Raw genomic sequence first — 108,209 nt, forward strand, 5'->3', positions numbered from 1 at the left:
GCGGGCCCGTAAGCAACTGCGGGAGGCACTGACGTGAGCGGGTGGGTCTGCGAGGGGGGCTTCCGGGGCGGGCGCAGGTGGGGGAGCGGTGACATCGGCGGGCTGCTGTGTGATCGGGTCTGCCAGGTCGCGTCCGGGCGTGGGAGCGGGGATATCGGTGGGCTGCTGTGTGATCGGGGCTGCGGGGGTGCGTGCAGCTGTGGGAGCGCTGGCGTGAGCGGGTGGGTGTGTGAGGGGGGCTTCCGGGGCGGGCGCAGGGACGGGGGTGGCGATGTCGGCGGGCTGCTCCGCGATCGGGTGGGCCGGGCCGCGAGGCGGTCGCACCGGCATGAGGGCGGCGGAGCGGGCGGGCAGGCGCGTGGCTGCGGTCTGGTGGGGCGCGTGGCGGTGCAGGAGGTGGCGGCATGACCTGGCATGTGGATGCTGAGGACCTACGAGCCTATGCGCAGGGCGAGTTGGCTCCGCCCGCGTTGTGGTCCGCCGACACCCACCTGGTCGCGTGCGCGCAGTGCCGGGGTGTGCTCGCCGAGGTCGGTGACCCGGAGCGGGTCGACGCCGGCTGGGAGCGGCTGGACGCCGAGCTCGATGTACCCCGGCCGGGGGTGTTCGAGGGGCTGCTGATGCGGCTGGGGGTCGCCGACCACACCGCGCGGCTGCTCGCGGCCACGCCCGTGCTGCGCCGTTCCTGGCTCGCTGCGGTCGTCGCCGTGCTGGTGATGAGCGTGGTGGCGGCCCACACCGGCACGGCGGCCGCCTCGCCCACGCTCTTCCTCGCCCTCGCGCCGCTACTGCCCCTCGGCGGGGTCGCGCTGTCGTACGGGCCCGCGCTGGACCCGACGTACGAGATGGCGGTGGTCGCGCCGATGCACGGGTTCAGGCTGCTGATGGTGCGGACGGTCGCCGTGCTCACCGCCGTGCTCGGCCTCAGCGGCCTCGCGACCCTCGCGCTGCCCGGATACGGGCTGGGCGCCCTCGCCTGGCTGCTGCCCGCGCTGGCCCTGACCTCGACCGGCCTGGTCCTCACCGCCCGGTTCGGCCCGGTGCTGGCGCCGTCGCTGGTCGGCGGGGTGTGGGTGGCGCTGCTGCTGGCGGCCCACGCCTATGACGCCGGCGCCACGCCCGTGCCGTTCACCGCGGCCGGCCAGGGGGTGGCGGCGGCGGTCGCCGCGCTCACCGGCTGGCTGCTCTTCCTCGTACGTGACCGTTTCGACCGCTTCCAGGGGGATGCCGTATGACACCGACCGTTTCCGCTTCGGGGCTCAGCCTCCGCTTCGGCGGGACCCAGGCCCTCGACGAGGTGTCGCTGCGGCTGACCTCGGGCGTCACCGGGCTGCTCGGCCCCAACGGGGCCGGGAAGACCACCCTGCTCAGGGTGCTGGCCACCGCCGTGCCCCCGGACCGGGGCGCCTTCACCGTCCTCGGCCACGACCCGGCGACGGCGGCCGGCCGGCAGGAGGTGCGGCGCAGGCTCGGCTATCTGCCCCAGACGCCCGGCTTCCACCCGGACTTCTCGGCCTTCGAGTTCGTGGACTACGTGGCGATCCTCAAGGAGCTGACGGACCGGGGCGCCCGGCATCGGGAGGTGCGGCGCGTGCTGGACGAGGTCGACCTCGCCGACGTACGCGCCAAGCGCATCAAGAAGCTGTCCGGCGGAATGCGGCAGCGGGTGGCGCTGGCCGCCGCGCTGGTCGGCGACCCGGGGTTCCTCGTCCTCGACGAGCCGACCGTCGGGCTCGACCCCGAACAGCGCATGCGCTTCCGGGAGTTGGTCGCCCAGGCAGGGGAGGGCCGTACCGTCCTCCTCTCCACCCACCAGACCGAGGACGTGGCGATGCTCTGCCACCGTGTGCTGGTGATGGCGGGCGGCAGCATCCGCTTCGACGGCACCCCCGCCGAGCTGACCGCACGGGCGGCCGGACGGGTGTGGAGCAGCACGGAACGCGACCCCGGCGCGAAGGCGGGCTGGCGCACCGGCACCGGCTCCTTCCGCAACGTGGGCAGCCCGCCCGCCGGCGCCGACCTGCTCGAACCCACCCTGGAGGACGGCTACTTGCTCACCCTGGACGGCGCGGGCGCGGAGGTGGCGGCATGAGCGCGGTCATGGAGGCTACGGCCCCGCCCGTCGTCCGCGGCGAACAGCGCCGCAGCTGGGCGGCCGTTTTCGCCCTCGCCCGCTTCGAGGCACGCGAAATGCTCATGCAGGTCCCGGTGGCGGTGACCCTGCTCGTCTACGTCGGCTACACCGGCTGGAAGCTGCTCTTCCCGCCGGACGGCATGGACGCCTACCCGGCGCTCCAGGACGTCGACCGCGCGACCCAGACCACGCCCACGCTGCTCGGTTTCGTCCTGTTCCTCGCCGTCAACCGGGCCGCGCTGCGCTCCCGCCGGCGCGGTACCGACCGCCACTTCGACGTGCTGGTCATGGAGCCGTGGCGGCGCACGGTGGGGCACGCGATGTCCCTGGTGCCGTTCGGCGTCGTCACCGCGCTGGTCGTGCTGGCCCAGTTCACCTGGCAGGCGCTGCGGCCGGGCGCGGTGGGGCACGGGTCGGTGGCCGAACTGGCCGTGGCTCCGCTGTACGTGCTGCTGTGCGGGGCGGTCGGTCTGCTGATCGCCCGGCTGATCCCGTCCGTGTTCGCCGCGCCGCTCGCGGTGCTGGGGCTCTTCACCTTCCTGATGTTCGTTTCGACGGGGACGTCGGGGGCGCAGTGGAGCCGGTGGCTGTCGCCGGTGGTGAGCGAGAACAGCAACTCGACGTTGCCGTCCGACCTGGTCGGTCGGCCTGCGGGGTGGCATGCGCTGTATCTGGGTGGGCTGGTGCTGGTGGCGGCCATGGCAGCGGTGCTTTGCGCTCCGCGGGGCGTGCACGGAGATGCCGTCTTTCGTCTGCGGCATCGCCGTGGCTGGTCGCGCCCGGCGGCGGAGCCGCACATGAAGACAGCCCCGCGCCCCTTCGGGGCGCGGCCCCTGGCCGACGGGGGCCGGACCTGGCCGCTGAAGGCGGCCACTGCCGGTGCGCTGGCCCTCGCAGTGACCGGTGCTGTCGGACAGTCCGGCGGGGTGTCCCCGGAACTCGCGACGGCCCGGGAGCGGGCCACCGTCTCCCCCGAGAGGGAGCAGTCGTGCGTACGGCACGGCTCCTCGCAGTACTGCGCCTTCGGCGAGTGGAGTGCCCGGACGGGTGCCTGGGCCGGGGTCGTCGACCGGGTGCAGGCTCTCGCCGGTGGTGCGGCCGCGAGCCGGCCCCTGCTCGTACGGCAGCGGGTCGAGGCCCGCTACGGCCTCGACGGCGATGCGGCGATCGCGCCGTCCGCCACGCCCGGTCAGGTGACGGTGGGTACGCGCTGGGGCGGCAACCGGGTGCCGGAGTTCGCGGTCGCCGTCGCCTCCGTGCTGGTCGGCGGCGACGAGAAGACGGGCAGCGAGCTCTGCGACGGCCGCGTGGTCACGGTGATGTGGCTGGCACTGGGCCGCGATGCCGACCCGGTCGCCGACCTCAAGAACGTCCGCCTCGACGACAGCCTGAGCGGCCCTGCGATCGCGCTGACGCCGACCAACCCGCTGTCGATGTCGGCCGGACAGACCGATGTCGTACGGGAGTTGCTCTCCCGCCCGCGTGCCGAGGTGACGTCCGTGGTCAAGTCCCACTGGGCGCAGCTGACGGCCCCCGGGGTGAAGACGGCCGACGTGGCCCGGGTGCTGGGGACCGAGGTGCCGAAGGAGGCGGACGAGTGTGGGAAGTGACCGCAGGACCGTGCCGGTGAGCGGGGCGCTGGTGGCGGCCGTGGCGCGTACGGTGCCGTGGCGGGCGCTCGGGGCGGGCGCGGCGCTGGGGCTGCTGCTCGTCGCCCTGCCACGGCTGTCCGACGGCCCGCCCGAACCCTGGCTCGCACTCACCCTGCTGCGGGCCGCCGCCCTCGCCTTCGCGCTGGGCCTGACGTTCCTGCTGGACGACCCGGCCCGGCACCTCACCACGCCCGTCACCACCCCGCGTTGGGTGCGCACGAGCCTGCGGCTGGCGCTGGTCGCACCGCCGGCCGTGCTGTGGTGGACGGCCGCCCTGGCCCTCGTACCGCCCGCCGTACGTCCCCCGGTCGGCGCCGTCACCCTGGAGGCCGGCGCGATCGCGGCCCTCGCCCTGGCCGCGGCGGCCACCGCGGTACGCCTCACGGACGAGCCGCAGCCCGGCCCGACGGTGGCCGCCGCCGTCCTGACCACGGCGACCCTGGGGGCCCTGCTGATCCCGGGCCGCTGGACCCTGCTCGCGGCGGCCGGCGATCCCCGCTGGGAGGCTGCGCATGAGCGGTGGGGAGTGCTGCTGGCGGTCGGGGTGGCGGCTTGGGGGGTCTGCATGCCCGAGCCGGTGCGGAAACTCCAGCCCGTCCGGCGTTTGAGGACGAGGCCGTAGGCCGAGGGGGGTCTGGGGGCGCAGCCCCCAGGGGCTCACGTTTCCGTGCGGTACATCAAGTCCGTCTCGTACGTCGTGAAACCGAGCCGCTCGTACACCGACACCGCCGCCTTGTTGTCCCCGTCGACATACAGCATCGCGGTCGGCAGCCCCTGTGCCTCCAGATGCCGCAGCCCGATCGTCGTCAGGGCCTTGCCCAGCCCCCCGCCCTGCGCCCCCGGCCGCACCCCGAGGACGTACACCTCACCCAGCCGGTCGGCCGCATGCACCTTCGTCCAGTGGAAGCCGATGAGTTCACCGCCGCGGAAGGCGAGGAAGAAGCCCGCGGGGTCGAACCACGGCTCGGCCTTGCGGTCGTCGAGGTCGCGCTGGGTGAGGGAGCCCTGCTCGGGGTGGTGGGCGAACGCCGCGGCGTTCACCGCGAGCCAGCCGGCGTCGTCCTCGCCGGGCACGAAGGTACGGACGGTCACACCAGCCGGCAGCACGGGCTCGGTCAGGTTCAGGTCCGTCAGCGGCCGCCGCATCTGCCGCAGTTCGCGGAAGAGGGTGAGCCCCAGGACCTGGGCGAGATGCCGGGCCGCGGAGTGCCCGCCGTGCGCCCACACCCGCAGTCGCTTGCCGGAGGCCGCGAGCAGCGCCGAGCCGAGCGCCCGCCCGTGTCCGTGCCCGCGGTGCGCGGGGTGCACGACCAGTTCGGCGGCCGGTGCCTCCACCGGGTCGGTGTCCTCCAGCTGCGCGTACCCCACGAGTTCGTCGCCGACGCTGAGCAGCAGATGCGACACGCCCTCCCGCTCGCCGCCGCGCAGTTGCAGCCGTCCCTGTTCGGACACCGCCTGCTGGCCGTCGTCCTCGGCGGCCGCCGCGAGCAGGGAGAGCACGGCCTCGGTCTGCTCCGGGGAGAGCGCGGAGTAGGTCTCGATGGAGCGGGTCCGGCCGGGCCGGGCGGTGTCGTCGCTGGTCATGCGTACGAGGGTAAGCGGAGGTACCGGCAAAGTGGCGGTCAAGGGCCGGGCAAAGGGAAACCAGGATGTAACCATGAATCCCTTTTCGCGCTACGCGCGTTGACCCTAGGCTGCGCCGGACGAGGCCATGGCATCCAGCCATGGCGTTCGGCAGACCCGCAGGCCTCAACGGACCCTCAGGGGGGCGCATGCCAGCCACTTCCCAGCCGTACCCGCGCCGTGGACGGGCGTTCCGTCTCGTCGCCGCAGCCGCAGGACTCGCCACCGCCGGCGCTCTCGCCGCCGCGCTCCCGGCGGACGCGCACGAGACGAAGGGCGGCGGCCACCACCCGAGCCGCTACCAGGACGTTCAGCTGCTGTCCTTCAACGATCTGCACGGCAACCTGGAGCCGCCGTCGGGCTCGTCCGGGCGGGTCACCGAGCTGCAGGCCGACGGTACGACGAAGACGATCGACGCCGGTGGTGTCGAGTACCTCGCGACCCATCTGCGCGAGGCCCGCAAGGGCAAGCCGTACTCCATCACCGCGGCCGGCGGCGACATGGTCGGCGCCTCGCCGCTGATCTCGGGCCTCTTCCACGACGAACCCACCATCGAGGCGCTGAACAAGCTCGACCTGGACGTCACCTCCGTCGGCAACCACGAGTTCGACGAGGGCGCCAGGGAACTGGCCCGCCTGCAGAACGGCGGCTGTCACCCGACCGACGGCTGTTACACGGACAAGGAGTTCGAGGGCGCCGACTTCCCCTATCTGGCGGCGAACGTCCTCGACGAGAAGACGAACAAGCCGATCCTCAAGCCCTACTGGGTGTGGAAGAAGAAGGACGTCAAGATCGGCTTCATCGGCGTGACCCTGGAGGACACCCCGGGTGTCGTCTCCGCCGAAGGAGTCAAGGGCCTCAAGTTCAAGGACGAGGTCGAGACGATCAACAAGTACGCGCGGGTGCTCCAGGCACAGGGCGTGAAGTCGATCGTCGCGCTGATCCACGAGGGCGGTCTGCCCGCCGCCGGGGCGTACAACTACAGCTGCGACTCGGCGGGCGCGGGCAGCGGCATCTCCGGCCCGATCGTCGACATCGCGAAGAACATCACGCCGGCGGTCGACGCCCTGGTGACCGGCCACACCCACGCGGCCTACGTCTGCACGATCCCGGACCCGGCGGGCCGGCCCCGCATGGTCACCTCGGCCGCGTCCTTCGGCCGCCTCTACACGGACACCACGCTGACGTACGACCGCGTCACCGGTGACATCGCCCGTACGGCGGTCAAGTCGGCGAACCACGTGGTCACCCGGACGGTCGCCAAGGCACCGGACATGACCGAGCTGATCGCCAAGTGGAACACCCTGGCCGCGCCCATCGGCAACCGTGCGATCGGCTACATCTCCGCCGACGTCCCCAACACCGGCACCGAGTCCCCGATGGGCGACCTGATCGCCGACGCGCAGCTGGCGTACGGCAAGGAGCTCGACCCGGAGACCGACCTGGCGCTGATGAACCCGGGTGGCGTCAGGGCCGGGCTGGCCTACGCGGCCAAGGGCAGTGAGGGTGACGGCGTGGTGACGTACGCGGAGGGCTTCACCGTGCAGCCCTTCTCCAACACGGTGAATCTGCAGAACTTCACCGGCGCTCAGCTGATCCAGGTGCTGAAGGAGCAGGTGAGCGGCACCAACGCCGCCGCGCCGAAGATCCTGCAGCCGTCGTCGGGGCTGACGTACACCCTGGACCTGACGAAGACGGGCGCGGACCGGGTGGTGACGGACTCCATCAGGCTGAACGGGTCCGCGATCGACCCGGCGGCCACCTACCGCGTCGCCACCAACAGCTTCCTCGCGGGCGGCGGCGACGGCTTCAGCACGCTCGGACAGGGCACCGGCGACCTGGTCGGTACCGACGATCTGGCGGCGCTGGCGAAGTACCTGACGGCCAACTCCTCGGTCGGCAGCCCGATTTCGCCCCCGGCAGCCGACCGGATCACGATCGTGAGCTAGATCGCATACGTGAGGCAGAGGTTGCGGGTGGGGGGCGTTCGCATGGTCGGATGGATCGATGCGTGCCCCCCACCACATAACGACGCATCCTGATACAAACATCAACGACTTCTTCGCGGGCGCCTCTGCCGCAAGCGAGGTCGAGGAAGCGGAGGACGAGCCCTGGGCTCCGCCCAACCACCGCCGCGGCGGCCGTCGTAGGCGAAGGCGGTTCGCGGGTCTCCCGCTCGCGCTGAAGGCGGTGGTGGGCCTCGTCGTCCTCGCCGCCTTCCTCACCCTCGCCGACCGCTGGGCGCTGCTGTACGCCGAGCGCCGGGCGGCGGACGAGCTCAAGGAACGGATGCACCTAAGCGCGGCGCCCGAAGTGGACATCGAGGGCTTTCCCTTCCTCACCCAACTCGCCGCCGACAGGCTGAAGTCGGTGCAGGTCACCGTGCCGGACGTGGCGGCCGACCGGGTCTCGCTGGCGAGGGTGACGGCGACCGCGCACGACGTACGGCTGAACGCGCCCGACGGACCCACCTCCGTACGCGGCGCGGCCATTCCCCGGCTCGACGGTGACGTACTGCTCTCCTTCGACGACCTGAACCGCGAACTCGGCGCGTCCCAGGTGACGTTCACCGGACACGGCCACGACCGGGTGCTGGCGCGCGGCACGCTCCCGGTGGCCGGACACGACCTCCGGCTACGGGCCGACGCCCGTATCGGCCGGGACGGCGAGCACGGCATCGCGACGCAGATCGGCGGGATGCGCCTGGAGATCGGGGACCTGGCCACCTACCCACCCGGCACCCGTGCCTCCGAGGGCCTGCACCTGACCCGCGCCTCCGCCGCACGCCTCGCACACGAGACGAGGAAGGCGAAGGCGCTGTTCGCGGTGGAGGCGGTGGTACGACGGCTCGGCGTACCCGACTCCGCCGTACGCGCGGCCCTGCGCTCCGACGCCGAACTGGCGCGCGTGACCGGCTCCCCGAGTTTCATCCACCGGGTCATGCGGCTCAACCTGATCGACCTGGGCCTGGAACACCCGGCCCTGCTCAGGCGCCTCGGCTTCGACCCGTCCCTCCTGGACGCCCTGCCCCGGCTCACCCGCCCTGTCCTGGCCGACCGCCTGTCCCTGGGCTTCCGGCTGCCCACACCGCACCGGGGTGAGCTGCGGCTGCGGGATGTGCGGGTGGAGAAGGACGGGATCAGGGTGCGGATCGCGGGCTCGGGGCTGGCCGTGGGCAGCTCCGGCTGAGGCTCGATAAAACCTGTGTGAGTGCGGGTTCGGTTCCGCAAATGACATATGAATCTCCCACAGGAACAACTCAGCAACCCCTAAGGGGAATTGGGCTTTTCCTGTTCCGGGAATGCCGTAACGTTTTCCATGTCGAAAGCGAACGACGCGAAACGAAAAGCAATTCACGGCAAGAAAGGCAGACTGTTATGAGCTTCCACAAGATCGCCCCGGTGAAGAAGCACGACTGCAAGAAGGGCGCCCCGGCCCCGAAGAAGAAGGCGCCGAAGAAGCCCGCCCCGGCCCCGAGGCGCCGCCCCGTCGGTCACCAGGGCTGACGTACGCCGCGAGGCGGGGTCACCGGTCGGCGAGCGCCGCTCGCCCGGTGGCCCCGCCTCGGCCATGCCCGGCGCCGACTTCGGCGTACGAGAAGGGAGTTGTCGACCATGGGTGAGGTCCGTGCGGCCTTCCGTCGTTTCTGGCCGCTGACCCGCGGCGACCGCAAGTGGCTCGCGGTGATCGTCGCGTGCGTGGTGGTGTCCGCGCTCGCCGAGACCGTCTCGATCCTGCTGTTCGCGGAGCTCACCGACAACGCCCTGAAGGCAGGCTCGCTCTCCGCCTTCTGGGGGCCTGCCGGTGCCTGGCTGGCCGTCGCCGCGGTCGGCGCGCTCGTCGGCTACTTCGGCAACTCGCTCGCCACCTGGACCGCGGAGAGATTCGTGCTGCGGCTCCGGGCGGGCGTCTTCCGGCACGTCCAGGGCCTGCCACCGCACTTCTTCCAGAAGCACCGCCAGGGCGACCTGGTCGAGCGGCTGACCGGTGACGTCGAAGCCATCGAGCAGCTGGTCGTGTCGGGTGTCGTCGGCACGGCGTCGGCCGCCTTCTCCGCGGTCTTCTACTCCTGCGCCGCCCTCTGTCTGCGCTGGGACCTGGCCCTGGCCACCTTCGTCCTCGCGCCCCTCTTCCTCCTCGCCGCCCGCCGCTTCTCCGGTCGTATCAGTACGGCCTCCCGGGACGAGCGGGTCGCCGACGGCGCGATCACCTCCGTCGTGGAGGAGTCGCTCGGCAACATCGTCCTCACCCAGGCCTACAACCGCCGCCGGGACGAGGAGCGGCGCCTCGACCGCGAGGCCCGCGCCTGGATGACGGCATCGGTCCGCGGGGCCCGCCTCAGCGAGATGTACGAGCAGTTCGTCGAGGTGGTGGAGACGCTGTGCGTGCTGGCCGTCATCGGCCTGGGCGTCTGGGAGATCTCCGCCGGCCGCATGACACTGGGCCAACTCCTCGCCTTCGCCGCCTTCATCGGCTACCTCTACCCGCCGGTCCGCAACCTCGGCCGGCTCGGCCTCACCCTCACCGCGGCCACCGCGGGCGCCCAGCGCCTGAACGAGATCCTGGACGCGAAGCCCGCCGTCGCCGACCCCGCCCGACCGGTCGCCGAGTGGCCGGTGCGCGGCTGGGTCGCCTTCCACGACGTGTCCTTCCGCTACCCCGGGTCCCGGCGCGCCTCCCTGCGCGACGTGACCTTCACCGCGGGCCCCGGCGAGCTGGTCATCGTCACCGGTTCGAGCGGCGCCGGCAAGTCGACCCTCTCCAAACTCCTCACCCGCTTCTACGACCCCTCGCAGGGCACGATCACCCTGGACGGCGTCCCGCTCACCGACGTACCGCTGGAGTTCCTGCGCGAGAACGTGGCCCTGCTGCCCCAGGAGACCCTCGTCCTCAGCGGCACGATCCGCGAGAACATCGCCTGCGGGCGGCCCGGCGCGAGCGACGAGGAGATCGAGCAGGCGGCCCGGGAGGCGGCGGCGCACAACTTCATCACCGCGCTGCCCGAGGGGTACGACACCCATGTCGCACCCGGCACGGCCGCCCTCTCCGGGGGCCAGCTGCAGCGCGTCGCCATCGCCCGCGCGATGCTCCGCGCGGCACCGGTCCTGGTCCTCGACGAGCCGACCGCGGGCCTGGACGCGGTGGCCGCCCGCCAGGTGGTGGCCCCGCTGCGCAAGCTGATGGCGGGCCGTACGACGATCATGATCACGCACGATCTGAGCCTCGCGCCGGACGCGGACCGGATCCTCGTCGTCGACCGGGGCCGCCTGGTGGAAGCGGGCACCCACCGGGAACTCCTCGCCCGCTCGGGCGCCTACGCCCGCCTCGCCGAGCCACTGCCGGACGCCGTGGCCGACGTACCGCCGGCGCACGACGAGACGATGATCCTCAGGTGGTAGCGCAGCCGGGTCACACGTTCGGCTGAGCATGGGGCGGAACGGACATCAGAGGTTCCGTGGTGGTTCTATGGTGGAGCTATGGCAGAACACACGACCATTCAGGTGTCCCGACAGGCCCGCGACCACCTCGCCCAGGTGGCCAAGGAGCGGGGGATGACGCTGGGGCAGCTTGTGGAGCAGTTGGCCTCAGAGCAGCTCACTGCGGAGCAGATCGCGGAGCGCGTCGCCGCGACCCGCGAGGTGCTGCGTGAGCGCATGGGGTGCACGCTGACCGACGAGGAGTTCGATCGAGGGCCGGATGTCCTGGCCAACATCTATGCGATGGCTGCCGAGAAGATGCACGGTCTGCGAGGCAAAGCCGCGTGATCATTCTCGATACGAGCGCGGTTGTCGCCCTGTGCCAGGGGCACCGCGCTCTGCACCACCTGGCTGACAACGTCGCCCGAACGCCAGGGCATTGGCTGCACATCCCGGCGCTGTGTCTGATGTACGCGGAGTCGGCCGAGAAGGGGGTGGCGAGCGATGTCCTCGCACTCCCTGGGGTCATGATCGACCCGTTCGGCCAGATTGCGGCGGCCACGGTCGGCGGGATGTTCCGGGAAGGGTGGGGCGGTCCCGACATCTGTCACGCGCTCTACGTCGCCACTCCGCACCAGGAGTCCGGCGGTATGTCGATCATCCTGACGGGCAGGGAGAGCGACTACCCGCCCGGCATCCTGACCGTCGACATCGACTCCCCGGGCATGCTCGGCTTCCACTGACCCGGACGCTACGGCTGCTGCGGCAGGAAGCGCGGGGGACGGCTGGTCCAGTACCGGTCGAGTACCGCGCCGAGGATGCCGAAACAGGCCAGCGGCACGCACACGAACAGCAGGAACTCGTTCTCCGGATGCCCGGTGGCGATCAGCCCGATGTCCAGCACGAGCATGACGAAGAACGTGATGAGCGCGCCGTACACAGCCCATGTCCATGCCTTGCGCCGGGCCGCCCGCCGCAGGATCCTCTCCTCGACGTGGGGCTGTCGTTCCCAGGTGAGGCTGCGATAGGGGGCCGCGGCCAGGCACAGGTCGGAGACCTCCGCGTAGGGGTCGGCCAGCTGCCAGTCGTCGAGGTGCCGGAGCAGGAAGCGGCGGCCTTCGAGGTCATAGAGATAGGTGAGCCACTGGGGAGGCGTCCTGCCCGAGCCGCGCGGAGCGTGCTCCACCCGGATGTCGTACACCTCGTGCCAGGCCCAGGTACGCGACCGCAGGGGCCCCTGCGCGGTGATACCCGCGGCCGTGACCCGGGTGTGCGCCCGGAACTGCTCCAGGGCGACCCGCAGGACGGTCGAGGCCACCAGCGCCAGGAACACCCACGCCGACCATCCGGCGCCGTACGGACGGTCCACGGTGTGCCCGACCTGGATGAGGGCGTTCAGGCACAACACCCCCACCAGGATGAAGTACGGCCCCGCCGGCCAGCGCCGTCTGCGGTACACCCGCTCGATCCCGCCCGTGTCCCCGTCCATACGCCCTCCCCGGCATTCGTGTCCGAGGTGATCGTAGAGCGGGGAGCCACGGCGTCAGGAGGCGGTCGGCGTCCAGCGGGCGGGCCGGTCCGCGACCTCCTGGTCCGCGGCCTGCGCGTCGGTCAGCTGCGGGCGGCCACTGCCCGCCGCACCCGACCCCGCAAAGCCTCGGCTGTCGGCGTGGTCGTCGAAGTCGTCTCCCCCGGCTCAGGCCGGCCGGACTACGGTCCCTCCGGTGGGGGCATCGGCGCCCCCGGCAGCCGTACCGTCACCACCGTGCCGCCGCCCTCCGCACGGGACAGGGTGACCTCGCCGCCCGCCTGTTCCACCGTTCGCGCGACTATCGACAGACCCAGGCCCGAGCCCGGCAGCGCCCGTGCGCTCGGGGAGCGCCAGAAGCGGTCGAAGACATGGGGGAGTTCCTCGGCGGGGATGCCGGGGCCGTGGTCGCGGACCGTCAGGATGCCGCTGCCGAGCTCCACCTTGATGGTGCCGCCCTCGGGGCTGAACTTCACCGCGTTGTCGAGGATGTTGACGATCGCCCGCTCCAGCGCGGACGGCTCCGCCCGTACGTACCACGGGTGCAGGTCCGCCGTGATCGTCAGCTCCGGGCCGCGCAGCCGCGCCCGGCGCAGCGCCGCTTCCACGATGTCCTCCAGCGAGACCACCTGGACACGCTCGCCCTGCTGCCCCTCGGACCGCGACAGCTCCTGCAAGTCGCCGATCAGGGCGGCCAGTTCGGTCATCTGCGCCTTGACGGAGGCGAGGAGCGCCTTGCGGTCGGCCGGGGGGAGGGGGCGGCCGGTCTCCTCGCTGCGGGTGAGGAGTTCGATGTTGGTGCGCAGGGACGTGAGGGGGGTGCGGAGTTCGTGACCGGCGTCGGCGATGAGCTGCTGCTGCAGGTCGCGGGAGCTGGCCAGGGACGCGGTCATCGAGTTGAACGAGCGGGACAGCCGGGCCACCTCGTCCTCGGCGTCGTCCTCCACCGGGATGCGGATGCCCAAGTCCTCGGTGCGCGCCACGTGTTCTACGGCCTCGGTGAGCTTGTCCACGGGGCGCAGGCCTGCGCGGGCGACCGCGAGACCTGCGGCGCCGGCGCCGAGCACTCCGACGCCGGAGACGAGGAGGAGGATCAGGGCGAGGTCGTTGAGGGTGTTCTGGGTTTCTTTGAGGGACACGCCGACGACCAGTGCGTAGTCGGGGTACAGCTGGGAGTTGGGCCCGAATCCCACCACGAGGGGAGTGGTCCGCACTCTCACGTCGCGGCCGTGGGCGTCGGTGCTGCTGTGGAAGGTGCGCACGCGCGGGTCGGGGTTTGCCGCCACGTTCTTGTCCTCCGGCGTGGCCTTGACGGCGCCCGCGGAATCAGGGAACACGCAGACGGTGCCGTCCGACTTCACCAGCTGTACGTAGTAGTCCCTGGGGCGCATGCTCTCGGACGAGTTGCTCGCGTCCTTCGGACAAGCCGCCAGCAGAGCAGCGACGTCATCCTGGTTCATCCTCACGCTGGCGCCGTCGAGCTGCTTGTCGACCTGGTCGTACAGCTTCCCCTGCACGATGAACCAACACGTCACCGAAACCGCCGCCACCGCGAAAGCCACCGCCGCAGCCACCAGCATCGCCAGCCGGGAGCGGATCGGCAGGGTCTGGAAGCGGCGCAGGAGCCTTCTCACTCCGCGCCGCCCTGCCGCAGCACATACCCGACGCCCCGCACGGTGTGCACGAGGCGCGGCTCGCCACCAGCCTCGGTCTTGCGGCGCAGGTACATGACGTACACGTCCAGGGAGTTCGACGAGGGCTCGAAGTCGAAGCCCCACACCGCCTTCAGGATCTGCTCCCTGGTCAGCACCTGACGCGGGTGCGCCATGAACATCTCCAGGAGGGTGAACTCCGTGCGGGTCAGCTCCACCGGGCGCCCGCCCCGCGTCACCTCCCGCGTCGCCAGATCCATCCGCAGGTCCGCGAAGCTCAGGGCCTCGTCCTCCTGGAGAGCCCCGGCGGCCGCCGCGGCGGCGTACGAACTGCGCCGCAGCAGGGCACGGACGCGCGCGAACAGCTCGTCCAGCTCGAAGGGCTTGACCAGGTAGTCGTCGGCGCCGGCGTCGAGGCCCGTCACCCGGTCGCCGACCGTGTCGCGGGCCGTCAGCATCAGGATCGGCGTCGTCGTGCCCGCCCCGCGCATCCGGCGGGCCGCCGTCAGACCGTCCATGCGCGGCATCTGGATGTCGAGGACGACCAGGTCGGGCTGGTACGCCGTCACCTTCTCCAGGGCGTCGGCGCCGTCGACCGCGACCTCCGTCTCGTAGCCCTCGAAGGCGAGGCTGCGCTGGAGTGCTTCGCGCACGGCCGGCTCGTCGTCGACGATCAGGATGCGCTGCGGGTCACGGTCGCCATCGGCGGGGCTCATGGGCTTCGGATTCCTCGGGTGCGGTGGGACGACAAGCGGCTGAACCAGCGAAAGATGCTGAACGTGCTGAACGCCTTCAGCCTTGCACATCAGCCACGCATCGCCGCGAGCCTGTTCAGCGGCACCTTGCGGCGGTGCGGGCGGGCGGCCGTGGTGTGCAGGCCCATCAGCTGCGGGGCCACCTCCGGCGCCCGGGTCGTCGGTGCGTGGAGTTCGTACGCCACCGCGAGGGCCAGGGCGAGACCGGCCGGGTCGGCGCCGGCGACCGTGTGCGAAACCTGCTCGATCATGACGTACTCCCTGCTGGTGAGGTGCGGGATCAGTTGGTGGAACCGGACCGCAGCGTGGCCAGGTCGGACTTGACGGTGTTGATCGGGATGGCGAAGCCGAGGCCGACGCTGCCGGCGTCCGAGGAGCCCGAGGACGACTGTGAACTGGCCGAGTACATCGCGGAGTTGATGCCGATGATGTTGCCCGCGGCGTCGATCAGCGCGCCGCCGGAGTTGCCCGGGTTGAGGGACGCGTCGGTCTGGATCGCCTTGTACGTGGTCGTCGAGGACCCCGTGTCGCCGTTGAACTGCTGGCCGCCGAAGGAGAACGGCCACTGGCCGTCACCGCCGCCCTGTCCCTGGCTCTGGTTCTCGTCGGTCGAGACGGTCACGTCGCGGTTCAGGGCCGAGACGATGCCGCTGGTGACCGTGCCGCTCAGGCCCTCGGGGGAGCCGATCGCCACGACGGTGTCGCCGACCTGGACGCCGGAGGAGTTGCCGAGGGTCGCCGCCTTCAGCCCGGACGCACCCTGCAGCTTTATCAGGGCGAGGTCCTTCTTGCTGTCGGTGCCGACGACCTTCGCGGTGTACGTCTTGCCGTTGCTGGTCGTCACCTTGATCGACGAGGCGCCGGAGATGACGTGGTTGTTGGTGATGATCTCGCCGCCGCTGGTGATGATCACACCGGAGCCGGTCGAGGAGCCGTTGTCCAGGGTGGCGCTGATCTCGACCACGCTCGGGCTGACGGCCGCGGCGATGGTGGCGACGTCGCCCTTCTTGCCGGCCGGCACCACATTCGTGCTGGTGCTGCTGGTGGCGACGGTGTCGTTGCCGGTCAGCTCCTGGAAGGCGTACGCGGTGCCGCCGCCGATCGCCGCGGCGACGATCGCCACGGCGGCCAGCAGGGCCAGGGGCCCCCGGGCCCGCTTCTTCGGCGCCGGAGCGCCCGGCTCGACCATGGCCTGCTGCACCGGCGGCTGCGCCGGCGGGGGCGGCCACTCGGGGTTCACAGGGGAGGAGGCGTGCTGCGGGGCGCCCTGCTGGGGGCTCCCGTAGCCGTCATAGCTCTCGTACTCGCCGCTGCGGCGGAAGCTCTCGGTCATGACAACGAGCTTGAACCGTGACCATGAGAGCTTCCTGAGTGTCCGCTGAGAAGCCCGGCAGAACCTTGTTTGCCCGATATAAAGAGACCTCTCGCAGCCCGGCGGAAGCCTTCAGAGAACTTTCATGTGCCGGTGCACGGCCCTCATGGGCAGCCGCAGGAGGTCCGCGCGACCAGTCGTGACGGGAACTGCTTGAGCCGTTCCCGCCGCGCCCCCGCCACCCTGAGCCCGTCGTCGAGTACGAGGTCCACGGCCGCCCGGGCCATCGCGGAGCGGTCCGAGGCGATCGTGGTCAGGGGAGGGTCGGTCAGCGCCGCCTCCTTGATGTCGTCGAAGCCGGCCACCGCCAGCTGACCCGGCACGTCGATCCGCAGCTCGCGGGCGGCCCGCAGCACGCCGATCGCCTGGTCGTCGGTGGAGCAGAAGATCGCGGGCGGCCGCTGCGGCCCGGAGAGGATCTCCAGCGCCACGCGGTACGCGTCGTAGCGGTTGTACGGCGCCTCGAAGAGCCGCCCCTCGGTGGAGATCCCGGCCTCGCCCATCGCGCGCCGCCAGCCCTCGACGTGGTCGGAGACCGGGTCGCCGACCGCCGGGGTCTCGGCGGTGCCGCCCATACAGGCGACGTACTCGTAGCCGTGCTCGATGAGGTGGCGTACGGCGAGCTCGGCGCCGCCGAGGTCGTCGGTGACGACGGCGACGTCGTCGATGGCCTCGGGCCGCTCGTGCAGCAGGACCACCCGGGCGTCCCAGGCGTCGATCTCCGCGGCGGCCTGGTCGTTGAGGGCGTGCGAGACGAGGATCAGCCCCGAGACCCGCATGCCCAGGAAGGCGCGCAGGTAGTGGACCTCGCGCTCGCTGACGTAGTCCGTGTTGCCGACGAGCACCATCTTCCCGCGCTCGGAGGCGGCCTGTTCGACCGCGTGCGCCATCTCCCCGAAGAAGGGCTGGCGCGCGTCCGGGATGATCAGACCTATGAGGTCCGTACGCCGGGACGCCATCGCCTGGGCGACCCGGTCCGGCCGGTACCCCAGCTCCTTGATGGCGGCGAGGACACGCTCGCGCGTGGCCGGGGCGACCGGCCGGGGTCCGTTGTTGATGACGTAACTGACGACGGCGGTCGAAGTTCCCGCCAGCCGTGCCACATCATCCCGAGTCACCTTGGCCACGCGCGGAGTCTACGCGGATATACCTGCTCTGGGCAGGGCGAGAAGGAGCTTGCCTCCGCGCCTTCTGTGCGGAAGCAATGCCCCTACCGGCGGTCCGCTATGCCTCGGCCGACACCTCGGCGGTGTCCAGAGCGGTGGTCTCGTCCGCATCCTCCGCCTTTGCCCGGTCTGCCTTGGCCTTGGCTTCGTCGGAGACGCGATCGGCCTTCTCAGGAGTAACGAATCGATAACCGACGTTCCGGACGGTCCCGATCAGCGACTCGTGCTCGGGGCCGAGCTTCGCGCGCAGACGTCGTACGTGGACGTCGACCGTGCGGGTGCCGCCGAAGTAGTCGTAGCCCCAGACCTCCTGCAGCAGCTGGGCGCGCGTGAAGACGCGGCCCGGGTGCTGTGCGAGGTACTTGAGGAGCTCGAACTCCTTGAAGGTGAGGTCGAGGACCCGCCCCTTGAGCTTCGCGGAGTACGTCGCCTCGTCGACCGACAGGTCGCCGTTGCGGATCTCCATGGGGGAGTCGTCGTTGACGATCTGCTGCCGGCCCATGGCCAGCCGCAGTCGCGCCTCGACCTCCGCCGGACCTGCGGTGTCGAGGAGCACGTCGTCGATGCCCCAGTCGGCGGTGACGGCCGCGAGGCCGCCCTCGGTGACGACGAGGACGAGCGGACAGCCCGGGCCCGTGGAGCGCAGCAGCTGGCACAGGCTGCGGACCTGGGGCAGATCACGGCGGCCGTCGACGAGGATGACGTCGGCACCGGGGGTGTCGACGAGGGCGGGGCCCTCCGCCGGAGCCACTCGCACGTTGTGCAGGAGCAGGCCGAGGGCGGGGAGCACCTCCGTCGACGGCTGGAGGGCATTGGTCAGGAGCAGCAGAGAACTCATACGTCTGGTTCCTCCTCGGTCCCTGCGAGGACGTGTGCGGTGCGGCACTGCTCTGCGATCCCGGGGCCCCGTACACCTGCGGTCACCTTGAGTTTCCCGCTTCGTATACAACGCTTCCGAAAGCACAAAAGGACCCGGGGGCTACGCTGCCCGAGTCCTCTGCCCAGCAGAATAGCCCACATGAGCACTGGTCCGGCAGGTCATGTGGCGCGATCCACCGTTCGTCCGAATCGTGAGACGGGCAGAGGGGGGCCTTTCCGTACGTTTCTGCGCACGGACGACGGGATTGCGATCGATTCCGTATACGACCCGGGTGCGGTCGTATACGACGCCTCCACGCCACCTTCCGTTGTCCCGGTGTTCGTCGTCGCCCACGGGTTCACCGGCGATGTGGACCGGCCGCATGTTCGACGGGTGGCCAAGGCGTTCACGCAGTACGGGGCCGTGGTCACGTTCTCCTTCCGCGGCCACGGCGCCTCCGGCGGCCGCTCGACGGTCGGCGACCGGGAGGTCCTCGACCTGGCGGCCGCGGTGGAGTGGGCGCGGGGGTTCGGGCACGCGCGCGTGGTGACCGTCGGCTTCTCGATGGGTGGCTCCGTGGTGCTGCGGCACGCGGCGCTGTACGGGCAGGGGCGCGAGGGGCGCACGGAGGCGGCGACGGACGCCGTGGTCTCGGTGAGTGCCCCCGCCCGCTGGTACTACCGGGGCACCGCCCCCATGCGGAAGCTCCACTGGCTGGTGACGCGGCCCGAGGGGCGGCTGGTGGGCCGCTACGGATTCCGTACCCGGATCCACCACCGGGAGTGGGACCCGGTACCGCTGTCCCCCGTGGAGGCCGTACCGCGGATCGCTCCGACGCCGTTGCTGATCGTGCACGGCGACCGGGACGGCTACTTCCCGCTCGACCATCCGCGCATGCTGGCCGACGCCGCCGGTGACCGTGGCGAACTCTGGCTGGAGCACGGCATGGGGCACGCCGAGCACGCGGCCACCGACGACCTGCTGGCCCGCATCGGGGCCTGGGGTGCCGCGCAGGCGGGCTAGCCTGACGGTGTACACCGCCGATCCACTACTAGAGGAACCGGATGTCAAAGGTCACGGTGCGCTACTGGGCCGCCGCGAAGGCCGCGGCCGGGGTCGCCGAGGAGCCGTACGACGCGGCCACCCTCGCCGAGGCGCTCGACGCCGTGCGCGCGCGACACCCCGGAGAACTCACGCGCGTCCTGCAGCGATGCTCGTTCCTCATCGACGGTGATCCCGTGGGCACCCGCGGACATGAGACGGTACGGCTGGCCGACGGCGGCACGGTCGAGGTGCTCCCGCCGTTCGCAGGAGGGTGACGATGACCGACCAGCCGTACGAGGGTTCGTACGACGCGTACGACCCGTATCAGCAGCAGCCGTACCAGGGATACCAGGGGCATCAGGGGTATCAGGGGTATCAGGGGTACGACGACCCGCAAGGCGCCCAGGCTCCGCAGTACGAGCAGTACCAGCAGTACACGCAGCAGTGGCAGGGGCAGACCTGGGAGGCGGCACAGCCGCAGGGGCATGCCGGCGCTGCAGTCGACCACGGCTACGAGGCGCCCGGCGGTCCCGTTGGGACGACCACCCAGGGCGACGAGGAGCCTGACGAGGACTCCGACTACGGTCCCGCCACGCTCGCCGGCGACTCCCGGCTCACGGACGCCCAGCGCGCCCGTGAGGAGGGACGTTCCCCGATCATCGAGCCGGGCATGCAGCCGGCCGGGCTCACGGCGCTGCTGGGTCTGCTCGTGTCCGGTGCGGCGGCGGTCGGCTCGTACGCCCTGCTCGTCCCGCTCGTCGCCCTGCAGGCGGTCACCGCGGCGGGCTGGTTCCGGCTGAACGGCATGTGGCCGGCCCGGCAGGGCATCGCGCTGGCCTTCCTGGGCGCGCTGGCCGCGGACGTCGCGCTGCTGGTGGCGGGCCGGGAGAACGCCCCCGCGGCGATCCTGGGCACCCTCGGCGTCTGGGTGCTGCTCTCCCTCGTCCTGCAGCTGCGCTCGCATGCCGACCCGGACGAGCGGATGTACGGACTGATGGCGACCGTCGCCTCGGCGGCGCTGTCCATCGTCGCGGCCGGATACCTCGCGGCCGAGCCGGACGCGGTGACCGTCGGCGCGGCGGCGGTGGCGGTGGCGGTCCTGGCCCGCGCCCTGCCGCTGCCCACCCCGGCGTCGATCGTCGTCTCGCTGCTCGCCGCGGCGGGGGCGGGCATCGCGGTCGGCGGGATGACCGGCTTCGGCGCGAAGGGCGCACTCCTCGGCGCGGGCGCGGCAGCCTGCGCCCTGATCGGCCACCGCGTGGCCAGCTACGACTACCCGTCAAGATTCGTCCACTTCACAGCAGGCGTGGCCCTGCCCTTGACGGCAGCGGCCCCGGTCGTGTTCGTACTGGGCCGGGCGCTGGCATGACTCAGGGCCCGGAGGCGGGGGGCTGGGGGCGGCAGCCCCCGGCTCACGGTCGCACCAACCCCGGCTACCTCTGTCACAGCTGATCGACAACTCCGCGATCAAACCCCGGTGCAGGGTTACGCTCGCGCTGAACGGCCACCCGGCCGTCACAACCGTCGTCGGCCACCCAGGTGGGGGAAACACCGCATGCGCGCCCTGCGAATACTTCTGATCGTCGTCGTGGTCCTGGGCGGCCTCTTCGTGATCGCGGACCGCGTAGCGGTCCACTTCGCCGAGAACCAGGCGGCGGACAAGGTGAAGACCACGGAGAACCTCGCCACCACCCCGGACGTGTCCATCAAGGGCTTCCCCTTCCTCACCCAGGCCGCCTCCGGCGAGCTGGACGACGTCGAGATCGGCATCAAGGACTACGAGGCCGCCACCGGCACCGCCACCGGCGGCAACGGCGGCCCGAAGACGATCCGTATCGACGACCTCAAGGCCGACATGAAGGGCGTCAAGTTCTCCGGCGACTACAGCTCCGCCACCGCCGCCACCGCGACGGGCACCGCCACCATCGCCTACGACGAACTCCTCAAGGCGGCCAAGTCCCAGCCGACGCGGATCTTCCCCGGCATCAACGCCCAGGTCGTCGGCCTCTCCGACGGCGGCAACGGCAAGATCAAGGTGGACGTCAAGGTCACCGCCGCGGGCGCTTCGCAGACGTACCCCGTGCTCAGCTCGGTGACCGTGGACGGCGACACCGTCAAGGTGCACGCGGACAACCTGCCCAAGCTGGTCGTCGACCTCGCGGACTCCCGCATCCGGGCGATCACCGACTTCCAGCAGGCCATCCACCAGCTCCCGGGCGGGGTGAAGCTGGACAGTGTGCAGGCTGCGAAGAACGGTGTGGAGATCACGGTGAAGGGTTCGAACGTCAGGCTCGCGGGGTAGGACGACGTGCGGTGGACGCCGGGCGTCCGAAAGGCGAGACGCTCACGTCCGCACCGTAGATCTGATGACCGATACATCCGCCCGCGGACGGTGCCGGTGCATCCCGCGCACTGATCGCTTCTCACATCCCGGACGATCGCATCTCACGATACGACACGGCGGTGACACCACCCGCTGTCCGTCCCTACGATCGACCGCATGAAGCGACAGGCGGACCTTACGAAGCGGCGGGCAGTCGACCTGTGCCGCGTCGCCGCCATGCTCTGTCGCCCCTTCTGAGCGGAAGGCGCAGCCTCCGCATCCCCCCGCCCTGCTCAGGGCACCCGTGCGCGCCCCGGCCCAACCGCCGCAGGCACCTCGCACCCCCTGCACTCGCACGCCCCGCCGCAACTGCCCCGGAGGAGAAAGAGCATGAGCCGCAGCGACGTCCTGGTCGACGCCGACTGGGTCGAGGCCAACCTCGACAACCCGAACATCGCGATCGTGGAGGTGGACGAAGACACGTCCGCCTACGAGAAGAACCACATCAAGAACGCGATCCGCATCGACTGGACCAAGGACCTTCAGGACCCGGTCCGCCGCGACTTCATCGACCAGGAGGGCTTCGAGAAGCTCCTGTCCGCCAAGGGCATCGCCAACGACACGCTGGTGATCCTCTACGGCGGCAACAACAACTGGTTCGCGTCCTACGCCTACTGGTACTTCAAGCTGTACGGCCACGAGAACGTCAAGCTCCTCGACGGCGGCCGCAAGAAGTGGGAGCTGGACGCCCGCGAGCTGGTCGAGGAGGTCCCGGAGCGCGCCGAGACCACCTACAAGGCCAAGCCCCAGAACACGGCCATCCGCGCCTTCCGTGACGACGTCGTCGCCGCGATCGGCTCGCACAACCTGGTCGACGTCCGTTCGCCCGACGAGTTCTCCGGCAAGCTGCTCGCCCCCGCGCACCTGCCGCAGGAGCAGTCGCAGCGTCCGGGTCACGTCCCGTCCGCGCGCAACATCCCGTGGTCGAAGAACGCCAACGACGACGGCACCTTCAAGTCGGACGACGAGCTCAAGGAGCTCTACGCCGAGGAGCAGGTGGACCTGTCCAAGGACACCATCGCCTACTGCCGCATCGGTGAGCGCTCGGCCCTGACCTGGTTCGTCCTGCACGAGCTGCTCGGTGTCGAGAACGTCAAGAACTACGACGGCTCGTGGACCGAGTACGGCAGCCTCGTCGGCGTCCCGATCGAGCTCGGCGCCAACAAGTAAGACCCCACCCGCAAATCCCGACCGGCCTTCCTCCGGTCAGACCCCTCTTGGAGAAAGACATGTGTGGAGCGAAGGCCGGCGGCCCGGACGCCTCGACGATCAAGCCCGGCGAGACCACCATCCAGGGCCAGGTGACGAAGGACGGCGAGCCCGTCGTCGGCTACGTCCGCCTGCTGGACTCGACCGGTGAGTTCACCGCGGAGGTCCCCACCTCCGCCACGGGGCAGTTCCGCTTCTACGCCGCCGAGGGCACCTGGACCGTCCGCGCCCTCGTCCCCGGCGCCACCGCGGACCGCACGGTCGTCGCCCAGCAGGGCGGCCTCGCGGAGGTCGCGATCGCCGTCTGACGGCACCGGCACGAACGAAGGGCCGTACCTGTTGTGGTACGGCCCTTCGGCGTGCCCGGTTCTACCCGGGAAGCGTGCTGGCACGTCGGCGTCACGGTCCCTCCCTGGTGCGTACCTCGTACCGCTTCGCGGGCTTCGGAGCGCTGCGCCGTCGTGACATCAGTCGCTCCGCGACGAGCGTCCGGCGGCCTTCGGCGGCGGGCCCGTGCCGTTGGGGGTGTGAGGACTCGGCGTCGGGCGCCGAACCGGCGGGCCCGGTTCTATCCGGGAAGCGTGCTGGCACGTCGGCGTCACGGTCTCTCCCTGGTGCGTACCTCGTACCGGTTCGTGGGCTTGGGAGCGCTGCGCCGTCGTGACATCAGTCGCTCCGCGACGGGCGTCCGGCGGCCTTCGGCGGCGGGCCCGTGCCGTTGCGGGGGTGTGAGGACTCGGCGTCGGCGCCGAACCGGCGGGCCCGGCCTACGCTGGAAGCATGCTGGCACGTCGGCGTCACGTCTATTTCGCCATGATGGGCACCTGCATCACGCTGTTCGTCCTGGCCTGGGGAGTCGTACGCATCTGGTCGGTCCCGGTGGCGGTCGGGATGTGCGTGGTGGCGATGGTGATCCCCCCGGTCGCCGCCATGGTCGCCAACCGCCGGGGTCCGGACGACCGCTGGTGGGACGATCCGTCCGGCGATCCGAAGTCCGACGAATGGTGGGACGAGCTGGACGGCAAGAAGCGCCCGAGGTCCTAGCCGCTCGGTGGGCCGGCTTCGTGGACCGTCTCAGTAGACGAGAGCCTGCGTCTCGTCCCCCAGGGCCTCCTGGACGAACACCTGTGCCCCCGCGATCCGTACGCCCTCGATGACGTCCTTCTCCGTGATGTCCCGGCGGGCCGCGCACTGGGTGCACAGGGTGACCTGGCCGGCGGCGAGGATCGCGTCGAGCAGGTCGGGCAGCGGGGCCGCGTGCGGGAGTTCGAACTCGGCGGCGCGGCCCGGCAGGGCGAACCAGGCGGACTCGCCGGTCAGCCACAGGGAGACGTCGACTCCGCTGGCCACGGCCACCGCCGCCACCGTGAACGCCTGCGAGCACCGCTCGGGCGCATCGGCACCCGCCGTCACCTTGATCACGAGCTTCTTCGCCATGGCCGAATCGTAATCAACGCCCCTACAACCAGCAGTGCCGGCCATGGGTCTCCTGTGAGCGCGCGTACGGAATGCGCGCTTCAAGTTTGTGGGGGGACGTGTTGGAAGTACCCGAAGAGGTGGTCGAAGCGCCGGTTGCGGAGGTTGCACCGGATGCGCCCGCCGTGCCAGGCCGCCGCGGCCGCACCGCTCTGCTGATCGTCGGCGCCGCACTCCTCGGCGTGGTCGCGGGCACCTGCACCGGCTATCTGATCCAGGCCGACCGCAGCCCGACGGCCCTGCCACCGCTGTCCCAGCCGAAGCTGGCCCAGGCGACGGGCAAGGCGCCCGAACCGCTGTCCGCCGCCCAGGACCGACAGGTGAAGACCGAGGGTGACCTGCGCAAGCTGCTGCTGAAGAAGCCGGGCGGCGCGAAGACGGCGGCCTGGCTGGGCGGTGGCGACGGCTGGATGGACCTGACCGAGTACGCCGAGGACTTCGAGAAGCCCGGCACCATGTTCGGCAACCTCGTCCGCGACGAGTTCCGCCGCGCGGCCGTCACCGGCTGGGAGACCGACGGCAGACAGACGGTGGAGATCCGGCTGGTCCAGTTCCGCCAGCAGGAGTCCCTGGAGGCCGCCGACTCCAGCGACAACAGCCAGTACTGGGCGGAGAGGAAGTCCGGCACCGACAGCTGGTCCGTCCCCGGGACGGGGAGCGGTATGGCGTACGTCCACAACCGTCCGGACACCAAGGCCGGCTATGTGCCGCTGTACAGCGCGGAGGCCCACGCCTACCGCGGTGACATCGCCATGGAGGTCTGGATCTACGACACCAAGCCGATCACCAAGGCCCGGATCATGGACCTGGCCGAGCGGCAGATGGAGCGGCTGTGAGCGAGAACGTCAACGAGCCGGTCGGACAGGTGCCGGTCGAGCCGGTACAGCCGGTCGAGCCCACCGCCGCTTCCGCGCAGCCCGCCGCCCCCGCCGGAAAGCCCCGCCGTCGCGGCCGTATCGTCGCCGTCACTGGGTCCGCCCTGCTCGCCGTGGCAGTGGCCGCCGGCGTCGGCTACACCGTCGTCACCGTGAACGGCGCCGATCGCGACGCCGGTGCGGCCGTCTGGAAGTTCCCGAAGCAGAAGAGCGCCGACGGCGAGAGGAAAGCCCCCGCCAAGGGGCTCTCCGGGATGCTCCTGACCTACACCGACGGCTGGAAGCGCGGCCCCGACCTCGGCGACTTCGCCGCCGACACCGAGCTCAGCGGTGCCCAGGCCACCGCCCTGCGCAAGGAGTCGCTGCGGAACCTGCCGCGCACCCAGCGCAGACAGCTGGAGAAGCTGATCGACAAGCAGCACATCGAGGGCATGGCGATGCGCAGCTACGTCAAGGGGGCCGGCAGCGAGTTCTTCTCGGACACCGCCGTCGCCGTGAACATCCAGCTGTCCCAGATGAAGAACAGGGCCGCCGTCCGGAACATCTCGGCGTCCCAGAACGAGTTCCTCGACAGGCTCGACGTCTTCCGCAAGGGCCCGAAGATCGAGGGCTACAAGGACGCCGCGTGCTTCCTGCCGCCCAAGGACTCCGGTGAGGACCTGGAGGCGATGTTCTGCTCCGCCTACCGGGGAAACGTGCTGGTCACCCTCACCGCGGACGGGGTCAAGCCGTTCGACTCCAAGGGGATCGCGCAGCTCCTGAAGGACCAGCTCGACCGCATCGCCGAGCCCGGAGAGGCCGTATGACCGAGCAGAGCGAGCCCACAGTGCAGAGCGAGCCCACAGTGCAGAGCGAGCCCACAGTGCAGAGCGAGCCCACAGTGCAGAGCGAGCCGCAGGCCGTCGTGGTCCCACCGCACGAGCCACCGGCCCCGGACGAGGACCCGGCCCCCGCCCCGGCGAAGAAGAACCGCCGCCTCCTGCACGCGGCCCTGCGCTGGACCGCCGCCGTCGTGGTGTTCGCGGCGGCCGGTGCGGGGACGGCGTACGGCATCACGGCGATGAAGCGGACCGACGTACCGGGACTGGCGACGCAGTCGGACGGGCGCTGGGACTACCCGACGCTCGTCAGGCCGCCGCTGCCCTCCGGCAGTCCGGGGCCCTTCGCCGAGGACAACACGGTCGGTGCCCACTACGCCGACCTGCGTGAACTCGTGCTGCCCGCACCCCAGGGAGCGGTACAGGACCGGAAGCTGCGCGGCAAGGACGGCTGGCTGGCGGCGAAGGACTTCCTGGCCGAATTCGCGCCGGGGTCCGCCCGCGACGACCTGCGGCAGGAGTTCGTCGACCGTGGTCTGCGGCACATCGCGGCCCGCGGCTGGACCACTCCGGACGGCACGCGCACCCGCGTCTACCTGCTGCAGTTCGGCACGGCGGAGGTCGTCGACGATCTGTTCTCCCACGAGGCCCCGATCGACGGCCCCCGACAGCAGCTGCGCGGCACGGACGGCTCCGTCTTCGACACGGACTTCCCGGCCGAGGCCCACGACCACAACGTCGAGTACTCCGTCTACCTCGAGAAGAGGCCGCACGGCGCCGAGCAGACCCGGCAGGGATACCTCTCCGCCGGTGACGTCCTCGCGGTGATCCTGCAGTCCAGGAAGGGCGCGGCGAAGGCCGTACCGTTCCGGCAGACGGTGGCCCTGCAGAGCGAGCTGCTCGGCTGACGTCCGCCCGAGTCCCGCTTGGGCGTACCTCACAAGGAGTGCCGGGCCCCGGCCGCGTAAGCTGGGGCCCGGCCTTTGTGTACTGCCCACCCTCAGCTCATCAAGGAGCACCCCGTGCTTGAGGCATTCTTCGAAGCCCTGCTGATCCTGGTCTGCGTCGGCGTCCTCGCCTTCGCCGGGCTGACCGTGAAGAAGCTGTACCAGGGCCAGCGCTGACCCCCATCAAGGTCCCCTCAAGGAACTGCCGACCCATGATCGAGATCCCGTCCGACCTCCACAAGGACCTCGTCCCCCTCGCCTTCCTGCTCGGCAGCTGGGCGGGCGCGGGCGTGCACGACTTCCCCGGTGCCGAGAAGTGCAACTTCGGGCAGGAGGTCACCTTCAGCCATGACGGCCGGGACTTCCTGGAGTACCAGTCCCGCACCTGGGTGCTGGACAACGACGGCAACAAGGTCCGCCCGCTGGAGTCCGAGCACGGCTTCTGGCGCATCGACGCCGACCGCAAGGTCGAGGTGACGATGGTCCGCGACGACGGCGTCGTCGAGATCTGGTACGGCGAGATGGCCGACAAGAAGCCGCAGATCGACCTGGTCACGGACGCGGTGGCCCGGACGGCCGCCTCCGGCCCGTACAGCGGCGGCAAGCGCCTGTACGGCTACGTCAAGAGCGACCTCATGTGGGTCGGCGAGAAGCAGACCCCCGAGGTCGAGCTGCGCCCCTACATGTCGGCGCACCTGAAGAAGGTCGTCACCCCGGAGGACGTCGAGCGCTGGGCCAAGGCCCTGCCGGACGACATGCCGGACGACGGCATCGCGTTCTTCAAGTAGTCCGACCGCGGTCCGGTCGCGTTTTTCAGGTAGTTCTGACAAGTACAAGTAGTTCTAGACTCTTCGGTGTGGTGAGCACCGACTGGAAGAGCGACCTCAGGCAGCGCGGCTACCGGCTGACGCCGCAGCGGCAACTCGTGCTCGAAGCCGTGGACGCCCTGGAGCACGCGACCCCCGACGACATCCTCACGGAAGTGAAGAAGACGGCGTCGGGGGTCAACATTTCCACCGTCTACCGGACACTGGAGCTGCTGGAGGAGCTGGGCCTTGTCAGCCACGCCCACCTCGGGCACGGGGCGCCGACGTACCACCTCGCGGACCGTCACCACCACATCCACCTGGTCTGCCGGGACTGCCAGAACGTGATCGAGGCCGATGTGTCGGTGGCCGCCGAGTTCACCGCGAAGCTGCGGCGGGAGTTCGGCTTCGAGACGGACATGAAGCACTTCGCGATCTTCGGCAGATGCCGGGACTGTTCGCTGAAGAGTTCAACTACCGAGTCGTAGGCTTGTGCATATGAAGAGCCCCCTCCTGTCCCTGCCCGGCGCCGTCCCCGCCGAGGGCGTGGACGAAGGCGTCGCCGCCCACTACGGCGAACTGTTCCGCGAGCAGCGCGCCCTCGCCGACGGCACCGGCTTCGTCGACCTCTCGCACCGCGGGGTCGTCACGGTCACCGGCGAGGACCGTCTGAGCTGGCTGCATCTGCTCCTCACCCAGCACGTCAGCGACCTCCCGGCCGGCCAGGCCACCGAGGCGCTGATCCTGTCCGCGCACGGGCACATCGAGCATGCGCTGTATCTGGTCGACGACGGCGAGACGGTCTGGGCGCATGTCGAGCCGGGGACCCAGGACGCACTGATCGCGTACCTGGAGTCGATGAAGTTCTTCTACAAGGTCGAAGTCGCCGACCGGACGGCCGAGTTCGCGGTCGTGCACCTGCCGGCCGGTTCGATCGCGGAGGTGCCGGAGGGCGTAGCCGTACGCGAGACGCCGTACGGCCGCGACCTGTTCCTCCCGCGCACGGACCTCGAGTCGTACGCGGAGAAGGCCGGCCCGCCCGCCGGGATCCTGGCCTACGAGGCGCTGCGCGTCGAACACCACCGCCCGCGGCTGGGCTTCGAGACCGACCATCGCACCATCCCGCACGAGCTGGGCTGGATCGGTACGGCGGTGCATCTGCAGAAGGGCTGCTACCGGGGCCAGGAGACGGTGGCGCGGGTGCAGAACCTGGGGAAGCCGCCGCGCCGCCTGGTCTTCCTGCACCTGGACGGCAGCGAGGTCCACCTCCCCACGCCCGGCACGGAGCTCCGCCTCGCGGACGAGGACCCCGACGGCCGCAAGATCGGCTTCATCACGACCTCCGTACGCCACCACGAGCTGGGCCCGGTCGCACTGGCCCTGGTGAAGCGGAACGTTCCGGTGGACGCGCCGCTGGTGGCGGGGGACACGGCGGCGGCTCAGGAGACGGTCGTGGAACCGTAGACGCCGTGGCCGGGCGCTAGATCTCCACGAGCACGGTGAAGGGTCCGTCGTTGGTCAGCGAGACCCGCATCCGTGCGCCGAAGCGCCCGGTCTCGACCGTCGCGCCGAGGGCCCGCAGCTGGGCGACGACCTCATCGACGAGGGGCTCGGCGACATCGCCGGGGGCGGCCGCGTTCCAGGTGGGGCGACGCCCCTTGCGGGCGTCCCCGTAGAGCGTGAACTGGCTGATGACCAGCAGCGGCGCATCGACGTCACTGCAGGACCTCTCGTCCTGCAGCATGCGGATCGACCAGAGCTTGCGGGCGAGTTGGGCGGCCTTCTCCTTGGTGTCCTCGTGCGTCACCCCGACGAGGACGCACAGTCCCTCACCGATGATCTCCCCGACCGTCTCGCCGTCGACGACGACGCTCGCGCCGTCCACTCTCTGCACCACTGCACGCATGAACCCATCATGCCGTGCGCCCGGAACCAGGTCCGAGGGGCTTCGGAGGGCTTCTTATTGATCCTTAACCCCCCATCTGGGGCCGATCGGGGGCACTCGGTCACATAGCGGCCACTTGGGGTGGCACGATGCTTCCACACGCCGGTCGAGGGGACGGTTGAGGCACATGAGCACACCGAGTATTGGGCAGCCTCCTGGGGCAGTCTCGCTGATTCGTACGGGGGAGCGAACGCCGATGCGTCCGCCCACGCAGCGGACAGACAGCCCGGACAGCGCGACCGGCGGGGACGGCGGCGAAGGCCCGGGCGGCCAGCAACTGCCCGCGGGGCCACCCGAGCACGACCTGGCCGTGCTGAGCTTGCCCGAACTGCGCACCCTGCGCCGGGACACCCAGCGCGAGGAGGCCGACCTCAGCTATGTACGGCGGCTGCTGCAGGGCCGTATCGACATCCTGCGGGCGGAACTGGCCCGCCGCTCCCCGGCGGGGGCGGGCTCCGTGGTCGAACGGCTCCCGGAGATCCTCACGGACGCCCCGGCCCGTCACCGCTCCTCCGCCCGCCATGTGACGCTCGGGACGCCGTACAACGAGGAGTACGGCCGACTGGCCGCGGACATGCTCGCCGAGGTCGAACTCTCCGACCTGGCCGCCCGCACGGACCTGGAACTGAACACGGCAATGAGCCGACTGGTCCGCTACGAACAGCAGGTCTCCCTGAGACGCCAGCGCCTCCAACGCACAACGGACGACTGCAGCGGCGAAATCACCCGCCGCTACCGCGAGGGAGAGGCCCAGGTCGACGACCTGCTCACCTGACCCCTGGTCCCCCGTCGGGCGAACAGCGGGGGGCCCGTCATGGTGCCGGGCTGTGCTCTCCAGCCAGTTTCCCCGCCCACCCACGGGCGGTGTCCGTCGTAGCGCCGGCCCGCGCCTTCCAGCCCGGTCCGGCGTTTGAGGCCGGGCGAGGGCCGTCTCTGAGTGCGGGCGCGCGCCTTCCAGCCCGGTCCGGTGTTTGAGGATGGGCGAGGGCTGGCTCTGAGTGTGGGCTCGTGTCTCTCAGCTTGTCCGGTGTTTGAGGACGAGGCGAGGCCCGCTTCTGAGTGTGGGCTCGTGTCTCTCAGCTTGTCCGGTGTTTGAGGACGAGGCGAGGCCCGCTTCTGAGTGCGGGCTCGTGTCTCTCAGCTTGTCCGGCGTTTGAGGCCGGACGAGGGCCGGCTCTGAGTACGGGCCCGTGTTTTTCAGCCCGTCCGGCGTTTGAGGACGAGGCCGTTCAGGCCGATCGGGGTCCGGGGCGGAGCCCCGAAACGGGGTGCAGGGGCGGAGCCCCGCGAGGGGTGCAGGGGACGCGGTCCCCCGGGGTGCAGGGGCGGAGCCCCTGGTGGGGGCGAAGGGGCGGAGCCCCTGGGACGGGACGGGTAGGGGCGGCGGGGGCGAGGAAAATCCACGCGACACCACCCCACGCTGCACCTACCGTGATCCCATGACCCAGGCGCACCCCGACATCGACGTCCGCCCGATCACCGAGCCCGAATTCCCCGAGTGGCTCCGCGCCGTAAAAGTCGGGTTCGTACAGCAGCCCCAGGTCGGCGAACCCGAACTCGAAGCCCGCCGCCCCCAGTTCGAGCCGAACCGATACCTCGGCGCCTTCGACGGCACCCGCTGCGTAGCGACCTTCCGCTCCTTCGAGCAGCAGGTCACCGCAGTAGGCGGCACCCCCGTCCCCGCCAACGCCATCTCCGCGGTCACCGTCACCGCCACCCACCGCCGCCGCGGCCTCCTCACCCGCATGATGAACCGGGACCTCGCGGCCGCGAAGGAGCGCGGCGACCTCGTGGCCACGCTCATCGCCGCCGAGTACCCGATCTACGGCCGCTACGGCTTCGGCCCCGCCACCACGACCGTCGAGTGGACTGTGGACGTCCCGCGCACAGGCCTCGACCCCCGCTGGTCCGGCCCGGCCGACGGCGGCCGTATCGACCTCGTGGACCCCGAGGAGGTACGCAAACTCGGCCCCGAACTCCACGACCGCGTCCGCCGCACCACCCCCGGCGCCGTCACCCGAGGCGACCGCTGGTGGCAGCAGCACACCGGCGAGGTGCGGGTCGACCCGAAGTGGACCGAGCCGTTCTTCGCCGTGTACCGCGCAGCGGACGGCGAGGTCGAGGGCCTGGTCGCCTACGAGGTCGACGACAAGTGGGGCGACGCCAAGCAGCCGCTGGACACGGCGACCGTACGGAGCCTGATCGCGGCGACCCCCGCCGCCGAGCGCGCCCTGTGGAGCTATCTGTGCTCCATCGACTGGGTCACCCAGGTCAAGAGCGGCCAACGGGCCCCGGACGACCTGCTCCCCCTCCTCTTCCCGGACCCGAGGGCCGCCCGTATCACTTCGCAGGCCGACTGGCTGTGGGTGCGGATCCTGGATGTCGTACGGGCGCTGGAGTCGCGGACGTACGAGGGTTCGGGCTCCCTGGTGCTGGAGGTCGCCGACGCCGCCGGCCTGGCGGGCGGCCGCTACCGGCTGGAGGCGTCGGCGCAGGGTGCGTCCTGCACACCGAGCACGGAGAGCGCCGAACTCACCCTGGGAGTCGCCGAGTTGGGGCGGCTGTGGCTGGGCGACGAGTCGGTCGTGCGGCTCGCGGCGCTGGGCCGGGTGCAGGAAGAACGAGCGGGCGCCGCCCGAGTGGCCGACGCCCTGCTGCGTACGTCCAGGCGGCCTTGGTGCCCGGACATGTTCTGAGCCCCCTTCCTTCCGACGACGACTGACGACTCATCCGTAGCTGTGCTCTTCAGTTGTGACTGTGCTGGTGGAGCTGTTCGGTTGTGACTGTGCTGGTGGAGCTGTTCAGTTGTGGCTGTACTGGTGGAGCTGTTCGGTTGTCGGTGTTCAGTTGTGGCTGTGCGCTTGGTGCTGACTGGCCGGGCTCCCGGCTCCCCTCCGGAAGGGAGCCCGGTCAGCCGGATCCTGGGTCGGCGAACCCGTCGGGCCCGCCGGGGCTCAGCCGGACTGGGCGAGCAGCATCACGAGGATGACCGCTCCGATGCCGCTGATCGTGGTGTTCCTGGCCTTGAGTCCGATGGACAGGGCGGCGAAGGCGACGATGCCCATCGGCCCGTACTTCCACTGGACGAGGTTCTCGAATCCGACGGCGAGAGCGGCGGCAGCGAGGGCGACTAGCGGCATGGCGGTCCCTCCTTCGGGACGGGGAGGCGGACCCCTGGTTGCGGCCAACCCTCATGAAGTTTGACCATGTTGTTGAAGTTGGTGACCAACTTCTCTGTACTTATCTCCGCTTGGAAGCGGCTTATAACCACCTTCCCTGGAACTGCCAGAAGATGGCGGGAAGTTGTAGTGTTTGGTCGTGGACCCGGATACCGCTTCCGTCAACGGGCGGAAGAGACCACAAAAGACACATCGCGAAGTGGCCGACGCACTGCGTGCCCGGATCAGGAGCGGGGAGCTGCGGCCGGGACAGCGCATGCCCACGCAGGCCAGGCTGGCGGACGAGTTCGGCGTCGAGCGGGGTGCGGTACGTCAGGCGCTGCGCATCCTGCAGTCCGAGCATCTGCTGACGAATGTCTCCAAGGGCAGCCCGGCGACCGTCGCCCCCGGCCCGGGTCCGGACAGGGCTTTCGGTGGTCCTGGAGCTCCGCCGCTGCCCACCATGGTGGCGCTGGCCCCTCGCATAGCGACCGCGTTCGCAGAGCCTCATGTCGAGATCGACGCTCTCTGCCTCACATCGATCTCCCTCACGCTCGCCATGGGCGAACCGCTGCGCCGCATCCATGCCGGGGAACTGAAACCGGCCAAGATCGACGTTCGCCTCCTGCTGCCGAGCCGCGACATCGACCTCGCCTTCCCGACCCCGGTGGACCCGTCCGCCGACGGCCGGCTGCAGCGCCGCTGGCTGGCCCAGCGCAACGCCCAGGGCCAGGTGCTCCAGCACAACCTGCTGGCCCTGCGCGCCACGCACGGCATCGATGTGAACATCACCTTCCGCGCCCTGCCGTTCACCCCGCCCGTGAAGCTGTACCTGCTCAACGGCATGGAGGCGCTCTTCGCGTACTACACGCTCACGCGACGCGAGGAGGAGATCGACCACGAGCACCTGGAGATGTACGACGCCGAGGGCACCCAGTCCATGCTGTTCGCCTTCGAACAGGGCGCAGGCCTGCGCGACACCACCTTCGTCGAGCAGTCACACCTGTGGTTCAACGCACTGTGGGAGACGATCAGTTCGGAGCTTGTGCTCACGAGCTGACGTCTCCCACAGCGACTGAGGCAGCGGCCGACCGGGCCGCAGGTCGCCTTCCGCTCATAGAGCGGGCCCCGCGACCAGCAGGGCGAGCACGACGGCCCCGATGGAACTGACGGCCGGGTTCTTCGCCTTGATGCCTATGGTGAGCAGCAGCAGACCGATGATGCCGGTGGCACCGTACTTCCACTGAACGGTCTGCTCGATGCCGACGACGAAGACGGCGGAGAGGAGGGCGAGGACGGGCATGGTGGTTCCCCCTTCGGGCTTCGCGGGCGGGACGGTGCGTGGGGGTGAGACGGATCCAAGGAAGCAAAACTTCCGCCAACTGGAAAAAGTTGGCAACCAACTCCAACTAAGTTATCCCCACTTGGTACCTACTTATAAACAAGTCTCAAACAACTCCCGGTAGATGGATCCGAGTTGTAGCGTTTGGTCGTGACCCAGGAGAACGTGGCAGTGAACGGCAGCAGAAGGCTCTCGCCCCAGGAGATCGCCGACATCCTGCGGGAACGGATCAACAACGGCGACCTCAAGGCCGGAGACCGCCTGCCCACCCAGGCCGAACTGGCAGACGAGTTCGGCGTGGAACGCGGCGCGGTCCGCCAGGCCCTGCGCGCCCTGCAGCAAGACGGGTTGCTCAGCAACGTCAGCAAGGGAAGCCCACCACGCATCGCGGAGCCGCCGGCACCCGTCCACGGGGAACCGCAGCCGACGATGGTGGGGCTGGCGCCGCGGCTGAGCGAGGCGTTCTCGGCGCAGCGGGTCCGCGTCGATGTGGTGTGCCACACGTCCGAGACGCTGCTGCTGGCCCTCAGCGAGCCGCTTCGCATGATCCACGAAGGCCGCATACGGCCCGAGTCGATCACCTTCCGTGTCCTGCTGCCGAGCCGCGACATCAATCTCGCCTTTCCCGTGCTGGTCGAAGGCAGCGACGAGGACGACATGGTCCACCAGCGATGGCTCTCGATGCGCGACGCGCAGGCGCAGGTGCTCCGCCACAACCTGCACGCCATCCGGTCCACGCACGGCATCGACGTGCGGGTCACCTTCCGCGCGCTTCCCTTCACGCCTCCGGTGAAGCTGTACATGCTCAACGGCGAGGAGGCGCTGATCGGCTACTACATCCCCACCAAGCGGGCGGAGGAGTGGCAGAGCCAGACCCTGGAGATGTACGACGCCCTCGGCTCCGCGTCCGTCCTCTTCTCCTTCGTCAAACGGGCCGGGCAGCGGGACGAGGCGTTCGTGGCGGAATCCCAGAAGTGGTTCGACGCCCTCTGGGAAACCATCACGACGGACCTGACACTCTCCTAGTGACTTCTGATACGACGCAGACTGAGCACGTGGCCGCGGCGACCGAAAGGGACACGGACAGACTCCGGGAGCTGATCGCCCGAGCACGGATCGTGCTGTGGGACTTCGACGGACCGATCTGCCAACTGTTCGCGGGGGACTCGGCGGAGCGCGTCGCCCTCGATCTGGTGGACTGGCTCGAGGCCCAAGGTCTGCACGGTCTGTTGACGGAGGACGAACTGAAGTCCCTCGACTCGCACCGCGTACTGCGCGCCCTGGCTCGCAGGCACCCCGGCAGCGACCTGGTCTCGGAGTTGGAGAAACGTCTCACCCGGAAGGAACTCGAGGCGACCGAAACCGCGATGCCGACGGCGTACGCCGACCCGTTGATACGGACCTGGAAGGCGCTCGGCTCCCGCCTGGCCATCGCCACCAACAACTCGCCGAGCGTCGCGCGCCGATACCTGCACAGCCGCGGCCTGCTGGAATGCTTCGCCCCCCACATCTACGGGCGCACCGAGGAGCTCAGCCTGCTCAAGCCCGACCCGCACTGCCTCAATCGCGCACTGCAGGCGATGGGCGCGGCTCCGACGTCCGCGCTCATGATCGGTGACACGCCCTCGGACCTGGCGGCCGCGCGGAGCGCAGATGTTCCCTTCCTCGGCTACGCGCGTAACGACGAGAAGGCTGCGCTGCTGCGAGAAGCGGGCGCCCAAGTTGTGGTGAGCTCGCTCGAGCCGTTGCTGAAGGAACTGCGCGGCCGCTGATCCGGCCATGGCTCAGCTCGGGATCATCAGCAGGAGCAGCATGACGGCGCCCACGGAGGCGCACGTCGAGTTGCGGGCCTTCAGGCCGAGCCCCAGCAGGAGCAGGGCAACGATCCCGACAGGTCCGTAACGCCACTGCACGAGCTGCTCGGCGCCCATGCTCAGTATCGCCAGGCCTATCTCCGCTATGGGCATCTCCGTCTCCGTCCCCCTGAGGTGTCGTCAACCTTCCTGCCAATTGGACTGGTTGACTCAGATTGGTAGTGCCCTGTCGGTCAGATCATCTAACTTCCGGTCCAATAGGGGGAGTTGTTTGGCTGGAAGTGGTGTGTTCCTTGGGCGATGCCGGTAGGTTCGGATCTGTGGCTACCTCAGGACGTACCGAAGGCGGAGGCAGGGAATCCACGCGTGTGGAGACCGCGCTCCGCGAGATGCTGTCGAGCGGGACCCTCAAGGTGAACCAGTCGCTGCCCACGCAGCGGCAGTTGGCCGAGGAGTACGGGGTCAGTCGCGACACCGTGCAGCGCGTCCTGAGCAAGCTCACGGAGGAGGGCTGGATCGCCTCTCGGCAGGGGAGCCGGATGTGGGTGGTCAGGCTGCCGGCAGTCGACCGGGCCGAGCAGCGGCCCGCCGTGCAGGGCAGGGTCTCCCTGCGGCCCTTGATCGACCGGGCCTTCGAGCAGGCGGAGGTCTCCCTCGATGTCTTCAGTCTGACCTGCGAGACCCTCCTGCAGCACCTCAGGAACCAGGCGGAGCGGGTGTTGGAGGGGGGGATCGCCCCGCAGCGGGTGCGCATCCGCATGCTGCTGCCGTGGGAGCAGGAGCCTCTGCCCTACCCCCGGGCCAAGGACCCCGGCGACCTTCGGGTGTGGGAGCGCTGGCGGGACATGGTGCAGCTGAACCTCGGCGAGCTGAGGAGGCTGGGCGAGGGGCTGCACCGCGAGGGTGTGGACATCCGGATCGAAATCCGCCGGATCCCCGCCGCGCCCCAGTTCAAGCTGTATGTGCTCAACGATTCCGAGATGCTGATCGGTCCCTATGAGGTGGTCGAACGTAAGATCCCGGTCAAGGACGGCGATCGCTTCGTCGAAGTCGACTCACTCGATGTCCTCGGCTTCGGCTCGATCCTGTCGTACCACCGTTTGGAGGACGACGAGAAAAGTCACGACTCGATCTTCTTTTCGGGCTGGAAGGATTGGTTCGGATCGATCTGGGACAGCGGGACGGTCGCCCGGCTTCGATCCGAAGAGGATCCCGCTGAATCATCCGTAGAAACTTAGGAGGCCCGTTGCGTACGGAGAGTGATCGGAGGCTGTCCAGATAGTGACACGCGCTGTAGACACTCGGAAGCTGCACTACTCTCTGCGAAATGTTGCCCCCTCTGCCCCGCAGAGCGCACCAGTCACTGGTACGTGCCCTTGCGGAGGCGCGGCGCCGCAGCCCCGACGGGGAGGTGGTTTCCGGCCATCACAACCAGAACGTCATTGTTCGTCTGAGGCAGCCCCTGGCGTTTCTCCTCGGTGTGCCGTCGGGGCGGGAACTGGCCAAGTTCCGCACTCCCTACGCCTCGGTCGAGGTGGTGCCCCGGATCTGGCGGTCCGAGTCGGAGGTGCTGCGCGTGGTGGGCAACCGCGTGACCGACGTACCCAGATGTCTGGCGGACTTCGGGGACTGGTCGGTGCACGGCTACCTGCCCGGACAGGCGCTGTCGGAGCAGATCCCCAAGGGGCCGATCGGTGAGCTGCGGATCGGGCAACTCGCGGAGTTCTTCGCCCGGTTGGCCGAGGTGCCGCGGAGCGAACTGCCGCCGCTTCCGGAGGATTGGCCCGAGGACAGGGACACCCGCGGCTTCCTCGGCTGGCTCGCCCATTTCACTGAGACCAGAGTGGACCAGCCCAATAGGAGGCGTTTCGGCAGCCTTTTCGAGGCCGTCGGGATTCCGCAGGACGCGATGGGGCGCTTCATGAAGCGTGTCCCCGACATGGAACAGCGGCCTTTCACTCTGCTCCACACCGATCTCCATCGGGCCAATGTGGTGATCATGCCAGGCGTCGAAGGACAGCGTCTGGCGGTCATCGACTGGGAACTCGCCCTGTACGGCGATCCGCTCCACGACCTGGCGACCCACCTGGTCCGCATGGACTACGTCGACGACGAGCGGGAGCAGATGATCCGCGCGTGGACGGCGGCGATGAAACGTACCGGCCATGGTGACATGACCGCCGGCATGGACAAGGACCTCGGCGTCTACATCGACTTCGAGTACGCCCAGTCCGTCTTCCCCGACGTGATGCGTGCGGCGCTGTCCCTGCCGGAGCACCCGGACGAGAGCGCCCTGCTGCGCGCGGCCGGGCAGGTGCGCCGGGCGATGGAGCGGGCACGCGAGCCGCTGTCCCTGCCCCGGCTGCCGGGTGAGGGCGAGGTGGCCCTGGCGTTGCTGGCGTGGCGGGCCGCCGACACGGGCCGGGGGATGGACCGGCCGGACGAGGGGAAGGGTGCCGGAGAAACGGCAGGTCCCCTCGACGTCGACCACGACCACCCGGGATCGCTCTACGCGGGGCAGGCTCAGTAACGGTTGGGAGCGGCATGGCTTTTGAACGGGACGACATCGTCGGCGCACGGGAACTCCTGAAGAGTGCAGCGCCCGCTGAGGGCCCGTCGGGCCGGCGTTGCGTCCTGTTCGACTTCGACGGCCCGATCTGCCGACTGTTCCCGGACGACAGCTCCATGCGGGTGGCCGACGAACTGCGGAAAACCATCGCAGCCGCCCGCCTGACGCATGTCCTCACCGCGTATGAACGCACGCACAAGGACCCGCACGTGGTACTGCGCGCCGTACACCGGGCCGGTCGGGAAAGGCATCTCGAGAACATCACGGGGCTGGTACGGACGCTTGAGGCCCAGGTGACCAAGGGTGAACTGGAGGCGGTTCCCGACGCGTTGCCCACCGAGCACGCGGACGAGTTGATCCGCCGCCTGACCGAACGGGGCTTCAGCCTCGCCGTTGTCACGAACAACTCGCCGCTGGCGGCAGACAGATACCTGCGCTCGAGGAAGCTGGAGGACTGCTTCGACACCGTTCAGGGCCGCACCGCAGACCCCGACCTGATGAAACCGGACCCTGATGTGCTGCACAGGGCTCTGAAAATCCTGGGCGTCGCTCCCAAGGACGCGGTGATGGTCGGGGACACTCCGACCGACTTCCAGGCCGCGGTACGGGCGGGCGGAATCGCTTTCATCGGATACGGGCGCAATGAGGAGAAGCGGGCGCGATTGCGGGACGCGCAGGCGAAGCCCGTGATCGGGTCGTATGCTCCGTTGCTCGAAGAGGCACGGGAGAGTGGTGCCGGTGAGTCCGCAAACCGTTTCACGGGCGAGGCTGCACGCCGTTGAGATATCGGGTGATGCGCCGGTGGTCGAGGGGCCGCTGAGCGGCTATCACCACGATACGTATGTCTTTCCGCTGCCCGGCCTCGAGGGCGAGCCCGGCAGGCGCTGGAAGTGCCGCGAGCCACGGTCGAGCCTCGTCTGGTTCGACCGTCGGTGCTTCGTATCGGAGGAGCAACTGCTCCGAGCCTTGGCCGGACGGCTGCAGCGGATCCCTGAAGTGTTGGATGTCGGCGGCATCGGCCTTCAGGCGTTCATCGAGGGGGAGACCCTGCAGGCGCTGCACCCGACGGGGCGTCCGGTTCCGTCCGTGTTTGAAAACCAACTCCTCGCCGTGTTCGGCCAACTGGCCGCCATATCCCCGCAGTCGATCACTGTCGGGCGTCGCTGTGACGAGCGGGACCGGCCCAAGGACGGTGACACCGACGGGTTCCTTGAACGGCTGATCGATTTTGTCGAGTGTCAGGTGTACCAAAACAACCTCGACGCCTTCGAAGGCCTTTTTCGCGAACTCGGGATCGATGGCTTCGCATTCAGTCGCGTGCGCAAGATGGTTTCCGGTCTGTCCTCCCGCCCGTTCTCTCTGCTCCATGGAGATCTGCACCGCAAGAACCTGATAGTCGACCCGCAACAGCGGCTGTGGGTGATCGACTGGGAGCTGGCCATGTTGGGCGACCCGTTGTATGACCTGGCGACCCATTTGTATCTGATGCGGTATCCCCGCCATCAGCAGGAGCGGGTGGTGCATCGCTGGGTGCGGACCGTCGAGGCCGTGCGGCCGGGTTCATCGACCGGATGGCAGCAGGATCTTCCGCGCATCCTGGCCTTCAAGCGAGGCCAGTCCGTCTTCACCGACATCATCCGGGTGTCGTTGTCCCTGTCCGGCGGGGGGTCCTTCAGCTGGAGGGCTCTGCGCCAGGCCGTCGTGGAGCTTCAGAAGGTCCTGGGCGCGGCAGTCGAGCCGCTTGCGCTGGAGCGGGTGCCGAGTCGGTCCCATATCGCGGCGGCGCTCCTGCGATGGCACCGTACGCGGGTCGGTGACGCATCCGGCCCTGCGTAGTCTCGATGCCATGACCGAGCCCGGCCTGCGTGAGCGCAAGAAGCAGCGGATGTATCAGGACGTCTCCGAAACCGCCATCCGCCTGTTCCTGGAGAAGGGATTCGACGCCGTCTCCGTCGCCGAGGTCGCCGCAGCCGCCGGGATCTCCAAACCGACCCTCTTCCGGTACTTCCCGGCCAAGGAGGATCTCGTCCTGCACCGGATCGCCGATCACGAGGGGGAGGCGGCCCGGGTCGCGACCGAGGGGCCCACGCCGCTTGCCGCGCTGCGGCGGCATTTTCTCGACGGGCTGGAGCGGGGTGATCCGGTCACCGGGCTGAACGACCATCCCGCGGTGCTCGCTTTCCACGCTCTGCTGTACGGGACCCCCGCCCTGGTCGCCCGCGCCTACGCCCACCTCGAACGGTCCGAGGCCGCGCTCGCCGAAGTCCTCGGCGGTGGGCTGGAGGCGCGGCTCGCCGCCGGGCAGATCGTTGCCGTACAGCGGATTCTCGCGATGGAGAACTGGCGGCGGATCGCCGAGGGGGAGCGGGTGGAGGACGTACGGGCGCATGCCGTCGCCGCGGCGGAGCGGGCGTTCGGGGTGCTGGCGGCCGCGTTCCCGCATCTCGCCTGAGGAGCAAGCGACTGAGACTCGGTTAAATATTTAACTCGGTTGCGTTAATTGGGTAGTCTCGTGTCATGACGTCAGCCGATCCCGCCCCGCCCGCCCTGAGAGAGTCCCTTCGCCGCGAGCGTGCCCATCACGATCGCTGCCGCAGCGCCCTGGCCGCCATGGTCGACGGTGCCCAGGAGCAGGTCGTCACCGGCGAGGACGTCTCCGCCTCCGGTGCCGACGCGGAAGTGCTCGGGTACCGGCTGCGCAGTCGGGCGAAGGAGATGCGCGAGCTGCCCGAAGGGCCGTTGTTCTTCGGGCGGCTGGACACCGCCGAGCAGTCACTGCACATCGGGCGGCTGCGGATCAGCGAGGACGTCGCCGCCCCGCCGCTGGTCGTCGACTGGCGGGCGCCCGTCTCCCGCGCCTTCTACCAGGCGAGCGCCGGCGACCCACAGGGCGTTGCGGTCCGCCGCCGGTTCGGCTGGGCCCCGTACAGCCGCGGGGACTCCGCCGACCTCACCGGTCTGGAGGACGAGCACCTCGACCGCGGCGAGTCCCGGGCCAGCGACATCGTCGCCCGGGAGATCGAACGGCCCCGCGTCGGCCCCATGCGGGACATCGCGGCGACCATCCAGCCCGAGCAGGACGATCTCGTACGAGGAGATCTGGGCGTTTCCGTGTGCGTGCAGGGCGCTCCCGGCACCGGCAAGACCGCCGTCGGGCTGCACCGGGCCGCTTATCTCCTCTACACCCATCCGCAGCGCATGAAGCGCGGCGGACTGCTCATCCTCGGGCCCAACCGGACCTTCCTCTCCTACATCTCCCAGGTGCTTCCGGCCCTCGGCGAGACGGGCGTACGGCAGTCGACCCTCCAGGAGGTGATCGGCGTGCACCCGGTCAGGGGGACCGACAGCGAGCGGGCCGCCGTGGTCAAGCACGACGCCCGGATGGCGGAGGTGCTGCGCCGGGCGCTGTACGCGCGTGTCTCCGGTGAAGGGGTCGAGCCCCTTTCCGTGGACGACGGTTCGTACCGGTGGCGGGTGGGGGCCGGCGAACTCGTGCGGATCGTCGAGGGCGTACGGCGCGAGGATCCGCCGTACGGGATCGGGCGTGAGCGGGTGCGGATGCGGGTCGTGCGGTGCATTCAGGAGCAGGCCGAGCGGCGGGCCGGGCCGCAGTCGAACGCCTGGGTGCAGAGGATCTCGCGGGCGCGGGCGGTCAAGGCGTATGTCGACGCCGTGTGGCCACGGGTGCGGCCCGAGGAGGTCGTTGCCCACCTACTCGTGGACGGACAGGTCTTGGCTGCCGCCGCCGACGGGCTGCTGGACGACGACGAGCAGCGGGCACTGCTGTGGGCCAAGCCTCCGCGGTCGTGGAAGTCGGCCCGCTGGTCGGCCGCCGACCTGGTGCTCCTCGACGAGGTGGCCGGGCTCGTCGGGCATCCCGAGGGGTACGGCCATGTCGTCGTCGACGAGGCGCAGGACCTCTCCCCCATGGAGTGCCGGGCCATCGCGCGGCGCGCGCCGTTCGGGTCGCTCACCGTGCTCGGCGATCTGGCACAGGGGACCACGCCCTGGGCGGCGCGCTCCTGGGACACGGTCCTGCGGCACCTGGGGAAACCGGACGCGGCCGTGGTGCCGCTGACCACCGGGTTCCGGGTGCCCCGGGCCGTCGTCGCACTCGCCAACCGGCTGCTGGAGCGGCTGGACGTCGATGTTCCGGCGGGGCGGTCCCTGCGCAGGGACGGCGAGCTGAGGGTGCGGGAGGCGGGGGCCGATCTGCCGGGTGCGGTCGTGGACGCCGTACGCGATGCGCTCGGTCATGAGGGATCGGTCGGGGTCGTGGCCGCCGACGCCGATGTGGAGCGGGTGACCCAGGCGCTCGGCGCGGCCGGGATCAGGTCTGCCGGACCGGAGGAGCTGGGCGCCCGCGTGACCGTCGTACCGGCGGCGCTCGTCAAGGGACTGGAGTACGACCATGTCGTCGCCGTCGAGCCCGCGGCGATCGCGGAGGCGGAGGCGCGCGGGCTGCACCGGCTGTATGTCGTGCTGACCCGGGCGGTCTCGCGGCTGGAGGTGGTGCACGGGCGGCCGCTGCCGTTCTAGCCCGGCGGGCCGAGGCCGGCAGCGGCCGCCCGCGGGTCAGGCCGGGGCGTCGAGGAGGGGGATCAACTCCTGCTCCTCGTACGTCAGATGGGCTTCGAGGTCGAGGGTGAGGCGCTCGACCTCGGCACGGGCCGCGGCCGGGTCCTTGTCGGCCAGCGCGCGGCGCAGCTCCGCCACCAGGACGGCGATCTGCTCGTGCTCCTCGCTCAGGCGCTTGAGAACGGGGCTCGCTTCGGGGCGGCGGTCGGCGAGGAACGGGAACATCATCGTGTCCTCGCCGGTGTGGTGGTTGTGCAGCCCCTGGCAGAAGGTCAGACAGTTGACGCGCAGCTGGGCGCCGAGGGTGCCGTCGCCTGCCGCCAACTCCTTGCGGATCAGGGAGAGTTCACGGCGGAAGGCGTCGTGCACCACCTTGATCGCCTCGCCCGGCGAGGAGGCGTTGATCTTCCCGGGGCCCCCGTCGGTGATCGCGTGCAGGGCGACCACCGGGAGGACCCGCTCGGTCTTCCGCTGGTACTCCGCCCAGCCGGGGTCGGCCTCCACCGCCCGCGCCCAGGCCTGTTCCCGCTCCTGGCCGGCCAGTACGACGGCCTCGGCCTCGTATGTGAACACACCGCTCTCCACGGTGACCCGGGGGTGGGCGAGGAGGTTGTGGTACCAGTCCGGGTGCTTGGGGGAGCCGGCCGCGGAGGCGATGACCAGGACGCGTTCCCCGCCGTCGGGGAAGTAGGCGACGGGATTGGTGTGCGGGGTGCCGGTGCGGGCGCCGGTGGTGGTCAGCAGGAGCAGCCGGCCGCCCTCGAAGGGGCCGCCGACACGGCCGTGGTGGGCGCGGAACTCGTCGATGACCTGCTGATTGAAGTCGATGAACTTCTTGTTGTCGTCGTCGGGCATTCTCTTCTTTCTCTGCAGCTGGTGTCTTCCGAAGGATTCGAAGGCGGCGCAGAGAAAGGGGCGGGCTTCGCGCCCGCCCTGGCCTCACTCAGAGGCCGGGCACCCAACTCGCTCACGGCACAAGGCCGACCCGGCAGTCATGCACCGGACGATAACGTCCGAGGTATGACTGACGCCACCGAGTTCCGGGCCGTTCCCACCACCGCCCTCGCCGACCTCCTGGGCCGCGGACAGGTCATGGACATCGGGATCCGTCCTCTGTGGGGGCCGCACGGGCGGGTGGCGGGACCGGCCTTCACCGTCAGCTGCCCGCCCGGCGACAACCTGATGCTGCACGCCGCCATCCACCGCGCCGAGCCCGGATCGGTCGTCGTCGTGGAGTCCGGCGACCTGGACTGGGCGCTCGCGGGCGGCAACGTCTGCGCCGTCGCCCAGCGGCGCGGCGTCGCCGCCTTCGTGCTGGACGGGCTGATCCGCGACCTCGCCGAGGTGCGTCAGGCACGGTTCCCGGTGTTCGCCCGCGGTGTCATCCCGATCCCGGGCGCCAAGTCGGTCGTACGGCCGCTGGGCGAGCCGGTGACGTGCGGTGGCGTACGCGTCGAGGCGGGCGACATCGTCGTGGCCGACGAGGAGGGCGTCGTCTCCGTGCCCGCCGCCCGTGGTGCCGAGGTGCTCACGGCCGCCCGGGCCAAGCTCGCGAAGGAGGCCGGTGAGTCGCTGGACGCGTGGGAGGCGGCGCACCGGGCGCGCATCGACAAGATCCTGGCGGAGCGGGGTTTCGAGGGCTGATGCTGCTCTTCCTCGACATCGACGGGACGCTGATCCCGGTCGGCTCGGCGCACCCGTACCCGTCGTACGAGCCGCGCTTTCCGCTGCCGCGGGCGGCGGTCGCCGGGCAGCCGCTGCTGAAACGCATCGACCCCGCCCTCGGCGCGCGACTCGTGGCGCTGGACTGCGAGCTGGTGTGGGCGACGACCTGGCTGGACGACGCGAACGTCTGCGTCGCGCCCTGGCTCGGCCTGCCCCCGCTGCCCTCGGTGGACTGGCCGGACGAGGACGAGCCGGCGACGCCGCTGCACTGGAAGACCCGGCCCCTGGTGGCCCGGGCGGACGGCCGGCCCTTCATCTGGGTCGACGACGAGATCACCCCCGCCGACCGTGCCTGGGTCGCCGCACACCATCCGGCCCCCGCCCTGCTGCACCGGGTCGACCACCGGTACGGGCTCACCGACGCGGACTTCGCCGTACTGGAGGAGTGGCTCAGGGACCGTCGCGCCGGGCGCTGACGCTCGGGGCGCCTGGCGTGAGAGCGTCCGGCCCCGGGCCGATGCACCCTCCCGAGTGGCATGGCGCACTATTGCAAGCGGCTGCTTGCAATAGTTAGCGAGGATGGTGCAAGGTGGAGGCATGGCATCGCTCAACGTCGGCAATCTCGGCGAATACCTGCGCGAGCAGCGGCGCACCGCGCAGCTGTCGCTCAGGCAGCTCGCCGACGCCGCCGGGGTGTCCAATCCGTATCTGAGCCAGATCGAGCGCGGGCTGCGCAAGCCGAGCGCGGAGGTGCTGCAGCAGGTCGCCAAGGCGCTGCGGATCTCCGCCGAGACGCTGTACGTCCGCGCCGGCATTCTCGACGCCGAGCGGGACCGGGACGAGGTGGAGACGCGTGCCGTCATCCTCGCCGATCCCACGCTGAACGAGCGGCAGAAGCAGGTGCTGCTCCAGATCTACGAGTCCTTCCGCAAGGAGAACGGGTTCGGGATCGCCGGCGCGGCGGACGAGGTGACCGAGGTGCCCCCGGACGCGGGCGCGGTGGTCCTGTCCGCCGAGCCCGGCCAGGGCGCCACGGACGCCCGGGACGTTGAGGACACCGACGCTGCGATACGCCGCCCCCGCGAGGAGGACGGCGAGCAGACCGGTGAGCGCCGTACCCGCAAGACCCGCACGGCCGGCGGACGCAGGTCCGCCACGCGCCGCCCCCGCACGTCCGACGGCAACGATGCCGAACCGCACGACCCGCAGCGGCCCACCGGTTGAGCAGACCGGCCACGCTGCCCGCGGCCACCAAAACCCTCAGCTGCAAGCGACCCGGGAGGACCATCACCATGGCCATCACCGACGACCTCCGCAAGACCCTCAGCGACCCGACGCCGCTCTACTTCGCCGCCGGCACCGCCGACCTGGCCCTTCAGCAGGCCAAGAAGGTGCCCGGCCTCGTGGAGCAGCTGCGCGCCGAGGCCCCGGCCCGTTTCGAGGCCGTCCGCACCACCGACCCGAAGGCCGTCCAGGAGAAGGCCCAGGCCCGCGCCAAGGAGGCCGGTGCCAAGGTCAAGGAGACCCAGGAGAACCTCCAGGCCAAGGTCACCGAGTTCCTGGCGACCCTCGACGGTGACATCAAGAAGCTCGGCTCCACCATCGACGCCGACCTGAAGAAGCTCGGCGAGTCGGCCCAGGACCTCGCGCTGCGCGGTGTCGGCGTCGCCGCCGAGTACGCCGTGAAGGCCCGGGAGACCTACGAGAAGGTCGCCGAGCACGGTGAGCAGGCCGTGAAGACCTGGCGCGGCGAGGCGGCCGAGGAGATCGAGGACCTCGCCATCGCCGTCGAGCCGAAGGCCGAGCCGGCCGCGGTCAAGGAAGACGCCGCCAAGCCGGCCGAGGCCACGGCCACCCCCGCTCCGGCGAAGAAGCCCGCCGCCGCCAAGAAGGCGCCGGCCCGCAAGACCACCACCACCGCGAAGAAGACGACGCCGCCCGCGAAGTAACACGGACGGGTGATCGGTAACGGGTCGGGCACTCCTGGAGCGCCCGGCCCGTTGTGCGGGTAGCCGGTGTTCGGGAACGGGTACGGTGACCGCGTAGGGACAAGCCGAGTCGGGTGGTGGACGTAGTGCTGATGCAGGGATTCGCAGGGTTGATGTGGCTGCTGAGCATGGCCCTGATCCTTTTCAGCGGCTTCGCGCTGATCGACGCGGCCATCCGCCGCGAGGACGGCTATCGCGCAGTCGGCAAGCAGACCAAGCCGTTCTGGCTGATCATCCTCGCCATCGCCTTCGTGGTGAACCTCATCTTCCCGATCCTGTCGTTCCTGCCCGCCATAGGCCTGGTGGCCAGCATCGTCTACATGGTCGACGTCCGCCCGGCCCTCCGCGGCCTCGCAGGCGGCGGCCGCAACCACAGGGGCTCCAGCAGCGACGGCCCTTACGGCCCGTACAACGGCGGCCGCTGAAGTGCCCCTTCAGGGGCGCGAGGCTGTATTCATCTGCGGCTCCGCCGCGGGGCGCGACCAGCCACGTTTGCCGCTCAAGCCCCCCGGTCCAGCAGCAGCACTGCAACATCATCCGTCAGCTCGCCCCCATTGAGCTCACGAACCTCATTCACGGCAGCCCGAAGCAACGCCTCGCCCCGCAACCCCTCGGCCAACTGCCGTCGAACCATCTCCACCATCCCGTCCTGCCCCAGCCGCTCAAGCCGCCCCTCCCCGGCCCGGCCCTCGATCAGCCCGTCGGTGTAGAGCATCAGGCTCCACTCCCGCCCCAGCTCCACCTGCATCCGAGGCCACCGCGCCCCCGGCAGCAGCCCGAGGGCAGGCCCGTTGTTGTCGTACGGCAGCAGCTTCGCCGTCCGCCCCGGCCGGGCGATCAGCGGTGACGGATGCCCGGCCAGACACAGCCCGGCCCGCCGCTCGTCCGGCGAGATGTCCACCGTGCAGAGCGTCGCGAAGATCTCGTCGTCGGACCGCTCGTGCTCCAGCACCTGCTGCAGCGTCCCGAGCAGTTCGTCACCGCACAGCCCCGCCAGGGTGAGCGCCCGCCAGGCGATCCGCAGCTCCACGCCGAGCGCCGCCTCGTCCGGGCCGTGCCCGCAGACGTCGCCGATCATGGCGTGCACGGTGCCGTCCGGCGTCCGTACGACGTCGTAGAAGTCACCCCCGAGCAGCGCCCGCGACCGCCCCGGCCGGTACCGCGCGGCGAACCGCAGCGACGAGCCCTCCAGCAGCGGCGTAGGGAGCAGCCCCCGCTCCAGGCGCCGGTTCTCCTGCGCCCGCACCCGGCCCTCGGCGAGCCGCCGCTCGGCCGTGTCGGAACGTTTCCGCTCCACGGCGTAGCGGATCGCCCGGCTCAGCAGTCGGCCGTCCAGTTCGTCCCGGAAAAGGTAGTCCTGGGCGCCGACCCGTACCGCCTCGGCGGCGCGCTCGGCGTCGCCGGACGCGGTGAGCGCGAGGACGGCGTGCCGGGGCGCGAGCTCCAGTACGTGCTTGAGCACGGCGAGCTCGTCGTCGTCATCGCTGCGGCCGGGGGCCGGCAGCGCGAGGTCCAGCAGGATGCAGTGGACGTCGTCGGTCAGCAGCCGCGCGGCCTCGGTGAGGTTGCGGGCGGCGCGGACGCGGATCGGACGGCCGGCCGAGTCCTGCAGCTCGGGTATGACGGTGGAGCCGCCGGGATCGTCCTCGATCAGCAGCAGCGTCAGGTTCGTGGTGGTGGCGGCGTTCTTGTCGACCGTGGCTTCCTTGCGCGGGGTCTGATCCGTGGAGGTGCCGCCTTGTTGCGCGGCCTGCGCCTGACCACTCTCCGCGGCCGGGATCGCTCGCTGCCGCGGTATGGGTACGGGCATCGTGTTGAGTTCCTTCCCTCCCCCCGAGGGCAGGTGGAGCGAGAGATCTCGATCCACCGACGGGGACCATAGCGGGTGCCGGCGCGGTAAAGGAATGGCGTGAGACACGCTGCTTGGCCAGGCGCCACTGTCATATGCCGCGATCCGTACCGCAGTTGGACAGGAGGGGCACGGCACAGGAATGACGAACGTCACGTCCAGCATGGGTTTGCGGGGCTGTTCAACGTGCAGTGGGTCACGTGACGGGCTTCACGCGCCCACCCCAACTGCCCCCATATGTCCCTGACCCGCTCGTTCTCACGCGTCCGGCCGTACGACCCCGAGGATCGGCATGGACCCCGCCCCCGTGATCGTCACCGTCCGCCCGGGCCGCGGCGCGTGCACGATCGCACCGTCGCCGATGTACATCCCGACATGGCTGGCGTCGTCGAAGTAGATGATGAGGTCGCCGGGCCGCATGTCCTTGATGTCGACGTGCTGCAGCTGCTTCCACTGCTCCTGCGAGGTGCGCGGAATGGCGTGCCCCGCAGCCGCCCAGGCCTGTGAGGTCAGCCCCGAGCAGTCGTACGTCTCCGGGCCCTCGGCACCCCATTCGTACGGCTTCCCGATCTGCGCCGTGGCGTAGGCGACCGCCTTCTTGCCCAGCTCGGACGCCTTGCCGTTGATCTCGTCGAGGATCCCGGAGTCCAGCCACGCGGTCTGTGCCTGGAGGGCGGCCTCCTGATCCAGCTCGGCGAGGCGCTCCTTCTCCTTCTTCTCCAGCCGGCTCTCGAGCTTCTCGGCGGCCGCGATCTGCTGCTTGATCTTCTTCCGGGCGGCGTCCTTCGCCTTGCGGCCCGCCTCCAGCTTGTTCCACTGGTCGGCGGCGTCCGCGGCGTACTGCTTCAAGTCCTGCTGGGTGCGGGCCATTTCCACGATCAGGCCCTTGGTCGCGCGCTCGCCCTCCAGCACCCGGCCCGCTCCGTCGAGGAACTGCTGCGGGTTGTCGCTGAGCAGCAGCTGGGCCTCGTCGGGCAGTCCGCCGGTGCGGTACTGGGCGGCGGCCGCGGCGCCCGCCCGCCGCTTCAACTCGTCCAGCTTCTGCTGCCCCTTGACGATCTTCTGTGCCAGGTCCACGATCGCGGCGGACTGCTGCTTGGCCTTCTCCTCGGCCGCGTTGTACGCGTCCGTGGCGACGGCGGCGTCGTGGTAGAGCTGGTCGAGCTTCTCGCGGATCGCCTCAAGGTCCTTGCTCGGCGCGGGAGTCGCGGAGCCGGACGGGTCCGGGGAGGGAGAGGAGCTGGGGGAGGGCGTCCGGCCGGCATTCGCGAACGCCGTCCCCGGCGACGCCAGCACGGTGACCGCGCAGACCACGGTCACGGCCATCGCGATGAGGCCGCGCTTGCCCGTACCCATACCGCTACCCCCAAACCTGATTTACCGTCAGTAACTTACGACGCCTGGGGGATCGTGCCACGCCGACGCGCAAAGCGACAGAGCTGCACGCACGTCGGATTTCCCCCTCCCAGGTGCCGTACGCGATCTCCCCGCCTTTGTGACGAACGACTCACGGAGATCGTTCCCCGCAGGTCAGGGGTGAAGAACGGTCAGCTGCGGGGCGCCAACGCCTCCCAGGTCACCGTCACTTCGCCCTGCCGCCACCGCCCGGCCCCGTCCGTCACCGGCCAGTCGGAAGTCAGATCCCGCACCGCACGCATCCAGCGCTGGCGGGCTCCGTAGGAGGCGTAGGGCGCGGCGGCGGACCAGGCGCGGTCGAAGTCGCGCAGGAAGGCGTGCACGGGTTCGCCGGGGACGTTGCGGTGGATGAGCGCCTTGGGGAGGCGCTCGGCGAGGTCCGAGGGCCGGTCCAGGGAGCCGAGCCGGGTCGCGAAGGTGACCGTCCGCGGCCCCTCGGGCCCGAGCGCGACCCACACGTGCCGGCGCCCGATCTCGTCACAGGTCCCCTCGACCAGCAGCCCGCCGCGGGAGTGCGCGGTCGCCGGGGCCAGCCGGGCGCACAGCCGCTGCCACACCGCGGCGACCTCGGCCTCGTCGTACTGCCGCAGCACGTTGGCCGCGCGGACGAGATGCGGCCGCTGGGGGAGGGGGATCTCGAACCCGCCGTGCCGGAAGGCGAGCCCGTCGCGCTCGTACGGCTTGGCCGCCGTCACCCGGGCCGGTTCGATCTCGACGCCGACCACGCGGGTGCGGGGCGCCGCCGTGCGGAGCCGGGTGAGGAGTTCGACGGCCGTCCAGGGGGCGGCGCCGTAACCGAGGTCGACGGCGACGGGATCGGCGGCGCGGCGCAGTTCGGCGCCGTGCGTGGCCGCGATCCAGCGGTCCATGCGGCGCAGCCGGTTGGGGTTGGTCGTCCCGCGCGTCACGGTTCCCACAGGGCGGGGCGTGGCGCGGGAAGTCATGCCTACGAGGGTATGCGGCCGGTACGCGACCCCACGCACCCAAGTGTCGAACGGTTGAGCGATCCCCGGTAATGCCTCGGCAAAATCGCCTCGGCGGGGGATGGGAACACCTCCCCGCGCTGTTGCCTCCCTTGGAGGGCGCCCCACACCCTCCCCCAGGCATGCCCGTACAAGGAGGAACGCCACGTGAGCCAGTACGTCAGCAGGCTCGGGCGACGCTCCCAGGCAACGCCCCCGCGGCTGAGGCTGCACCGCCGCCCGCGCCGCGTGGCCATGCTCTCCGTGCACACCTCACCGCTCCACCAGCCCGGCACGGGCGACGCCGGCGGCATGAACGTCTACATCGTGGAGCTCGCGCAGCGCCTCGCCGCGATCAACATCGAGGTGGAGATCTTCACGCGCGCGACCACGGCCGCCCTCCCTCCGAGCGTCGAGCTGGCTCCCGGCGTCCTCGTCCGGCACGTCGACGCGGGCCCGTACGAGGGCCTGGCCAAGGAGGAACTCCCGGCTCAGCTGTGTGCCTTCACACACGGGGTGATGCAGGCCTGGGCGGGCCACCGTCCCGGCTACTACGACCTCGTGCACTCCCACTACTGGCTCTCCGGCCACGTCGGCTGGCTCGCCGCCCAGCGCTGGGGTGCCCCCCTGGTGCATGCCATGCACACCATGGCCAAGGTCAAGAACGCCAACCTGGCCGACGGCGACACCCCCGAGCCCGCCGCCCGCGTGATCGGCGAGACCCAGATCGTCGAGGCGGCCGACCGGCTCATCGCCAACACCGCCGAGGAGGCCGACGAGCTGGTACGGCACTACTCGGCCGATCCCGGCAAGGTCGCCGTGGTCCACCCTGGCGTCAATCTGGACCGCTTCCGTCCGGCCGACGGCCGCGCCGCCGCCCGCGCCCGCCTCGACCTCCCGCAGGATGCCCTGATCCCCCTCTTCGCGGGCCGCATCCAGCCCCTGAAGGCCCCGGACGTGCTGCTGCGCGCGGTCGCCGTCCTCCTCGACGAGCGCCCCGAACTGCGCTCCCGCATCGTCGTACCGATCGTCGGCGGCCCCAGCGGCAGCGGCCTCGCCAAGCCCGAGGGCCTGCAGAAACTCGCCGCCCGCCTGGGCATCGCGGACGTGGTGCGCTTCCGCCCGCCGGTCGGCCAGGACCAGCTCGCGGACTGGTTCCGGGCCGCGTCCGTCCTGGTCATGCCGTCCTACAGCGAGTCCTTCGGCCTGGTCGCCATCGAGGCGCAGGCGGCCGGCACACCGGTGCTCGCGGCCTCGGTCGGCGGACTGCCGGTGGCCGTGAGCGACAGGAAGACCGGCTTCCTCGTACGCGGTCACCATCCGGCCGACTACGCGCGCGTGCTGTCCGAATTCGCCGACGACCCGACGCTCCCTTCCCGCATGGGTGCGGCCGCCGCCGAGCACGCGCAGTCCTTCGGCTGGGACACCGCGGCCGCCACCACGGCGGACGTCTACACGGCCGCGATGCAGTCGCACCGGCGTCGCGTACGCTCCCACCATGGCTGATGCAGAGAAAGCCGCACAGGTGATCGAGGGCGTCCTGAAGGACGCCGAACTCGAATGGGAGAGCCCCGCCCCCGGCAACTACGTCGTACAGCTCCCCGGCACCAGAAAGCTGAAGACGACCGTCTCCCTCCTCGTCGGCCGCCACTCCCTCTCCCTCAACGCCTTCGTCATCCGCCACCCCGACGAGAACGAGCCCGGCGTCCACCGCTGGCTCCTGGAACGCAACCTCAAGCTGTACGGCGTGAGTTACGCCGTCGACCCGCTCGGCGACATCTACGTCGCGGGCAAGCTCCCCCTCTCCGCCGTCACCCCCGAGGAGATCGACCGCCTGCTCGGCCAGGTCCTGGAGGCGGCGGACGGCAGCTTCAACACCCTCCTGGAACTCGGCTTCGCGTCCGCGATCCGCAAGGAGTACGCATGGCGGGTGGCGCGGGGAGAGCCGACGCGCAACCTGGATGCGTTCACGCACCTGACCCAGCGCTCTGCTGAATAACTTCCGCACGCCCCCTTTCCGGCCACGTTCCCTCATGGCATGCTCACGACCGACGCAGATCTGAACGTCGTTCATATCCATGAAGAGCCGCATGGAAAGGACGTACGGAATGAGCACGGCGCACCAGGGCATGACCAGACGGAGTCTTCTCGCCGGTGCCACCGCTGTCGCAGCCGCCGCGGCGACCGGCACACCCGCCTCCGCCGCCCCGACCGGCGGCCAGGTCCCCGGCATCTGGCGGGAGTTCACCCGCACCCCCTTCACCCACCCGCAGATCCCGTACGTCGGCCGGGCCGGCTGCCTGCGCGGGGCGGCGCGCCTGCCCCGCCGAGCCGCGGTGGCCGACGTACGGGACTACGGCGCCGAGGCGGGCGGTTCGACCGACTGCGCCCCCGCGATCAACCGTGCCCTCGCCGCTGCCGGGAGGGCCGGAGGCGGCACGGTCACCATCCCGCCGGGGACCTTCCGCATCGACGGCCTCATCCGCATCGGGTACGACAACGTCGTGCTGCGCGGCGCCGGAAGCGGCCGTACGACGCTGTACGCGACGAAAAGCCTCACCGAGCTGATCGGTGTCTACGGCTCCCGATACGGCGGCACCAAGTCGGCCTGGTCCTGGGCGGGCGGTCTGATCTGGCTGGCCCCACAGGCCCGCTGGGAATCACTGGTCGCCGCCATCAGGGCCCAGACCTGGCCCTTCGAGGGCTGGACCGGCAACAAGCGGGACGAGTGGGAGCCCTTGACGGCCGTGGAGCCCGCGCGGCAAGGGGACTGGACGGTGACGGTCGCCGACCCGTCACGGCTGTGCCCCGGCCGCCTTGTCCTGCTGCGCATCGCCGACGACGCCGGCCACACCCTCCTCCAGCACATGTCGGGCGGCGGCCCCGGCCCGGCGGCGTACTCCTGGCAGGACAAGACCAAGCTGCTGTCGTACGTCCCCTACGAGTGGCCGGTCCGGGTGGCCCGCGTCCGCGGCCGCAGGGTCACGCTGGAGCGCCCGCTCCCGCTCGACCTGCGCCCCGAATGGAGTCCCCAATTCACCACGCATGCAGGGGAGTTGACGGGAGCGGGCGTCGAAGGGCTCACCCTCGACGTGATGGAGACCTCCCAGTCGCCGCACCTCCTCGACAAGGGCTACAACGGCGTCGCGCTGCAGTGCGCGTACGACTGCTGGGTGGAGGACGTGACCGTACGCAACGTCGACAACGGATTCGGCCTGGTCGCCGCGTCCTCCTGCACCCTGCGCCGCACCAGGGTCGGCGGCCGCGGCGAACACCACCCCTACTTCTGCCGGGAGGGCTCGCACGACAACCTGATCGAGGACTTCACGATCGAACAGCGCACGGTCCCGGCCCCGGAGGGGACGCAGCTGCACGGCATCAACGTCGAGGGCCTGTCCTCCTACAACGTCTGGTCGCGCGGCACCATGCAGATGGGCACCTTCGACTCCCACCGGGGCCTGCCCTTCGCGAACGTCCGCACCGACATCACCGTCGACAACAACGGCCGCCACGGGGGCGACGCGAACGCAGGCCCCCTGTACGGCGCCCGCTTCACCCACTGGAACGTCCGGGTGACGAACGGGAGGGCGGGCCTGGTGAAGATCGACGGACTCGCGCCGTACTCCGCGACCGTCGGCGTCGACGAGGTCACGGAGTTCGACCAGATCGACGTGCCGGACTTCACCGGGGACCTGCATGCGCGGCTGGAGCTGTATCCCACGACGAACGAGGTCCGGCCACGGAACCTGTACGAGGCACAGCGCGAGCTGTAGGCAGGCTCCGGCTGCTGCTCAGCCCCGGCGGAGGGTGTCGTAGCCGATGAAGTCGAACATGCGCTGCCCGGGGTTCAGCGGCCGTGGCTCACCGGCGAACCGGTGGGCTCCGACGCCGTAGCCGAGGGTGGGGTCGGAGACCCACAGCCGCTTGAACTCCCGCTCCTCCAGCCAGGCGCAGATCTGGGGCACCAGGTCGGGCTCGAAGTGCCGGGTGCGGGTCCAGACGACCGTGCCGCCGGGCCGGCAGAGTTGCGTGAGGTGGTCGATCGTCCGCTCGACGTCGGCGTCGACCAGATTGCCGAGCACTCCGCAGACGAGGACCAGGTCGGCGGGCGCGAGAGGGGCGTAGTGGTCGGTCAGCGAGGCGTCCCCGGCGAGGACTTCGACGTCCGGCAGCCCCGCGGCCCGCGCCGCGGCCCGTGCCACCGTGACGTTGCGTTCGTCCAGCTCGACCAGCCGGGCCCGGACGTCGGCCCGTCGGGGGTGGTCGTGGAGCACACCGATCAGATCGCGGCCCTGCCCGGCGCAGAGGCTCACCGCGGTGAGCGGGCCGGGCGGGGCCTCGTCGAGGGCGAGCCGGATGCGTTCCTGAACGAGGGCCAGGCGCCGGCGGAGATAGGAGTCGGGTGAGTCGTACGCATCGTGCCACTCATGCCAGTCCATGAGCCGGAAGATACGGGCGCGAGCCCCGCAAGGGCGGCCTTGTCACACGTTCTTCGCATAACGCCCCGGGGTCACCCCCACCAACTTCCGGAAATGCCGGGTGAGATGGGACTGGTCGAAGAACCCGGTGGCGGTCGCGACCTCCCCCGGCGACCGGCCGTCGAGCAGGAGCCGGCGGGCGCGGTCGACGCGGCGGGAGTTCAGATATTGGTGCGGTGCGATGCCGTAGGCCGTGCTGAACGCCCGTACGAGATGCGCGGGATGGGCGTGCACGAGCCCCGCGGCCTCGTCGAGGGTGAGGCCGTCGACGACGCGCTCGTCCAGGAGTTCGCGCAGGCGGCGGGCGAGGGCGGGATCGGGCCGGGGGGCGTCGGCGCCGGCGCTCGGCCGCAGCTGGGAGCGCAGCCGCTCCCCGATGAACGTCAGCCTGCTCTCGGCCTCCAACTCGTCCCCGGCGTGCGCGAGCGCGGTGTGCAACTGCCCGACGCGCCGCCGCAGCACGGGGTCGCGCAGGTCCGGCTGGTCGACGGCGGCCCCGATGAGGTCGTCGCGCAGATGCGTGCCGTCGAGATAGAGGACGCGCTTGCGGAAGCCGTGCGGGGTCGCGGGGGAGCCGTTGTGCGGGACGTGCGGCGGGAGGAGGGTGACCGTGTCGTGCGGGGTGCCGTGCTCGTGCCGGTCGAGGTCGTACCGTACGGCGCCGTCGTCCACGATGAGCAGCGTCCACGCCTCGTGCACGTGCATCGGATAGGCGTACTCGGTGAAGTGCGCGTGGAAGACCTCCACGACGCCGGGTATCGGGGGGCGCCAGGCGGAGACCTCCTGCCGGGGGCGCTGAGCGGCCATGCAAAGAACGTACAAGACGGGGTCGTACGACGGTCGGCAGTCTCGGTGCATGAGCACTGAACCGATGCGCTTCGACACCAAGATCGCCGTCCTGCTGCGGGCGGACCTGGAGCCCTGGCAGCGGCTGAACGTGACCGCGTTCCTGGTCAGCGGCCTGGGGACGGCGGTTCCCGAGGTGATCGGCGAGCCGTACGAGGACGCGGACGGCGTCCAGTACCTGCCGATGTTCCGCCAGCCGGTACTGGTCTTCGAGGGTACGAAGGAGACGCTGACGGCGGCCCACGGGCGGGCGCTGTCCCGGGCCCTGCCGCGGTCGCTGTTCACGTCCGACCTGTTCGCCACGGGCAACGACCGCGACAACCGGGCGGCGGTACGGGCCGTGGGAACCGGTGATCTGGACCTGGTGGGGATGGCGGTCCACGGTCCGAAGAACGCTGTGGACAAGGTGCTGAAAGGCGCGCGGATGCATCCGTGACCGAATCTGCACAGTGAATGCGCAACCGTGCGCAACTTCGGCGCGAATGAGTTCTGTTGATGTGGAGTTGTCCTGTTCGCGGCAGCCGGGGCAACACCTGTCGGCTTCCTGTGCGGCGCAAGGTGTAGAGAAGCTGCCCCCAATTCGTGTGCATCTCCACACGCTTGGGTGGCCGGCCGTTTCAACTGCCCAGCTCCGGGTGCCTTCGCACTGGATGCCGGGCACGCTCCGTGGTTTGATCCTGCGCACCGAGCCCCGCCTTCTGTCCCCCGCGGGGCCGCTCCCCCCTCTGGCACATCCATGCGAAGGGCAGTTTCAGCATGAACTCCGCTCCCCAGGTTCAGACCGCCGAGATCTCCGACGCCGACCTCGACGCCGTCTCCGGTGGTCTGGCCCCGCAGGTCTCCCTCACCGCCGGCTCCACGACGCTCAGCAGCGCGGACGCCCTGGCCGAGCTCGACTCGCTCAAGGCGACGGCCCTCGGCACCCTCGGCGGCACCCTCGGCGCCCTCCCGCACCAGGTCGGCCTGAACGCCAGCTTCTGACCGACGGCCGGCGACCTGACAGCGCCGGCACCGGTCGACAGCCACGGCGACAAGCCCTTCACCGGCGGACAACCGCAGGTGGGGGGCTTTGTCATGGCTTCTCGTACGCCCATGCGGGTGGCGCCCGGTGCGACGCATTCGGGTGCTTGTGAGCACGTGGCGCTTCCTTGACGGCGGCCGGGCGGCATACCTCCGGCAAGCACACACCTACCGAAGGAGACGCTTATGCGTGCATCCGCCGTGCTGGCCGCCATCGCGCTCGCCGGGGCCATCCTGCTGTCAGGCGCGGCCCAGGTCCTCGCCGACGACCAGGACGACGTGCCGACCAACGACGTGGGCCACGTCAAGGGCGACCCCGACTTCGGCAAGTTCGAGGGGACTTTCAACTAGGCCTTTGCGCGCCGAGTGCCGGGCGTTGCTTGATTCCCCGCCCCGCGCCTTGATGTCCTCGGTGCGCGGCGGGGGCTCTTCCGACGCCCTCCATCCCCCCGGGTGGCAGGCGCCTACCCCGCCGCCACCTCGGCCCCGGCGGCGGCCGGAACCGTGGCCGCCGCCCCCTCCGGCGGAATCCGCCGCATAAGGGCGCCGTACCCGACGGCGGCCGCCGTGCCGACGACCGCGCACAGCCCCCACAGCCATGCGGCCCCGAACCGGTCGATCACCACCCCGGACATCAGCGGAGCGACGAGCGCGGCGAGGGACCAGGACAGGGTGTACACGCCCTGGTAGCGCCCGCGCCCGTGCACGGGCGAGAGCCGGACGACCAACCCCGTCTGCGTGGGGGCATTGATCATCTCGCCCAGAGTCCAGACACACACCGTGAGTGCGAAGACGCCGACCGACCCGGCGAAGGCGGTGAGCCCGAAGCCGTACCCGGCCAGCAGGGACGAGACGACGAGCAGCCGCCGGGGGTCCCGGCGTTCGATGAGCCGTGTGACGGGGATCTGCAGCGCGACGATCAGCACGCCGTTGACGGCGATGGCCATGCCGTAGTCGGCGGGAGTGAACCCGGCCTCTCCCATCGCGACGGGCAGCCCGACGGACCCCTGCTGAAAGACCAGCGCGACCAGGAACGACAGCCCGACGACGCCCATGTACCGCCTGTCGCGGACGACTGCGCCGAGGCCGACATCCTCCTTCGCCCCCTTGGTGACGCCGGCGACCGGCCGTGACTCGGGCAGCTTCAGGAAGACCACGACCGCGCAGACGGCCGTCATCCCGGCCTCGATCAGGAACCCGGCGAGATAGCTGAACTCGGCGATGAAGCCCGCGGCCATGGAGGAGACGGCGAACCCCAGGTTGATGGCCCAGTAGTTGAGGGAGAACGCCCGCACCCGGTCCTCGGGCCGCACGATGTCGGCCATCATCGCCTGGACGGCGGGCCGGGAGGCGTTGGACGCCATGCCGACCAGGAACGCGACGGCGGCGATGGCGACGGGACCGTGCACGAACCCGAGGAGGGCGACGGAGACGGAGGTCGACGACTGGGCGATCAGCAGGGTGGGCCGCCGCCCGAGCCGGTCGGTCATGACTCCGCCCCCGAGCGAGGAGACCACCCCGCCGAGCCCGTGCAGGGACGCGACGAGACCGGCGTAGGAGGCGGAGTACCCGCGGTCGATCGTCAGGTACAGAGCCATGAAGGTGGCGACGAACGCCCCGAGCCGGTTGACGAGGGTGCTGGTCCACAGCCACCAGAACGCTCGGGGCAGCCCTGAGACGGTCTCCCGGGCGGCGCGTCTCAGACCGGCGACTGACATCGAGAATCCCCCATGGACGTAAGTGGCGCAGACAGCAGGCACAACTTACGCATGGGTCGAAGGGTCCGGCCACTCAATTAACAGATGCCGTCAACCGTCCGCCTGCTGGGCGGGTCTCCTGTGGCCCGAATGCGTGGATTACGCTCTGGGACATGGCCGACGCACCGTACAAGCTGATCCTCCTCCGCCACGGCGAGAGCGAGTGGAACGCGAAGAACCTGTTCACCGGCTGGGTGGACGTGAACCTCAACGAGAAGGGCGAGAAGGAGGCAGTCCGCGGTGGCGAGCTCCTGAAGGACGCCGACCTCCTGCCCGACGTGGTCCACACGTCCCTCCAGAAGCGCGCGATCCGCACGGCGCAGCTCGCGCTGGAGTCCGCGGACCGCCACTGGATCCCGGTCCACCGCAGCTGGCGCCTGAACGAGCGCCACTACGGCGCCCTTCAGGGCAAGGACAAGGCGCAGACCCTCGCGGAGTTCGGCGAGGAGCAGTTCATGCTGTGGCGCCGCTCGTACGACACCCCGCCGCCCCCGCTCGAGGACGGCACGGAGTTCTCCCAGTCCTCCGACCCGCGCTACGCGTCGATCCCGCCGGAGCTGCGCCCCCGTACGGAGTGCCTGAAGGACGTCGTCGTCCGCATGCTCCCGTACTGGTACGACGGCATCGTCCCGGACCTCCTGGCCGGCCGCACGGTCCTCGTCGCCGCCCACGGCAACAGCCTCCGCGCCCTGGTCAAGCACCTGGACGGCATCTCGGACGCGGACATCGCGGGCCTGAACATCCCGACCGGCATCCCGCTGTACTACGAGCTCGACACCGACTTCAAGCCGGTCACCCCCGGCGGCAAATACCTCGACCCGGAGGCGGCCGCGGCGGCGATCGAGGCGGTCAAGAACCAGGGCAAGAAGAAGTAAGCCGGAACGATCAAGCCCCCTGCCTGCGGTGGCGTGCCGCGGGCAGGGGGCTTGTTGCTGTGCGGGGCCGCTGGGCCGCCAGTCGGTCCTGAACTCCGGTGTGTCTGGGCCCAGTTGCTGTTACCGAATGCGGACAGAACCGACTGAACGGTGCCTGCCGAGGCGGCATCTCATGGGGTGCAGCGAAACAGCAGACCATGGGGGAGCTTTCATCATGACCACGCACCGTACGCGCCGTATCGCCCGTTCCGCCGCCCTGGCCGCCGTCACCGGCGCGCTGGCGCTGGGCCTGACCGCCTGCGGCGGCTCCGGCGACGGCTCGAAGGCGGCGGGCGGCGACCACGCCGCCGGTGCCGCGCAGATCCGGTCCGCGTCCAACGGGGGCGGCAAGGGCGGCGCGGAGCAGGCCGGCAGCAGCGGTGACACCAAGCAGGGCGCACGCCCCGCGACCGCCTCCGGCGGTACTGGCACGACGGCCGGCGCCCAGCAGTGCCGCGGAGACGAGATGCTGGTCACCGCCGTGCACCGGTTCGCCGGTCAGCAGGGCGACCACCTGCTGATCACCGCCGTGAACGAGGGCACCAAGCCCTGCTGGGTCACCTCGTACCCGGCGGTGGTACTCGACTGGAACGTCCACTACGTCGCCCTGCCGCACTCCAAGAAGGACAACCCGGGCGGCGACAAGCACATCACGCTCCGACCCGGAGGCACGGCCTACAGCGCGGTGAACCTCTTCGACTACGGCTCGAAGCACCGCACGGCGCAGTCGCTCGCCATCGCGCTGCGGGGCGCGAACGGTCACGACGGCCCCTTCTACTCCGTCGTCATGAAGGGCCAGAAGCCGCAGTTCAGCTGGACCGAGGCCGACGTGCTGAACTGGAGCACCAGGAAGCCGTACGACTTCTGACGGCCGGCCCCGTCAGGGGAGCTTCCGCGAGGCTGACGAAAGAAACGGCAGTGTGCGGATAGTCCCGGGTCAGTCGCTGGCCGGGTCCCGGGACGGTTGTATCGGGGACGGGAGGCGGTGCACAAGATCCGCCTTCCGTACGCATCCCGGTCGTCGCGCGGTGACCGGCTACCTTGAGCGGCTTGGGCATCGACGAGTTCGGGAGTTGGCCGGCGTCGGCGAAGGAGGAAGGCGCGCACGTCTTCCGGCTCCGCAGCGATCCGCGAGTGATCGCAGCCTCCCTCACGCCTCCGGGCCCCAGTGTTCCGGCCCCACTCCCCGCCAGTCGATCCACGGTGAGTGGGCCACGTCCGCCGGGTCGATCTCCAAGCCCGCCCGGCGGAGGAACTCCGCGACGTCGGCCACGTTGTACGCCAGCCCGAGGATCTCGCCGTCCACGCGCACGCGGCGGCCACCCGTGGGCGACGGGGGATGCACGATCACGCGAATCGGTCCGGCCATGCCTTCAGGATCATCCGGGATGTCCGGGCCTGCACTCCAGCGTGTCATCGAGGAAGCCGCTCACGGGGGTTTCCGTGTGATCGGCCCAGGTCACGCAGTTCCCACCAGGCTGCGGGGCTCGGACGCCGTTGCTGCCAGTAGGGGTGGAAGTACAGCCGGGCCGAGAGCTGATGGAGGCGCCGGCGCAGCTCGGTGCGGCCGGGGTGCTCGGCGAGCCGGCGGTAGGTGGCGCTCCAGTCCTGCTGCGCCTGGGCGAGGTCGTCGGGGAACGGTCGCATGGCCGAATTCAAGCATGTGTTCGATTTTCTGGGCCAGTCCGACGCTGTCGGTCGGATGTAGGCGAGCCGTCGGTGGCTGTCGGGTCGATGTAGGTGACTCGTCGGCGGAGGCTGACACCTTCCAGGGACAGGCCGCCGGAGCTCGCCGGGCGGCCCGAATCCCTGAGGAGTCACCATGCAGGCACCTGTCACGATCATCGGCGCCGGACTCGGCGGACTCACGCTCGCCCGCGTTCTGCACGTCCACGGCATCCCGGCCACCGTCTACGAGGCGGAGGCCTCCCCGTCGGCACGCGCACAGGGCGGGATGCTCGACATCCACGACTACAACGGGCAGCTCGCCCTCCACGCCGCCGGTCTGATGGACGAGTTCCGCGCCATCGTCCTGGAGGGCCGCGAGGCGATGCGGGTCCTCGACCCGGACGGGACCGTCCTGCTCGACAAGGAGGACGACGGCACCGGCGGACGCCCCGAGGCGATGCGCGGCGAGCTGCGGCAGATGCTGATCGACTCGCTCCCGGCGGGCACCGTCCGGTGGGGCCACAAGGTCAGCAGCACACGTGCCCTCGGCGACGGCCGCCACGAGATCACCTTCGCCGACGGCACCACCCTCGTCACCAGCCTGCTGGTCGGTGCGGACGGCGCATGGTCACGGGTCCGGCCGTTGCTCTCCGACGCCACACCCACGTACACCGGCACGTCGTTCGTCGAGACCTATCTGTACGAGGCCGACACCCGCCACCCCGCCGCCGCGAAGGCGGTCGGCGGCGGGATGATGATCGCGCCCTCGCCGGGCAGGGAGATCTTCGCCCACCGGGAGAGCGGCGACACCCTGCACATGTACGTGGCGCTGGCCAAGCCGCTGGACTGGTTCGCCGCGATCGACTTCACCGATGCCGCCGCGGCGATCGCACGGATCGCGGCGGAGTTCGAGGGCTGGGCGCCGGAACTCACCGGGCTGATCACCGACAGCGACACGGCGCCGGTCCTGCGTTCCGTGCACGCCCTGCCGGCCGGGCACCGCTGGGACCGGGTGCCGGGCGTGACCCTGCTCGGTGACGCCGCCCACCTCGCGGCCCCCAACGGCGAGGGCGCCAACCTCGCCATGCTCGACGGCGCCGAACTCGGCAAGGCCATAGCAGCGCATCCGGACGACACCGAGGCCGCGCTCGCCGAGTACGAGCAGGCCATGTTCTCGCGCAGCGCCGAGGCCGCGGCCTTCGAGGGCGGCGAGATGCCCGGGATCGACTCCGAGGCCAACACCGCCCGCGACCTGATCGCCATGTTCACCCAGAAGGGTGAATGAGCCGCGCCTTCTTCCGGGTGCACCGCCTACGGTCAGGGCCCCCTGCCCGCGTACTCCCGCAGGCAGGGGGCCGACCGCAGACGACATACGGCCTCAGACCGACAGCGGCACCGCATGCACCTCGTCCGCCTTGTGACCCGACCGCTCGTGGATGCGCTGCACCGCCTCCGCCGAGGGAGCCTCCGAGAGGCAGTAGACCGTGCCTGACTCGGGGTCGGCCCAGGCCCTTTGGAAGTGGACGCCCTCGTCCTCCTCGATGGCGAGGTCGGCCTGGTGGGCCTGTTGCAGCTGGTCGGCCGTGATGCCCTTCATCCCGTGGTGTACGTCCATGAACTGCGCCATGGCAGCGCACCTCCTTCCGACCTCTCCATGCTGCGCCCATCCGACGGCGGGGGCGAACGCTGAGAAGGGCCCCGGCACAAGGACCGGGACCCTTCACTGCTGTGACAGAGCGGTGTCCTACGCGATCAACCGCACTGACAGGGATTACCCGACTGGCACCCGCAGCCGCAGCCCGAGCCGCAGCCGCACGCGCCGAAGAGCGGGAGGCTCTTGATCTCGGCGGGCTGGTCCGTCTCGCGCTCCTGCGTCGGGTCGGGCGGGATGGGGGCTTCGGCCATGGGTCCTCCTGGAGGCCTAGAGGCTGGTGCCTGTGCCCATTGCATGCCCGCTCGGCTGGGCGCATCAACGGCGCACTGTGGCGTCCACACGCCCTGCCACCCGGGTTCACGCCCCCGGGGCCCCTCGGCCCTACGCCCCGTCGCCGCCGGCCACCGGCTGGATCTCCGGCTGGACGTCGGCCTGCAGCTCGTCCGCGTGCTCACCCGTCACCAGGAACACCACGCGCTTGGCGACGGCCACCGCGTGGTCGGCGTAGCGCTCGTAGTAGCGGCCGAGGAGGGTGACGTCCACCGCGGTCTCGATGCCGTGCTGCCAGCGGTCGTCCAGCAGGTGCTGGAAGAGGGTGCGGTGCAGCAGGTCCATCTCGTCGTCGTCCTGCTCCAGCTGGAGCGCCAGGTCGACGTCCTTGGTGATGATCACCTCGGCCGCCTTGGCCATCAGACGCTGCGCGAGCTGGCCCATCTCCAGGATGGTCGCGTGCAGGTCGTGCGGGATCGCACGCTCCGGGAAGCGGAGGCGGGCGAGCTTCGCGACATGCTGCGCCAGGTCGCCCGAACGCTCCAGGTCTGCCGACATACGGAGCGAGGTGACGACGATACGGAGATCCGTGGCCACCGGCTGCTGACGGGCCAGCAGGGCTATGGCCCGGGCCTCGAGGTCGTGCTGGAGCTCGTCGACCTTCTTGTCGGCCTCGATGACGTTCTCGGCCAGCTTGAGGTCGGAGTCGAGGATGGCGGTCGTGGCGCGCCCGATCGCCGACCCGACCAGCCGGGCCATCTCCACCAGACCGTCGCCGATCGAATCCAGTTCCTCGTGGTACGCGTCCCGCATCAGGGGTCCCTCTCTTACGTGTCCTTCGGGGCTGCCGGGGCAGGGGCTCGTGCGTCCGTCGGCCGAAAACCGGCAGTTCGAAAACGGCGCTTCGCACCCCACGCTCCCACGTTCCGGCCCGCACGCGTCCGTTTCCGTCATCCCAAATGAACCATCACTGGCTCCAAGGTGAACTCTGGGCGACGAGTGTTCGAGCTCGCACCTCGACGGCTGTGGTGATGTCGTACCCCATGCCTAACCTGTTTGCATGGACGTGAACGCGGCGGTCGCCGCAGCGGCAGCGATCGCCGGGGTGCTCACCGGCGTGATCGCCATGCTGGCGTTCCGCTGGAGCGAGCGGGAGCAGAAGCGCCCCACCCGCACCTCCCTGCACACGGACCCGGTGCTTCCGCCGGGCGTGGACACCGTCCTGTCCGTGCTCCGCTCCTCGGCCGTCGTCCTCGACGAGGCCGACGCGGTCGTCAAGGCCAGCTCCGCGGCGTACGCCCTGGGCCTGGTCCGCGGCGGCAGGCTCTCCGTGGAACCGATGCTGCAGATGGCCCGGGACACCCGGCGGGACGGGGAGATACGCCAGGTCGAGCTGGATCTGCCGCGGCGGGGCACCGGGCGGGGCGGCGACGCGCTCGCCGTTTCCGCGAGGGTGGCCCCGCTCGGCTCCAGGCTGGTGCTCCTGCTGGTCGAGGACCTCACCGAGGCCCGTCGCATCGAGGCGGTACGACGCGACTTCGTCGCCAATGTGAGCCACGAGCTGAAGACCCCGGTCGGCGCTCTGTCCCTTCTCTCCGAGGCCGTCATGGACGCCTCGGACGACCCGGAGGCGGTGGAGCGCTTCGCCGGCCGGATGCAGATCGAGGCCACCCGGCTCACCAGCCTGGTGCAGGAACTCATCGACCTGTCCCGGGTGCAGAACGACGACCCCCTTGAGGACGCCGAACCCGTCCGCGTGGACGAACTGGTCGCCGAGGCCATCGACCGCTGCCGCCACCAGGCCGGCGCCAAGCAGATCACCATGGCCGCCGGCGGCACCGCCGACCTGCACGTCTGGGGCAACAGGGGTCAGCTGGCCGCCGCCCTGGGCAACCTTGTCGAGAACGCCGTCAACTACTCGCCCGCCCGCACCCGGGTGGGTATAGCCGCCCGCCGGGTGACCGCGCCCGGCGGTGACCACATCGAGGTCGCCGTGACCGATCAGGGCATCGGTATCTCCGACAAGGACAAGGAGCGCATCTTCGAGCGCTTCTACCGCGTGGACCCCGCCCGCTCCCGTGCCACCGGCGGCACGGGCCTGGGACTCGCGATCGTCAAGCACGTGGCCGCCTCGCACGGCGGGGAGGTCACGGTGTGGAGCTCCGAGGGTCAGGGCTCCACGTTCACCCTGAGGCTGCCGGAGGCCGGGGCTGCCCGCGACCGTGCCCAGCCCCACCCCGACCCGGACGATCTCGACGACGAGGCCGACCGCAACACCCCCCAGTCATCCCCGTACGAACCGCTTCCCGCCCCGGAGGTCCTTCCGTGACCCGAGTGCTTGTCGTCGAGGACGAGGAGTCCTTCTCCGACGCCCTGTCGTACATGCTCCGCAAGGAGGGCTTCGAGGTCGCAGTGGCGACCACGGGCCCCGACGGACTCGACGAGTTCGAGCGCAACGGCGCCGACCTCGTCCTCCTCGACCTGATGCTGCCCGGGCTGCCGGGCACCGAGGTGTGCCGTCAGCTGCGTGGCCGCTCCAACGTCCCCGTCATCATGGTGACCGCCAAGGACAGCGAGATCGACAAGGTGGTCGGCCTGGAGATAGGAGCCGATGACTATGTCACCAAGCCGTTCTCCTCGCGTGAGCTGGTCGCCCGCATCCGGGCCGTCCTGCGGCGCCGCGGCGAGCCCGAGGAGGTCACCCCGGCCGCCCTGGAGGCCGGCCCGGTCCGCATGGACGTGGACCGCCATGTGGTCACGGTCTCCGGCTCCAAGGTCGACCTCCCCCTCAAGGAGTTCGACCTCCTGGAAATGCTCCTGCGCAACGCCGGCCGCGTCCTGACCCGCATGCAGCTCATCGACCGCGTCTGGGGCGCCGACTACGTCGGCGACACCAAGACCCTCGACGTCCACGTCAAACGCCTGCGCGCCAAGATCGAGCCGGACCCGGGGGCGCCCAGGTATCTGGTGACGGTGCGGGGTCTGGGTTACAAGTTCGAGCCCTGACAGGGCTTGCGTCGAGGGGGTGGCCCCGGCCGGGCGGAGTTCGGCGCAGCGTCTCGCAGTGTCGGATGTGCCGCTGCCGCGGCGTGGCCGCGCGCAGCGGTGCGAGAGGTGCGTGAAGGCTGGGCCCCTCGACGTCCACGTCAAGCGCCTGCGCGCCGAGATCGAGCCGGACCCGGGGGCATCGCGGTACCTGGTGACGGTGCGGGGTCTGGGTTACAAGTTCGAGCCCTGACAGGGCTTGCGTCGAGGGGGCGGCCCCGGCCGGGCGGAGTTCGGCGCAACGTCTCGCAGTGTCGGATGTGCCGCTGCCGCGGCGTGGCCGCGCGCAGCGGTGCGAGAGGTGCGTGAAGGCTGGGCCCCTCGACGTCCACGTCAAGCGCCTGCGCGCCGAGATCGAGCCGGACCCGGGGTATCGCGCTACCTGGTGACGGTCCGAGGCCTCGGATACAGGTTCGAGCCGTAGGCCCTCCACCCGACCGCACGACGAAGGGCGGGACCTCCCGGAGAGGTTCCGCCCTTCGTCGTACTCGTGCGCGTGCTCAGTGCCCGGCGGCCGACTTCGACGGCGAGGCGCTCGCGGAGGCCGCGTCCGTCGGGGTGGCCGTGGTGGCCGGCTTCGAGGCCGAGGTGGACGGCTTCGGGGACGCCGTCGTGCTCTTGCCCGGCGTGGGGCTCGCGGAGGGGGTGCCCGTCGGGACCTCGCTCGGACCCCACTTGGTGAAGTAGCTCTCGGCCGGGACCACAAAGGCGCTCAGGGTCACCGCACCGGTCTCGCTGAAGGTGAAGGTGACCTTGCGGACGCTGGCGTTCTGGACTGCCTCGCTCCCGTTGGGCAGCACGGCGCTGGCGTTGCCCTTGCCGCCGAGCACCACGGAGCCGTGCGCCGGGACGACGATCTTGCCGCTGCCCTTGGCCGGCTTGATCTCGGCGGTCAGGTTGACGTTCGGGAGGGTGATCGAGTCCACGGTCTGCGCGGTGCCACCGTTGTTGAAGAGGGTGGCCGCGATCACGGCCGGACCGGTTGTCCGGGCGTCGGGCTGGGTGATGATGGTGACGTTCTGGACCTTCAGGTTCCCGACCTTGGCCGCCGCGTTGTCCGGCTTGACCTGCAGCGTCTGGGCGTCGCCACCCGCGCCGCACGCGGCGAGCGAGGTGATCGAGAACGCGATGGCGGCGGCGGCGAGGGCGCCGCGTCGAAGGCTGCTGCTCACGGCGGCGGCAACTCCTTGACTCGAGCGTGGCGACCCGTAAAGCCGCCCTAAGTGTCTGTCAGCGGCCTTAGGTTACCGAGCCGTCCCCGAGTCGCCGCACCCGACCCTCCCTCTGGCCCCGGCATGGCTCACCAGGGACTAGTCCACAGGGGGTAGTCCAGGCCCGTCCGGCATTCACATAAGTCCCCCCGGCATACCTCCTCCGACGGGGCGCAAAATTTCCGTGAAGGAATGCGCGGCCACCCCCGGAATTGATCACACACGGAACAAGCCGCAGAACAACAGACCACGTAGTCGGGTGCCCGTGATCAATTCCGGAATCGACGCGGAAGCGACTCCTGACACCGAACGGAGTAGCGGAAGTCGCACACTTGGAACCGGACATATGTGGACGTTCCTCCCCTCGGAGGGGCCTCCGGATGTGTGTAACGTACGCGTTTCACCTCCCCCGGAGAGCCGCTCCCACCTGCGAATACCTTCTTCCGCCGGGCCCGCGCAGCACGTTCCTGTTGCTGTTGTCAAGCCCCGAGATATGCCCTGACCTGCGAAAACGCCATTCAGAACCCGCGGTTTCCGTGTTACCCTGGATAGCCACGGAAGGGGTACCTGTCACATGACGTTCAAGGTTGGCGACACCGTGGTCTATCCCCATCACGGGGCCGCGCTGATCGAGGCCATCGAAACTCGCCAGATCAAAGGCGTGGACAAGACCTACTTGGTGCTGAAGGTCGCCCAGGGTGACCTGACGGTACGTGTGCCAGCGGACAATGCGGAGTTCGTCGGCGTACGTGATGTGGTCGGTCAGGACGGGCTGGACCGGGTCTTCGAGGTGCTGCGCGCGCCGTATGCCGAGGAGCCCACGAACTGGTCCCGTCGTTACAAGGCAAACCTGGAGAAGCTCGCCTCCGGCGATGTCATCAAGGTCGCGGAAGTGGTGCGTGACCTGTGGCGTCGTGAGCGCGAGCGCGGACTGTCCGCCGGTGAGAAGCGCATGCTCGCCAAGGCCCGCCAGATCCTGGTGAGCGAGCTCGCCCTCGCGGAGAACACGAACGAGGACAAGGCCGAGGCCCTGCTCGACGAGGTTCTCGCGTCCTGAACCTGACAGCAGGCGCAAGCCCGCTTCAGCACTCAGTACATTGAAATGCCGCGGTGCCCGATGACGTATTTTCTGTCGCCGGGCGCTGCGGCATGTTCATACCCAGGCGCCTTGCGTACTTCGTCACTGTCGGGGAGGTTCCCCCGCGATACTTGGCGTGCCGGGCCCGGGCAGCTGGCTCGACCGGTGTCACGGAAGGGTCCGGTCAAGGCGTCGCGCCCGGCACTTCCCAGGCCATACCCACGCAAGGCCAGCACACAAACCTGACAGGAACCGATGTCTGACGATTCGCGCCCTTCGCCCGCCGGAACCCGTACGGCTGCGGTGATTCCGGCCGCCGGACGGGGCGTACGCCTCGGTCCGGGCGCCCCCAAGGCGCTCCGCGCGCTGGGCGGCACTCCCATGCTCATCCATGCCGTGCGGGCCATGGCCGCATCCCGCGCGGTCTCCCTGGTCGTCGTCGTGGCGCCGCCCGACGGCACGCCCGAGGTCAAGTCGCTTCTCGACGCCCATGCGCTGCCCGAGCGGACCGACTTCCTCGTCGTCCCGGGCGGCGACTCGCGCCAGGAGTCCGTGAAACTCGGCCTCGACGCCCTGCCGCCCGACTACGACATCGTGCTGGTCCACGACGCGGCACGGCCGCTGGTCCCGGTGGACACGGTGGACGCCGTGATCGAGGCAGTACGGGAAGGCGCGCCGGCCGTCGTGCCCGCGCTGCCCCTCGCCGACACCGTCAAGGAGGTCGAACCCGCGGCGGCACCGGGCGAGCCGGAGCCGGTGGTGGCCACCCCGGAGCGCTCCCGCCTCCGCGCCGTGCAGACCCCCCAGGGCTTCGAACGGGCCACGCTCGTCCGCGCCCACGAGACCGTGACCGACAGCGTCACCGACGACGCCGGCATGATCGAGCAGCTGGGCCTGCAGGTCGTGGCCGTACCGGGCCACGAGGAGGCCTTCAAGGTCACGCGTCCGCTGGACCTGGTGCTGGCTGAGGCGGTCCTGGCCCGCCGGAGGCTGAACGATGGCTTCTGATTTCGACGGGCCGCTGCTGCCCCAGGTCGGCATCGGCACCGACATCCATGCCTTCGAGGAGGGCCGCGAGCTGTGGTGCGCGGGCCTGAAGTGGGAGGGCGAGGGCCCCGGACTGGCCGGCCACTCCGACGCGGACGTCGTCGCACACGCCGCGTGCAACGCGCTCTTCTCCGCCGCCGGCCTCGGTGACCTGGGACAGCACTTCGGTACCGGCCGCCCCGAGTGGTCGGGCGCCTCCGGCGTCACCCTCCTCACGGAGGCCGCCCGCATCGTCCGCGAGGCGGGCTTCCGCATCGGCAACATCGCCGTACAGGTCGTCGGCCCCCGCCCGAAGATCGGCAAGCGCCGCGACGAGGCGCAGAAACTGCTGTCCGACGCGGCCGGAGCACCGGTGTCGGTATCGGGCGCCACGACGGACGGCCTCGGTTTCCCGGGCCGCGACGAGGGCCTGATGGCGATCGCGACGGCACTGGTCGTGCGGGCCGACCGGGGGTGAACGTCACGAAACCGTCCCCCTTGAGCGGAAGGGGCGCAAGGCACTGCCCTGCGCCCACTACCCTGGAGTGGTGACCATTCGCCTGTACGACACCAACGCCCGGCAGATCCGTGACTTCGCCCCGCTCACACCGGGTTGTGTCTCGATCTACCTCTGTGGTGCCACCGTGCAGGCGGCCCCGCACATCGGGCACATCCGGTCGGGCCTCAACTTCGACATCATGCGCCGCTGGTTCGAATACCGCGGCTACGACGTGACGTTCATCAGGAACGTCACGGACATCGACGACAAGATCATCGCGAAGGCGGCCGAGCAGAACCGCCCCTGGTGGTCGATCGGTTACGAGAACGAGCGCGCGTTCAACGACGGTTACACCGCGCTCGGCTGCCTCCCGCCGACGTACGAACCGCGGGCGACCGGCCATGTCACCGAGATGGTCGAGATGATGCAGGGCCTCATCGAGCGCGGACACGCGTACGAGGCCGACGGCAACGTCTACTTCGACGTGCGCTCCTTCCCGGGCTACCTGGAGCTGTCGCGGCAGGAACTCGACAACCTCCAGCAGCCCTCGGGCACCGGTGAGACCGGCAAGCGCGACGCGCGCGACTTCGCCATGTGGAAGTCGGCCAAGCCGGGCGAGCCGACCTGGGCGACGCCGTGGGGCCGCGGCCGTCCCGGCTGGCACCTGGAGTGCTCGGCCATGGCGCACAAGTACCTGGGCACCGCCTTCGACATCCACGGCGGCGGCCTCGACCTGATCTTCCCGCACCACGAGAACGAGATCGCCCAGGCCAAGGCCTTCGGCGACGACTTCGCGCAGTACTGGGTGCACAACGCCTGGGTGACCATGGCGGGCGACAAGATGTCGAAGTCGCTGGGCAACAGCGTCCTCGTCTCCGAGATGGTCAAGACCTGGCGCCCGATCGTGCTGCGCTACTACCTCGGCACCCCGCACTATCGCTCGATGATCGAGTACAGCGAGGAGTCGCTGCGCGAGGCCGAGTCGGCGTTCGCTCGCATCGAGGGCTTCGTGCAGCGCGTGGTGGAGAAGGCCGGCACCGTCGAGCCGTCCGCCGAGGTGCCGCCCGCCTTCGCCGAGGCGATGGACGACGACCTGGGCGTCCCCCAGGCCCTCGCCATCGTGCACACCACGGTCCGGCAGGGGAACTCCGCCCTCGCCGCCGACGACAAGGAAGCCGCCGTGGCCCGCCTCGCCGAGGTGCGCGCCATGCTCGGTGTCCTCGGGCTCGACCCGCTCGACGAGCACTGGGCCGGCGAGGCCGACCGTGGCGAGGACCTGCACGGCGTGGTCGACAGCCTCGTACGCCTGGTCCTCGACCAGCGCGAGGCGGCCCGCGGCCGCAAGGACTGGGCCACCGCGGACGCCATCCGCGACCAGCTCAACCAGTCGGGTCTCGCCATCGAGGACGGCCCGCAGGGTCCGCGCTGGAGCCTCGGCCCGCGCTGAGCGCTGCAGCTGATCAGAAGATCGATTGTGCCGCCCGGCCGTCCGGGCGGCACACTTCATAGACGTACGAACGCACGCTTCACCCATGTGAGAACAGACAGGTAGGTCATGGCAGCCAACAACCGCCGCATGTCCGGCAAGAAGGGCGCGCAGGTCGGCAGTGGCGGCCAGCGGCGCAAGGGCCTGGAGGGCAAGGGCCCGACCCCGCCCGCCGAGATGCGCAAGGGGCACAAGAAGAACCGCATCGCGACCGCCAAGGCCAAGCAGGCGCAGCGCCGTCCCGTGCCGCGCGGCCGCGGCGGCAAGTCGTCCTCCGAACTGGTCGTGGGCCGCAATCCGGTCGTCGAGGCGCTGCGCGAGGGCGTGCCCGCCTCCACGCTCTATGTCCAGCAGTTCATCGACAACGACGAGCGTGTCCGCGAGGCCCTCCAACTGGCCGCCGAGCGCGGCGGGATCAACCTCATGGAGGCCCCGCGCCCCGAGCTGGACCGCATGACCAACGGCCTCAACCACCAGGGGCTCGTCCTCCAGGTCCCGCCGTACGAGTACGCCCACCCCGAGGACCTGGCGAGCGCCGCCTACGACGAGGGCGAGGACCCGCTGATCGTCGCCCTCGACGGTGTGACCGACCCGCGCAACCTGGGCGCCGTCGTCCGTTCCGTCTCCGCGTTCGGCGGCCACGGCGTGGTCGTTCCCGAGCGGCGCGCGGCCGGCATGACCGCCGGCGCCTGGAAGACGTCGGCCGGTACGGCGGCCCGTACGCCCGTCGCCCGCGCCACCAACCTGACGCGCGCCCTGGAGGCGTACAAGAAGCAGGGCATCGTGGTCGTCGGCCTCGCCGCCGACGGTGAGCACGAGATCGGTGAGCTTCAGGCCCTGGAGGGCCCCGTCGTGATCGTGGTCGGCAGCGAGGGCAAGGGCCTGTCCCGGCTCGTCGGCGAGACGTGCGACTTCCGGGTGCGGATCCCGATGCCGGGTGGCGCGGAGTCGCTGAACGCGGGTGTGGCTGCGGGGATCGTGTTGTACGAGGCGGCTCGGCGGCGGGCTTGACCTCGGTCGGCGTGGGCAGGCGGAGCCCGCCGGTCGGTGGCCGGTGTAGCCGTCTCGAAGCCGCGCAGCGTGCGGGGGCGGCGGTCGAGAGGGGTCGTGCGACTTCCGGGTGCGGATTCCGATGCCGGTGGCGCGGAGTCGCTGAACGCGGGTGTGGCTGCGGGGATCGTGTTGTACGAGGCGGCTCGGCGGCGGGCTTGACCTCGGTCGGCGTGGGCAGGCGGAGCCCGCCGGTCGGTGGCCGGTGCAGCCGTCTCGAAGCCGCGCAGCGTGCGAGGGCGGCAGATGAGAGGGGCCGAGGCGGCCCGTCGGGGCGACTGAACGCGCGTTCGCGCCATCACTCGTACGGGTCAATCTGGGCGTCCCGGACAACGTTGACGCGATCCGGACACATCCGGCGGGTCAAAGCAGTGTCCTAACGACACGTCACTCGGTTAGATGAGTGTGGACACCAGAACACCCCGCACGCCCCCGGGGGACGGCCCGTCGGGATTCGATGACGCTCCCGCGCTGAGCATGGTGAAGGTGCCGAGCGATCCGGCGCAGGTCATCGTCAATCATGCGAGCTTCCGTGTGCAGCTCGGCGCCTCGGCCCGCACCCGATCGCCGCGGATCGCACGGCACTTGACCGCCACCCAGGACGCCGCCCGCACGCCCGCCGCCGGTACCGCCGCGGGCCGAGCGGGCGCGGGCGCCCGCCGCCGGCCGGTCGTCTGGAGCGGCCGGTCGGCCCCCGACGACACCGGCGCGCACCGCCTGCTCCAGGCCGTGCGCGGCGGCAGCGTCCGGCACGGCGACGACCAGTCCGTCGACGCGGGAGCCACCCAGGTCATCCCGCGCGTGGAGGTCGGCGGCTACGACGAGGCCTACGACGAGCTGGAACAGACCGTAGAGACCCCGATCGTCGGCGCCCAGCGCGGCCACCCGGGCGACATCGTCGGCACCCGCCTCCTCCCCGGCATGCGCACCGCCGGCAGCGGATACGACGAGGAACAGGCCTACGGCGGCCAGGAGTTCGAGGACTTCGACGAGACGGACGAGTTCGACGACCCCGAGGGGTTCGACGACTCCGACGAGTTCGGCGAATTCGACGAGGAGGACGTCGACCGGCCCACCAGGCGCCAGGCCGTCGACCCGGCACGGCACGCCTATTACCCGGGCCGCCGGATGAACCTCGGCGTCGTCCTGCTGCCCCTGCGCATCTTCCTCGGCTTCATCTCCATCTACGCCGGCATGGGCAAGCTGTGCGACCCCGTCTACTTCGACGGCGGCAAGCGCGGCTCCATGGTCAAGTGGCTGAACACCCTGCACCCGTGGGAAGTCGCCGAGCCGCTGCGGCAGTTCGCCCTGCAGCACCCCGTCGGCTCCGGCCTGGTCATCGCCTTCGCGCAGGTCGTCGTGGGCGTGCTCACGGTGCTGGGCTGCTGGCAGCGGGTCGCCGCCGTCTTCGGCGCACTGCTGTCGGCCGCACTGATCGTCACCGTCAGCTGGAAGACCGTTCCCGCCTACGACGCCCCCGACATCATCTACCTCGCCGCCTGGTCCCCGCTGATCATCGCCGGCGCCCCCGTCTACTCCGTCGACGGCCGCCTGGCCGGCAGCGCCTGGCGGCGGCTGGGACCCTCCTCCGACATCTGGGACCTGCGCGCCTACGTCCTGCGCCGCGGCGCCCTCATCACGGCGATCGTGACCGGCCTGACCCTGCTCGTCGGCTCGCTGCTCGGCGGTGCGGTCCGCGACGCCGACCGCGTCATCGTCCCCGGTCCCGGCGAGGCCCCGCGCAACGAACTGCCGGGATCCCCGCTCCCGCAGGAGCCGCACCAGCGGCACAGCCAGTCGCCCTCGGCCTCGCACACGCCGACGCACGGCGCCACCGCCGGTTCCACGCCCTCCGGCGCGGCGACCACACCGGGCGCCACCGCGACCGGCGGCGCCCCCAGCCAGACCCAGGGCACCGCGGGCCGCACCCCGCGCCAGCACTCCTCACCGTCCGGCGGCGCCCCCAGCACCAGCTCCGGCCCCACCTCCGGCGGCGCAGAAGGCGGCACCGGCTCCACCGGCGGCTCCTCCTCGGGCGACCCGGGCCTGGTGGGCGGCCTTCTGGGCTGAACCAGGCCGACGGCTACCGGGTCCATACGAAGGGGTCCCGCACAAACGCGTGCGGGACCCCTTCGACGTGCGGTGCTGTAGCGCCCTGAAGGGGCGCGGGGCTGTATCGATGTGCGGCTCCGCCGCGTGGGCGCGATCAACCCCCACCGGCCGGCAGCAGAAAAGCAACCGCACCACCCGAGCTCTTACCGCCCCAGAGCGGCCAGCTCCTTCGCCGCTTCGGTCAGATCCTTCGCCGTGTCGATGGCACGCCAGTACGCGCCCTGCGGGATCGTGAAACCAGCCAGCCGCCGCTCACGGGCCAGATGGGGAAACGTCGTCCGCTCGTGATCCCCCCGCTCCGGAAGCAGATCAGCGAACTCGGAAGAGAAGACGTACACACCCGCGTTGATCTCGAACGTCGACGGCGGCGCCTCGATGAAGTCCGTGATGTGCCCGAAGCCGTCTGTCTTCACCGCGCCCCAGGGGATGCGCGGCCGGGCCAGGGCCAGCGTCGCGACCGCGTCGCGCTCCGTGTGGAAGTCCGCCATGTCCCGCAGCGAGAATCGGGTCCAGATGTCGCCGTTGGTGGCGTACCAGGGCCGGTCCGGGTGCGGGAGATGGGCGGCGGCGTACTTCAGCCCGCCGCCCCGTCCGAGCGGCTCCGTCTCGACGACCGTCGTCACCTTCACCGGCAGGTCGGCGGAGTTCAGCCAGTCCTGCAACACCTCGGCGAGATGGCCGCAGCTGACCACCACGTCCGTCACGCCCTCCTCGGCCAGCCAGACAAGCTGATGGCCGATGATCGGAGTCCCCGTACCGGGGATCTCGACCATCGGCTTGGGCCGGTCGTCGGTGTACGGACGCAGCCGTGAGCCCTGGCCACCGGCCAGGACGACGGCTTGAACGGGGCGGGACGCGGCGCTCGGATGGGTCATGACCGAACTGTACGGTGCGTCCCGCCCACGCCCGGAGCCTGCCGCTGTTCCTTAATCAGCCGTTACCCTCCTCCGAACCGTCCGTAGGGTCCACGGCGGAGGAGGGACGGGCTCCGGCTCAGCTGAGCGCGGCGGCGACGCCCGAGGCGAAGGACGTGTCGCAGACCGGGCGGGCGTACGACTGGGCGCGTGTGGGGCCGTACATGCGGACCGCGGCGCGGCCCAGGGACCGGGCGATGGACACGCAGTGCTTCGCGAGCGACGGGCGCTCGTTCACGGCCTGCTGGAGGTGCGTGAGGACCGTGCCCGGGTCCTCTTCCTGGAGCTCGCCCAGGAGCTTGTCGCGCAGCACGTCCTCGGGGGCGCGGTGGGCGGCCTTGGCGTCCGAGGTGATGTCGGACGCGTCCGAGGCGGTGAGCACCGAGTCCGAGGGGTTTCCCGTCCAGTTGACTCGGGTGACCGCGAGGGTCCCGGAAAGCACCAGGACGACGGGCAGGACAAGGGCGAGCGTGCGGCCGATCCGGCGGGCGGGGCCCCGGCCGCGTCGCGTCTGTTGGTTAGTGGAGTGCTTCACGCGAGTGAGAGTAGCGCCAGGTGATGATTTGGCGACATTTAGTAATCAATTCGGGGGACGAAAAGCCGCTTCGCATCAGGCGTGAAGTTGACGCACGGTGCTCGAAATGACCGATGTGCCGGGGTAAATATCGACAGCAAGACGGGCCCCGCAGGGGTCTGCGGGGCCCGTCTTCGTCAACCTGGGTGAATTACCCGGGATGGGTGTTTCGGGAGTTGCCGGTCGGCCGAGTGGCCTCAGTCGGTGAGACGCTCACCCGTGGAGGTCGAGAACACGTGGGTCTCGCCCGGGCGGGGCACCACGTGCAGGGTCGAGCCCTTCTCCGGCACCCGGCGGCCCTCGACGCGGACGACCAGGTCCTTGGTCTCGCCGCCGACCTCGGCGGTGCCGTAGACGTAGCCGTCGGCGCCGAGCTCCTCGACGACGTTCACGGAGACCGCGAGACCGGCCGGCTTGTCCTCGGTGTCCTTCGACAGGGCGGCGGCGACGCCGCCGCCCTCCTCGACGATGTCGAAGTGCTCGGGACGGACACCGACGGTGACGGTGCGGTCGCCCTTGTCGGAGGCGGCCTTCAGGGCGTCACGGTTGACCGGGACGACGCTGTTGCCGAACTTCACACCGCCGTCGGTGATCGGGACCTCGACCAGGTTCATGGCGGGGGAGCCGATGAAGCCGGCGACGAAGAGGTTGGCGGGCTTGTCGTACATGTTGCGCGGCGAGTCGACCTGCTGGAGCAGACCGTCCTTGAGCACGGCCACGCGGTCGCCCATCGTCATGGCCTCGACCTGGTCGTGGGTGACGTAGACGGTGGTGATGCCGAGACGGCGCTGCAGCGACGCGATCTGCGTACGGGTGGACACACGCAGCTTGGCGTCCAGGTTGGACAGCGGCTCGTCCATGAGGAAGACCTGCGGCTCACGCACGATGGCGCGGCCCATGGCGACACGCTGGCGCTGACCACCGGAGAGCGCCTTCGGCTTGCGGTCCAGGTACTCGGTGAGGTCGAGGATCTTCGCGGCCTCTTCGACCTTCTTGCGGATCTCCGCCTTGTTGACGCCGGCGATCTTGAGCGCGAAGCCCATGTTGTCGGCGACGGTCATGTGCGGGTACAGCGCGTAGTTCTGGAACACCATGGCGATGTCCCGGTCCTTCGGCGGCAGGTGCGTGACGTCGCGGTCACCGATGCGGATGGCGCCGGCGTTCACGTCCTCGAGCCCCGCGAGCATGCGGAGCGAGGTGGACTTGCCGCAGCCGGACGGACCGACGAGGACGAGGAACTCGCCGTCCCCGACTTCGATCTCCAGACCGTCGACGGCGGGCTTCTCGGTGCCCGGGTAGATCCGGGTCGCCTTGTCGAACGTAACAGTGGCCATGGTGAATGGGCCCCCTTCTACCGGCAGGAACGTGCCGGACGATCCGTTGTAGGAAGGTGGTGTAGTCCACGAGGGTGAACTGGCTCAGGACGCTACCTGGCGTTCGCCTGATCTGTCAGTACCCCCGGGCCTGTGAACTTCGCGGAAATTTTCGACAGGGGCCGGCCGCGACCTGGGTACACTGCACGGGCACGCACGCGAAGCTTGCGTGCAGGCCTCCTTAGCTCAGCTGGTCAGAGCGCCGCTCTTGTAAAGCGAAGGTCGTCGGTTCGAATCCGACAGGGGGCTCGGTGGACAGGGGCGGTCCCGTGCGGGGCCGCCCCTGTCCGTGCGTTCACCCGGCAAGGTCGTGCGGGGCGAGTTCACTGGCGCGCTGCTCGCCGGCCACGGTGAGGATGACGTCCCGCAGCCGCTCGACGTACAGCCGCATGTTCTTGTACGCGATGTCGGTGTCGGGGTAGCGGCAGGTGAACCACAGCCCCTCGTGCAGCCGGTTCAGCCAGATGCACACCTGGTCGCCGTAGGACACCCGCACCAGTCCGTAGGCCGCCAGCTCGTCCCAGCGCTCGGCCCCGGGGATGCCCCGTGCGTCGACGAACGAGACGATCGAGTACAGGTCGGGCGAGGTCGGCCGGAAGTCCTCGCCGAGCAGCCGCAGTACGCGGGCGAGCGGCATGCGCGCCAGCGACCTGTTGGCCTGCAGTTCTGCGCGCACGGCGGTCAGGGCGGTGGGGAAGTCGGGTGCCTCGTCGATGGCGACCTCGATCGGGGCGCCGCCGACGTACCAGCCCACGGAGTTGGACCACTTGGACTTCACCCGGGTGTGGAAGGGCACGACGGCGCGGTAGACGGGCTGTCCGCCGATCTCGTGGACGATGAGGCTGGTGGCGGCCAGGACGCCGACGAGGCTGCCGCCGAAGGGCCGGCAGCACGACTCGAACGCCGCGGCGGCGTCCGCGTCGACGAGCATCTCGCGCATCAGCTTCTGCCTGGGCAGGTCACCGCCGGGCTCAACACCCAGGTCGACGGGGAAGTTGGGCAGCTTGCCGTTGCACCGCCGGATGAAGTCCCGCCAGCGGCCGACGATGGCGTGGGTGCCGTCGATCCGGTCCGCGTCCGCGCGCTCGATCTCGCAGAAGTCGACGTAGCTGCCGACCGGTGACTCCTCGACGGGGCGTCCCTCGGCGGCCGCCGTGTAGAGCTCGTTGATCTCGGCGGGCATGCGCTGGATGGAGTAGGAGTCGACATTGCTGTGGTCGAAGGCGATGTACAGGCTCGCGCCCTCGTCCCTGACGACCGCCGTGTAGAGGAAGTTGGGCCAGCTCAGCGCGCTCGCGGAGGCGTCGAAGCGGTCCTGGAGGTACTGGACGAGCCGCGCCGGGTCGGGGAAGTCGCCGATGTCCTCCCGGTGGAGGGACACGTCCCCGGTGTCGAGCGTGAAACGGCGCATCTCGTCGCCGTCCCAGCGGAATCCGCTGCGCAGCGTCTCGTGCCGGAGCGTCCAGCTGCGCAGTGCGTCCTGCAGCGCGTCCAGGTCGATCCTGCCCGGGATGTCGAATGCCGTACCGACCCAGGTCGGCACGAACAGGCCGTCCTCCTGCACCGATCGGGCGGTCCTGATGTGCGACTCCTGGACGTACGCCGGCGGCCGGGGGTCCTCCGGAAGGGCCGCCGCCACGGTGACGGTCGCCGGACTGAGCGCCCACTCGACGAGCCGTCCGGGCCGGACTTCGCAGCGCTGGATGTCGGTGATTCGCACGGGCGTCTCCTGTCGCAGTTGGAGCCCGAATCGGGCGGACCCGATCAAGGGAATGCCGCGACCGCGAAAGGAGATACCCGGAACATGGGGTGTTCCCACTTTTGAGTGGATTGAGTGATCGGCGGATGTGCGCCAATCGGTTGGCGGGACACCGCTATTCACTGGTCCGGGCATTTCAACATACGAACAAGTCGCGTCCGAGAAACCGGAGTTCATACCGGCCGGGAGCGACCGGCCCCCATTCTCGTACGGGGAGAATACGCGCTCCTTCGAACGGACTTTGCGTAAGCCGGAGTTGCCGCGCGTCGAGTGGACACGGGATATCCGGCGGTGTGGAATGCCTAGTTGTTACTGCTAGTGTTCGTCCAGTCACAGTAGGCAATCTGCCTCGACATCCAGGCAATGAAGGACCGAGGGTTTCATGCGCAAGCTTCAACAGGCCATGATCGCAGCAGCAGTGGCGGCTGGCGGTCTCTCCGTCATCGGTGCCGGCGCCGGCACCGCCTACGCCCACGGCCACGGCCACGGCCACGAGGCCAAGCCGAAGGTGACCGAGCACTACCGCCCTTACCAGGAGTGCAGTCCGCAGACCGTGGCCGACGGCGACCTCCCGATCGGCGTGCTCGGTCTCTCCGAGACCTTCGACACCACCTGCGGTCAGTTCAACAACGCCTTCACTTCGTAATCGTGCGCGACGCTTTCCGCGAGCCCCTCGGGGTCACCCCCCGCAGGGGCCCGTTCACGTGTGGCCGCCCGGAGCGCGAGGCCGCGCCGGTGGCCCGCATGCGTTCGTGATGGCACTGGAAGTTCCTTCAGCAGGTCAGCCCTTCACTTCGTAGGCGAAACGGGCCGGTCCGTGGCGCACGGCGCCCGGGTGCCCCTCACAAAGGAAACGGATCACATGCTCAGTAGGAAGAAGATCGCGGCCGTCTCGGGGCTTCTGTGCGGCCTCGCCGTGACCTGTGCCGGAGCCACTCAGGCGTATGCGGCAGCGGGCCCGGGTGCCTGCACGGTGAGCGCGTCGGGCGATGTCACCTGTGTCCAGCGGTTCGCGGGCAAGACGTCCGACGGTGAGGACTTCATCGTCCGCCGGGCCAACACCTGCACCCCGCAGAAGCCCATGGAGTTGCCCGTCATCCCCCTGCTGAACAGCGGGAGCACCAAGATCGGCCCCGCAGTGACCTGTTCCCCCAACGATACGGGGGTCGACGACAGGGACACCCCCTCGGAACTGCCCGGTGGCATTCTGGGTTGAGGCCCGCACTTCCAGGCTACGGACGGCCGGACCGGGGCGACCCGGACCGGCCGTCCGCTTTTCTGTGCAGTTTTTTCCTGGCCTGTGGCAGATGGGTGACTGCCGCCCCCCGCCCGTGACTTGGGCCGGGGGAATCGTCGTTTTACGGGAGAGCGCCGAGTGCGCGACCGAACCACATCATCAACTGCCCGTCCCGCAACATCCCTTTCCTCTCCGAGTCCGCGGCCCAGCGGGCGGAAGGCTGCTTTGGCATAAGCCGACACGGTGCACAGAAGGGCCCAAGATCCCAAATGACTACGTTTCGTGTGTATATGCTCACATTAAGTAGTCGAGCCAGGGCTTCCCGCCCAGCTAGGAAAGGGTCTAATCATGCGCAAGTTTCAGCGCGCCGCGGCAGTGATTGCAGCGGTCGCGGGGCTCTCCGCCCTCGGGGCCGGCGTCAGCAGCGCCACCGACGGCTGGGGCGGCGGGGCCACCGCGGTGGCCTCCTCGCAGGCCAACGCCGTGGCCTACGGCGGCGGCGGGGGATGGGCTCCGCACGACGCCCCGCAGGCGGCTCCGTACGGTGCCCCGCAGGCCGCTCCGTACTTCGCGCCGATGAACGTCAACTTCGCGCCGCAGGCCGCGCCGCAGGCCGCCCCGATGGCCGCACCGCAGCCCGCGCCCCAGTACTTCGTGCCCCAGTACGTCGCCCCCCAGTACATTGCCGCGCCGCAGTACGCGCCCCAGTACGCCGCACCCCAGCCGGCGCCGCAGTACGCGCCGCAGTACGCCGCCCCGTACGGCTCCAGGTAAAGAAGCCCCTGGCGCAACGACCTGAACAAATCCCTCAACGGCAAAGGCAGCCCGGACGCGCAGTGAACCCATCAGGGTGCGCGTCCGGGCTGTACCGATATATCGATCAAAGGAACACAGCGCATGTTCAGTCGGCAGAAAATCGCAACCGTCTCGGGGATCCTCGGAAGTCTCGCCGTGATCTGCGTCGGTGCCGTGCACGCGCAGGCGGACGAGAACCCGCATGGCTGCAAGACCAACGCGGCAGGGGAAACCGTCTGCGTGCACAAGAGCGAGAGCATCCACAAGGGCAAGCACGGCACGTTCGTCGTCAAGCAGTCGCAGAGCTGCTCGACGACGGCGCGGCCCCGACTGGTGCTGCCCGAGGACGGCATGCTCAACAACGGGTCGACGCACGTCGGGCCGGTGGTGGACTGCACCAACAACGCGCCGACGCCCAAGGGGTTCAAGCGGCCCCACATCAGGGCGCCCCACATCACGGCACCTCGTGTCACGACACCGCACTTCGATTTCTGAGGTGCGATCGACGAGTGCCGGACCGGGGCAACTCCCGATCCGGCATTTCGGCATTCCGGCCCTGTGAAAGCCCGGGTGCCCCGGCCGACCGGCCGGGGCACCGAGGACTGTTCTGACTTTCCGGCTTACTTGCCGGCTTACTTTCCGACGCTGTTGTTGCAGCCCATGTCCGAACCCAGGTGCGTGTCCTGGGCGCCCGGGTTGCCCTCGCCGTTCAGCAGGTTGCCCGCGACGCCGTTGAGGATGCCGACCTGGCCGAGGACGTCGACGTTGGCGTCGTGCGAACGGCAGGTGGTGCTCTGCAGAATGTTGAAGCCACCGCCGCGATGGCCGCCTTCGCCCGAGCCGAAGCCGCCCTGATCGGCGTGGGCGGCGCCGGCGCTCAGGAGTCCGACGCTGCTGAGGGCAGCGACCAGGACGGCAGCCTTGCGAAGCTTGTGCATGACATCTCCGGTGGAGTGAAGTGGATGCGATCCGTCACGGATCGACTTCGTGCAGTTACGGAGGCTAATAAGAAATACCCGTAAAAGGCTGTGCGGCGCGCCGAATTCGGGATGATCCTCACTGCCCTGGTCGATGCCCGGAAATATCACTGGCGTACAAAAAAAGGGGGCCCCGGCACCGAGTCTGGAGCTCGGTGCCGGGACCTGCTTCCCGCTCGCGGCCGTCTACGCGGCCGTCATTCGACTAGAAGGCGCTGTTGTTGCAGCCCATGCTCGAGCCGATGTGGGTGTCCTGGCCTCCGGCGTTGCCCTCGCCGTTGAGCGCGTTGCCGAGCAGGCCGTTGAGGATGCCGACCTGGCCGAGGACGTCGACGTTCAGGTCGTGCGACTTGCAGTTGGAGCTCTGCAGCACGTTGAACTTGTCGCCACCCTTGCCGCCCTTGCCCCCGTCGTCGTGAGCCTGAGCGGTGCCGGCACCGAGGAGTCCGACGGTGCTGAGGGCGGCGACCAGGACGGCAGCCTTGCGAAGCTGGTGCATGTCATCTCCGGTGGAGTGAGTGGGTGCGATCCGTAACAGATCGACTTCTTACAGTTACGGAGAATAATAGGAAATAACCGACAATCACCTAGCGACGCGCCGTGTCCTGTGATCTTGTTGCGGCAGCTCCCTGAAGTCGTCGGGCGATCCCGGTGGGCCTCGGCGGCTCCTAGTGGGCCTTGGCGAGAGCGTTCGCCTGGCTGTTGGCCTGGGTGCAGGCGACGCCCTTGGTCTCGGCGGCGGCGAGCACGGCGACCGGGAGGTTCGCGTTGAGCACGGACTGCGGGCTGCACTCCTGGGCCGGGCGGAAGAGGTTGAACTGGTCGGCGTTGCCGCCCGACTGCGCCGGGGCCGCCGGGGAGCCGATGTGCGGGTTGAACTGCGGGTTGACCTGCGGATTGACCTGCGGGGCAACCTCGGCGGGCTGCGCCGGTGCCGCCTGGCGGGGGGCGGACGGGCCGGAGGCGTGGGCGGTGGCCTGAGTGGCGGTGAAGGCGCCGGCCATGGCGGGGCCCGGGGGCGGGGCGCTGTTGCCGTAGGCGACGGGAGCGTCGGCGACACTGGGGCCGACGCCGATGGCGGACAGACCGCCGGCCGCTGCTACGACGAGCGCGACGTGCTGGAACTTGCGCATGGAACCTTCGGCCCTTCATTGACCTGGCATGGACGTACTGAAATAGCCGCTGAGCCAGTGGAGTTGTGGCTGTTCTTGCTGCCCTGGGCGGCTGCGGTGGGTGATGGGTCTTCGCTCTGTCCCCGTGGGGAACGAAGCAAGTTCCGGGCCAGTCACGGCAGTCGGGGAGCAGTCACCCGTTCGCCCCCGGCGGACCGGTTATCCGATCAATTCCAAATGGGTGACGGAATTCTTGATCCCGTGACCGCGCAGAAGGAAATGTCGTTGCCAGCAGGGAGAGGGCAGCGACCATGAACCGGTGAGGGGGCAAGGGGATCCGCTGTCGGCTCCGGCGTGAACATCAGACTGAGCGCACGCAACACAGCACTGAATACAACGGATTTCCCTGCACAGGTATTGAAGGGCCGAGGGTTCCATGCGAAAGATTCACAAGGCCGCGCTCGTCGTAGCAGCGGCCGGCGGTCTGTCCGCCATCGGCGCCGGCGTCAGCCATGCCGACGCTTACCCCGGGTATGTCGGTGGCGCTCCGGCTGCCCCCTACTACCCGGCCCCGGCGCCCGCGTACTACCCGGCGCCGCAGTACGCGGCCCCGGCGCCCGCCTACTACCCGGCCCCGGCACCGCCCCCGCAGTACTACCCGGCCCCGGCTCCCCAGTACTACCCGGCACCCCCGCAGAGCGCTCCGGCGCGGGCCGTTGCCGCGTCCACCGCGGACAGCACCGCGCAGTCCGGTGGCCCGCAGTCCTACGCCCAGCCGGCGCCGCAGTACGTGCCCCAGGCGCCCGCCCCGCAGGCCGCGCCGCAGCCGAGCCAGGCCACCGCCGTCGCCTCCTCGGTGGGTGGTGCGCAGGCCGGTGCGCCGGCGTCCGCCCCGCAGGCCGCGCCGCAGCAGCAGCCGCTGGTTCAGCCGCAGGTCGCCCCGCAGTCCTCGCCCGAGGTCATGCCGAAGGTCGCCCCGCAGGTCGCCATGCCCCAGGTCTTCAACCCCGAGCCGGCTCCGCATGTCGCCCCTCAGGTGAACCCGCAGTTCAACCCCCAGGTGAACCCGCTCATCGACCCGCTGGTCTCGCCCGCCAGCGCAGCACCGCAGGTGCCCGGGCTCGGTCTCGGACAGGTTGCGGCTCCTCCCGTCGGGAACCTGGGTCTGCCCCGACTCGGCTGATGGCCTCCCGCTGGTTGTCCGTCGTCCCAACTCGATCTGCTGCAGATCACTTCCGCTCGATCAATGGAGAAGAAATGCGCAAGCTTCAGAAGGTCGCCATCGTGGGCGCCGCTGTCCTCGGCAGCATCGGCGCCTTCGGGGTCGGCCCGGCCTTCGCACACGGTGAGCCGGGGCACGACATCGACGTCACGCAGGACATCGAGTGCCGCTCGCACGACATGAACGTCGACGTCATCGGCAGCCTCGGCGCCCTCAACGGTCTGCTGGGCGGCGCGCTGAACGGCGAAGGCGACCCGGGTGCCCAGCCCTCCCACCTCGGTTCGGACATGGGCTGCAACAGCAAGGCCCTCTGAGCAGCCGCGCTACCGCTTCTCGCCCAGGTCAGGAGCAATCCGGCCTGGGCTTTTGCACATCCCGGCGTCAGCTGCTCCGGCCGGCCAGCTTCTTGAGCGCGTCGTCCGTCAGCCGGTACACCGTCCACTCGTCCTGCGGGCGGGCGCCGAGGGACTCGTAGAAGGCGATGGCCGGTGTGTTCCAGTTCAGGACGGCCCATTCGAGGCGCTCGTAGCCGCGCTCCGTGCAGATGCGGGCCAGTTCGGTGAGGAGGGCTTTGCCGTGGCCGGCGCCTCTTGCGGTGGGGCGGACGTAGAGGTCCTCCAGGTAGATGCCGTGGACACCGCGCCAGGTGGAGAAGTTGAGGAACCAGAGGGCGAAGCCGACGGGGGTGCCGGTGGCGTCGTCGGTGGCGATGTGGGCGTAGGCGGCCGGGTGATCGCCGAAGAGGGCGTCGTGGAGCTGGGGCTCGGTGGCCCTCGCCTCGTGCGGGGCCTTTTCGTAGGCGGCCAGTTCCTGGATCAGGGCGTGGATGAGGGGGATGTCGGCGGGGGTCGCTTCGCGGATCACCCCCGGGAGGTTACGCGGGATGGGCTGATTTTTGTGCCCCTCAACGGGCGCTGCGCAACCGCCTGGCGATATCCAGAGCCTGGGGGTCCGGTGTGCGGCCGTCTTCGACGTCCCAGAGGGTGTTCTGCAGTAGGCGGCCCAGCGTCCAGGCACGCGCGCGTGTGCGGTCCAGGTCCAGTACGTCCGTCATCGCGTCGAAGCGCCAGTGGATCTCGTCGGTGTCGAAGCGGTTGGCGAGGGCCGGCCAGAGTTCGAAGCCGGGGTCGCCTGCCAGGGGTTTGGGGTCGATGGCGAGCCAGGGGGCGCGGTCTGCGGCGAGGACGTTCTCGTCGTGCAGGTCCCAGTGGAGGAGGCGGTCGCCCGGTTCGTCGACGACTTCTCGTACGGCGGCCGCGCAGTCCGCGACCAGGCCGCGGGTTTCCGGACCCGGGATGTGTTTCAGTGCCCAGGGGGTCCGGTCCAGCATGGCCCGGGCGATGTCGCCGAGGCGGCGCATGCCCTCCGGGGCCTGGGTGGCGGTCAGACGGGCGAGCAGGCGGGCGATGACCAGGACGGCCTCGCGGGTGTCGGGGAGGTGCGCGAGCATGCGGGTGTGGTCGAGGCGTTCCAGGAGCATGGTGTGGGTCGCCTCGTCGTGGGCGAGGAGGCGGACCGCGTCGTCGCCGTCCCACAGGCGCAGGGCCACCGGCTCGCCCACGCTCTCCTCGTCCGGCAACTGGAGCTTCAGCACGGCGGGGGTGTCGTCGCAGCGCAGGACCGGGAGGACGAGCGCGGTCACCCCGTGCATGGGGCGCCCGTCCAACCGTAGCTCCCAGCGATCGAGGAACTCCTCCGCCAGGCGTGGCAGGCCCGTGATGAAGGCCCGTCCCGCCTCGCCGTTGAACTTCTCCTGTGCCGCTGCCAGCTCACCCGGAATGTCGATCACCCTTGCGACGATACTTACGTGCGTGAATCGCCTCATGCGAATTGACCGGGGGCTCGGGCAGCGGGTGTGGGCCTACGTCTGCAGCGCGCCGGGCACGTATCTCTGGCTGTCCGTCCTGTTCGTCACCACCGTCGCGCTGCACCACATGTCGCCGCACTTCGAGCAGGAGTTCCTGCGGCAGCGGTCCACCAACATCCATGAGCTGTCGAACGACCCCGGGCGGGTGCTTCTGCAGAGTGCGATGTGGATCGACGGCGGCAAGTGGCTTCCGGTCGCCTTCCAGTACACCGTCTTCCATGCGCAGGCCGAGCGCTGGCTGGGGACGCTGCGGTGGCTGATGGTCTGCGCGGCCGCGCATGTGCTGGCGACGCTGATCAGTGAGGGAGCCCTGCTGAGGGCGGTGCAGGACGGGGTGGTGAAGCACTCGGCCGTCAATACCCTTGACATCGGGGTGAGTTACGCCCTCGCGGGGGTGGTGGGGGTGCTGGCCTACCGGATCGTGGCGCCCTGGCGGTATCTGTATCTGGCGGTGGTGTTCCTCGTGTACGGGGAACCGCTTCTGGACGCGCCGACCTTCACCGACCTCGGGCACTTCGTGTCGGTGCTGATCGGGCTCGCCTGCTATCCGCTGGTCATCGGGCGGGGGCCGGCGTGGGATCCGAAAGAGACAGTTTCCGCCCTGAGGGGTTAGCTTTCCGGCCATGAGCAGCTCGGTGAGCAGTGTCGTGAACGGCGGTATCTCCCACTGGTACGCGGACGACGGCTTCCCGGCGGTGCGGGAGCCGCTCGGCGGTGACGCGTCCGCCGACGTCGTGATCGTCGGGGGCGGGTACACGGGGCTGTGGACCGCGTACTACCTGAAGAAGGCGGCGCCCTTCCTCCGGATCACCGTCCTGGAGCAGAAGTTCTGCGGGTACGGGGCCTCCGGGCGCAACGGCGGCTGGCTGTACAACGGGATCGCCGGGCGTGACCGGTACGCGAAGCTGCACGGGCGCGAGGCCGCCGTACGGCTGCAGAAGGCCATGAACGAGACCGTGGACGAGGTCGTCCGGGCGGTGCACGAGGAGGGCATCGAGGCCGACATCCACAAGGGCGGGGTGCTCGAGGTCGCCACCACACCCGCACAGCTGGCGCGGCTCAAGGCCTTTCACGAGCTCGAGCTGTCGTACGGGGAGAAGGACCGTGAGCTGTACGGCGCCGGGGAGACCGCCGAGCGGATCCGGGTCGCGGACGCGGTCGGGTCGACCTGGACCCCGCACGGGGCGCGGCTGCACCCGGTGAAGCTGGTGAAGGGGCTGGCGGCCGCCGTCGAGGCGCTCGGGGTGACGATTCACGAGCTGACGCCGGTGGCGGAGATCCGGCCGAAGCATGCGGTGACGCCCTACGGGACGGTCCGGGCGCCCTATGTCCTGCGCTGCACGGAGGGCTTCACCGCGAGTCTGAAGGGGCAGCGGCGCACCTGGCTGCCCATGAACTCCTCGATGATCGCGACCGAGCCGCTCACCGACGGGCAGTGGGAGTCGGTGGGCTGGGACGGGCTGGAGACGCTCGGGGACATGGCGCACGCGTACATGTACGCGCAGCGGACCGCCGACGGGCGGATCGCGCTCGGCGGGCGCGGAGTGCCGTACCGCTTCGGGTCGAGGACCGACAACGAGGGGCGGACGCAGGCGGAGACGGTGGAGGCGCTGCGGGAGATCCTGGTGCGGTTGTTCCCCTCGCTGGCCGGGTTGGGGATCGCGCATGCCTGGTCGGGGGTGCTCGGGGTGCCCCGGGACTGGTGCGCGACGGTGACCCTGGACCGGTCGACGGGGCTCGGCTGGGCGGGCGGTTATGTCGGGTCGGGGGTGGCGACGACGAATCTCGCGGCGCGGACGCTCAGGGATCTGGTGCAGTTCGACTCGGGGCAGGGCGGCCGGACCGAGCTGACCGATCTGCCGTGGGTCGGGCACAAGGTGCGCAAGTGGGAGCCGGAGCCGTTGCGGTGGCTCGGGGTGCAGGGGATGTACGCCACCTACCGGGCCGCGGACCGGCGGGAACGCGCCACGTACAGCGCGGAGTCCTCGAAGCTGGCGCAGTTCGCCGATAAGGTGGCGGGGCGGCACTGAGGATTCGTCCACGCCGACCAGCACTCCGTGGCGATCGGCAGCAACGGGGGAGCGCCGTACGTGATTGTCGGCGACGACGGCGGCACCTTCCGCCGGCCGCTGAACGGCAGCGCCGACGCCTCCGGCCACGCGACCGACTGGACCTCCCTGAACGACGGCACGATGGACGCCCTGCAGTACTACTCGGTGGGCGTGGGGGCCGATCCGGCCGGGCGGGGCCTGGCGATCACCGGCGGGCTCCAGGACAACGGGCAGTCGGAGCTCCGGGCCGGCGACCGCGTGATGGGCTCCAACTTCGGCGGCGACGGCGGCGACACGATCACCGACCCCGCGAACGGGTGCAACATCGCCCAGGAGTACGTCTATCTGGCGGTCGCCGTCACCAACAACTGCGCCGTGAACGACGGGAGTTGGATCACCGACCCGTCGAAGGCGACGACGTACTCCGTCGCTCCGCCCGACAACGCGACCGGCGAGGCGCGGTTCATCGCCCCGCTGAACGCCGACATCAAGGACCCGAAGGTCTGGGTCGCGGGCGGTCGGCATGTGTGGATCAACACCAAGGGGTATGCGATCCGCAGCGGGAGCGAGTGGTTGGGCGCGTTCGACCTGGGCGCGGGGCACACGGCCACGGCGGTGGCCTCCTCCGGCGGCAAGGTGTACGCCGCCTGGTGCGGGCCCTGCAACAACCAGGGCTTCACGCGCGGCATCGCGGTCGGCAACGCTGGGGGCACGGGCTGGCACCAGCTGAGCCTGCCGGTGGACGGGACCGTACCCAACCGCTACCTCTCGGGTCTGGCGATCGACCCGGCGAACTCCGATCACGTCCTGCTCGCCGTCAACGGCTTCTCGCGGAAGTGGACGGAGGGGCCGGGCGCGGGTGTCGGGCACCTCTTCGAGACCCGGGACGGCGGGATCACCTGGAAGGACGTCTCCGGGAACCTGCCCGACGTACCGGCCAACTCGGTGGCGCTGCTGAAGGGCGGCACGATCGCGCTGGGCACGGATCTCGGGGTGCTGGTGCGGACGCCGGGCGCGAAGGGCTGGAGGGTGGCCGGCGACAACCTGCCCACCACCGCGGTCCTCCAGCTGCGGACCGGCCCGGACGGGCGGCTGTATGCGGCCACGCACGGGCGCGGGATCTGGGCCATCGACGTACGGCGATTGCGGTGAGCGGCTGAGCGACCGCCCTGAAGGGGGGAGAGGGGAGGGGCCCGCGGTCCGTGCGGCCCCTCCCCGTCCTTGTGCCCCCTAGGCGACCGGCTCCGGCACCGGCCGCTCGGCGGCTGCCCCGTGCTTCGGGGCCTTAGCCGTGACCATCAGGCCCGCGACCAGGCCTGCCAGCAGCATGATCCCGGCGGCCCACCAGATGGCGACCGTGTAGCCGTGGACGACGCCCTCCTTGGCGATCAGGGCCTTCTGCGCGGGGTGGTGGAGGTGGGCGGCGATGTACGCCGTGCTGCTGGTGGTCGCGATGGTGTTCAGCAGGGCCGTACCGATCGAACCGCCCACCTGCTGCGAGGTGTTGACGGTCGCCGAGGTCACACCGGAGTCGTGCGGGGCGACGCCCGCGGTCGCGGTGGCGAAGACCGGCATGAAGGTCAGGCCCATGCCGAGACCCATCAGGATCAGACCGGGCATGACCTCGGTCGGGTACGACGAGTGGGTGGTCATCCGGGTCAGGATCATCATGCCGCCGGACGCGAGGACCATGCCGGGGACCATCAGCATCCGCGGCGCCACGTGCTGCAGCAGCCGGGCGGAGATCTGGGTGGAGCCGGTGATGATCGCGGCGGTCAGCGGCAGATAGGCCAGACCGGTCTTCACCGGCGAGTAGCCGAGCACCACCTGCAGGTAGTAGGTCATGAACAGGAACAGCCCGAACATGCCGATCACGGCGAGCATCATCGTCAGGAAGCAGCCCGCACGGTTGCGGTCCTTGACGATGTGCAGCGGAAGCAGGGGCATCGGGGCCCGGTTCTGCCACCACACGAAGGCCACGAGGAGCGCGGCGCCGACCGCGAACAGCGCCAGCACCAGGGGGTCGGTCCAGCCCCTCGGTTCGGCCTCGCTGAAGCCGTAGACGATCGCGACCAGTCCGCCGCAGCCCAGCACCGCACCCGGCACGTCGAGGCGGGCGCCCTTGTGGCCGGGGCGGTCATGGAGCAGCGCGAAGGCGCCGAAGACGGCGATGATCGCGATGGGCACGTTGACGTACAGGCACCAGCGCCAGTTCAGGTACTCGGTGAGCAGACCGCCGACGATGAATCCGATCGCCGAACCGCTGCCGGCCAGGGCGCCGTAGATGCCGAAGGCCTTGCCGCGCTCCTTCGGGTCGGTGAAGGTCGTGGTGAGCAGGGACAGCGCGGAGGGCGCGAGGACGGCGGCGAACACTCCCTGCAGCGCACGGGCGCCGAAGAGCATGCCGGAGCTGGTGGCGGCGCCACCGAGCGCGGACGCGGCGGCGAAGCCGATCAGCCCGAAGACGAACGTCCGCTTGCGGCCCACCAGGTCCGCGATCCGCCCGCCGAGCAGGAGCAGACCGCCGAAGGCCAGCGTGTAGGCGGTGATCACCCACTGGCGGTTGCCGTCGGACATGCCCAGGTCGCGCTGTGCGGAGGGGAGCGCGATGTTCACGATGGTCGCGTCGAGGACGACCATGAGCTGCGCGAGCGCGATGATCACCAGGCCCCACCAGCGGCGGGGGTCGGCGTCCACGGGAGGGGTGGCTCCGCCTGTACGGGTGACGCTCACCCGGTCAGAAGACCATGAATCGGTACGTGTCGCATCTGCGGATGCCTTGTGCCTGGTCATGGCTCCAGTACCACCTTTCCGGTCGTTCCGCGCGTCTCGAGCGCACGGTGCGCGGCGGCCGCCGCGGCGAGCGGGAAGCGCTGCACGGCGGGGGTCAGCCTGCCCGCGGCTGCTTCGGCGAGGGCGCGCAGTTCCAGGGTCTGCAGGGGGTTGGGGCCGCCGGCCTTCCGCATCATCACGGGGGCCCAGGACCCGCTCGGAGACGCCGTCCACGAGATAGGGCTCGCCGCCCCGGACACCCGCGGCCGACCAGCCGAAGACGAGGTGCCTGCCGCCGGGACCGAGAAGCTGTGTGCTGAGGCGGGCGACCTCCCCGCCCACGCCGTCGAAGACGACGGTTGCGGCGCGGCCGCCGAGGTGGGCGCGGACCTTGTCCGGCCATCCCGGTTCCTTGTAGTCGACGGCGAGGTCGGCGCCGCCTGCCGCCACGCGTGCCGTCTTCTCCGGTCCGCCGGCCAGACCGACGACGGTGGCGCCGGTGTTCTTCGCGTACTGCACGAGCAGGGTGCCGATGCCACCGGCGGCCGCCGGGATCACGGCCACGGCCTCCGGGCCGAGCTCCGCGAACTGCACGATCCCCATCGCCGTACGCCCTGTTCCGATCATGGCGACGGCCGCGGCGAAGTCCAGGTTCGCGGGGATCTCGTGCACGCGGTCGACGTCGGTGACGGCCAGCTCGGCGTAGCCTCCGGGGGCGAATCCGAGGTGGGCGACCACGCGTTTGCCGAGCCAGAGCGCGGCGACGCCCTCGCCGAGCGACTCGACGACTCCGGCGACCTCGCGGCCCGGGACGGTCGGCAGCCGGGTCGGCTCCGGGAGCGGCCCCTGCTCGCCCTCCCGGAGGGCGGTGTCGAGCAGGTGCACTCCCGCCGCCGCTACCGTGATACGGACCTGGCCGGGGCCCGGCTGGGGGTCCGCCACCTCTTCGTAGCGGAGGTTCTCGGCGGGACCGAAGGCGTGGAGCCGGATGGCGTGCATGGTGAATCCCCCATCGATTGCCTGTCAGGACCCAGCCTTCAACCTCAAGCACGCTTGAGGTCAAGGGGGCCGGTGGTCTCCCTCGTTTCGGTCCGCCTTTCTGTGCATACGACGGTTTGCGCCCCCGGAATGTGACACGGATGGCGTTTTGCCTGGTCAGGGCCGTTGTCAGTGGGGGAGTGCACGATGGGGGCATGGCGCGGAGAGAGGCGGGCGGGATGGGCGGTTCCAGCGGTACGGCGGTGAAGGGGGCGCGGCGGCCGGAGGTGCGGCTGCCCGCGTTGGAGCCGTTCGGGGGCGGGGAGTTGGAGCCGGACGGGGACTACGACGGGCTGGAGTTCCGGGAGGCGGACCTGGCGGGGCAGGACGGCGGGGGCGCCCGCTTCATGGACTGCGCACTGACGGGGTGCGCGCTGGACGAGACGGGGCTGCAGCACGCCCGGATCCTCGACTCGGTCCTGACGGGGCTGCGCGGGGTCGGCACGAACCTCGCGGAGGCCACCCTGCGCGACGTCGAGGTGGTCGACGCCCGCCTCGGCGGGGTGCAGCTGCACGGGGCGGTCCTGGAGCGGGTGGTGATCCGCGGCGGCAAGATCGACTACCTGAACCTGCGCGCGGCCAGACTCAAGGACGTCGTCTTCGAGAGCTGCGTGCTGGTGGAGCCGGACTTCGGGGGCGCCCGGCTCGAGCGCGTGGAGTTCGTGGACTGCGTCCTGAAGGAGGCGGACCTCACCGCGGCGACCCTGAAGGACGTGGACCTGAGAGCGGCCGCGGAGCTCGGCATCGCGCGGGGGGTGGACCGGCTGGCGGGGGCGGTGATCAGCCCGGGGCAACTGGTGGATCTGGCGCCGGTGCTGGCGGCGGAGATGGGGATTCGGGTGGAGGGCTGAGGGACGGGGACCTTTCGGGGTCTATCGGCTCGGACCTTCTCCACGGGGGCTTGATCTTCACCGGCGGGGGTTTGATCTTTCAGCCCGTCCGGCGATTGAGGACGAGGCCGTTCAGGCCGAAAGGCGGGGGTCTGGGGGCGGCAGCCCCCAGCAGACGGTCACGCAGACTCACGGCACCCTGGGGAAGCGCGCCTGCAGCGTCCAGATCGCCGGGTTCTCCCCAAGGTCCTCATGAAGATCGACCAGGTCGGCAATCAGGTCATGCAGAAAGTCCCGCGCCTCGCGCCGCAACTCCCCGTGGGAGAAGGAGAGCGGCGGCTCCTCCGCCGGCATCCAGTCGGCCTCCACGTCCACCCACCCGAACCGCCGCTCGAAGAGCATGCGGTCGGTCGACTCGGTGAAGTCGAGCTCGGCGCGCTGCGGCCGCGACGCGCGCGAGCCCGCCGGGTCACGGTCGATGCGCTCCACGATGTCGCACAGCGCCCACGCGAAGTCGAGCACCGGCACCCATCCCCAGGCTGTGGACAGTTCCCGGTCCGCCTTGGTGTCGGCGAGATAGACGTCACCGCAGAACAGGTCGTGCCGCAGGGCATGGACGTCCGCGCGGCGGTAGTCCGTCTGCGGGGGATCCGGGAAGCGGTTGGAGAGGGCATAGCCGATGTCGAGCACGTACGAGATGGTGTCACGCCGCCATAGGATCACCGGCGTGCCCAGACCCGTACCCGTCGCCCCCGCGGCCCTCCGCGCCCCCATGGTCCGCCGAGCCCCCGCAGTTCTCTGCGCCCTCGCCGTGCTCCTGGCCCCGGCCGTGACGGCGTGCAGCGGCGGTGTGCACGGCACGCCCGGCGGTTCCGGCCTGCGTGACCCGTACTTCCCGAAGGTGGGCAACGGCGGATACGACGTCGGCCACTACGACCTGAAACTCGCCTACGACCCCTCCGGCGGACAACGCCTCACCGGCACCGCGACCATCACCGCCCGCGCCACCCAGAACCTCTCCGCCTTCAATCTCGACCTCAAGGGGCTGCACGTCGACGAGGTCACCGTGGAGGGCAGACGCGCCCGCTGGAACCGCACCGGGCAGGAGCTCACCGTCCGCCCGCACGACGACCTCCGTGCCGAGGAGACCTTCCGGGTCACCGTCCGCTACTCCGGCAGCCCGGTGACCATCACCGACCCCGACGAGTCCGAGGAGGGCTGGCTGCGCACCGCCGACGGCGCGCTCGCACTCGGCGAGCCCACCGGTTCCATGGCATGGTTCCCCGGCAACAACCATCCCTCCGACAAGGCGTCGTACGACATCGCCGTCACGGTGCCGAAGGGCCTGCAGGCCGTGTCCAACGGAGAGCTGACCGGCGAGACGAGCAGCGGGGAGCGTACGACCTACACCTGGCACACCGCCGAACCGATGGCGACCTACCTCGCCACCCTCGCGATCGGCCACTACGACATCAGCCGGTACACCATCGGCAGCAAGCACCTGCCCGTGTACGTCGCCGTCGACCCGACCGAGGCGGAGGCGAGCCGGAAGGTGCTCGCGCAGCTGCCCGAGATCATCGAGTGGGAGGAGTACAACTTCGGGCCGTACCCCTTCTCCTCCACCGGAGCGATCGTCGACCGCCCGGACGACGCCGGGTACGCCCTGGAGACCCAGAACCGGCCCGTCTTCCCCGGCGCCCCCGACACCGGGACCCTCGTCCATGAACTGGCCCACCAGTGGTACGGCGACTCCGTCACCCCGAAGAGCTGGCGGGACATGTGGCTCAACGAGGGCTTCGCGACGTACGCGGAGTGGCTGTGGGACGAGGACCACGGCGGCGACACCTGCCAGGAGACCTTCGAGTCCCGCTACGAGGACGGCGACAAGGACATCTGGGCCTTCCCGCCGGCCGAGCCGAGCGATGCGGCGCACATCTCCGACAGCCCCGTCTACGAGCGCGGCGCGATGGTCCTGCACAAGATCCGGCAGACCGTCGGCGACGGCACCTTCTACGACATCATCCAGGGCTGGGCAGCCACCCACCGCCACGGGAACGCGAACACCAAGGACTTCACCGCGTACGTCGAGAAGAAGGCACCGGACAAGGACTTCAAGGAGATCTGGAAGGACTGGCTGTACGGGGAGGGGAAGCCGGACCATCCCTGAGGAGGCCATGGGAGGAGGCAACGCCGGCCTTTGGGAAGATTTCCCCGTAGCCACACCACGATTCCGGGGACGGAAGACGATGACGACACCGCCGCAGCCGCCGTACGGCCATCAGCCCCAGTACGGTCAGCCGCCGCCCCCGCCGCAGCATCCCCCGGCCACTGCCCCGGCCGGCTTCGGTCCGCCGCCGCCCCAGTACGCCGCCCCGTATCCGACTCCGCCTCAACCGCCTGTGGAAGGGCCGGAGTTCATGGCGGTCGACGCTCACAACTCGATCGTGGTCGACATCGCGGGCGTCGCCTTCGAGGATCACGGTGCGGCCATCGAGTTCTCCTGGCAGGAGATCGGCAGCATCCACTACAAGGCGAGCCCGAACGGCAAGGCGCTGATGGTGGCGGTGGTGCTGCCGAGCGGCCAGTTCTACGAGTGCGTGGTGCAGGCGAAGCCGAGGGCGCAGCTGGGGGAGTGGTTTGCGCAGTTGGCGGCGGTGTTGGGGTACTACCGGCCGATGGGCCGGTAGCACGGCGGGACGTCCGCCGTCAGCTCCAACGGGAGCCCCCAGGAGCGTACACAGCCGTACGCCTCCGGGAGCTGATCGAACGTCGGAGCCCCCGGTCGCGGCCAACCGCAACCAGGGGCTCCGCTCAGCGCAGCGTCCCTCAGACGTTGACGCCGAAGTCCTGGGCGATGCCCACCAGGCCCGAGGCGTAGCCCTGGCCGACTGCGCGGAACTTCCACTCCGCGCCGTTGCGGTAGAGCTCGCCGAAGACCATGGCCGTCTCCGTGGCCGCGTCCTCCGAGAGGTCGTAGCGGGCGATCTCCGCGCCGCCGGCCTGGTTGACGATGCGGATATAGGCGTTGCGGACCTGGCCGAAGTTCTGCGAGCGGTTCTCCGCGTCGTAGATGGAGACCGGGAAGACGATTTTGTCGATGTCGGCCGGGAGGCCCGCCAGGTTGACGTTGATCGCCTCGTCGTCACCCTCGCCCTCGCCGGTGCGGTTGTCACCGGTGTGGACGATGGTGTTGTCCGGGGTCTGCTTGTTGTTGAAGAAGACGAAGTGGGCGTCCGAGAAGACCTTGCCCTGAGCGTTGACCGCGATCGCGGAGGCGTCCAGGTCGAAGTCCGTGCCGGTGGTGGTGCGGACGTCCCAGCCGAGGCCCACGGTGACGGCGGTCAGGCCCGGAGCCTCCTTGGTGAGCGAGACGTTGCCACCCTTGGACAGGCTTACAGCCATGGTTGGGAGTCCTTTCCCTCGTTTGCGTACGGCGGTACGACGTACGGGCTTGAAGCTACAGCTACCTGTACCAACGCCAAGAGGGGCACCGAAGGTTCCACCTGTCTTTACTTTCTTTACCGAACGCGGGGTGAACGTTATTCGCGTGACGTGTGCCGGTCAGCCGCGAGACCATGGTGGGCATGTCCGGTCCCTACCTCATCCGCGGCTCGGTCTCGCTCCCCGAGGCCGAGCTCAGCTGGCGCTTCTCGCGGTCGTCGGGGCCCGGCGGACAGCACGTCAACACCAGTGACTCGCAGGTGGAACTGCGCTTCGACCTGGCGAGGACCGAAGCCCTGCCCGAGGTGTGGAAGCAGCGGGCGCTGGAGCGGCTGGCCGGCCGGCTCGTCGACGGCGTCGTCACCGTGCGGGCCTCCGAGCACCGTTCGCAGTGGCGCAACCGGGAGACCGCTGCCGTACGCCTTGCGGCGCTTCTCGCCGAGGCCACCGCGCCGCCGCCCAAGCCGCGGCGGCCGACCCGGATTCCGCGGGGGATCAACGAGCGGCGGCTGCGGGAGAAGAAGCAGCGCTCCGATACGAAGCGGGGGCGCTCCGGGCGCGACTGGTCGTAGCACCGGGCGCCGGACCGTATTCGTAGAACGTCCTCCGTCACATCTTCCGTGCCCCTTCCGTCATGTCACTGAGAAAACCGGCAACAGATCTCGGTGCGGGGAGCTACGGCGATGAATGACAACGAATTTCTTGCCCGGCGATTCGAATCTCATCGACCGCATCTGCGCGCGGTCGCCTACCGAATGCTCGGTTCTGGCTCCGAGGCCGATGACGCGGTACAGGAGGCGTGGTTCCGGCTGAGTCGCAGCGACGCACGGCGGGTCGACAATCTCGGGGGCTGGCTCACGACCGTGGTCGGGCGGGTCTGTCTGGACATGCTGCGCTCTCGCACATCGCGGGCGGAGGAGCCGTTGGAGGGCGGGGCGGGCGCCGGGCGCGTGGGGGAGGTCTTCGGTGGCGATCCCGAGCAGGATGCGCTGCTTGCCGACTCGGTGGGTGTTGCGCTGCTCGTCGTACTTGAGACGTTGACGCCGGCCGAGCGGCTGGCGTTCGTGTTGCACGACCTGTTTGCGGTGTCGTACGAGGAGGTCGGGGAGATCGTGGGGCGGAGTCCTGCGGCGGCGCGGCAGTTGGCCAGTCGGGCGCGGCGGCGGGTGCAGGGCGCTGAGGCGCACGATGCCGACCGGGTGCGGCAGCGGGAGGTCGTGGACGCGTTTCTGGCGGCTGCGCGGGAGGGTGACTTCGACGCCCTGGTCGAGTTGCTCGACCCGGACGTCGTCGCGCGCACCGATGTCGGTGTGACCACGGGGGCGGCAGCGGTCGCCAAGGGCGCGTCCGGCTTCCGGCACTTCGCGGCCGTGTCGCGGGCCGCGCTGGTCAACGGCGCCACGGGGCTCGCGGTGTTCATCGACGGGCGGCTGGACCGGACGCTGGCCTTCACGTTCGTCCGGGAGCGGATCGCGGTCATCGACATCGTGCTGGACGCTGCGCGCGTGGCGGAGCAGGACGTCACCCTCGTGGACCAGGGCGGGCCCGGGACGGTTCTGTCGCCCCCGCCGCCCCTACCCGTCCCTTCCCCAGGGGCTGCCGCCCCTTCGACCCCGCCAGGGGCTCCGCCCCTGCACCCCGTTTCGGGGCTCCGCCCCGGACCCCGATCGGCCTGAACGGCCTCGTCCTCAAACGCCGGACGGGCTGAAAGATGCGGTCCCGCCTCGCCCCTCAGACGTTCAAGCGCCGGGCGGGCTGAAGGATGTGCCCAGCTCACCCCAACTGCCGATAGCGTCCCCTGAAATAAGTCAGCGGCCCTCCGTCCGCGCTCGGTACGCCCGCCGTCAGTACCCTGCCGATCACGAGCGTGTGGTCGCCGGCCCGGACCCTCTGCTCCGTGCGGCATTCCAGGGTGGCCAGGGCGCCGCCCACCAAGGGGGCGCCGGTGGCTTCGCCGCGGACGTACGGGATGTCCTCGAAGAGCAGGCGGTCGCTGATGCGGCCCTTCATGGCGAAGCGGCCCGCGATGTGGCGTTGGCTTTCGGAGAGGACCGAGACCGCCCACAGGGGCTGCTCGTCGAGCAGGTCGTCCATGCGGGAGCCCTCGCGCAGGCTGACCAGGACCAGGGGTGGGTCCAGGGAGACGGACATGAAGGCCGTCGCCGTCATGCCGACGTCCTCGCCGCCCGGTGCCGTCGGGTCGTCCGGGTCGAGCGGCGGCTCCTGCGCGGTCACCAGGACCACACCTGCGGCCAGCCGGGACATGGCGGCGCGGAACTCCTCGTTGCTCACCCCCTCAGCATGCCCGGAGGCGGGCGGGGCAGTGATCGGGAACGTGGCAGCGGGAGTGTTCGGCACGTTCCGAGACGCTAGTGTCCGTCCTGTGCCCGCCGCATCGGGCCCCGGGCCGATACCGGACCTAGGACCATCGGCGGAGGCTTCTTCACATCCCCACAAAGTTTGCGTTCAGTAAACGCATAGGGAAAACGCAGAAACACCACTCAATTGTTCATCTTTAGCTGTGACTTGAGTCACAAGAGCCACTAATTGTTGACCCTGTGTACCGAGTGGGCAGCGCGCTGTGATTCAGTGGCTGGGAAGCTGCCAATGACGATACGCCGATGAGAACCCTTGATTCGCTGCGAGGTCTCGGGGGGAGGGCGAGCATGGAGACCGAGTCGGAGCCGTACGTCCGTCTTGCGACCCTGCGACAACTTCACCAGGTCATGGCTGACATGAACACGGCCCGAAGCCTGGCGGACACACTGCAGACCGTTGCCGACGGCGTGGTCAACGGCCTCGGTTACGAGCTGGCGTGCGTCAATCTCGTCCGTCCGGACGGAGACCTCGTCGTCGCCGCCTTCGCCGGAAACCCGGCGGCCGAGGCGCTCATCACCGGGCGGGTCGGCTCCCGGGAGTCCTGGGAGCGCCGTCTGGGCATGGGCGAGCACTGGGGCGACCTGGTCTTCATACCGCACACCGAGGGCTGGGTCCTCGACGACGACGACGTCCCGCAGTGGTACACCGACGGCCCCGCGCCCCGCTTCGACGACGAGTGGCACCCCTCGGACCGGCTGTTCGCCCCCATGTACACGCCCCCCTCTCCCGGCGGCAGCTGTGGCGAGCTGATCGGTGTCCTGTCCGTGGACCGGCCGCGCAACGGCCGGCGGCCGGGCGCATGGGGTCGCGAAGCGCTCCAGATGTATGCGTTCCAGGCCGCCATCGCGATCAGCAACGCGCGTCTACGTGCGAATATGCAGCGGGCACTGGTCAGACTCGAAAGGGACCAGCAGGCCCTGCGGGCGAGTGAGGAAAGCTTCAGGCAGGCCTTCGAGTACGCCCCCTCCGGCATGGCGATCGCGGAGATGGGCGGCGACCAGCACGGCCGGATCCTTCGGACCAACGACGCGCTGTGCCGCCTGCTCGGCCGCCCCGCCTCCGCGATGCGCCGCTACGCCTTCTCCGACCTCGTCCACCCCGAGGACATCGGCACCCTGCTGCGGACGTCCGCCGAGGGCGGCCGGGCGGAGCTCCGGCTCGGCCGCCGCGACGGCACGTACGTCTGGGTCAGCCTGCGCAACTCCGTCGTCGCGGACGCCGCCGACGGGCCCCGCTTCCTGCTCACCCACGTCGAGGACATAGAGGATCGCAAGCGGCGCGAGCTGCAGCTCGCCCACCGCGCCTCCCACGACTCGCTCACCGGCCTGCCGAACTCCGCCGAGCTGCGCTCCCGGCTCTCCTCCCGCCTCTGTCAGCGCGCCGGGCACCCCGGCGCCCTGGAGTCCCTGGACGCGGCGTACGGCCATCCCGTCTACGACGCGGGCGGCCACGGCTTCGACTTCCGGCCCGGCGGTGGCGTCGAGGTGTACGACGGCTTCGACCACCATGTGCACACCGCCGCCCCCCAGAGCGACCACGACGACGGCACCAAGGGGCTCGCGGTCCTCTTCTGCGACCTCGACGGCTTCAAGTCGATCAACGACCGGTTCGGGCACAACGCGGGTGACGCAGTTCTCATCGAGGTCGCCCGGCGGCTGTCGCGGGCGGTGCGTGACGGTGACACGGTCGCGCGGCTCGGCGGTGACGAGTTCGTGATCCTCGCCGACGGGCTCGGCCGGGCCGACGCCCAGGACCTGGCCGTACGCCTGCGCAACGAGATCATCCAGCCGATCCGTGCCGAGGGACGGGCCGTGCGTGTGGGCGCCAGCTTCGGCATCGGGTGGGCGCACTGCGGCATGACCGCGGACGAAGTGTTGAAGTCTGCCGACGAGCGGATGTACGTAGAGAAACGATCTCGTCCCAAACAGCACAGACGCGCGGGCTGATCTCCAGGTCAGGGGCCGGGTCTGCGGACCGATGCGATCCGAGTCACCCGTTTGGGGCAGCTGGAGCGGGTAGGCTCGCCATTCTGACCCCACGTATCGCGTTCGACCCGCACCGCTGAGGAGTACCACGGAGATGACGTCCGGCAACAACGGCGCCAGCACGCCCGAGGACGACGACCCGTTCGGCTACCTCTACGCCGACGGGCAGGCCAACGGAGCGCAGCCCCCGTCCGGTGGCGGCGGCTACGGCTACCCGGGCTCCGTCAACCGGAACCGCGCGGTCGGCCAGCGCCAGTACGGCCAGCCGGCCCAGGTCCAGCAGACGGCCGCCTACGGCCAGGTCCCGCAGCAGCAGGGCGGGTACGGCCAGCCGAACGCCCACTACGCGGCGCCTGAGACCCTTCCCGGCGGCGGCGCCCCCACGGCTCCGCAGCAGCCGGCGTACAACGGCGGCGGTGGTCGCCGCGGCCCGAACACCAAGGGCCTGCTGATCGGCGCGATCGCGGTGGTCGCCGCGGTCGTGATCGGTATCGGCGTGGCGATGATGAACGACAACTCCAAGAACGACAAGGCGGGCGGTGGGTCCTCCACGACACCGTCCACCTCGCAGAGCTCGAAGCCGAGCCAGTCGGCGAGCAGCAGCGCTTCGGCGGAGCTGCCGAAGACGGATGCGAAGGATCTTCAGCTGGGCGGTACGGCCGCCAAGGCGTCGGACGTCCAGGGTGCCAAGGCGGCGGACGGCACCTATGTGGGCAATCTCAACAACGTCGGTTCCTCGGTGACCTGGACCATCGACAACATCGCCGAGGCCGGCGACTACACGGTCTTCGCGACCTACAGCGTCCCCGGCCAGGACCAGTCGATGACGCTCCTCGTCAACGGCACGCCGTCGGGCCGGAAGTTCAACCTCAGCAACTTCGCGCATGGCCCGGACGGCGACTTCACCAAGGGCTGGACCAAGACCTTCGCATGGACCACCCTCAAGAAGGGCCCGAACACGCTGACCCTGACCTGCCAGGCCGGCGACAAGTGCAACGTCCTGCTGGACCAGCTGTGGGTGAAGAAGGGCCAGGTCAAGAACTAGGTTCTGGGCACATGGACCATCGTTCGGTTCGCGGCTGTTGTCGTTGCGGTCGCACTGGTGGGCCACACCGTCTGGAGTTGGTGGCGCGTTCGTCGTGGGCAGGGCGGTCGCGGTCAGGCCGACGCGATCACGTCGCCCCGCGTGTCGACCCGAGACAGTAGTTCCTCGTAGGTCCCCCGGTCGAACTCCCCCGCCACCGGCGCCAGTACGGTCGCCGCGGACAAGGCGACTGCTCGGGACAGGCGTTCCGGCCAGGGGAGTTGTTGCGTCAGTCCCGACAGCAGGCCCGCGACCGCCGAGTCGCCCGCGCCCGTCGGGTTGCCGTGGAGGCGGGTGGGTGGGGTGGCGTGCCAGCGGCCTTCCGGGGTGACCGCCAGGAGGCCCTGGGTGCCGAGGGAGGCGACCACCGACCGGGCGCCCCGGCGGCGGGCGTCCTGGGCGCCGCGCAGGGGGTCGTGGGAGCCGGTGAGTTCGGCCAGTTCGTCGGCGTTCGGTTTGACGAGGTCCGGGCGGGCGGCGACCCCGCGGCGCAGGGGCTCGCCGCTGGTGTCCAGGAGCACGGGCACCCCGGCGGCCTTCGCGAGCCGTATCAGCCCGGCGTACGCGCCCACCGGCACCCCGGGCGGCAGGCTGCCGCACAGGGCCACCGCGGACGCCGGCGCGAGCAGGGCCTCGTAGGCCTCCTGGAAGGCGGACCATTCGGCGGGGGTGATGGTGGGGCCCGGTTCGTTGAGCTGCGTCGTGTCGCCGGTCCGGTCGTCCACCAGCGCGATCGTGCGCCTCGTCGGACCCGCGACCGGGACGAGGGCGTCCACCAGGCCGGGGGTGGCGGCCAGCAGGTCCTGGACCGTGCGGCCCGTGGCGCCGCCCGTGAAGCCGGTGACCGTCACCTCGTGGCCGAGGGCCGCGAGCACGCGCGCCACGTTCACACCCTTGCCGCCGGGTCGTTCGGTCACCTCGGTGATCCGGTGCGAGGCGTGCGGCTTGAGCGCCGGTACGCGGTACGTGAGGTCGAGAGCGGTGTTCAGCGTGACCGTGAGGATCACCTGGACCGACCTCCCCCGAAGACGCATGCGGAACGCACGCCGAACGGACGGCGGCCGTCCCATTTTCGCAGGACGACCGCCGTCCTCAACAGCGGGACAGATCAGCCCAGTTGGGGATCGACCACCCATTCACCGCGGCGCATCACGCCCTTGAGGGCGAATTGATGGTCAAGAACGACCAGGTCGGCGTCCTTTCCGGGCTCCAGGGAGCCGATCCGGTCGTACAGGCCGAGCAGCTTGGCGGGATTGGCCGAGATGGCGGTGACGACGTCCTCCACCGGCAGCCCGTCCACCGTCACCGCCCGCTGGAACGCCCGGTCCAGCGTGAGCGTCGACCCCGCGATGGAGCCGCCCTCCACCAGCCGGGCCACACCCTCGGTGACCTCGACCTCCAGGGGGCCCAGCAGATAGCGCCCGTCGCCGAAACCGGCCGCGTCCATCGCGTCCGTGATGAGGGCCACCCGGTCCGCGCCGGCGTGATGGAAGGCGAGCTGGAGGGCGGCCGGGTGCAGATGCGTGCCGTCGTTGATGAGCTCGACGGTGACGCGCTCGTCTTCGAGCAGGGCGGTGATCGGGCCCGGGGCCCGGTGGCCGATCTGCGGCATCGCGTTGAACAGGTGGGTCGCGACCGTGGCGCCCGCGTCGATCGCCGCCACCGTCTGCTCGTACGTCGCGTCGGTGTGCCCGATCGCCGCGATGACGCCGAGTTCGGCGAGGAGGCGGACGGAGTCGAGGCCGCCGGGGAGTTCGGTGGCGAGCGTGACCATCTTCGCCCTGCCGCGGGCCGCGTCGATCAGTTTGCGCACCGCCGCCGGGTCGGGGTCGCGCAGCAGCTTCTCGGAGTGCGCGCCCTTGCGGCACGGGGAGATGAACGGGCCCTCGAAGTGGATGCCGGCGATGTCGCCCTGCTCGGCGAGTTCGCTCAGCAGGCCCGCGCGCTGGGCGAGGAGGTCCATGTCGTCGGTGACGGTCGAGGCGACCAGGGTGGTCGTGCCGTGCAGGCGGTGGGTGTGGATGCCGGTGAGGACGTCCTCGACGGTGCCCGAGGTGAAGGAGGCTCCGCCGCCGCCGTGGTTGTGGAGGTCTACGAAGCCGGGCACTACGTGGTGACCGCTGAGGTCGATCATCTGAGCGTCAGGTGATGCCGCACCGGCGATGCGAGTGCCCTCGACAGACACTCGGCCGTTCTCGACGGTGCCGGTGGGGAGGACCACGGTGGCGCCGGACAGGACGAGGGGGGCTGTGCCGGTCGCGGGCTGCGGGTCGTGTGTGGCTTGTCGCGCAGTTCCCCGCGCCCCAAGGGGGGGTGCCATCAGGGCGTTACCTCCGTGCCGTCAGTTGTAGTGAGGAGATCCCAGGCCAGTAGCCCGGCGCCGAGGCAACCGGCGGTATCGCCCAGGGCCGCTGGAACGATCTGCGGCAGTTTCTGGAACGTGACCCGCTGCCGGACGGCCTCCCGCAGCGGGGTGAACAGGGTGTCGCCCGCCTCTGCGAGGCCGCCGCCGATGATCAGGGTGCGGGGGTCCAGCAGGGTGAGGGCGGTGACCAGGCCGTCGGCCAGGGCGTCGATCGCGTGCTGCCAGACCCGTACGGCGTTCGGGTCGCCGGACGCCACGGACTTGGCGCAGTCGGCGGCGTCCGCGTCGGGGTCGCCGGTGGCCGCCGCCCAGGCCTCGCTGACGGCCGCCGCGGAGGCGTAGCGCTCCAGGCAGCCCCGCTGGCCGCAGGGACAGGCGCTGCCCCCGGGTCGTACGACGATGTGACCGATCTCGCCCGCGAAGCCGTGCGCCCCCGCCTCCACCCGTCCCGCGATGCCGATCGCGCCCGCGATACCGGTGCCGAGGGGGACGAAGAGGAAGCGGTCGGCGCCCTGTCCGGCGCCGATGCGGCCCTCCGCCAGTCCGCCGGTGCGTACGTCGTGGCCGAGGGCGACCGGGATGCCCAGCCGGTCGGCGAGCAGATCGCGCAGGGGGATGTCGCGCCAGCCGAGGTTGGCCGCGTAGGAGGCGATGCCCCGGTCGGCGTCGACGATGCCGGGGACGGCGACGCCGGCGGCGGACGCGGGCTCGCCGAAGTGCTCGGCGCCGTGCGTGCTGAGTTCGGCGGCGAAGTCGAGGATGCCCTCGACGACCGCGTCCGGCCCGCGCTCGCGCCCGGTCGCCCGGCGGGCCTGGTGGAGGAGGGCGCCGTCCTGCGCGACCAGCGCGGCCTTCATCCCGGTGCCGCCCACATCCAGGGCGATGACATGTCTCACGGGGGACAGTGTGGCCCGAGGACCCGCAAGAGGTCTAGTCCACTTACGTGGTGTAGACCTATCGTGTCCACATGTTGAACAGCGAGACAGTAGGGTTGGGGTCAACAGCAGTGCAGCGGCGGGGTAGGACAGGAACGATCGCGGCGGTGTCCGCACTGGGCATGACGGCGGTCCTCGGCGGCTGCGGCCTGACCGGCGGCGGCTCGGGGGACGTCACCCTGAAGCTGATCGCCGCGGACTACGGCGACTCCGCCGCCAACAGCTCCCAGAAGTACTGGGACCGGCTGGTCAGGGAGTACGAGAGCAAGCACTCCGGGGTGAAGATCGACGTCACCGTGTACTCCTGGAACGACGTGGACCGCAAGGTCAAGGAGCTGGTCGACGCGGGCAAGGCGCCCGACATGGCGCAGATAGGCGCGTACGCCGACTACGCCAACAAGGGCCTGCTCTACTCGGCCGACGACATGCTCTCCATCAGCACCCAGGCCGACTTCGCCTCGCAGCTGGCCACCGCCGGGCAGGTGAAGGGCGTGCAGTACGGGCTGCCGTTCGCCGCCTCCACGCGGCTGCTCTTCTACAACAAGACCCTCTTCAAGAACGCCGGCCTCACCCCGCCGAAGACCTGGAACGAGCTCGCCGCCGACGCCAAGGTGCTCAAGGCGCGCGGTGTGAAGTTCCCGTACGCGCTGCCGCTCGGCCCGGAGGAGGCACAGGCCGAGACGATGCAGTGGCTGCTGAGCGGCGGCGGCGGTTACACCGACACCGTCGGCACCTACGGCATCGACTCCGCGCAGAACATCGACACCTTCAACTGGCTCAAGGACGACCTGGTCGACAAGGGCCTGACCGGTCCGGTCGCGCCCGGCAGCCTCAACCGCGCCACCGCCTTCGCCGCCTTCGCCAAGGGCGAGGTCGGCATGCTCAACGGGCACCCCTCGCTGATGAAGATCGCCGCGCAGAAGGGCGTGAAGTTCGGCATGGTGCCGATGCCCGGCAAGGACGGCCAGAGCAAGAACGCCATGGGTGTCGCCGACTGGATGATGGCCTTCAAGAAGAACGGCCACGCCGAGCAGGTCGGCAAGTTCCTCGACTTCGTCTACAGCCAGAAGAACGTGCTCGCCTTCTCCCGTGAGTACGACCTGCTGCCGGTCACCACCTCCGCCTCCGACGTCATGAGCACGGCCAAGCAGGACGCCGCCCTGGAGCCGTTCCTCAAGCAGCTGCCGCTGTCCGAGCTCTACCCCGTCGACAAGACCTCGTGGGCCTCGGTCGCCGTGGCCGTCAAGAAGCACATAGGCAACGCGGTGGCCCCCGGCGGCAACCCCGCGGCCACCCTCGCGCAGCTGGAGTCGACGGCGTCCATGGCGGAGAGCTCGCATTAGCCGCGGGGCGCTGTCAGTGGCGGGGGTTACGGTTCAGGACATGGACCAGGAGCAGTGGGAGGGCCGCGAGCCGCGCGAGCCTCTGGGCGACCGCGAGCGGGCAGTCCTCGCCCTCGAACGCCGGGGCTTCGCGGGCCCCGGCGCCAAGGAGCGCGCCATACGGGAGGAGCTGGGCCTGGCCCCGGTCCGCTACTACCAGCTGCTCAACGCCCTGCTGGACGACGAGCGGGCCCTCGCCCACGACCCGGTGACGGTGAACAGGTTGCGCAGGGTGCGCGACACACGCCGAGCGGAACGCTGACGGCCGACGCTCCCCTGAGCCATGGGTGCGCCCTGCCCTGCGCGGTTATGGTCACCGTATGGGCACCCATACGGACACGGACTCGACGCACTCCATGGACCCCCTGCCGACGCCCGCCACGCAGGCAGGCCGGGACGGGCTCGCCGCGATCCTCGCGAACCCCGCGAAAACGGTGGTCGGCCTGGACTTCGACGGCACCCTCGCCCCGATCGTGGCGGACCCCGAGCAGGCCCGCGCCCACCCGGAGGCGGTGCCCGCGCTCGCCGCCCTCGCCCCGCGGATCGCCTCCGTCGCGGTGGTCACCGGCCGCCCGGCCGGCGTCGCCGTGCGGCACGGCGGCTTCGCGGGCGTCCCCGGCCTTGAGCACCTGGTCGTCCTCGGCCACTACGGCGCCGAACGCTGGGACGCGGTCAGCGGCAACGTCAGCGCACCCGCGCCCCACCCCGGAGTCGCCGCGGTCCGCGCCGAACTCCCCGGTTTCCTCGACCGCATCGGCGCCTGGCAGGGCACCTGGATCGAGGAGAAGGGCCGCGCCGTCGCGGTCCACACCCGCCGCGCGGCGGACCCGCAGGCCGCCTTCGAGGCCCTGCGCGCCCCCCTCACCGACCTCGCCACCCGCCACGGCCTGATCGTCGAACCCGGCCGCCTGGTCCTCGAACTGCGCCCCCCGGGCATGGACAAGGGAGTGGCCCTCCTGGAGTACGTCCGCGAGATCGACGCCTCGGCGGTCCTCTACGCC

Annotated in this window: 117 protein-coding genes, 1 tRNA gene and 5 pseudogenes (1 of these 123 only partly in view); 80 read left to right on the plus strand and 43 right to left on the minus strand. The window is 70.2% G+C overall.

Going from position 1 to position 108,209, the window contains the following annotated elements; genetic code table 11:
• Positions 1 to 404 precede the first annotated feature (404 nt).
• Genes ABD355_RS08290 through ABD355_RS08305 form a run of 4 tightly spaced genes read left to right on the plus strand, consistent with a single transcriptional unit; the run spans position 405 to position 4,408 of the window.
• On the plus strand, positions 405 to 1,235 hold the full coding sequence (locus tag ABD355_RS08290) for a zf-HC2 domain-containing protein (RefSeq protein WP_344399474.1): 831 nt from the start codon (positions 405 to 407) through the stop codon (positions 1,233 to 1,235).
• On the plus strand, positions 1,232 to 2,092 hold the full coding sequence (locus tag ABD355_RS08295) for an ABC transporter ATP-binding protein (RefSeq protein WP_344399475.1): 861 nt from the start codon (positions 1,232 to 1,234) through the stop codon (positions 2,090 to 2,092). Before ABD355_RS08290 ends, ABD355_RS08295 begins: the two co-directional genes overlap by 4 nt.
• Complete coding sequence (locus tag ABD355_RS08300; RefSeq protein ID WP_344399476.1) at positions 2,089 to 3,744, plus strand: ABC transporter permease; 1,656 nt, start codon at positions 2,089 to 2,091, stop codon at positions 3,742 to 3,744. Before ABD355_RS08295 ends, ABD355_RS08300 begins: the two co-directional genes overlap by 4 nt.
• On the plus strand, positions 3,734 to 4,408 hold the full coding sequence (locus ABD355_RS08305; RefSeq protein WP_344399477.1) for an ABC transporter: 675 nt from the start codon (positions 3,734 to 3,736) through the stop codon (positions 4,406 to 4,408). Before ABD355_RS08300 ends, ABD355_RS08305 begins: the two co-directional genes overlap by 11 nt.
• Positions 4,409 to 4,443: 35 nt before the next feature.
• On the opposite strand, the gene mshD is transcribed toward ABD355_RS08305, so the two are convergent.
• Entirely contained in the window at positions 4,444 to 5,370 is a 927-nt protein-coding gene (gene mshD / locus ABD355_RS08310; protein WP_344399478.1) for a mycothiol synthase, read from the minus strand.
• 188 nt (positions 5,371 to 5,558) lie between these two features.
• Here mshD and ABD355_RS08315 point away from each other — a divergent pair, with 188 nt between their 5' ends.
• From ABD355_RS08315 to ABD355_RS08340, 6 genes are all read left to right on the plus strand, one after another.
• Positions 5,559 to 7,358 (plus strand): bifunctional metallophosphatase/5'-nucleotidase, encoded by a 1,800-nt coding sequence (locus tag ABD355_RS08315; protein ID WP_344399479.1) that lies wholly within the window; start codon positions 5,559 to 5,561, stop codon positions 7,356 to 7,358.
• Positions 7,359 to 7,416: 58 nt separating this feature from the next.
• Complete coding sequence (locus ABD355_RS08320; RefSeq protein WP_344399480.1) at positions 7,417 to 8,598, plus strand: LmeA family phospholipid-binding protein; 1,182 nt, start codon at positions 7,417 to 7,419, stop codon at positions 8,596 to 8,598.
• 188 nt (positions 8,599 to 8,786) lie between these two features.
• Complete coding sequence (locus ABD355_RS08325; RefSeq protein WP_344399481.1) at positions 8,787 to 8,915, plus strand: hypothetical protein; 129 nt, start codon at positions 8,787 to 8,789, stop codon at positions 8,913 to 8,915.
• Positions 8,916 to 9,023: 108 nt separating this feature from the next.
• Positions 9,024 to 10,808 carry an ABC transporter ATP-binding protein gene (locus ABD355_RS08330; protein ID WP_344399482.1) on the plus strand — a complete coding sequence of 595 codons (1,785 nt, stop codon included), beginning with the start codon at positions 9,024 to 9,026 and terminating at the stop codon, positions 10,806 to 10,808.
• 78 nt (positions 10,809 to 10,886) lie between these two features.
• On the plus strand, positions 10,887 to 11,174 hold the full coding sequence (locus ABD355_RS08335; RefSeq protein WP_344399483.1) for a hypothetical protein: 288 nt from the start codon (positions 10,887 to 10,889) through the stop codon (positions 11,172 to 11,174).
• Entirely contained in the window at positions 11,171 to 11,569 is a 399-nt protein-coding gene (locus ABD355_RS08340; RefSeq protein WP_344399484.1) for a PIN domain-containing protein, read from the plus strand. The genes ABD355_RS08335 and ABD355_RS08340 overlap by 4 nt, the downstream gene beginning before the upstream one ends.
• 8 nt (positions 11,570 to 11,577) lie before the next feature.
• On the opposite strand, the gene ABD355_RS08345 is transcribed toward ABD355_RS08340, so the two are convergent.
• The 7 genes from ABD355_RS08345 to ABD355_RS08375 form a co-directional block, all read right to left on the minus strand.
• A complete protein-coding gene (locus ABD355_RS08345; protein ID WP_344399485.1) occupies positions 11,578 to 12,315 on the minus strand; it encodes a PH domain-containing protein in 738 nt (245 codons plus the stop codon).
• Positions 12,316 to 12,536: 221 nt separating this feature from the next.
• The gene (locus tag ABD355_RS08350) at positions 12,537 to 13,988 is read right to left on the minus strand and encodes a sensor histidine kinase (protein WP_344399486.1); all 1,452 of its coding nucleotides are present in this window, start codon (positions 13,986 to 13,988) and stop codon (positions 12,537 to 12,539) included.
• A complete protein-coding gene (locus ABD355_RS08355) occupies positions 13,985 to 14,722 on the minus strand; it encodes a response regulator transcription factor (protein WP_344399488.1) in 738 nt (245 codons plus the stop codon). Before ABD355_RS08355 ends, ABD355_RS08350 begins: the two co-directional genes overlap by 4 nt.
• Before the next feature lie 89 nt (positions 14,723 to 14,811).
• Positions 14,812 to 15,012, minus strand: a complete 201-nt coding sequence (locus tag ABD355_RS08360; protein WP_344399489.1) for a hypothetical protein — start codon at positions 15,010 to 15,012, stop codon at positions 14,812 to 14,814.
• A gap of 29 nt (positions 15,013 to 15,041) precedes the next feature.
• Positions 15,042 to 16,094: a S1C family serine protease gene (locus ABD355_RS08365; protein ID WP_344399490.1), complete on the minus strand. Its 1,053-nt coding sequence runs from the start codon at positions 16,092 to 16,094 to the stop codon at positions 15,042 to 15,044.
• A 143-nt stretch (positions 16,095 to 16,237) separates the two neighbouring features.
• Positions 16,238 to 17,260 carry a LacI family DNA-binding transcriptional regulator gene (locus tag ABD355_RS08370; RefSeq protein WP_344399491.1) on the minus strand — a complete coding sequence of 341 codons (1,023 nt, stop codon included), beginning with the start codon at positions 17,258 to 17,260 and terminating at the stop codon, positions 16,238 to 16,240.
• Positions 17,261 to 17,357: 97 nt separating this feature from the next.
• A complete protein-coding gene (locus tag ABD355_RS08375) occupies positions 17,358 to 18,137 on the minus strand; it encodes a winged helix-turn-helix transcriptional regulator (RefSeq protein ID WP_344399493.1) in 780 nt (259 codons plus the stop codon).
• A 180-nt stretch (positions 18,138 to 18,317) separates the two neighbouring features.
• Here ABD355_RS08375 and ABD355_RS08380 point away from each other — a divergent pair, with 180 nt between their 5' ends.
• From ABD355_RS08380 to ABD355_RS08410, 8 genes are all read left to right on the plus strand, one after another.
• Positions 18,318 to 19,181, plus strand: coding sequence for an alpha/beta hydrolase (locus tag ABD355_RS08380; RefSeq protein ID WP_344399494.1), 864 nt, complete (start codon positions 18,318 to 18,320; stop codon positions 19,179 to 19,181).
• Between the two features lie 41 nt (positions 19,182 to 19,222).
• Complete coding sequence (locus ABD355_RS08385) at positions 19,223 to 19,477, plus strand: MoaD/ThiS family protein (protein ID WP_344399495.1); 255 nt, start codon at positions 19,223 to 19,225, stop codon at positions 19,475 to 19,477.
• A 2-nt stretch (positions 19,478 to 19,479) separates the two neighbouring features.
• Complete coding sequence (locus ABD355_RS08390) at positions 19,480 to 20,571, plus strand: hypothetical protein (protein WP_344399496.1); 1,092 nt, start codon at positions 19,480 to 19,482, stop codon at positions 20,569 to 20,571.
• A gap of 186 nt (positions 20,572 to 20,757) precedes the next feature.
• Positions 20,758 to 21,504 (plus strand): LmeA family phospholipid-binding protein, encoded by a 747-nt coding sequence (locus ABD355_RS08395; protein ID WP_344399497.1) that lies wholly within the window; start codon positions 20,758 to 20,760, stop codon positions 21,502 to 21,504.
• A gap of 198 nt (positions 21,505 to 21,702) precedes the next feature.
• A complete protein-coding gene (locus ABD355_RS44595; RefSeq protein WP_350751515.1) occupies positions 21,703 to 21,783 on the plus strand; it encodes an Ms5788A family Cys-rich leader peptide in 81 nt (26 codons plus the stop codon).
• A 132-nt stretch (positions 21,784 to 21,915) separates the two neighbouring features.
• The gene (locus ABD355_RS08400; RefSeq protein ID WP_344399498.1) at positions 21,916 to 22,755 is read left to right on the plus strand and encodes a sulfurtransferase; all 840 of its coding nucleotides are present in this window, start codon (positions 21,916 to 21,918) and stop codon (positions 22,753 to 22,755) included.
• Between the two features lie 59 nt (positions 22,756 to 22,814).
• Positions 22,815 to 23,102 carry a DUF1416 domain-containing protein gene (locus ABD355_RS08405; protein ID WP_003991226.1) on the plus strand — a complete coding sequence of 96 codons (288 nt, stop codon included), beginning with the start codon at positions 22,815 to 22,817 and terminating at the stop codon, positions 23,100 to 23,102.
• A gap of 472 nt (positions 23,103 to 23,574) precedes the next feature.
• Positions 23,575 to 23,838, plus strand: a complete 264-nt coding sequence (locus ABD355_RS08410; RefSeq protein ID WP_115907338.1) for a DUF3099 domain-containing protein — start codon at positions 23,575 to 23,577, stop codon at positions 23,836 to 23,838.
• A gap of 30 nt (positions 23,839 to 23,868) precedes the next feature.
• On the opposite strand, the gene ABD355_RS08415 is transcribed toward ABD355_RS08410, so the two are convergent.
• A complete protein-coding gene (locus ABD355_RS08415) occupies positions 23,869 to 24,231 on the minus strand; it encodes a DsrE family protein (protein WP_344399500.1) in 363 nt (120 codons plus the stop codon).
• 164 nt (positions 24,232 to 24,395) lie between these two features.
• Between ABD355_RS08415 and ABD355_RS08420 the strand changes: the two genes are divergently transcribed.
• From ABD355_RS08420 to ygfZ, 6 genes are all read left to right on the plus strand, one after another.
• Positions 24,396 to 25,106: a hypothetical protein gene (locus tag ABD355_RS08420; protein WP_344399501.1), complete on the plus strand. Its 711-nt coding sequence runs from the start codon at positions 24,396 to 24,398 to the stop codon at positions 25,104 to 25,106.
• On the plus strand, positions 25,103 to 25,951 hold the full coding sequence (locus ABD355_RS08425) for a hypothetical protein (protein WP_344399502.1): 849 nt from the start codon (positions 25,103 to 25,105) through the stop codon (positions 25,949 to 25,951). Before ABD355_RS08420 ends, ABD355_RS08425 begins: the two co-directional genes overlap by 4 nt.
• A complete protein-coding gene (locus ABD355_RS08430; RefSeq protein WP_344399503.1) occupies positions 25,948 to 26,871 on the plus strand; it encodes a hypothetical protein in 924 nt (307 codons plus the stop codon). The genes ABD355_RS08425 and ABD355_RS08430 overlap by 4 nt, the downstream gene beginning before the upstream one ends.
• Positions 26,872 to 27,122: 251 nt before the next feature.
• Positions 27,123 to 27,698, plus strand: a complete 576-nt coding sequence (locus tag ABD355_RS08435) for a heme-binding beta-barrel domain-containing protein (RefSeq protein ID WP_344399504.1) — start codon at positions 27,123 to 27,125, stop codon at positions 27,696 to 27,698.
• A 68-nt stretch (positions 27,699 to 27,766) separates the two neighbouring features.
• Complete coding sequence (locus tag ABD355_RS08440) at positions 27,767 to 28,204, plus strand: Fur family transcriptional regulator (protein WP_099929821.1); 438 nt, start codon at positions 27,767 to 27,769, stop codon at positions 28,202 to 28,204.
• 10 nt (positions 28,205 to 28,214) lie between these two features.
• A complete protein-coding gene (gene ygfZ / locus ABD355_RS08445; protein ID WP_344399505.1) occupies positions 28,215 to 29,180 on the plus strand; it encodes a CAF17-like 4Fe-4S cluster assembly/insertion protein YgfZ in 966 nt (321 codons plus the stop codon).
• Positions 29,181 to 29,196: 16 nt separating this feature from the next.
• On the opposite strand, the gene dtd is transcribed toward ygfZ, so the two are convergent.
• On the minus strand, positions 29,197 to 29,622 hold the full coding sequence (dtd, locus tag ABD355_RS08450; protein ID WP_344399506.1) for a D-aminoacyl-tRNA deacylase: 426 nt from the start codon (positions 29,620 to 29,622) through the stop codon (positions 29,197 to 29,199).
• A gap of 166 nt (positions 29,623 to 29,788) precedes the next feature.
• Here dtd and ABD355_RS08455 point away from each other — a divergent pair, with 166 nt between their 5' ends.
• Both ABD355_RS08455 and ABD355_RS08460 read left to right on the plus strand, forming a co-directional pair.
• The gene (locus ABD355_RS08455) at positions 29,789 to 30,436 is read left to right on the plus strand and encodes an RsiG family protein (protein ID WP_344399507.1); all 648 of its coding nucleotides are present in this window, start codon (positions 29,789 to 29,791) and stop codon (positions 30,434 to 30,436) included.
• 664 nt (positions 30,437 to 31,100) lie between these two features.
• On the plus strand, positions 31,101 to 32,357 hold the full coding sequence (locus tag ABD355_RS08460) for a GNAT family N-acetyltransferase (RefSeq protein ID WP_344399508.1): 1,257 nt from the start codon (positions 31,101 to 31,103) through the stop codon (positions 32,355 to 32,357).
• Positions 32,358 to 32,615: 258 nt separating this feature from the next.
• Here the strand turns inward: ABD355_RS08460 and ABD355_RS08465 are convergent, their stop codons facing one another.
• A complete protein-coding gene (locus tag ABD355_RS08465) occupies positions 32,616 to 32,801 on the minus strand; it encodes a hypothetical protein (RefSeq protein WP_344399509.1) in 186 nt (61 codons plus the stop codon).
• Positions 32,802 to 32,979: 178 nt separating this feature from the next.
• Here ABD355_RS08465 and ABD355_RS08470 point away from each other — a divergent pair, with 178 nt between their 5' ends.
• A complete protein-coding gene (locus ABD355_RS08470; protein ID WP_425585715.1) occupies positions 32,980 to 33,879 on the plus strand; it encodes a winged helix-turn-helix domain-containing protein in 900 nt (299 codons plus the stop codon).
• A gap of 54 nt (positions 33,880 to 33,933) precedes the next feature.
• Here the strand turns inward: ABD355_RS08470 and ABD355_RS08475 are convergent, their stop codons facing one another.
• Positions 33,934 to 34,122, minus strand: coding sequence for a hypothetical protein (locus ABD355_RS08475; RefSeq protein WP_344399511.1), 189 nt, complete (start codon positions 34,120 to 34,122; stop codon positions 33,934 to 33,936).
• Positions 34,123 to 34,305: 183 nt separating this feature from the next.
• Here ABD355_RS08475 and ABD355_RS08480 point away from each other — a divergent pair, with 183 nt between their 5' ends.
• Both ABD355_RS08480 and ABD355_RS08485 read left to right on the plus strand, forming a co-directional pair.
• Positions 34,306 to 35,187 carry a winged helix-turn-helix domain-containing protein gene (locus tag ABD355_RS08480; RefSeq protein ID WP_344399512.1) on the plus strand — a complete coding sequence of 294 codons (882 nt, stop codon included), beginning with the start codon at positions 34,306 to 34,308 and terminating at the stop codon, positions 35,185 to 35,187.
• Positions 35,188 to 35,216: 29 nt separating this feature from the next.
• The gene (locus tag ABD355_RS08485) at positions 35,217 to 35,933 is read left to right on the plus strand and encodes an HAD family hydrolase (protein WP_344399513.1); all 717 of its coding nucleotides are present in this window, start codon (positions 35,217 to 35,219) and stop codon (positions 35,931 to 35,933) included.
• 12 nt (positions 35,934 to 35,945) lie between these two features.
• On the opposite strand, the gene ABD355_RS08490 is transcribed toward ABD355_RS08485, so the two are convergent.
• Positions 35,946 to 36,128 carry a hypothetical protein gene (locus tag ABD355_RS08490; RefSeq protein ID WP_344399514.1) on the minus strand — a complete coding sequence of 61 codons (183 nt, stop codon included), beginning with the start codon at positions 36,126 to 36,128 and terminating at the stop codon, positions 35,946 to 35,948.
• A gap of 215 nt (positions 36,129 to 36,343) precedes the next feature.
• Here ABD355_RS08490 and ABD355_RS08495 point away from each other — a divergent pair, with 215 nt between their 5' ends.
• The 6 genes from ABD355_RS08495 to ABD355_RS08520 all read left to right on the plus strand — a co-directional run bounded on the left by ABD355_RS08495 (position 36,344) and on the right by ABD355_RS08520 (position 43,083).
• Positions 36,344 to 37,213, plus strand: a complete 870-nt coding sequence (locus ABD355_RS08495) for a GntR family transcriptional regulator (protein ID WP_344399515.1) — start codon at positions 36,344 to 36,346, stop codon at positions 37,211 to 37,213.
• Positions 37,214 to 37,302: 89 nt separating this feature from the next.
• Positions 37,303 to 38,505 carry an aminoglycoside phosphotransferase family protein gene (locus tag ABD355_RS08500; RefSeq protein WP_344399516.1) on the plus strand — a complete coding sequence of 401 codons (1,203 nt, stop codon included), beginning with the start codon at positions 37,303 to 37,305 and terminating at the stop codon, positions 38,503 to 38,505.
• A gap of 14 nt (positions 38,506 to 38,519) precedes the next feature.
• On the plus strand, positions 38,520 to 39,326 hold the full coding sequence (locus tag ABD355_RS08505; protein ID WP_344399517.1) for an HAD family hydrolase: 807 nt from the start codon (positions 38,520 to 38,522) through the stop codon (positions 39,324 to 39,326).
• Positions 39,283 to 40,380, plus strand: a complete 1,098-nt coding sequence (locus ABD355_RS08510; protein WP_344399518.1) for a phosphotransferase — start codon at positions 39,283 to 39,285, stop codon at positions 40,378 to 40,380. Before ABD355_RS08505 ends, ABD355_RS08510 begins: the two co-directional genes overlap by 44 nt.
• Before the next feature lie 10 nt (positions 40,381 to 40,390).
• Positions 40,391 to 40,996 carry a TetR/AcrR family transcriptional regulator gene (locus tag ABD355_RS08515; RefSeq protein WP_344399519.1) on the plus strand — a complete coding sequence of 202 codons (606 nt, stop codon included), beginning with the start codon at positions 40,391 to 40,393 and terminating at the stop codon, positions 40,994 to 40,996.
• A gap of 65 nt (positions 40,997 to 41,061) precedes the next feature.
• The gene (locus tag ABD355_RS08520; protein ID WP_344399520.1) at positions 41,062 to 43,083 is read left to right on the plus strand and encodes a HelD family protein; all 2,022 of its coding nucleotides are present in this window, start codon (positions 41,062 to 41,064) and stop codon (positions 43,081 to 43,083) included.
• A gap of 36 nt (positions 43,084 to 43,119) precedes the next feature.
• On the opposite strand, the gene ABD355_RS08525 is transcribed toward ABD355_RS08520, so the two are convergent.
• Positions 43,120 to 43,977 carry a nitroreductase/quinone reductase family protein gene (locus ABD355_RS08525; protein ID WP_344399521.1) on the minus strand — a complete coding sequence of 286 codons (858 nt, stop codon included), beginning with the start codon at positions 43,975 to 43,977 and terminating at the stop codon, positions 43,120 to 43,122.
• Between the two features lie 165 nt (positions 43,978 to 44,142).
• Between ABD355_RS08525 and ABD355_RS08530 the strand changes: the two genes are divergently transcribed.
• The 5 genes from ABD355_RS08530 to ABD355_RS08550 all read left to right on the plus strand — a co-directional run bounded on the left by ABD355_RS08530 (position 44,143) and on the right by ABD355_RS08550 (position 47,200).
• Positions 44,143 to 44,766: an RraA family protein gene (locus ABD355_RS08530; protein WP_344399522.1), complete on the plus strand. Its 624-nt coding sequence runs from the start codon at positions 44,143 to 44,145 to the stop codon at positions 44,764 to 44,766.
• Complete coding sequence (locus ABD355_RS08535; RefSeq protein WP_344399523.1) at positions 44,766 to 45,263, plus strand: HAD domain-containing protein; 498 nt, start codon at positions 44,766 to 44,768, stop codon at positions 45,261 to 45,263. Before ABD355_RS08530 ends, ABD355_RS08535 begins: the two co-directional genes overlap by 1 nt.
• Before the next feature lie 121 nt (positions 45,264 to 45,384).
• On the plus strand, positions 45,385 to 46,011 hold the full coding sequence (locus ABD355_RS08540; protein WP_344399525.1) for a helix-turn-helix domain-containing protein: 627 nt from the start codon (positions 45,385 to 45,387) through the stop codon (positions 46,009 to 46,011).
• Between the two features lie 68 nt (positions 46,012 to 46,079).
• The gene (locus ABD355_RS08545; RefSeq protein ID WP_344399526.1) at positions 46,080 to 46,736 is read left to right on the plus strand and encodes a hypothetical protein; all 657 of its coding nucleotides are present in this window, start codon (positions 46,080 to 46,082) and stop codon (positions 46,734 to 46,736) included.
• A 131-nt stretch (positions 46,737 to 46,867) separates the two neighbouring features.
• A complete protein-coding gene (locus ABD355_RS08550; protein WP_344399527.1) occupies positions 46,868 to 47,200 on the plus strand; it encodes a DUF2516 family protein in 333 nt (110 codons plus the stop codon).
• 74 nt (positions 47,201 to 47,274) lie between these two features.
• Here the strand turns inward: ABD355_RS08550 and ABD355_RS08555 are convergent, their stop codons facing one another.
• From ABD355_RS08555 to ABD355_RS08565, 3 genes are all read right to left on the minus strand, one after another.
• The gene (locus ABD355_RS08555; protein ID WP_344399528.1) at positions 47,275 to 48,585 is read right to left on the minus strand and encodes a PP2C family protein-serine/threonine phosphatase; all 1,311 of its coding nucleotides are present in this window, start codon (positions 48,583 to 48,585) and stop codon (positions 47,275 to 47,277) included.
• 297 nt (positions 48,586 to 48,882) lie between these two features.
• Positions 48,883 to 49,980, minus strand: a complete 1,098-nt coding sequence (locus tag ABD355_RS08560) for a C40 family peptidase (protein WP_344399529.1) — start codon at positions 49,978 to 49,980, stop codon at positions 48,883 to 48,885.
• 191 nt (positions 49,981 to 50,171) lie between these two features.
• Positions 50,172 to 50,984 (minus strand): class I SAM-dependent methyltransferase, encoded by an 813-nt coding sequence (locus ABD355_RS08565; protein ID WP_344399530.1) that lies wholly within the window; start codon positions 50,982 to 50,984, stop codon positions 50,172 to 50,174.
• Positions 50,985 to 51,170: 186 nt separating this feature from the next.
• Here ABD355_RS08565 and mshA point away from each other — a divergent pair, with 186 nt between their 5' ends.
• The 3 genes from mshA (at position 51,171) to ABD355_RS08580 (ending at position 54,775) form a co-directional block, all read left to right on the plus strand.
• Positions 51,171 to 52,508: a D-inositol-3-phosphate glycosyltransferase gene (gene mshA, locus ABD355_RS08570; RefSeq protein ID WP_344399531.1), complete on the plus strand. Its 1,338-nt coding sequence runs from the start codon at positions 51,171 to 51,173 to the stop codon at positions 52,506 to 52,508.
• Positions 52,501 to 53,001, plus strand: coding sequence for a YbjN domain-containing protein (locus ABD355_RS08575; RefSeq protein ID WP_115907362.1), 501 nt, complete (start codon positions 52,501 to 52,503; stop codon positions 52,999 to 53,001). Before mshA ends, ABD355_RS08575 begins: the two co-directional genes overlap by 8 nt.
• Positions 53,002 to 53,110: 109 nt before the next feature.
• On the plus strand, positions 53,111 to 54,775 hold the full coding sequence (locus tag ABD355_RS08580) for a glycosyl hydrolase family 28-related protein (protein ID WP_344399532.1): 1,665 nt from the start codon (positions 53,111 to 53,113) through the stop codon (positions 54,773 to 54,775).
• Positions 54,776 to 54,793: 18 nt separating this feature from the next.
• On the opposite strand, the gene ABD355_RS08585 is transcribed toward ABD355_RS08580, so the two are convergent.
• Positions 54,794 to 55,441, minus strand: a complete 648-nt coding sequence (locus ABD355_RS08585; RefSeq protein ID WP_344399533.1) for a methyltransferase domain-containing protein — start codon at positions 55,439 to 55,441, stop codon at positions 54,794 to 54,796.
• Between the two features lie 42 nt (positions 55,442 to 55,483).
• A complete protein-coding gene (locus ABD355_RS08590) occupies positions 55,484 to 56,287 on the minus strand; it encodes a helix-turn-helix transcriptional regulator (protein ID WP_344399534.1) in 804 nt (267 codons plus the stop codon).
• Positions 56,288 to 56,336: 49 nt separating this feature from the next.
• Here ABD355_RS08590 and ABD355_RS08595 point away from each other — a divergent pair, with 49 nt between their 5' ends.
• The 3 genes from ABD355_RS08595 (at position 56,337) to ABD355_RS08605 (ending at position 57,697) form a co-directional block, all read left to right on the plus strand.
• Complete coding sequence (locus ABD355_RS08595) at positions 56,337 to 56,762, plus strand: DUF2000 family protein (protein ID WP_344399535.1); 426 nt, start codon at positions 56,337 to 56,339, stop codon at positions 56,760 to 56,762.
• Positions 56,763 to 57,082: 320 nt separating this feature from the next.
• A complete protein-coding gene (locus ABD355_RS08600; RefSeq protein WP_344399536.1) occupies positions 57,083 to 57,307 on the plus strand; it encodes a hypothetical protein in 225 nt (74 codons plus the stop codon).
• A 225-nt stretch (positions 57,308 to 57,532) separates the two neighbouring features.
• Positions 57,533 to 57,697 carry a hypothetical protein gene (locus ABD355_RS08605; protein ID WP_344399538.1) on the plus strand — a complete coding sequence of 55 codons (165 nt, stop codon included), beginning with the start codon at positions 57,533 to 57,535 and terminating at the stop codon, positions 57,695 to 57,697.
• Positions 57,698 to 57,810: 113 nt separating this feature from the next.
• Here ABD355_RS08605 and ABD355_RS08610 read toward each other — a convergent pair whose 3' ends face one another.
• Complete coding sequence (locus ABD355_RS08610) at positions 57,811 to 59,064, minus strand: MDR family MFS transporter (RefSeq protein WP_344399539.1); 1,254 nt, start codon at positions 59,062 to 59,064, stop codon at positions 57,811 to 57,813.
• 152 nt (positions 59,065 to 59,216) lie between these two features.
• Here ABD355_RS08610 and ABD355_RS08615 point away from each other — a divergent pair, with 152 nt between their 5' ends.
• Both ABD355_RS08615 and ABD355_RS08620 read left to right on the plus strand, forming a co-directional pair.
• A complete protein-coding gene (locus tag ABD355_RS08615) occupies positions 59,217 to 59,978 on the plus strand; it encodes a phosphoglyceromutase (protein WP_344399540.1) in 762 nt (253 codons plus the stop codon).
• 214 nt (positions 59,979 to 60,192) lie between these two features.
• Positions 60,193 to 60,885, plus strand: coding sequence for a DUF4232 domain-containing protein (locus ABD355_RS08620; protein ID WP_344399542.1), 693 nt, complete (start codon positions 60,193 to 60,195; stop codon positions 60,883 to 60,885).
• A 282-nt stretch (positions 60,886 to 61,167) separates the two neighbouring features.
• On the opposite strand, the gene ABD355_RS08625 is transcribed toward ABD355_RS08620, so the two are convergent.
• Both ABD355_RS08625 and ABD355_RS08630 read right to left on the minus strand, forming a co-directional pair.
• Positions 61,168 to 61,386, minus strand: coding sequence for a hypothetical protein (locus ABD355_RS08625; RefSeq protein ID WP_344399543.1), 219 nt, complete (start codon positions 61,384 to 61,386; stop codon positions 61,168 to 61,170).
• A 44-nt stretch (positions 61,387 to 61,430) separates the two neighbouring features.
• Entirely contained in the window at positions 61,431 to 61,664 is a 234-nt protein-coding gene (locus ABD355_RS08630; RefSeq protein ID WP_344399544.1) for a hypothetical protein, read from the minus strand.
• A 175-nt stretch (positions 61,665 to 61,839) separates the two neighbouring features.
• Between ABD355_RS08630 and ABD355_RS08635 the strand changes: the two genes are divergently transcribed.
• Positions 61,840 to 62,970, plus strand: coding sequence for an FAD-dependent oxidoreductase (locus ABD355_RS08635; protein WP_344399545.1), 1,131 nt, complete (start codon positions 61,840 to 61,842; stop codon positions 62,968 to 62,970).
• Positions 62,971 to 63,063: 93 nt separating this feature from the next.
• Here the strand turns inward: ABD355_RS08635 and ABD355_RS08640 are convergent, their stop codons facing one another.
• On the minus strand, positions 63,064 to 63,312 hold the full coding sequence (locus tag ABD355_RS08640; protein WP_344399546.1) for an SCO4226 family nickel-binding protein: 249 nt from the start codon (positions 63,310 to 63,312) through the stop codon (positions 63,064 to 63,066).
• 408 nt (positions 63,313 to 63,720) lie between these two features.
• A complete protein-coding gene (gene phoU / locus ABD355_RS08645) occupies positions 63,721 to 64,422 on the minus strand; it encodes a phosphate signaling complex protein PhoU (protein WP_344399547.1) in 702 nt (233 codons plus the stop codon).
• A 247-nt stretch (positions 64,423 to 64,669) separates the two neighbouring features.
• On the opposite strand from phoU, the gene phoR reads away from it, so the two are divergent.
• From phoR to ABD355_RS08665, 4 genes and pseudogenes are all read left to right on the plus strand, one after another.
• Positions 64,670 to 65,938 carry a two-component system sensor histidine kinase PhoR gene (gene phoR, locus ABD355_RS08650; protein ID WP_344399548.1) on the plus strand — a complete coding sequence of 423 codons (1,269 nt, stop codon included), beginning with the start codon at positions 64,670 to 64,672 and terminating at the stop codon, positions 65,936 to 65,938.
• A 5-nt stretch (positions 65,939 to 65,943) separates the two neighbouring features.
• The gene (gene phoP / locus ABD355_RS08655; RefSeq protein ID WP_004000192.1) at positions 65,944 to 66,615 is read left to right on the plus strand and encodes a two-component system response regulator PhoP; all 672 of its coding nucleotides are present in this window, start codon (positions 65,944 to 65,946) and stop codon (positions 66,613 to 66,615) included.
• Positions 66,616 to 66,742: 127 nt separating this feature from the next.
• Positions 66,743 to 66,847: pseudogene (locus ABD355_RS08660) on the plus strand (winged helix-turn-helix domain-containing protein); the annotation flags it as partial.
• A 127-nt stretch (positions 66,848 to 66,974) separates the two neighbouring features.
• Positions 66,975 to 67,078, plus strand: a pseudogene (locus ABD355_RS08665) (winged helix-turn-helix domain-containing protein); the annotation flags it as partial.
• Positions 67,079 to 67,154: 76 nt separating this feature from the next.
• Here ABD355_RS08665 and ABD355_RS08670 read toward each other — a convergent pair.
• Positions 67,155 to 67,826, minus strand: coding sequence for a DUF461 domain-containing protein (locus ABD355_RS08670; protein ID WP_344399549.1), 672 nt, complete (start codon positions 67,824 to 67,826; stop codon positions 67,155 to 67,157).
• Positions 67,827 to 68,439: 613 nt separating this feature from the next.
• On the opposite strand from ABD355_RS08670, the gene ABD355_RS08675 reads away from it, so the two are divergent.
• The 7 genes and pseudogenes from ABD355_RS08675 (at position 68,440) to ABD355_RS08705 (ending at position 75,074) form a co-directional block, all read left to right on the plus strand.
• Positions 68,440 to 68,922 carry a CarD family transcriptional regulator gene (locus tag ABD355_RS08675; protein ID WP_003953493.1) on the plus strand — a complete coding sequence of 161 codons (483 nt, stop codon included), beginning with the start codon at positions 68,440 to 68,442 and terminating at the stop codon, positions 68,920 to 68,922.
• 276 nt (positions 68,923 to 69,198) lie between these two features.
• Positions 69,199 to 69,951: a 2-C-methyl-D-erythritol 4-phosphate cytidylyltransferase gene (gene ispD / locus ABD355_RS08680; protein ID WP_344399550.1), complete on the plus strand. Its 753-nt coding sequence runs from the start codon at positions 69,199 to 69,201 to the stop codon at positions 69,949 to 69,951.
• A complete protein-coding gene (gene ispF / locus ABD355_RS08685; RefSeq protein WP_344399551.1) occupies positions 69,941 to 70,447 on the plus strand; it encodes a 2-C-methyl-D-erythritol 2,4-cyclodiphosphate synthase in 507 nt (168 codons plus the stop codon). The genes ispD and ispF overlap by 11 nt, the downstream gene beginning before the upstream one ends.
• 70 nt (positions 70,448 to 70,517) lie before the next feature.
• Positions 70,518 to 71,915 (plus strand): cysteine--tRNA ligase, encoded by a 1,398-nt coding sequence (cysS, locus tag ABD355_RS08690; RefSeq protein ID WP_344399552.1) that lies wholly within the window; start codon positions 70,518 to 70,520, stop codon positions 71,913 to 71,915.
• A gap of 108 nt (positions 71,916 to 72,023) precedes the next feature.
• Positions 72,024 to 72,965 carry a 23S rRNA (guanosine(2251)-2'-O)-methyltransferase RlmB gene (rlmB, locus tag ABD355_RS08695; RefSeq protein WP_344399553.1) on the plus strand — a complete coding sequence of 314 codons (942 nt, stop codon included), beginning with the start codon at positions 72,024 to 72,026 and terminating at the stop codon, positions 72,963 to 72,965.
• Between the two features lie 94 nt (positions 72,966 to 73,059).
• Positions 73,060 to 73,166, plus strand: a pseudogene (locus ABD355_RS08700) (TrmH family RNA methyltransferase); the annotation flags it as partial.
• A 237-nt stretch (positions 73,167 to 73,403) separates the two neighbouring features.
• Positions 73,404 to 75,074 (plus strand): DoxX family membrane protein, encoded by a 1,671-nt coding sequence (locus ABD355_RS08705; RefSeq protein WP_344399554.1) that lies wholly within the window; start codon positions 73,404 to 73,406, stop codon positions 75,072 to 75,074.
• Between the two features lie 185 nt (positions 75,075 to 75,259).
• Here ABD355_RS08705 and ABD355_RS08710 read toward each other — a convergent pair whose 3' ends face one another.
• The 3 genes from ABD355_RS08710 to ABD355_RS08720 form a co-directional block, all read right to left on the minus strand.
• Positions 75,260 to 75,991 (minus strand): nucleotidyltransferase family protein, encoded by a 732-nt coding sequence (locus tag ABD355_RS08710; protein WP_344399555.1) that lies wholly within the window; start codon positions 75,989 to 75,991, stop codon positions 75,260 to 75,262.
• Between the two features lie 118 nt (positions 75,992 to 76,109).
• On the minus strand, positions 76,110 to 76,565 hold the full coding sequence (locus tag ABD355_RS08715) for a hypothetical protein (protein ID WP_344399556.1): 456 nt from the start codon (positions 76,563 to 76,565) through the stop codon (positions 76,110 to 76,112).
• 236 nt (positions 76,566 to 76,801) lie between these two features.
• Positions 76,802 to 77,938, minus strand: a complete 1,137-nt coding sequence (locus ABD355_RS08720; protein ID WP_344399557.1) for an ABC transporter ATP-binding protein — start codon at positions 77,936 to 77,938, stop codon at positions 76,802 to 76,804.
• A 214-nt stretch (positions 77,939 to 78,152) separates the two neighbouring features.
• Here ABD355_RS08720 and ABD355_RS08725 point away from each other — a divergent pair.
• Positions 78,153 to 78,226, plus strand: a tRNA-Thr gene (locus ABD355_RS08725).
• Positions 78,227 to 78,272: 46 nt separating this feature from the next.
• Here ABD355_RS08725 and ABD355_RS08730 read toward each other — a convergent pair.
• Positions 78,273 to 79,697, minus strand: a complete 1,425-nt coding sequence (locus ABD355_RS08730; RefSeq protein WP_344399558.1) for a condensation domain-containing protein — start codon at positions 79,695 to 79,697, stop codon at positions 78,273 to 78,275.
• A 421-nt stretch (positions 79,698 to 80,118) separates the two neighbouring features.
• Between ABD355_RS08730 and ABD355_RS08735 the strand changes: the two genes are divergently transcribed.
• From ABD355_RS08735 to ABD355_RS08750, 4 genes are all read left to right on the plus strand, one after another.
• A complete protein-coding gene (locus ABD355_RS08735) occupies positions 80,119 to 80,382 on the plus strand; it encodes a hypothetical protein (protein ID WP_115907390.1) in 264 nt (87 codons plus the stop codon).
• Between the two features lie 216 nt (positions 80,383 to 80,598).
• Complete coding sequence (locus tag ABD355_RS08740; protein WP_344399559.1) at positions 80,599 to 80,952, plus strand: hypothetical protein; 354 nt, start codon at positions 80,599 to 80,601, stop codon at positions 80,950 to 80,952.
• Positions 80,953 to 81,321: 369 nt separating this feature from the next.
• Complete coding sequence (locus ABD355_RS08745) at positions 81,322 to 81,747, plus strand: hypothetical protein (RefSeq protein WP_344399560.1); 426 nt, start codon at positions 81,322 to 81,324, stop codon at positions 81,745 to 81,747.
• Positions 81,748 to 81,870: 123 nt separating this feature from the next.
• Positions 81,871 to 82,263 carry a hypothetical protein gene (locus ABD355_RS08750; protein ID WP_344399561.1) on the plus strand — a complete coding sequence of 131 codons (393 nt, stop codon included), beginning with the start codon at positions 81,871 to 81,873 and terminating at the stop codon, positions 82,261 to 82,263.
• A gap of 137 nt (positions 82,264 to 82,400) precedes the next feature.
• Here the strand turns inward: ABD355_RS08750 and ABD355_RS08755 are convergent, their stop codons facing one another.
• From ABD355_RS08755 to ABD355_RS08765, 3 genes are all read right to left on the minus strand, one after another.
• Positions 82,401 to 82,706 (minus strand): hypothetical protein, encoded by a 306-nt coding sequence (locus tag ABD355_RS08755; protein WP_115907393.1) that lies wholly within the window; start codon positions 82,704 to 82,706, stop codon positions 82,401 to 82,403.
• A gap of 244 nt (positions 82,707 to 82,950) precedes the next feature.
• Complete coding sequence (locus ABD355_RS08760) at positions 82,951 to 83,244, minus strand: hypothetical protein (protein ID WP_030941334.1); 294 nt, start codon at positions 83,242 to 83,244, stop codon at positions 82,951 to 82,953.
• 169 nt (positions 83,245 to 83,413) lie between these two features.
• Positions 83,414 to 83,878 (minus strand): hypothetical protein, encoded by a 465-nt coding sequence (locus tag ABD355_RS08765; RefSeq protein ID WP_344399562.1) that lies wholly within the window; start codon positions 83,876 to 83,878, stop codon positions 83,414 to 83,416.
• Between the two features lie 415 nt (positions 83,879 to 84,293).
• Between ABD355_RS08765 and ABD355_RS08770 the strand changes: the two genes are divergently transcribed.
• Positions 84,294 to 85,040 carry a hypothetical protein gene (locus ABD355_RS08770; RefSeq protein WP_344399563.1) on the plus strand — a complete coding sequence of 249 codons (747 nt, stop codon included), beginning with the start codon at positions 84,294 to 84,296 and terminating at the stop codon, positions 85,038 to 85,040.
• A gap of 74 nt (positions 85,041 to 85,114) precedes the next feature.
• On the plus strand, positions 85,115 to 85,393 hold the full coding sequence (locus tag ABD355_RS08775) for a hypothetical protein (protein WP_344399564.1): 279 nt from the start codon (positions 85,115 to 85,117) through the stop codon (positions 85,391 to 85,393).
• A 67-nt stretch (positions 85,394 to 85,460) separates the two neighbouring features.
• Here ABD355_RS08775 and ABD355_RS08780 read toward each other — a convergent pair whose 3' ends face one another.
• Together ABD355_RS08780 and ABD355_RS08785 are read right to left on the minus strand one after the other, a co-directional pair.
• Positions 85,461 to 85,943: a GNAT family N-acetyltransferase gene (locus ABD355_RS08780; protein WP_344399565.1), complete on the minus strand. Its 483-nt coding sequence runs from the start codon at positions 85,941 to 85,943 to the stop codon at positions 85,461 to 85,463.
• Between the two features lie 40 nt (positions 85,944 to 85,983).
• Positions 85,984 to 86,904, minus strand: coding sequence for an aminoglycoside phosphotransferase family protein (locus ABD355_RS08785; protein WP_425585716.1), 921 nt, complete (start codon positions 86,902 to 86,904; stop codon positions 85,984 to 85,986).
• Here ABD355_RS08785 and ABD355_RS08790 point away from each other — a divergent pair.
• From ABD355_RS08790 to ABD355_RS08800, 3 genes and pseudogenes are all read left to right on the plus strand, one after another.
• Positions 86,903 to 87,559: a rhomboid-like protein gene (locus ABD355_RS08790; protein ID WP_344399568.1), complete on the plus strand. Its 657-nt coding sequence runs from the start codon at positions 86,903 to 86,905 to the stop codon at positions 87,557 to 87,559. The two genes, ABD355_RS08785 and ABD355_RS08790, sit on opposite strands and share 2 nt — an antisense overlap.
• Positions 87,560 to 87,569: 10 nt before the next feature.
• Entirely contained in the window at positions 87,570 to 88,976 is a 1,407-nt protein-coding gene (locus ABD355_RS08795; RefSeq protein WP_344399569.1) for an NAD(P)/FAD-dependent oxidoreductase, read from the plus strand.
• A 9-nt stretch (positions 88,977 to 88,985) separates the two neighbouring features.
• Positions 88,986 to 90,149: pseudogene (locus ABD355_RS08800) on the plus strand (beta propeller repeat protein); the annotation flags it as partial.
• Between the two features lie 78 nt (positions 90,150 to 90,227).
• Here ABD355_RS08800 and ABD355_RS08805 read toward each other — a convergent pair.
• From ABD355_RS08805 to ABD355_RS08810, 3 genes and pseudogenes are all read right to left on the minus strand, one after another.
• Positions 90,228 to 91,730, minus strand: coding sequence for an MFS transporter (locus ABD355_RS08805; RefSeq protein WP_344399570.1), 1,503 nt, complete (start codon positions 91,728 to 91,730; stop codon positions 90,228 to 90,230).
• Positions 91,731 to 91,786: 56 nt separating this feature from the next.
• The gene (locus ABD355_RS44600; protein WP_425585718.1) at positions 91,787 to 92,029 is read right to left on the minus strand and encodes a zinc-binding dehydrogenase; all 243 of its coding nucleotides are present in this window, start codon (positions 92,027 to 92,029) and stop codon (positions 91,787 to 91,789) included.
• A gap of 61 nt (positions 92,030 to 92,090) precedes the next feature.
• Positions 92,091 to 92,768, minus strand: a pseudogene (locus tag ABD355_RS08810) (alcohol dehydrogenase catalytic domain-containing protein); the annotation flags it as partial.
• Positions 92,769 to 92,962: 194 nt separating this feature from the next.
• Between ABD355_RS08810 and ABD355_RS08815 the strand changes: the two are divergent.
• A complete protein-coding gene (locus ABD355_RS08815) occupies positions 92,963 to 93,658 on the plus strand; it encodes a pentapeptide repeat-containing protein (RefSeq protein WP_344399571.1) in 696 nt (231 codons plus the stop codon).
• Between the two features lie 168 nt (positions 93,659 to 93,826).
• Here ABD355_RS08815 and ABD355_RS08820 read toward each other — a convergent pair whose 3' ends face one another.
• On the minus strand, positions 93,827 to 94,327 hold the full coding sequence (locus ABD355_RS08820) for a hypothetical protein (protein ID WP_115907403.1): 501 nt from the start codon (positions 94,325 to 94,327) through the stop codon (positions 93,827 to 93,829).
• Between the two features lie 82 nt (positions 94,328 to 94,409).
• Here ABD355_RS08820 and ABD355_RS08825 point away from each other — a divergent pair, with 82 nt between their 5' ends.
• Complete coding sequence (locus ABD355_RS08825) at positions 94,410 to 95,804, plus strand: M1 family metallopeptidase (RefSeq protein ID WP_344399767.1); 1,395 nt, start codon at positions 94,410 to 94,412, stop codon at positions 95,802 to 95,804.
• A gap of 250 nt (positions 95,805 to 96,054) precedes the next feature.
• On the plus strand, positions 96,055 to 96,324 hold the full coding sequence (locus ABD355_RS08830; protein WP_344399572.1) for a hypothetical protein: 270 nt from the start codon (positions 96,055 to 96,057) through the stop codon (positions 96,322 to 96,324).
• Positions 96,325 to 96,463: 139 nt separating this feature from the next.
• Here the strand turns inward: ABD355_RS08830 and ABD355_RS08835 are convergent, their stop codons facing one another.
• The gene (locus ABD355_RS08835) at positions 96,464 to 97,039 is read right to left on the minus strand and encodes a TerD family protein (protein WP_344399573.1); all 576 of its coding nucleotides are present in this window, start codon (positions 97,037 to 97,039) and stop codon (positions 96,464 to 96,466) included.
• A gap of 173 nt (positions 97,040 to 97,212) precedes the next feature.
• Between ABD355_RS08835 and arfB the strand changes: the two genes are divergently transcribed.
• Complete coding sequence (gene arfB, locus ABD355_RS08840; protein WP_344399768.1) at positions 97,213 to 97,650, plus strand: alternative ribosome rescue aminoacyl-tRNA hydrolase ArfB; 438 nt, start codon at positions 97,213 to 97,215, stop codon at positions 97,648 to 97,650.
• A gap of 111 nt (positions 97,651 to 97,761) precedes the next feature.
• A complete protein-coding gene (locus ABD355_RS08845; protein ID WP_344399575.1) occupies positions 97,762 to 98,754 on the plus strand; it encodes a sigma-70 family RNA polymerase sigma factor in 993 nt (330 codons plus the stop codon).
• 97 nt (positions 98,755 to 98,851) lie between these two features.
• Here ABD355_RS08845 and ABD355_RS08850 read toward each other — a convergent pair whose 3' ends face one another.
• A complete protein-coding gene (locus tag ABD355_RS08850) occupies positions 98,852 to 99,436 on the minus strand; it encodes a flavin reductase family protein (RefSeq protein WP_344399576.1) in 585 nt (194 codons plus the stop codon).
• A 308-nt stretch (positions 99,437 to 99,744) separates the two neighbouring features.
• On the opposite strand from ABD355_RS08850, the gene cdgB reads away from it, so the two are divergent.
• Positions 99,745 to 101,403 carry a diguanylate cyclase CdgB gene (gene cdgB / locus ABD355_RS08855; protein WP_344399577.1) on the plus strand — a complete coding sequence of 553 codons (1,659 nt, stop codon included), beginning with the start codon at positions 99,745 to 99,747 and terminating at the stop codon, positions 101,401 to 101,403.
• 133 nt (positions 101,404 to 101,536) lie between these two features.
• The gene (locus ABD355_RS08860) at positions 101,537 to 102,487 is read left to right on the plus strand and encodes a CBM35 domain-containing protein (RefSeq protein ID WP_344399578.1); all 951 of its coding nucleotides are present in this window, start codon (positions 101,537 to 101,539) and stop codon (positions 102,485 to 102,487) included.
• A gap of 113 nt (positions 102,488 to 102,600) precedes the next feature.
• Here ABD355_RS08860 and ABD355_RS08865 read toward each other — a convergent pair whose 3' ends face one another.
• The 3 genes from ABD355_RS08865 to ABD355_RS08875 form a co-directional block, all read right to left on the minus strand.
• Positions 102,601 to 103,533, minus strand: a complete 933-nt coding sequence (locus tag ABD355_RS08865; protein ID WP_344399579.1) for a 1-phosphofructokinase family hexose kinase — start codon at positions 103,531 to 103,533, stop codon at positions 102,601 to 102,603.
• 101 nt (positions 103,534 to 103,634) lie between these two features.
• On the minus strand, positions 103,635 to 104,846 hold the full coding sequence (gene nagA / locus ABD355_RS08870) for an N-acetylglucosamine-6-phosphate deacetylase (RefSeq protein ID WP_344399580.1): 1,212 nt from the start codon (positions 104,844 to 104,846) through the stop codon (positions 103,635 to 103,637).
• On the minus strand, positions 104,846 to 105,787 hold the full coding sequence (locus tag ABD355_RS08875; RefSeq protein WP_344399582.1) for an ROK family protein: 942 nt from the start codon (positions 105,785 to 105,787) through the stop codon (positions 104,846 to 104,848). The genes nagA and ABD355_RS08875 overlap by 1 nt, the downstream gene beginning before the upstream one ends.
• Before the next feature lie 71 nt (positions 105,788 to 105,858).
• Between ABD355_RS08875 and ABD355_RS08880 the strand changes: the two genes are divergently transcribed.
• The 3 genes in view from ABD355_RS08880 to otsB are tightly spaced (at most 58 nt apart) and all read left to right on the plus strand, a layout consistent with a single transcriptional unit that may run on beyond the window.
• Positions 105,859 to 107,169: an ABC transporter substrate-binding protein gene (locus ABD355_RS08880; protein ID WP_486388673.1), complete on the plus strand. Its 1,311-nt coding sequence runs from the start codon at positions 105,859 to 105,861 to the stop codon at positions 107,167 to 107,169.
• A 40-nt stretch (positions 107,170 to 107,209) separates the two neighbouring features.
• Positions 107,210 to 107,470, plus strand: coding sequence for a DUF3263 domain-containing protein (locus ABD355_RS08885; RefSeq protein ID WP_344399583.1), 261 nt, complete (start codon positions 107,210 to 107,212; stop codon positions 107,468 to 107,470).
• Between the two features lie 58 nt (positions 107,471 to 107,528).
• On the plus strand, positions 107,529 to 108,209 hold the 5' portion of the coding sequence (gene otsB, locus ABD355_RS08890; protein WP_344399584.1) for a trehalose-phosphatase. The gene runs 225 nt beyond the window's last position; only the first 681 of its 906 coding nucleotides appear in the window; its start codon is at positions 107,529 to 107,531; its stop codon lies off the right edge, out of view.

Source organism: Streptomyces longisporus, from assembly GCF_039532765.1.
GTDB classification, from domain to species: domain Bacteria; phylum Actinomycetota; class Actinomycetes; order Streptomycetales; family Streptomycetaceae; genus Streptomyces; species Streptomyces longisporus.

Bases quoted from the DNA above. Each gene is read 5' to 3' on its own strand.
- ABD355_RS08290 (WP_344399474.1), top strand. From the start codon at position 405: ATGACCTGGCATGTGGATGCTGAGGACCTACGAGCCTATGCGCAGGGC.
- ABD355_RS08295 (WP_344399475.1), top strand. From the start codon at position 1,232: ATGACACCGACCGTTTCCGCTTCGGGGCTCAGCCTCCGCTTCGGCGGG.
- ABD355_RS08300 (WP_344399476.1), top strand. From the start codon at position 2,089: ATGAGCGCGGTCATGGAGGCTACGGCCCCGCCCGTCGTCCGCGGCGAA.
- mshD (WP_344399478.1), bottom strand. From the start codon at position 5,370: ATGACCAGCGACGACACCGCCCGGCCCGGCCGGACCCGCTCCATCGAG.
- ABD355_RS08315 (WP_344399479.1), top strand. From the start codon at position 5,559: ATGCCAGCCACTTCCCAGCCGTACCCGCGCCGTGGACGGGCGTTCCGT.
- ABD355_RS08320 (WP_344399480.1), top strand. From the start codon at position 7,417: ATGCGTGCCCCCCACCACATAACGACGCATCCTGATACAAACATCAAC.
- ABD355_RS08325 (WP_344399481.1), top strand. From the start codon at position 8,787: ATGAGCTTCCACAAGATCGCCCCGGTGAAGAAGCACGACTGCAAGAAG.
- ABD355_RS08330 (WP_344399482.1), top strand. From the start codon at position 9,024: ATGGGTGAGGTCCGTGCGGCCTTCCGTCGTTTCTGGCCGCTGACCCGC.
- ABD355_RS08335 (WP_344399483.1), top strand. From the start codon at position 10,887: ATGGCAGAACACACGACCATTCAGGTGTCCCGACAGGCCCGCGACCAC.
- ABD355_RS08345 (WP_344399485.1), bottom strand. From the start codon at position 12,315: ATGGACGGGGACACGGGCGGGATCGAGCGGGTGTACCGCAGACGGCGC.
- ABD355_RS08355 (WP_344399488.1), bottom strand. From the start codon at position 14,722: ATGAGCCCCGCCGATGGCGACCGTGACCCGCAGCGCATCCTGATCGTC.
- ABD355_RS08360 (WP_344399489.1), bottom strand. From the start codon at position 15,012: ATGATCGAGCAGGTTTCGCACACGGTCGCCGGCGCCGACCCGGCCGGT.
- ABD355_RS08365 (WP_344399490.1), bottom strand. From the start codon at position 16,094: ATGACCGAGAGCTTCCGCCGCAGCGGCGAGTACGAGAGCTATGACGGC.
- ABD355_RS08375 (WP_344399493.1), bottom strand. From the start codon at position 18,137: ATGAGTTCTCTGCTGCTCCTGACCAATGCCCTCCAGCCGTCGACGGAG.
- ABD355_RS08380 (WP_344399494.1), top strand. From the start codon at position 18,318: ATGAGCACTGGTCCGGCAGGTCATGTGGCGCGATCCACCGTTCGTCCG.
- ABD355_RS08385 (WP_344399495.1), top strand. From the start codon at position 19,223: ATGTCAAAGGTCACGGTGCGCTACTGGGCCGCCGCGAAGGCCGCGGCC.
- ABD355_RS08390 (WP_344399496.1), top strand. From the start codon at position 19,480: ATGACCGACCAGCCGTACGAGGGTTCGTACGACGCGTACGACCCGTAT.
- ABD355_RS08395 (WP_344399497.1), top strand. From the start codon at position 20,758: ATGCGCGCCCTGCGAATACTTCTGATCGTCGTCGTGGTCCTGGGCGGC.
- ABD355_RS44595 (WP_350751515.1), top strand. From the start codon at position 21,703: ATGAAGCGACAGGCGGACCTTACGAAGCGGCGGGCAGTCGACCTGTGC.
- ABD355_RS08400 (WP_344399498.1), top strand. From the start codon at position 21,916: ATGAGCCGCAGCGACGTCCTGGTCGACGCCGACTGGGTCGAGGCCAAC.
- ABD355_RS08405 (WP_003991226.1), top strand. From the start codon at position 22,815: ATGTGTGGAGCGAAGGCCGGCGGCCCGGACGCCTCGACGATCAAGCCC.
- ABD355_RS08410 (WP_115907338.1), top strand. From the start codon at position 23,575: ATGCTGGCACGTCGGCGTCACGTCTATTTCGCCATGATGGGCACCTGC.
- ABD355_RS08415 (WP_344399500.1), bottom strand. From the start codon at position 24,231: ATGGCGAAGAAGCTCGTGATCAAGGTGACGGCGGGTGCCGATGCGCCC.
- ABD355_RS08430 (WP_344399503.1), top strand. From the start codon at position 25,948: ATGACCGAGCAGAGCGAGCCCACAGTGCAGAGCGAGCCCACAGTGCAG.
- ABD355_RS08435 (WP_344399504.1), top strand. From the start codon at position 27,123: ATGATCGAGATCCCGTCCGACCTCCACAAGGACCTCGTCCCCCTCGCC.
- ygfZ (WP_344399505.1), top strand. From the start codon at position 28,215: ATGAAGAGCCCCCTCCTGTCCCTGCCCGGCGCCGTCCCCGCCGAGGGC.
- dtd (WP_344399506.1), bottom strand. From the start codon at position 29,622: ATGCGTGCAGTGGTGCAGAGAGTGGACGGCGCGAGCGTCGTCGTCGAC.
- ABD355_RS08455 (WP_344399507.1), top strand. From the start codon at position 29,789: ATGAGCACACCGAGTATTGGGCAGCCTCCTGGGGCAGTCTCGCTGATT.
- ABD355_RS08460 (WP_344399508.1), top strand. From the start codon at position 31,101: ATGACCCAGGCGCACCCCGACATCGACGTCCGCCCGATCACCGAGCCC.
- ABD355_RS08465 (WP_344399509.1), bottom strand. From the start codon at position 32,801: ATGCCGCTAGTCGCCCTCGCTGCCGCCGCTCTCGCCGTCGGATTCGAG.
- ABD355_RS08475 (WP_344399511.1), bottom strand. From the start codon at position 34,122: ATGCCCGTCCTCGCCCTCCTCTCCGCCGTCTTCGTCGTCGGCATCGAG.
- ABD355_RS08490 (WP_344399514.1), bottom strand. From the start codon at position 36,128: ATGCCCATAGCGGAGATAGGCCTGGCGATACTGAGCATGGGCGCCGAG.
- ABD355_RS08500 (WP_344399516.1), top strand. From the start codon at position 37,303: ATGTTGCCCCCTCTGCCCCGCAGAGCGCACCAGTCACTGGTACGTGCC.
- ABD355_RS08505 (WP_344399517.1), top strand. From the start codon at position 38,520: ATGGCTTTTGAACGGGACGACATCGTCGGCGCACGGGAACTCCTGAAG.
- ABD355_RS08515 (WP_344399519.1), top strand. From the start codon at position 40,391: ATGACCGAGCCCGGCCTGCGTGAGCGCAAGAAGCAGCGGATGTATCAG.
- ABD355_RS08520 (WP_344399520.1), top strand. From the start codon at position 41,062: ATGACGTCAGCCGATCCCGCCCCGCCCGCCCTGAGAGAGTCCCTTCGC.
- ABD355_RS08525 (WP_344399521.1), bottom strand. From the start codon at position 43,977: ATGCCCGACGACGACAACAAGAAGTTCATCGACTTCAATCAGCAGGTC.
- ABD355_RS08530 (WP_344399522.1), top strand. From the start codon at position 44,143: ATGACTGACGCCACCGAGTTCCGGGCCGTTCCCACCACCGCCCTCGCC.
- ABD355_RS08535 (WP_344399523.1), top strand. From the start codon at position 44,766: ATGCTGCTCTTCCTCGACATCGACGGGACGCTGATCCCGGTCGGCTCG.
- ABD355_RS08540 (WP_344399525.1), top strand. From the start codon at position 45,385: ATGGCATCGCTCAACGTCGGCAATCTCGGCGAATACCTGCGCGAGCAG.
- ABD355_RS08545 (WP_344399526.1), top strand. From the start codon at position 46,080: ATGGCCATCACCGACGACCTCCGCAAGACCCTCAGCGACCCGACGCCG.
- ABD355_RS08550 (WP_344399527.1), top strand. From the start codon at position 46,868: ATGCAGGGATTCGCAGGGTTGATGTGGCTGCTGAGCATGGCCCTGATC.
- ABD355_RS08555 (WP_344399528.1), bottom strand. From the start codon at position 48,585: ATGCCCGTACCCATACCGCGGCAGCGAGCGATCCCGGCCGCGGAGAGT.
- ABD355_RS08560 (WP_344399529.1), bottom strand. From the start codon at position 49,980: ATGGGTACGGGCAAGCGCGGCCTCATCGCGATGGCCGTGACCGTGGTC.
- ABD355_RS08565 (WP_344399530.1), bottom strand. From the start codon at position 50,984: ATGACTTCCCGCGCCACGCCCCGCCCTGTGGGAACCGTGACGCGCGGG.
- ABD355_RS08575 (WP_115907362.1), top strand. From the start codon at position 52,501: ATGGCTGATGCAGAGAAAGCCGCACAGGTGATCGAGGGCGTCCTGAAG.
- ABD355_RS08580 (WP_344399532.1), top strand. From the start codon at position 53,111: ATGAGCACGGCGCACCAGGGCATGACCAGACGGAGTCTTCTCGCCGGT.
- ABD355_RS08585 (WP_344399533.1), bottom strand. From the start codon at position 55,441: ATGGACTGGCATGAGTGGCACGATGCGTACGACTCACCCGACTCCTAT.
- ABD355_RS08590 (WP_344399534.1), bottom strand. From the start codon at position 56,287: ATGGCCGCTCAGCGCCCCCGGCAGGAGGTCTCCGCCTGGCGCCCCCCG.
- ABD355_RS08595 (WP_344399535.1), top strand. From the start codon at position 56,337: ATGAGCACTGAACCGATGCGCTTCGACACCAAGATCGCCGTCCTGCTG.
- ABD355_RS08600 (WP_344399536.1), top strand. From the start codon at position 57,083: ATGAACTCCGCTCCCCAGGTTCAGACCGCCGAGATCTCCGACGCCGAC.
- ABD355_RS08605 (WP_344399538.1), top strand. From the start codon at position 57,533: ATGCGTGCATCCGCCGTGCTGGCCGCCATCGCGCTCGCCGGGGCCATC.
- ABD355_RS08610 (WP_344399539.1), bottom strand. From the start codon at position 59,064: ATGTCAGTCGCCGGTCTGAGACGCGCCGCCCGGGAGACCGTCTCAGGG.
- ABD355_RS08615 (WP_344399540.1), top strand. From the start codon at position 59,217: ATGGCCGACGCACCGTACAAGCTGATCCTCCTCCGCCACGGCGAGAGC.
- ABD355_RS08620 (WP_344399542.1), top strand. From the start codon at position 60,193: ATGACCACGCACCGTACGCGCCGTATCGCCCGTTCCGCCGCCCTGGCC.
- ABD355_RS08625 (WP_344399543.1), bottom strand. From the start codon at position 61,386: ATGGCCGGACCGATTCGCGTGATCGTGCATCCCCCGTCGCCCACGGGT.
- ABD355_RS08630 (WP_344399544.1), bottom strand. From the start codon at position 61,664: ATGCGACCGTTCCCCGACGACCTCGCCCAGGCGCAGCAGGACTGGAGC.
- ABD355_RS08635 (WP_344399545.1), top strand. From the start codon at position 61,840: ATGCAGGCACCTGTCACGATCATCGGCGCCGGACTCGGCGGACTCACG.
- ABD355_RS08640 (WP_344399546.1), bottom strand. From the start codon at position 63,312: ATGGCGCAGTTCATGGACGTACACCACGGGATGAAGGGCATCACGGCC.
- phoU (WP_344399547.1), bottom strand. From the start codon at position 64,422: ATGCGGGACGCGTACCACGAGGAACTGGATTCGATCGGCGACGGTCTG.
- phoR (WP_344399548.1), top strand. From the start codon at position 64,670: ATGGACGTGAACGCGGCGGTCGCCGCAGCGGCAGCGATCGCCGGGGTG.
- ABD355_RS08675 (WP_003953493.1), top strand. From the start codon at position 68,440: ATGACGTTCAAGGTTGGCGACACCGTGGTCTATCCCCATCACGGGGCC.
- ispD (WP_344399550.1), top strand. From the start codon at position 69,199: ATGTCTGACGATTCGCGCCCTTCGCCCGCCGGAACCCGTACGGCTGCG.
- ispF (WP_344399551.1), top strand. From the start codon at position 69,941: ATGGCTTCTGATTTCGACGGGCCGCTGCTGCCCCAGGTCGGCATCGGC.
- rlmB (WP_344399553.1), top strand. From the start codon at position 72,024: ATGGCAGCCAACAACCGCCGCATGTCCGGCAAGAAGGGCGCGCAGGTC.
- ABD355_RS08705 (WP_344399554.1), top strand. From the start codon at position 73,404: ATGAGTGTGGACACCAGAACACCCCGCACGCCCCCGGGGGACGGCCCG.
- ABD355_RS08710 (WP_344399555.1), bottom strand. From the start codon at position 75,991: ATGACCCATCCGAGCGCCGCGTCCCGCCCCGTTCAAGCCGTCGTCCTG.
- ABD355_RS08720 (WP_344399557.1), bottom strand. From the start codon at position 77,938: ATGGCCACTGTTACGTTCGACAAGGCGACCCGGATCTACCCGGGCACC.
- ABD355_RS08735 (WP_115907390.1), top strand. From the start codon at position 80,119: ATGCGCAAGCTTCAACAGGCCATGATCGCAGCAGCAGTGGCGGCTGGC.
- ABD355_RS08740 (WP_344399559.1), top strand. From the start codon at position 80,599: ATGCTCAGTAGGAAGAAGATCGCGGCCGTCTCGGGGCTTCTGTGCGGC.
- ABD355_RS08745 (WP_344399560.1), top strand. From the start codon at position 81,322: ATGCGCAAGTTTCAGCGCGCCGCGGCAGTGATTGCAGCGGTCGCGGGG.
- ABD355_RS08750 (WP_344399561.1), top strand. From the start codon at position 81,871: ATGTTCAGTCGGCAGAAAATCGCAACCGTCTCGGGGATCCTCGGAAGT.
- ABD355_RS08755 (WP_115907393.1), bottom strand. From the start codon at position 82,706: ATGCACAAGCTTCGCAAGGCTGCCGTCCTGGTCGCTGCCCTCAGCAGC.
- ABD355_RS08760 (WP_030941334.1), bottom strand. From the start codon at position 83,244: ATGCACCAGCTTCGCAAGGCTGCCGTCCTGGTCGCCGCCCTCAGCACC.
- ABD355_RS08765 (WP_344399562.1), bottom strand. From the start codon at position 83,878: ATGCGCAAGTTCCAGCACGTCGCGCTCGTCGTAGCAGCGGCCGGCGGT.
- ABD355_RS08770 (WP_344399563.1), top strand. From the start codon at position 84,294: ATGCGAAAGATTCACAAGGCCGCGCTCGTCGTAGCAGCGGCCGGCGGT.
- ABD355_RS08775 (WP_344399564.1), top strand. From the start codon at position 85,115: ATGCGCAAGCTTCAGAAGGTCGCCATCGTGGGCGCCGCTGTCCTCGGC.
- ABD355_RS08790 (WP_344399568.1), top strand. From the start codon at position 86,903: ATGCGAATTGACCGGGGGCTCGGGCAGCGGGTGTGGGCCTACGTCTGC.
- ABD355_RS08785 (WP_425585716.1), bottom strand. From the start codon at position 86,904: ATGAGGCGATTCACGCACGTAAGTATCGTCGCAAGGGTGATCGACATT.
- ABD355_RS08795 (WP_344399569.1), top strand. From the start codon at position 87,570: ATGAGCAGCTCGGTGAGCAGTGTCGTGAACGGCGGTATCTCCCACTGG.
- ABD355_RS08815 (WP_344399571.1), top strand. From the start codon at position 92,963: ATGGCGCGGAGAGAGGCGGGCGGGATGGGCGGTTCCAGCGGTACGGCG.
- ABD355_RS08825 (WP_344399767.1), top strand. From the start codon at position 94,410: ATGGTCCGCCGAGCCCCCGCAGTTCTCTGCGCCCTCGCCGTGCTCCTG.
- ABD355_RS08830 (WP_344399572.1), top strand. From the start codon at position 96,055: ATGGCGGTCGACGCTCACAACTCGATCGTGGTCGACATCGCGGGCGTC.
- ABD355_RS08835 (WP_344399573.1), bottom strand. From the start codon at position 97,039: ATGGCTGTAAGCCTGTCCAAGGGTGGCAACGTCTCGCTCACCAAGGAG.
- arfB (WP_344399768.1), top strand. From the start codon at position 97,213: ATGGTGGGCATGTCCGGTCCCTACCTCATCCGCGGCTCGGTCTCGCTC.
- ABD355_RS08845 (WP_344399575.1), top strand. From the start codon at position 97,762: ATGAATGACAACGAATTTCTTGCCCGGCGATTCGAATCTCATCGACCG.
- cdgB (WP_344399577.1), top strand. From the start codon at position 99,745: ATGGAGACCGAGTCGGAGCCGTACGTCCGTCTTGCGACCCTGCGACAA.
- ABD355_RS08860 (WP_344399578.1), top strand. From the start codon at position 101,537: ATGACGTCCGGCAACAACGGCGCCAGCACGCCCGAGGACGACGACCCG.
- nagA (WP_344399580.1), bottom strand. From the start codon at position 104,846: ATGGCACCCCCCCTTGGGGCGCGGGGAACTGCGCGACAAGCCACACAC.
- ABD355_RS08880 (WP_486388673.1), top strand. From the start codon at position 105,859: ATGTTGAACAGCGAGACAGTAGGGTTGGGGTCAACAGCAGTGCAGCGG.
- ABD355_RS08885 (WP_344399583.1), top strand. From the start codon at position 107,210: ATGGACCAGGAGCAGTGGGAGGGCCGCGAGCCGCGCGAGCCTCTGGGC.